The sequence below is a fragment of the Mesorhizobium sp. B2-4-6 genome, assembly GCF_006442775.1.
Taxonomy (GTDB): domain Bacteria; phylum Pseudomonadota; class Alphaproteobacteria; order Rhizobiales; family Rhizobiaceae; genus Mesorhizobium.
Genome location: NZ_VFVI01000011.1, coordinates 57,066 through 168,072 on the forward strand (window position 1 = coordinate 57,066; position 111,007 = coordinate 168,072).

Below are 111,007 nucleotides of genomic sequence, written 5' to 3' on the forward strand. Positions count from 1 at the left end.
ACCGTCAAGGCCGACAAGGGCGACGTCGACGGCGCGGTCAAGGATTTCGACGAGGTCGCCGCCGACAACGCCATTCCGGTCGGCATCCGCGACATCGCGCGGCTGAGGGCGGCGCTGCTGCTCGTCGACCATGGTTCCTACGCCGACGTCTCCAGCCGCATCGAGGCGCTGACCGCCGACACCAATCCGCTGCGCCATTCGGCGCGCGAGGCGCTCGGCCTTGCCGCCTGGAAGGACGGCAAGTCGGCGGACGCACTCAAACTGTTCGACCAGATCTCTTCGGATGAAGCCGCCCCGCGCAATGTGCGCCAGCGGGCGCAGCTGATGTCCGAGCTGATCCGCGGGTCGGGCAACGCGTCGTGATCCTGGATGGGCTTCAAAGTCGCCATCATCGGCCGGCCTAACGTCGGCAAATCGACTCTTTTCAATCGGCTGGTCGGAAAGAAGCTGGCGCTTGTCGACGACACGCCGGGCGTCACGCGCGACCGCCGCGTCCACGCCGCCAAGCTCTACGACCTTCACTTCGACGTCATCGATACCGCCGGCTTCGAGGATGCCGCCGCATCGACGCTGCCCGGCCGCATGCGCCAGCAGACCGAGATCGCCATCCGCGAAGCCGACCTCATCTTCTTCACCATCGATGCCAAGTCCGGCCTGCTGCCCGACGACCGCACCTTCGCCGACGTCGTGCGCAAATCCGGCAAGCCGGTCGTGCTCGTCGCCAACAAGGCCGAGGCGCGCGGCGCTCAAGGGGGCATGCTGGAGGCCTGGGAACTCGGCCTCGGCGAACCGATCCCGGTTTCGGCCGAGCACGGCCAGGGCATGCCCGACCTGCGCGACGCGGTGATTGCGGCGCTTGGCGAGGAGCGCGCCTTCGGCGAGGACGAGGAAGACGGCAGCGACGAGATCGCCGCGAGCGAAGTGCTGATCGGCGAGGATATCGCCGACCCGGACGCTGAGGCATCCTATGACGACACCAAGCCGCTGCGCATCGCCGTCGTCGGCCGCCCGAACGCCGGCAAGTCGACGCTGATCAATGCGCTGATCGGCGAGGAGCGGCTGCTGACCGGCCCGGAGGCCGGCATCACGCGCGATTCGATCTCGGTCGACTGGGACTGGCGCGGCCGCCGCATAAAGCTGTTCGACACCGCCGGCATGCGCCGCAAGTCCAGGATCCATGAAAAGCTGGAAGTGCTCTCGGTGCAGGACGGCCTGCGCGCCATCCGTTTTGCCGAGATCGTCATCATCGTCCTCGACGCCACGATACCCTTCGAGAAGCAGGACCTGCAGATCGCGGACCTGATCATCCGCGAGGGCAGGGCGCCAGTGATCGCCTTCAACAAATGGGACCTGATCGACAATCCGCAGGAATTGCTGGCCGAACTGCGCGAGAAGACCGAGCGGCTCTTGCCGCAGGCGCGCGGCATCCAGGCGGTGACGGTATCGGCCGAAACCGGGCGGGGCCTCGACCGGCTGATGGAAAGCGTCATCAAGACGCATAAGGTGTGGAACAGCCGCGTCTCGACCGGAAAGCTCAACCGCTGGCTGGAAGGCATCCTCGCCCATCATCCGCCGCCCGCCGTCGCCGGCCGCCGCCTGAAGATCAAATATGTCACCCAGGCCAAGACCCGCCCGCCGGGCTTCGTCGTCTCCTGTTCGCGCCCGGACGCGATGCCGCAATCCTACGTCCGCTATCTGACCAACAGCCTGCGCGAGGCCTTCGACATGCCGGGCGTGCCGATCCGCATGGCGCTGCGCACCTCGGACAATCCGTTTGCGGGCAGAGCGAAGAAGCGGTGACTTCTGGGAAAAAGCGCCGACGCTGATCCCTCGTCATCCTCGGGTCTACGCGCGGCGCTTCGCTCCTTGCTCCGCCCTAGAATGACGAAGTCGAAAGGCGTCGGCCAAGACCTTAAGCGACCTCTCGCAACCCATCGCGGGTTCGCGCCCCCTCAGGCAACGTCTCCATCGCCCTGCAGCAATATCTCCGCTAGCCGCGCCGCCAGCGGGTCGGGATCGGCGTCCTTCTGGTGGAGATGCAGCGCCATCATCGGCAGGCCGATTTCGGTGCGGATCGTCAGGTCAAGCCCCCGCCGCCAAGGCTGGGGCTCGAGAAGGCCATGCGCCAGGGCATGCCGGCGCAGTCGAGCGTTTCGGTCGCCACGGTGCGCGAGAGGCACGGCGCCTCGAACACCACCAGCGGCAGCGGCTCGCCCTTGCGCGGACCGGTCCCGATCGGCTTTGCCGGACCGATCCAGCGCGCCTGCACGTCGGCGACATGCCGGCTGTAGGGCAGCCGGGTTGCCGCGGAAACGGCAAGCCGGCTTTCCTCAAACATGAAAAGAACACGATCGATGTCGTTAACCCCGCATCAAGGTTAATGCTTCATTTTGACTCTCCGGGGTCAGTAGCGTTCTGGAGAGTTCCGTGCATCGACGCGTTTCATTGCGGCTTGCCGCCGCCGCCGTTGCGAAAAAACGTTCCTTTCTTCCTCCTTTGGTGCTCGGGCTCGGCATTTGGATCGGCTTTCCGTCGGCCGTCGCCTATCAGGATATGGCAAGCCTGATCTCCGGCCTGGAATCGTCCAACACCCGCTGGAACGCCTATATCGAGAAATCCGCCGCCGGCTCGGTGCATGCCGCCGAAATGCCGTTTGTCGATTCCCTCACCACCGGCTCGCTTTCCGGTTCCGGCGTCGACCTGCCGGGCGTCGGCACGGTGGCCTTTCGCGGCAAGGGCAATGTCGCCGGCGCCTCGCCCGACGAAGACCGCGTCATACGCGCCGACAAGAAGGGCCGTCTGGTCAAGGTGGCACCGGTCGCGCCGCCCAAGAACTTCAGCGCCGGCTCGATCTTCGAGCGCACCTCTTCGCTGCTTCGCCCCAGCATGGACAGCGGGCTGAAGCTCACCTTCGCCAAGCCGGGCATCGCGGGCAAGGAAGTCCAGATCGCCCAGGCCTTCCATCTTCGTGAGGACAAGAAGCCGGATCCGGCGCTGCCGGCGGCACTTGTCGCCCTCGTCAATAACGACAAGCCGGATATCCTCGCCACTGCCTATGCCCAGTCCGCGCCCGACTATGCCAAGGCTTCGCCCTTCGAGGCGCTGTTGCAGGACGATCCGAACGATGGCCGCTTCATCCCGCCGATGGGCAAGGGCGACCATTCGTGGATCCAGAACCCGCTGCCGGCAAGCGTCTTCTCCCAGCCGGAACAGGCGTGCCTCGCCAAGGGCATCTATTTCGAAGCGCGCAGCGAGCCCGTGCGAGGCCAGGCGGCGGTCGCGCAGGTGATCCTCAACCGCGTCCGCAACCCCGCCTACCCCAAGACGATCTGCGGCGTCGTCTATCAGAACGACGACTGGTTCAACCGCTGCCAGTTCTCCTTTGCCTGCGACGGCAGGAAGAAGACCATCACCGACCAGGCTTCCTACAAGACCGCCCAGGAGGTCGCCATGGCGGTGACCGCCGGCAAGATCTTCATTCCCGAGGTCGGCTCATCGACGCATTACTACGCCAATTACGTCCATCCGGGCTGGGCGCGAGCCATGCACAAGATGACCAGGATCGGCCTGCATATCTTCTACCGCACCTATGGCGGCGGCTGGAGCTGAGCCGCTTGAATCACCGCCCCGGCCATCCTTCCTTCGACGCCCGGCAATGCCTCGGCGGACGCGCCTTGTTGCGCGGATTCGCACCGAGTCCTCACGCGGCCGTGAAGGGCACGATGTCGCACCTCGATAAACCGTTGATTTAACTGCCAAAAATACATCGCTTGGAAGTTCGGTCCGTGGCTTGACGGGGGCGGACCCTCTAACTATGTTGCCGGCGACTTTAGAAGCGGACGGACGGCAATCGTCTGCCCGGGCAGGGGGGTTGCGATGGCCGACAAAACCGGGCCAGACGGAACCGGAGAAACCGGCCGCGGCAGGCAGCCAGAAGCCACCATCCGCGACGACGAACTTGAGCGCCGCCGGCGCGATCTTGAAGCATCGCTTGCGACGAGACGCACGGACCGGTTCGAGGGGAAAGACGAAGCGAGAGCTGCGACCGGTTACGGTCAGGCGCTGAAGCTGTCCAGCGAGTTCATCGCCGGAGTGGTGGTCGGTGTCGGCTTGGGCTGGATCATCGACCGTCTGGCGGGAACAGCGCCCTGGGGTCTGATCGTCGGCCTGTTGCTGGGCTTTGGCGCTGGTATACTCAATGTCCTGCGCTCGGCGGGACTGGCATCCGAATTCGGCCAGGGCGGCAAGCCGCGCGAGCCGAAAGAATGAAGTGGGGCGCCGCAGGGCGCTGAAGTGAACTTAAAAAGCCGGTTGTGGCTTTGACGGGGATTAAAAGTGGCTGCTGCTGACAAGGTCGATCCGATCCACCAGTTCCAGATCCATCCGATCATCCCGCTGCATATCGGCGGCTACGACGTCTCTTTCACCAACTCTTCCCTGTTCATGGTCGTGACGATCGTGCTGGCGTCGGCCTTTCTCTACATGAGCACGGCCAGCCGCGCGCTCATTCCGGGCCGGCTGCAGTCGATGTCCGAAATGGCCTACGAATTCGTCGGCAACATGCTGCGCGACGCCGCCGGCAAGCAGGGCATGCAGTTCTTCCCGCTGGTGTTCTCGCTGTTCATGTTCGTGCTGGTCGCCAATCTAATCGGCCTGTTCCCCTATTTCTTTACCGTCACCAGCCACATCATCGTCACCTTCACGCTGGCGATCCTGGTCATCGGCACGGTCGTCGTCTACGGCTTCGCCAAGCACGGTTTCGGTTTCCTCCAGCTGTTCGTTCCGCAGGGCGTGCCGGGCCTTCTTCTGCCACTGGTGGTGGCGATCGAAGTCATTTCCTTCGTCTCTCGCCCTGTCAGCCTCTCGGTTCGTCTTTTCGCCAACATGCTGGCCGGCCACATCACGCTGAAAGTGTTCTCGGGCTTCGTCGTCAGCCTGAGCGCGTTTGGCGCCGTCGGCATCGCCGGTTCGGTCCTGCCTTTAGCCATGGCCGTCGCGCTGACCGCTCTCGAACTGCTTGTCGCTTTCCTGCAGGCCTACGTCTTTGCGGTGCTGACCTGCATGTATCTGAACGACGCCCTGCACCCGAGCCACTGATTTTTACCGGCGCCCCGGCGCCAGCATACCCAACGTATCAACTGCAACGAACAAGCAAACCACAGGAGTTTTGAAATGGACGCAACTGCAGCAGCTGCTATCGGCGCTGGTATCGCCTGCATCGGCATGGGCGGCGCGGGCATCGGCCTCGGCAACATCTTCGGCAGCTATCTCTCGGGCGCGCTCCGCAACCCCTCGGCAGCCGACGGCCAGTTCGGCCGCCTGATCTTCGGCTTCGCCGTGACCGAAGCTCTGGGCATCTTCTCGCTCCTGATCGCTCTGCTCCTGGTCTTCAAGTAAGAGCCAGAGCTGACGAAAGGGGCCGCATGGTGCGGCCCCGTTCCATGGACAGGGGAATGAGATGTTCGTGACATCTGCCTACGCGCAAGAAACAGCGCCGGCCGCGGCCGAGGGCGATACGCATGCGGGCACTGCCGTGCCGGCCGCGGAGCATGAAGCGTTCCCGCCATTCGACGCCAAGACCTTCCCGTCGCAGATTCTGTGGCTGGTCATCACCTTCGGGCTCTTCTACCTGTTCCTGAAGCGGGTGGTGATGCCGCGCCTTGGCGGCATTATCGATGTCCGTAGCGACCGCATCACCCAGGATCTCGACCATGCCGCAAGGCTGAAGGGCGAGGCGGACGCCGCCGTTGCCGCCTATGAGCAGGAACTGGCGGAAGCCAAGGTCAACGCCAACAAGATCGGCCAGCAGGCAAACGATGCCGCTAAGGCGCAAGCCGAGGGCACACGCAAGAAGCTCGAGGCCGAGCTCGAGAAGAAACTTGGCGAGGCCGAGGCGAGCATCGCCTCGATCAAGGCCAAGGCGATGAAGGAAGTCGGCACGATCGCCGAGGACACCACGTCGGCCATCGTCGAGGCGCTTGTCGGCGGCAAGGCCGACAAGTCCGAGATCGCGGCCGCGGTCAAATCCGCGAGTCGGTGAGGAGCGGGATCATGGACGCCACATCACTTGCCACGCTCTGGGCCACCATCGCCCTGATCATCTTCCTCGGCGCCGTCATCTATCTGAAGGTGCCGGGCATGCTGACCAAGTCGCTCGACGCCCGCGCTGCCAAGATCGGCGCTGAGCTCGAGGAAGCGCGCAAGCTTCGTGAAGAGGCCCAGCAACTGCTCGGTCAGTATCAGCAGAAGCGCAAGGAAGCCGAGAAGGAGGCTGCCGACATCGTCGCCGCCGCCAAGCGCGAGGCTGAACTGCTTGCTTCCGAAGCGGCCAAGAAGACCGAGGACTATGTCGCCCGGCGTACCGCGCTTGCCGAGCAGAAGATCAGCCAGGCCGAGCGCGAGGCCGTCAGCGAAGTGCGCGCCAGCGCCGTCGACATCGCCGTCGAGGCCGCCCGCGCGATGCTCGCCGCCAAGGTCGACATCAAGGCAGGCGCGGACCTGTTCAAGTCGGCGCTGGATGACGTCAAGGCCAAGCTGAACTGAGCTTGTATCGAAGTTTCGAAGTCAAAGGCCGCCTGGTCAACCCGGCGGCTTTTTTGTTGTTTGAAAGGGAGCGTGGCGCCGAAGCTGCTAATCTCCCACAAGGGGCTACGCTATGCACACATTTCCGAGCAACTGGTCTTTGGCGATAGCGTGCATGGCAGCTTGGCGCATGCATTGTTTAATGTAGCGCTGGTCGACCCCCACTCCGTCTCGGCTTCGCCGAGCCACCTCTCCCCCGATCGACGGGGTAGAGGAAAGGCGCTAAGCTTTTTGCCGTTAACGCTCGTCCAGCAAGGCACCCTTCCTTTCCTCCGGAGGGGGAAAGGTGGCGCTGCGAAGCAGCGACGGATTGGGGGAACCACCTGGCAATCAAGCCTGGGCCGATCAGTCACGCCAGTGACAGAGGATGTCTGCAAGCCGTAACCACATTGAGGGAGATTGACTAACTACTCCAGCCCGGCCAAGCTCTCTTCCTCAACCACCTCCGCGCCACCCAACCGGAACGGCGCGAACGACGCGCGGTGCAATCTCGCCACCGGTCCATGCGCTTCGATCGCGGTCCGATGCCTGACCGTCGCATAACCCATATGCACTTCGAAGCCGTAGTGCTCGTGATGGCCGCCGCAGCCGCACATCATGCGGTCGCGCATAACCTTGGCGACGATCGAGGCGGCGGCGATCGATTGCGAGCGCTGGTCGCCCTTGATGAGCGCCCGGCCCTCGCAGGCGAGACCTGGCGGAATGTCGCGGCCATCGGCCAAAGCGAGCTTCGGCTGCAACGACAGGCCGGCGGCGGCGCGGCGCATCGCTTCGAGGCTGGCTTTCAGGATGTTGCTGCTGTCGATACCTTCGGCGCTGATCGAGGCCATCGAGACGCTGAGCGCCGAGCCCAGAATCTTGAGGAACAGCGCCTCGCGCTGCAAATGGGTGAGGCGCTTGGAATCGTCGAGGCCTTCCGGGATATTCGCGGGGTTGAGCACCACCGCGGCGGCCACCACCGGTCCGGCGAGAGGACCGCGGCCTGCCTCGTCCATGCCGGCGACAGGCCAAAGCCCGTCGGCCATCGCCTTCGTCTCGATCGAGAAGTCGGGCTTCTCGACCATTTCAAAGAGAAGCGGAGAATCGGAACGCGCGCGAGCCATGGTGCGGCGAGGTTCGCATCGGCTCCGATTCTCCGCAAGTCCTTCCGGGTCGGATGGGGCGTCGGACCGGGAAGGCACCGTCTCGCGGCCGGGGGACAGTGGCCGGACGGGATTCTTGAAAGGACGACAATTCCGGACGGGAAATCGCTTTGCCTGGAATTGCTTAGCGCCGACCGTCACGGCCGGCGCAGGTGTCAAAGCAGCATCAACTGCTCGCTGGCGCCGGAGCCTGCGACGAATTGGTCGGTGCGGAGCTGCCGCCGCTCGACATTGAGGCCGAGCCGCTTGGCGGCGATCTCAAAGCGCCTGCCGATCTGCCAGGCATAGGGACCGGCGCCCTTCATGCGCTTGCCCCATTCGGAATCGTAGTCCTTGCCGTCGCGCATCGAGCGGATAAGCGACATCACATGCCGGTAGCGGTCAGGATAGTGGCGCAGCAGCCAATCCTTGAAGATCGGCGCCACTTCGAGCGGCAGGCGCAGGATGACGTAGCCTGCCTCCCGCGCGCCTGCGGCTCGGGCCGAATCGAGGATACGCTCCATCTCCGGATCGGTGAGGCCGGGGATGATCGGCGCCACCATCACCGATGCCGGAATGCCGGCATCCGAAAGCTGCCTGATCGCCTCCAGCCGTTTCGTCGGCGTCGACGCGCGGGGCTCCATGGTTCTCGCCAGCATGCGGTCCATCGTCGTCACCGACAGCGCCACCTTTGCGAGGCCGCGCTCGGCCATGCGCGACAGGATGTCGATGTCGCGCGTCACCAGCGCCGACTTGGTGACGATGCCGACCGGATGGCCGCGCGCCTCCAGCACTTCCAGGATCTCGCGCATGATGCGGTATTGCTTCTCGATCGGCTGGTAGGGATCGGTGTTGGTGCCGATGGCGATCGTGCGCGGCTGGTAGCCCGGTTTCGACAATTCCCTGTCCAGCATGCGCGCGGCATCCGGCTTGGCGAAAAGCTTCGATTCGAAATCGAGCCCCGGCGACAGGCCCATGAAGGCATGCGTCGGCCTGGCGAAGCAGTAGACGCAGCCATGCTCGCAGCCGCGATAGGGATTGATCGAACGGTCGAAGGAAATGTCCGGCGACTCGTTGCGGGTGATGATCGTGCGCGGCTTCTCGACCTGTACTTCCGTCTTGAACGGCGGCAGTTCCTCCAGCGAGTTCCAGCCGTCGTCGAACACATGACGGCTGACCGGCTCGAACCGGCCGGACGGGTTGATGCCGGCCGAGCGGCCGCGATTGCGGTCGGGCCGCACGCGCATGCCGCTCTGTTCGATCATCGCGTTCGCCATCTCGGCCCTTCCTGCTCCGAAAGCAGCAATGTCGGCGCGCACGATCTGTTCCATTTTCGCCCTCTCCCAAGGACTGTCGGCAGGCTGTCGAATCGCTCTGTTCATGAAACTATTCCTATTTTACCGGACAGAACAAAGCAAGAACTTTTTCGGCGGAAAGCCGCAACTGGCGCAAGTCGCGGCTTTCCGCTATTCGGCTAAGGATGCTCAGCGTTCTCATCGAAACCCGCAACGACGAAGAGGGTCTTGCCCGTACGCTGGCGTCGCTGGTCGGCGGCGCGGTCGAGGGCGTGGTGCGCGACGTGATCGTCTGCGACCAGGGCTCGATCGACCAGACGCATCGGGTGGCCGAACATGCCGGCTGCCATTATGTGACCGGCGGCATCGGCGCCGGCATCGGCCAGGCCAAGGGCGATTGGCTGCTTTTTCTGGAACCCGGCGCGCGGCTTGCCGAGGGATGGATCGACGAGGTGGTGGCGCACGCGGCGAAGCAAACCATGCCGGCGCGGTTTTCACGCGCCCGGGCCGACCGCGCGCCTTTCCTAGCCCGCGTCTTTTCGGGCAACCGCGCGCTGGCCGAGGGTCTTGTCATCAGCAAGCGTCAGGCCTCGGCCCTGGCAAAGAGCGCGCGAGGGGCCGAGGCCCTGGCGCGCGGCCTTGCCGCCAGAAGGCTGAACGCCGAAATCTGGGTGGCTCCGCCGAAGTGATGCAGGCTCCCCCTTCTGCCCTTGTGGGAGAAGGAAGAAGCGCAGTCCCTGCCCAGTCAGGTCCCTCTGATTTCGACGGGCATCCAGGCCCTGCGGCGCCTGGCGACACGCTGCTCGCGCGTTTCGGCATCGAACCGGACGGCGACCGGCTCGCGGGAGAACAGCTCGCGATCGTCAAGCGCGTTGATGATGACGACCGCCGTGGCGTCGTCACCTTCTCCGGCGATTGCCGCGACATAGACACCGCATTCGCGGCAGACGAGATAGTCGGCGGTGCGCAGGCCGAACCGGTAGACCTGCAGCCGTGCTTTGTCTTCGACCGAGATGCTCAGGCGACCGTTCGGATCGGCGGTCGCGCGCGAGCCGTGCCGGGTGCAGAACGAGCACTGGCAGACGCGAATTTCCAGTCCGGCCGGATCGAGCGCGGTGGCGAAGCTCAGGCGGATGTTGCCGCAATGGCATCCGCCGCTGTGAACGGTCATGGCAGATGGTCCCTTGTTCGCGGCACAAGATACTTTGCCGGTCGCGACTTCGAAATGGCTGCTCGTAGGCGAGAGCGCCATTCCGCCTGCGAACCGGACGCCGGTCCGGATGTTTTGCCTTTAGTTATGCACCAGTCTTGCCGCGGCGCCTGAGATGCTCGTCCAGCCGCGGCATGATCTCGACGAAGTTGCAGGGCATGTGCCGGTAGTCGAGCTGCGCCTTGATGATGCCGTCCCAGGCATCCTTGCAGGCGCCGGGCGAGCCCGGCAGCACGAACACGAAGGTGGCGTTGACGACGCCGCCGGTCGCCCGGCTCTGGATCGTCGAGGTGCCGATCTTGTCGTAGGAGATGCGGTGGAAGACTTCCGAAAAGCCGTCCATGCGTTTTTCGAAGATCGGCTCCAGCGCCTCCGGCGTCACGTCGCGACCGGTGAAGCCGGTGCCGCCGGTGGTGATGACGACATCGATGTTTCCGTCCTTCGACCAGCCGAGAACCTTGTCGCGGATCTTCTCGCGGTCGTCGGTCACGATGTCCCGCGCGGCAAGCGTATGGCCGGCCTCCGTGATGCGGTCGGCCAGCGTCTGGCCGGACTTGTCGTCGGCAAGGCTGCGCGTATCGGAAACCGTCAGCACCGCGATGCGCACCGGAATGAAGGGCCGGCTCTCGTCAAGCTTCGCCATCGGTCGCCTCCATGCTGCGCGTCGCGGCGACGAACCACTCGGGATGGCGCGCGCGGATCTCGATCGCCGCGCGCTTGGCGACATTGCCGGTCTCGAACAGGCCGAAACACGTAGCGCCCGAGCCGGACATGCGCATGAAAGCTGCGTCGGCGCGCTTGAGCGTCTTGAGCGCCTCGCCGATCGCCGGCTGGATCGAGCGGGCGGCAGGTTCGAGGTCGTTGCGCGTCGTCTCGAGCCAGTTGCGGACGGCGTGAAAGTCGAGGCGTTTCGGCAGGGGCGGCAGCGCCTCGCTGTCGCGCCGGGACAGCGCCTTGAAAACGTCGGGCGTCGAGACGGCAACGCCCGGATTGACCAGAACGAGGCCAAGCGCCGGAAATGCGCAGAGCGGCGATACGTCATCGCCAATGCCGCGCGCGACCAGTGGCTTGCCTTTGAGGCACATCGGCAGGTCGGCACCGAGCGAAAGCCCGATCCGGGCCAGCGAATTGTCGTCGATATCGAGCTTCCAGAGCCGTGCCAGAGCGTTGAGCACGGCCGCCGCGTCGCTCGAGCCGCCGCCGACGCCGGAAGCGATCGGCAGGTTCTTCTCCAGCCGGATGGCGACGGGCGATCCCTGTTGCATGCCGGCTTCCCGGCGCAAGGCATCGCGCGCTCTGACCACCAGATTGTCGCCGTCGAGCGGCAGGCCGGCGGCATAACGGCCGGATACCGAGAATTCATCCTGTTCCGCCGGCTCGATCTCGAGCCGGTCGCCGAAGCGGGTGAAGACGGCAAGGCTGTCGATAAGATGGTAGCCGTCGGCGCGCCGTCCGGTGACATGCAGCGCCAGGTTGATCTTGGCAGGCGCAAGCCACGTCCGGACCTCTGTGCCGGGCTCCAGAATATCGGCTGCTGGCGAGATGGGATCAGTCCTTGGCGAGGCGGTATTCGCCGGTCTTGGGATCCTTGACCAGCGTGCCCATCGTGCCGTTCGCCGCCTGTTTCTCGGTCCGCCGGATCTTGGCCGTCACGCGTTCGGCCTCGCGCACGAAAGCGCGGTAGCCAAAGTAAGCGGCGGCGCCGACAACGGCGAAGAAAATGATCTGCGGCATCTCTAAAACTCCTCCCGCGTCCTCGCGGCAAGGCCGGCCGAATGGGTCGGTCAAGCGGCCATGGTAGCCGCATTCATGGCTTTTTCAAAGCCCGAAGCGCGCCCATAGCGCGCGCTCTTCCGCCGCATCGAGGACGCCGCTGGCGGCGGCCGCCGCGATATCCGGCCCCGAAACACGCGAGCCGAACAGGCCAAATCGGCCGAAAAGCCCGCGCGGCGCGGTGATCAACTTGAGCTGCGTCTTGTCGCCGAAACGCGTCCGGAGCACACCGCGCATATCGCCCAGCGCATCGACAAGGCCGAGCTCGAGGCCTCGCTTGGCGGTCCAGAACAGGCCGGTGAACAGGTCCGGGTCGTCCTTGAGCTTGCTGCCGCGCCGTTCCTTGACGAGGTCGATGAAGGTCTCGTGCACTTCGAGCTGCAGTGCCTTCAGCCGCTCGACGTCTTCCTTCTTCTCCGGCTTGAACGGATCGAGCACGGCCTTGTTCTGCCCGGCGGTGTGGACACGTCGCTCGACGCCGATCTTCTTCATCAACTCGGGGAAACCGAACGAGGCCGAGACCACGCCGATCGAGCCGACGATCGACGACGGGTCGGCGAAGATCTCATCGCCGGCGATCGCGATCATGTAGCCGCCGGAAGCCGCCACATCCTCGACGAAGACCAGCACCTTCTTGTTCTTTTCCACCGCCAGGTCGCGGATGCGCTTGAAGATCAGCCGCGACTGCACCGGCGAGCCGCCCGGCGAATTGATCGAGATGGCAACCGCCGGCGCATCGAAGCTGAATGCCTTTTCGATGAGGCCGGCCGTCGAGGCGAGCGACAGGCTAGGCCGGAATTGGCCGCCGCCCGCCATGATGGCGCCTTGCAGCCGGATGACCGGAATGGTGATGGCTGTCGAGCGCCAGGATTTCGGCAGCAGGCGATTGAAGAGGCGTTTCACGAAGGAATGTCTCCGGTCGATTTGCAAAGCAGCAAGATGAGATCAGGTCGGTTGGTCTGTTTCACGGGCGGCGTCAGCTTGCTTTGGGCATGTAGGAATTCGCTGGCCAACGGCAATGCCGCATCGCCAGCCAGTGCATGTCGCGCAAAAGTGTGCAGCGGTTTTGCGAAAAAGACATGCATAAAACAAAAACTTGAAGCGCGTCGCTAGAATCCATTTCAACGCGACGCGCTTCAAGGATCAATCGCCGAACAGCGATGCCAGGCCGTTATTGATCATTTCCGTCCGCTCGGCCGGCGCGTTGCCCGATGGTCCATGCAAGGTGAGCGGCGGGCGGATCGACAGTTTTCCACGCGCGCCGAGCACCGCCCTGACGACGATGCGGATCGCCGCCGCGTCCGGCCGCGGATGCACGCACAGCATCTCGGCATCGCCGAAGCGCCCCTCGATCGCGTCGAGGATGGCGACCAATTGCTCGGGCCGTGCGATGACGGCAAGCCCGCCGCGCGGCCTGGCGACGGCGGCGGCGCTCCTGATCCAGCGCTCGAACAGCCCGTCCTCCAAAACATGCGCCTCCCTGCGCAGCGCGTTGGGGGTGGCGCGATCCTCGGCGGCGTTGAACGGCGGGTTCATGATGACGAAATCGAACTGGTTGTCGTCAAGGCCGGCTTCCGCACGCGCCCGGCCGGCCAGCGTCACGTCGGCTGCCAGCACCGAAGCGCGGTCGCCGAGATGCGCATTGCCGGGATGCGAAAGCGTGGCGGCGGCGAACCCGGCCATTTCGGCCGAGCGTTCGACGAGCACTGCCTGCGCCGCCGGGCAGCGCGACAGCACGGCAAAGGCCGCCGCGCCCGCGCCCGCGCCGAAATCGGCGAGCCGGCCGGAAAAGCCGGACGGCACGGCGGCCGCCAGCATCATGGCGTCCATCCCGGCGCGATGACCGCCCCGGCTCGGCTGCACCAGCCAGAAGCGCCCGCGATGGAAGGCATCGACCGTGTGCGCCGGCGTATCCGGGACGGGGGCGGTGCTGGCTGCCATTATTTTTTGCGGATCTCGTTCTCGATGCCGGCATCTTTGAGGATGCGGCGCGCCGCATCGACCTTCTCGGCATCGACCATCACCCGCCGCGGCAGGATGCCGAGCGAGCCGTCGAGCACGCTCATATTCTGGTCGGCGACGAAACAGGCGATGCCGGCGTCGCGCATCAGCGATTCGACAAAGGAGATGACGACGGCGTCGTTGGTGCGGACAAGCTCGATCATGGAACGAAAATCGCAGGTTGCGGCGTTCCTGTAAACGTGCGGGTGGACACACCGTCGGCAGAGCCGCGCCAATTCGCCTCTTGCCGTGCCCGGTTGTGCCGCCCTAGAGTCGGTGCGGGATTAAGGGTGCCGTCGTGCGCGTTAACTCGTGCGCGTTAAAGAGACGGGAGTTGTCGTGGTGGGTGTCGTTCTCAACATCGAAGGCAAGCGGGAACCCGCTTCCATCAAGGATTTGATCGATCTGACGGCGGCCGACATGGGGCGGGTCAACGAGCTGATCCTGTCCAAGGCCGGCTCCGACGTCGAGATGATCCCGGAGATCGCCAACCACCTGATCTCGTCCGGCGGCAAGCGGCTGCGGCCCATGCTCACCCTCGCCGCCGCGCAGATGTTCGGCTATTCCGGCGAAGGCCATGTCAAGCTCGCCACGGCGGTCGAGTTCATGCACACGGCGACGCTTCTGCATGACGATGTGGTCGACGAGAGCGCGCTGCGCCGCGGCAAGAAGACGGCACGCATGATCTGGGGCAACCAGGCGAGCGTGCTCGTCGGCGATTTCCTGCTCGGCCAGGCGTTCCGCATGATGGTCGAGGTCGGTTCGCTGGAGGCGCTGGACATCCTGTCGGCCGCGGCCTCCATCATCGCCGAGGGCGAGGTGATGCAGCTTGCCGCCGCGAAGAACCTCGAGACCACCGAGGATGAGCATTTCGCCGTCATCAAGGCCAAGACCGCGGCGCTGTTTTCGGCCGCCGCGGAAGTCGGGCCGGTCATCGCCCAGGCGTCGCGCACCGATCGCGCCGCGCTTCGCTCGTACGGCATGAATCTGGGCCTGGCCTTCCAGCTCATCGACGACGCGCTGGATTATGGCGGCTCGAGCAAGGATCTCGGCAAGAATGTCGGCGACGATTTCCGCGAGGGCAAGGTGACGCTGCCGGTAATCCTCGCCTACCGGCGCGGTACCAAGGCCGAGCGTACCTTCTGGAAGCGCGCCATCGAGGAAAACGTCGCCGACGATGCGGGGCTTGAAAAGGCGATTGGCCTGATGGCCCGCCACGGCGCCATCGCCGACACGATCGGCCGCGCCCGGCATTTCGGTGAGATCGCCCGCGACGCGCTGGCGCCGCTGGAGGCGACGCCGCAGAAATCGGCGCTGATCGACGTCATCGATTTCTGCACCAGCCGCGTCAACTGAGCCTGTCTGTCTTCTCGGGACCTGCCTGGCATCCGCCGGGCAGGGCGCCTGTGAATCCCGCGCCGACCGTCTCGACAAAGGCCGGCCCGGCAAATTATCTATAAAACATGGCCAGCACAGAAGACACCATCGCCGTCCGCATCAGCAAGGAACTGGCGGACCGCATCATTTCGGGCGCCATCGAGCCCGGCTCGCGGCTGCGCCAGGACCATGTCGCGGAGGAATTCAACACCAGCCACGTGCCGGTGCGCGAGGCCTTTCGCCGCCTCGAGGCTCAAGGCCTGGCAATCAGCGAGCCGCGCCGCGGCGTGCGCGTCGCTTCTTTCGATCTGGGCGAGGTCAGGGAGGTGGCCGAGATGCGCGCTGCGCTCGAAGTGCTGGCGTTGCGCCATGCCGCGCCGCATCTCACGGCGTCGATCCTCGAGAAAGCCGAGGAGGCGACCAAGGCGGGCGACAAATCCGGCGACGTGCGCTCCTGGGAAGAGGCCAACCGCACCTTCCACCGGCTGCTCCTGGCGCCCTGCAACATGCCGCGTCTGCTCTCCACCATCGATGACCTGCACGCCGCGAGCGCGCGTTTCCTGTTCGCGGCCTGGCGCTCCGAGTGGGAAATCCGCACCGACCAGGATCACCGCGCGATCCTGAGCGCGCTGAGACAAGGCAACACCGAATCGGCCGCCGCGACCCTCGGGCGTCACGTGCAATGGATCGGCCAGAAGCCCGTCAAGACCGCCTCCGGCAGGACTCGAGACGCCTTCGCCATCGTGGGGTGACGTTGGCTCGACCTCCACGCGGTCGTCATTCTAGGTCCGTGCGTCGCTCCGCTCTTGCTCCGCCTTAGAATGAAATCCGTTGCCTGTTCCAGGTCGGCGCTTGCCATTCTTTTCAAAATATGGATTCGATAATAGATGAAGTCGAAAAATTATCTATAATTTCACGCAAGCCAAGGAAGACACCGTGACCAACGCAGCCGTTTCGACCTACAAGCCCTCCTTCAGCCCACTGCGGCTGCACAGCCGTTCGCTCGCCTGGCAGATCGGCGCCGTCATCCTCGGCTCGCTGTTCCTGGCGCTGTCCTCCTATATCGAGGTGCCGATGGTGCCGGTTCCGGTGACCATGCAGACCTTCGCCGTCACGCTGGTCGGCGCTCTCTACGGCTGGCGCTTCGGCGCGCTCACCATTGCCGCCTGGCTGGTCGAAGGCGCGGCAGGGTTTCCGGTGCTGGCGGGCGGGGCGGCCGGCATTCAGCATTTCGTCGGTCCGACCGGCGGCTATCTCTTCGCCTTCCCGGTCGTCGGCGCCGTTGTCGGTTGGCTGGCCGAACGAGGCTGGAACGGCAACCGCGTCATGTTGGCCTTCGCCGCTATGCTCATCGGCAACCTGCTTTGCCTGGTTCTCGGTACCGCCTGGCTCGCCGTCATGATCGGCGCCGAGAAGGCCGTCACCTTCGGCTTCCTGCCCTTCATCGTCGGCGGCCTGCTCAAGTCGGCGCTGGGCGCGGCGACGCTGAAGCTCTTTTCCACCTATTGGGCAGAACGGCGCGACCGCTCGTCCGGGATGCGATGACCGTCAGGCTGCGCGCCCATCACATGCTCTGCCTGCTGACCTATGTCGGCAAGGGCTACTCGCCGGCCTTCACCGCCAACTACGACAAGGTGGTGAAGCGGCTGGGCGAAGGCGAGGGGGTGGTGATCGTTTCCGGTCCGGACGACATCTGCGCACCGCTGCTCGGCGAACCGGAGCCGCATTGCCTGCGCCAAAGCGCCGCCGAGCGGGACGGGTTCGCCGCGCGCGACGTGGGGGCTTTCCTCGGCCGGCAGATCCAAGCCGGAGACCGGTTGGTGCTGGACGCCTCCAGTCTAGCAGGGATGCGCAAGGCTTTTTCCGCCGGCCTGACGCGCCAGGCGTGCTCCGGCTGCGAATGGTCCGGCCTTTGCGACGCGGTGGCCGCCGGCGGATTCAGCGACACGCGTCTTTAGAGCATGATCCCGAAAAGTTGGCCGCGGTTTTCGGAAAAGATCATGCTCCAACAAAAGAACTGGATCAGGATGGCGATTCAACGCAACGTCATCCTGATCCAGGCAGACCGATGCCGGCAGATGGGCGTCCCGGGCCTCCGCGCGGGATTTTTCGGTGGCGCGGCATCGTTTTTTAAGCCGGATGATTGCATTGTGATTCGCTTGGCGATTGAAGCCCGACCCCAAAAAGGCCATGCTTTGACCGGAAAAGATCGAGTCTGTGGGCGGTCCGCCAAGGGCGGGATCGCGTCTGGCTGAAAGGGATACGATGCGGCAAGGACGTGCGCGCTGGCTGACGAGGCTGGCATTTTTGACCGGTGTGGCGCTTTGGGTGCTGCCGGTCCAGGCCAAGGAAGATGCCCAACCGCTCCAGATCACGTCTTTCTCGGGCGCGTATCTCGCGGCCCATATCGCTGAAAGCGACAACGACCTCGACGACGCGATCGCCTATTACAAGCAGGCGCTGGCCTTTGCGCCGGACGACAAGGATCTGCAGCAGAGCCTGATGCTGGCTCTGGTCGCGCAAGGCCGCTTCGAGGAATCGCTGGTCTATGCCGACAAGCTGAAGGAAGTGCCGGATGTCGAGCGCTTCTCGCGCCTGGCGCTGGCCATCGATTCCTTCCACAAGAAGGACTACGCCAAGGCGCAGTACTGGTTGAAGCTCTCGCTCGAATCCGATCTCGACCGGCTGCTTTCCGGCGTCATGGACGGCTGGGCCAAGGAAGGCGCCGGCAACGCGTCCGAGGCCATGGATTCCGTCGACAAGCTCAAGGGCCCGGACTGGTTCGGCCTGTTCAAATCGTTCCACCGCGCGCTGATCGCCGACGCTGCCGGCCTGAACGACAAGGCCGACGAGATCTACGCCGCCACCATGGCCGATACAACGGCCGGCGGCTCCGCGCCCGAAACCTGGATGCGCAACGCCCAGGCCTATGCCTCGTTCCTGGTCCGTAAGGGCGACAAGACGAAGGCGCTGGCGGTGTTGAACAAGGCCGAGGCCTTCGCGCCGGGCAAGCTTGAAATCACCACGCTGCGCGACCGCATAGCCAAGGGCGACAAGATCGAGCCGCTGGTGGCCGGCCCGGCCGACGGCGCGTCCGAAATCCTGCTCGACCTTGCCACCGCGCTCAACCGCGGCGGCGGCGAACCTTTCGTGCGGCTTTACCTGCAATACGCGCTGGCGCTGAAGCCCGACAGCGATGCGGCCCTGGTGCAGCTTGCCGCCGTTGCCGAGCAGCTCAAGGACGGCGAAGGCGCGGTCGCCCTGTACCGCCGTATTCCGGCGTCGTCGCCGCTCAAAGAGCTCTCGGACCTGCAGATCGGCCTCAACCTTGCCGATCTCGACAAGCATGACGAAGCGATTTCCCACCTCAAGGCCTATCTCGACAAGCATCCGGAGGACATGCGCGCCTATCTGGCGCTTGGCGGCGTCTATGGCGCGAAGGAAGATTTCCGCTCGGCCGCCAATCTCTACGACAAGGCGGTCGAGCAGCTGAAGACGCCGACCGCCGCCAACTGGAACATCTTCTACCAGCGCGGCATCGCTTATGAGCGGCTGAAGGAATGGCCGAAGGCGGAACCGAACTTCCGCAAGGCGCTGGAGCTGCAGCCCGACCAGCCGCAGGTCATGAACTATCTCGGCTATTCCTGGGTCGACATGAACATGAACCTCAAGGAAGGCCTGGCGATGATCCAGAAGGCCGTGGATCTGCGGCCGAATGACGGCTACATCGTCGATTCGCTTGGTTGGGCCTATTTCCGCATGGGTCGCTTCGACGACGCCGTGCGCGAGATGGAGCGCGCCGTCTCGCTGAAGCCGGAGGATCCGGTCCTCAACGACCATCTCGGCGACGCCTACTGGCGCGTCGGCCGCAAGCTCGAGGCCACCTATCAGTGGACCCAGGCGCGCGACCTGAAGCCGGACCCGGATGTCCTTGCCACCTTGCAGCAGAAGCTGCTCAAAGGCCTGCCGCCGATCGAATCCAACACCGCGCAGGAAACCCCGAAGGTGAAGCCGGAGCCGACGCCCGCGCCGAAAGGCTAGCCCGCTCGCCAGTGTTCAAGAAAACGGGGCTCGTCGAGCCCCGTTTTCGTTTGGGCTTGGCGTCTGCCGAGTTTAAGGCGTTGGCAGGTGGCATGCTTTGGAGATTGGCCGAAACGGCCACTCTGTCGTCATCCACGGGCGGAGCAAGGAGCGAAGCGACGCGCGCAGACCCGAGGATCCATTCCGTGACTTCCGAGCGCTGCTGCGGTGCAGAATCCTGCTCCGCTGCATGGCGAAACCTTTGTCGTTGAACCAACGGAGCAAACAGTGGCCGCTGCTCGACAGCAATGGGCCAGCCCGCCGCAATGCTTTCCACTTGCGGGACGCGAGCCGCCGCCTTGACGCTTGCCGGCCCGGCAACTAGGGAAGCGTCATCCTGCGCTTTCCGAGGCCGCCGTGACCATCGAGATCCCCGCCCATATGCATCCCAGCCGCTCCTTCCAGGGGCTGATCCTGACCTTGCACAATTACTGGGCGGACTATGGTTGCCTCATCCTGCAGCCCTACGACATGGAAGTCGGCGCCGGCACCTTCCATCCGGCCACCACCTTGCGCGCGCTGGGCCCCTTGCGCTGGAACGCCGCTTACGTGCAACCCTCGCGCCGGCCGAAGGACGGCCGCTATGGCGAAAACCCGAACCGCCTGCAGCATTATTACCAGTACCAGGTGATCCTGAAACCCAATCCGCCGAACCTGCAGGAACTCTATCTCGGCTCGCTCGAGGCGATCGGCGTCGATCCGCTGCTGCATGACATCCGCTTCGTCGAGGACGACTGGGAAAGCCCGACGCTGGGCGCCTGGGGGCTCGGCTGGGAATGCTGGTGCGACGGCATGGAAGTCTCGCAGTTCACCTATTTCCAGCAGGTCTGCGGCATCGAATGCGCGCCGGTGGCGGGCGAGCTGACTTACGGCCTGGAGCGGCTCGCCATGTATGTCCAAGGCGTCGACAATGTCTACGACCTGAACTTCAACGGCCGCGAAGGCGCCGAGAAGGTCACTTACGGCGACGTCTTCCTGCAGGCCGAGCAGGAATATTCGCGCCACAATTTCGAATTCGCCAATACCGCGATGCTGCTGAGACACTTCGAGGACGCCGAGGCCGAGTGCAAGGCGCTGCTCGATGCCGGCACGCCCAAGCCGAGCGACAATCTGGCGATGCACCGCATGGTCTTTCCGGCCTACGACCAATGCATCAAGGCGAGCCACGTCTTCAACCTGCTCGACGCGCGCGGCGTGATCTCGGTCACAGAGCGGCAAAGCTACATCCTGCGCGTGCGCAATCTGGCCAAGGCGTGCGGCGAGGCGTTCCTGAAGACGCGGGCTGGCGGGCTGGCGGCGGCTTAAGCCGCCGCGGCTTTCACGGTCTCGACGGCGGCGGCACTCGGCAACGCGATCTGCGCCGTTGCGCCGTCGATCATACGCATGGCCTGCCTGACCCCCGGCATCGTGATCGCGCCATGCGCCTGGGTGGCGAAGCAGGCGCTGAGCGCCAGGATCTGCAGGGTTCTCGATGCCGTCTTCATCGTCGTTCAGCCAATAGGTCTCTGCCTGAGCGTTTGTCGCTTCAGCGCAGCGTTCGGTTCATGGGAAGTTCTGCTCCAAGGACGGGTGGGCCGGCGCCAACCCGACAGCGGGTGGCAAAATTCCGCGAAATCGATTGAAGAGGCGGTCTGCTTGCGGGGTGACAGCGGCCGGCCGAGTTGCTATTTCCCGCGCATCCGTGAACCCGGCGCTACGCGCCGACCCTCCCCATCGAGGGGAGGGTGGGGAGCTTAACTATGCCCGACCTGCTCTTGGAACTTCGCTCCGAGGAAATCCCCGCCCGCATGCAGCGCAAGGCGGCCGGCGACCTCAGGAAGATGCTGACCGACGGTCTGGTCGAGGCGGGCCTGACCTATGAGGCGGCGCGCGAATACTGGACGCCGCGGCGCCTTGCGCTCGACATAAGGGGCCTGACCGCGCGTTCGAAGGACATCCGCGAGGAGGTCAAGGGGCCGTCGACGTCGGCGCCCGAGCAGGCGGTGCAGGGCTTCCTGCGCAAGGCCGGCCTGTCATCGATCGCCGAGGCGCATGTCCATTCCGACCCGAAGAAGGGCGACTTCTACGTCGCCCACATCGCGAAGCCGGGCAGGGCAGCCGAAGAAATCATCGCCGAGCTGGTGCCGGGCATCATCCGGAACTTCCCTTGGCCGAAATCGATGCGCTGGGGGCCGGCCTCGGCAAAACCGGGCTCGCTGCGCTGGGTGCGGCCGCTGCAGTCGATCGTCTGCACCTTCGGCCCGGAGACTGAGGAGCCGGTCGTCGTCGATTTCGAGATCGACGGCATCCGCTCAGGCAATGTCACCTACGGCCATCGCTTCCATGCGCCGGGCCCGATCACCGTGCGCCGCTTCGACGACTATGTGGCGAAGCTCGAGACGGCCAAGGTGGTGCTCGATGCCGACCGGCGCAAGGAGATCATCCTGGCCGACGCCCGCAACATCGCCTTCGCCAATGGGCTCGATCTGGTCGAGGACGAGGGCCTGCTGGAAGAAGTCTCCGGCCTGGTCGAATGGCCGGTCGTGCTGATGGGCGAGTTCGAGCAGGATTTCCTTGCCATTCCGGGCGAAGTCATCCGTCTCACCATCCGCGCCAACCAGAAGTGTTTTGTCACCCGGCCGCAGGGCGCGGCCGACGATCTGTCCAACCGCTTCATTCTTGTCGCCAACATCGAGGCGAAGGATGGCGGCAAGGAGATCGCCTACGGCAACGGCAAGGTGGTGCGCGCGCGTCTGTCCGACGCGCTCTATTTCTGGAAGACCGATCAGGGCGACCTGCCGGACCTCGACCAACTCGGAGAATCGGCGGCGAAGTTCGACCTGGATTTGAAGAAGCCGCTGGACCAGCGCATGGCGCGCCTCGACCACCTCAACGTGACCTTCCACGCCAAGCTCGGCACGCAGGGGCAGCGCGTGGAGCGAATCAAGCGGCTGGCCGTGGAACTGGCGCCGATCGTTGGTGCCGATGTAGCACTGGTCGCCCGCGCAGCCGTGCTCGCCAAGGCCGATCTGCAGACCGAAGTGGTCGGCGAGTTCCCGGAATTGCAAGGCGCCATGGGCCGCAAATACGCGCTGCTGCAGGGCGAGCATCCGTCCGTGGCCGCAGCCGCCGAGGAGCACTACAAGCCACAGGGCCCGTCCGACCGCGTGCCGACCGATCCGGTCTCGGTTGCGGTGGCGCTCGCCGACAAGCTCGACACGCTGACCGGCTTCTGGGCGATCGATGAAAAGCCCACGGGCTCGAAGGATCCGTTCGCGCTCCGCCGGGCTGCGCTTGGCGTGGTCAGGATCCTCATCGAGAACCGAATTCGCCTGGCGCTGGCGTCTGTTTTCGCCAAGGCCTTTGCAAACTTCAAAGGCGGCGCGGATCAGTCGTCCGACCTCCTCGCCTTTTTCCATGACCGCCTGAAAGTCTACCTCCGAGACCAGGGCGCCAGGCACGACCTCATCGATGCCGTCATCACGCCTGCGTCCGACGATCTGCTCCAGATCGTCCGACGCGTCGAGGCGCTGGGTTCCTTGCTCGACACCGACGAAGGCAAGAACCTGCTTGCGGGCACCAAGCGCGCGGCCAACATTCTCGCCGCCGAGGAGAAGAAGAAAACGCTGGTCGCCGAGACTGTTGAGCCGGCATTGTTCCGCGAGGAAGCGGAAAAGAAGCTTTTTGCCGCGGTGAATCAGGCTGAGAAGGAAGCCGGCCAAGCGATTCAAAACGAAGATTTTTCCGCCGCCATGCTGGCGCTTAGCGTGTTGCGCGAACCGGTTGATTCATTCTTTGAGGGCGTTCTCGTGAATGATGAGGACCAGGCCGTGCGCGCCAACCGCCTGGCGCTGCTCGCCCGCATCCGCGCCGCCACCGACCAGGTCGCGGATTTTTCAAAGATCGTTGGCTGACGGCGCAAAAATCGCGCCTTCCAACTTGTCCGCATTCGCTAGGATACGGACATTCCTCGACAATTCGGCGCCCGAAATTTAATGCGCCGGAGCCGGCTTACAGTCACACGGCGATGATCTCCGCATGGGACAACCGATGTATGTCGTCCGGAGGCGCTGAGCGGTTCTGGGGCCCCGACATGCATCAACCAAAGACTTAAGGCGCGTTCCCCGAAATCGTTTCGCAGGGCGCGCTGCAAGACGTTCCCCAAACACGGAGGCATGCCATGAATTCCGTTGACGATATCGACCTGATTGAAGAGACCCCGGCCGCCGCCGAGGCCATCGAATCCGCTTCCGAAAACCTCCTCGACCACGCCGCTGCCGCGGCGGTCGAATCTGCCGATCCGTCCGAGGACGATGAGGAAGATGACGAAGACGGCGAGGAGGCCACTGCCTCGGCCGACGACGAGTCGGAAGACGAGGATGAAGACGACGACGAAGACGATGACGATGACGCCGACGAAGAAGCCAAAGCCTCGGGCGACGATGAGTCCGACGACGAGGATGAAGATGGCGAGGATGATGAAGACGACGCCGACGAGTCCGACGATGACGACAAGGAAGAAGCGGCCTGAGCCGTCTCCTGTCGTGTGAAGCATGAGGGGCGGCGCGTTACGCGTCGCCCTTTTTCGTCAGGCTTGTCGATCTTCCAGGAAGATTGACCCGTCAATCTTCAGAAGCCGACCTGGTCAATCTTCCACGATGCTGACCCGGACGCTGTCCGGATAGACATCGACCTCGATCAGCGGCTCGCCATTGACGATCGCGCGCCGGGTCGAGCTGCTCATGGCGCCACCGCGTTCCAGCATGCGCTGCAGGTCGGCGCGCGAGCCGTCGCTGCGGAACCAGGGATCGCCCTGGTCGTCGCCGTCGCGCCGGTGGAACTTATGCCAGTTGGCGCGGTCCTGCCGCACCATCTGCGCCGCGCTGCCGAGCGGGTAGCCGTCGCTGGCGCGATGGTCGCGGTCGGAAATCCGCGCGACGTAAGAGCCGAGCATATCATCGGCCCTCGCCGTGCCCGCGCCCGGCACGCTTGCCGCCATCAGGCCGGCGACGGCGATTGCTTTCGAAACAGTCATGAAATCCCTCTTTTTGAAACGCCAGAGCCAACGTGCCCGATGCGGATGACGAGGATCGGGCAGGCGAGAGCAATCCAGGAAAAGTGTGAATCGGTCATGCTCGGCGGCTTCGCCGTAGCCTTCCGTCCGGAATTGCGTCCCGACAAACAGCGCCTAGCACGTCGAGACGGTATCCGGTGTGATCTACATCGCCTTGCCGGCGCGTGGCAGTGACGGGGCGTTTTGCGGCTGCGCGCCGCTTGACGCATTGGCCGTCGCGGCCGGCTGGCTGCCGGTTTTGCCGTTCGAAGCGGACGCGGCGCCGTTTGCGGGCGTTGCCGGCGAAGTGCCGTTTGCCGGCGCGGTGGCGGCGGGTGTGGTTGCCGGTGTCGCGGGCTTGGCCGACGCGATCGCCGCGGGGGCTGCGAAAGCGCCGCCGACAATACCGCCCCGGATGATCATCGGGGCCTGCTGGTGCCCGGATTTCTCGGGGATTGCCGCGACCTTTTCGTCGGTGACCGCGGGCATAGGATCGCCAAGCGCTATCATCGACGGCGTCGAGGCCGCGGACAGCTTGGTCGGCTCGATCGCATTCAGCCTGACGACGGAAGGCGTCGAGGTCGGGGGTCCGACCACGACGATCGACGAGGCATGTGCCGCGCCGTTCATCGCCAAAAGGCTGATACCGAACGCTCCGAGCAGACGCATCACAAGAACTCCCAAGCCCGCAACCGCATCGAACCCGCACCTTAGGGCCGGCACATTGAAGCCGGCTTGCTTGGAAACTTAACATTTTAGGGATTGATAAATCGCCAATGCCCGCACTTGCCCGATGCAAGCGGCCGTATTACGGGACCGGCATGTTCAGGACTGGTGGCGAATTTGGCTGAGATACTGGCGATCGGCGAGGCTCTGGAGCGGGCTTTGGGGTTGCTCGAAGGCGGCGACGTCGTCGCCATTCCGACCGAGACGGTTTACGGCCTGGCCGGCGACGCCACCAATGGCGTTGCCGTGGCGCGCATTTTCGAGGCCAAGGGCCGGCCGCGCTTCAACCCGCTGATCGCCCATGTCGCGGATCGCGCCATGGCGGACCGTATCGCCGGCTTCGATCCGCTGTCGGCAAGACTGGCCGAAGCCTTCTGGCCCGGCCCGCTGACGCTGGTGCTGCCGCACAGGGCGGACAGCGGCATCCATCCGCTGGTCACCGCGGGGCTGGACACGATCGCGCTGCGCATGCCGCGCGGGTTCGGCGGCGGGCTGATCGCGCGGCTCGGCCGGCCGCTTGCGGCCCCCAGCGCCAATTCCTCTGGAAAGATCAGCGGCACGACGGCAGGCGCGGTCGCCGCCGATCTCGGTGACAGGATCGGGCTGGTCGTCGATGGTGGCGCGACGCCTGTCGGACTGGAATCGACCATCGTCAAGGTCGAGGACGGCAGGCTGCGGCTGCTGCGGCCCGGCGGCATCGGCGCCGAGGAGATCGAGGCGGTGGCCGGCGCGAAACTATCGCGCGGCGCGAGCGGCATCGAGGCGCCGGGCATGCTTGCCTCGCATTACGCGCCGGGCGCCGCGATGCGGCTCAATGTCGGAAAAATTGCCGAAGGCGAGGCTTTGCTTGCGTTCGGCCGCAATCGCGCCGAGGGCTGGGAACGGGCCGCTGCGTTGCGCAACCTCTCCGAAGCGGGCGACCTGCGCGAGGCAGCCAGCAATCTGTTCGCCTTCATGCAGGCACTCGATCGTGTCGGCGCCGCGACCATCGCCGTCGAGCCGATCCCGTTGGAGGGCTTGGGCGAGGCGATCAACGACCGGCTTGCCCGCGCCGCCGCGCCGCGTGACAAGCTCGCCTGAGCGCCCTAGGGTTTGTTTCATGAACGACCAGCCCTTCGATCTCGATCCCGCCGTCATCGACCGCTTCGCGGCCATCGTCGGCGACAAATATGCCTTGCGCGACCAGGCCGACATCGCGCCTTACATCACCGAGCGGCGTGGCCTTTGGCATGGCCGGACATCGCTGGTGCTGCGCCCCGGCAGCGTCGAGGAAGTGAGCCGCATCATGCGGCTTGCGACCGAGACCGGAACGCCGATCGTGCCGCAGAGCGGCAACACCGGGCTGGTCGGCGCCCAGGTGCCGGACAAATCCGGCCGCGACATCGTGCTGTCGCTGTCCAGGCTGAACCGCATCCGCGAGATCGATGTCTTGTCGAATACGGTGACCGCCGAGGCCGGCGTCATCCTGCAGACGCTGCAGGAAGCGGCTGACGCCGCCGACCGGCTGTTTCCGCTGTCGCTCGCCGCGCAAGGCTCCTGCCAGATCGGCGGCAATCTTTCCTCCAATGCCGGCGGCACCGGCGTGCTGGCCTATGGCAATGCGCGCGAGCTCTGCCTCGGCGTCGAGGTCGTGCTGCCGACCGGCGAGGTGTTCGACGACCTGCGCAAGCTGAAGAAGGACAACACGGGCTACGATCTGAAGAACTTGTTCGTCGGCGCCGAAGGCACGCTCGGCATCATCACCGCCGCGGTGCTGAAGCTTTTTCCGAAACCGAAAGGCAGGGAGGTCGCCTTTGCCGGCCTGCCGTCGTCCCCGCACGACGCGCTTTCGCTGTTCACCCTGGCGATGGATCGCGCCGGCGCCTCGCTCACCGCTTTCGAGCTGATCGCCAGAAGGCCCTACGACTTCACGCTCAAGCACGGGCAGGGCATCACCCGGCCGCTGGCCGATGACTGGCCTTGGTATGTCTTGATGCAGATTTCGTCCGGCCGCTCCGAAGAGGACGGCAGGGCGCTGATCGAGGAGATCCTGGCCGAGGCTCTCGAGCAAGGCATCGTCGGCGACGCGGTGGTGTCGGCAAGCCTTGCCCAGGGCGACGCCTTCTGGAATTTCCGCGAGACGCTCCCCGAATGCCAGAAGCCTGAGGGCGCCTCGATCAAGCACGACATCTCGGTACCCATCGCCTCGATCCCGCCATTCATCGAAAAAGCAGCCGGCGTGGTTGAGGAGGTTTGCCCCGGCGCGCGCGTCGTCTGCTTCGGCCACATGGGCGACGGCAATCTTCACTACAACATCTCGCGTCCGGTGGATTGGCAGGACGAGGCGTTCCTCGAGCTCTACCATCTCATGAACAACGCCGTGCACGATGTCGTGCGATTCTTCCACGGCTCGATCTCGGCCGAGCACGGCATCGGCCAGTTGAAGCGTGACGAGCTGATCGCCACTGCGCCGCCGATGGCGATCGACCTGATGCGGCGGGTGAAGGCTGTCTTCGATCCGGCCGGCATCATGAATCCCGGTAAGGTTATCTGATCCTTCCCCTATCAGGTGGCCGGTCGCATTCCGATAACCATCCCTGAGATCAGCAAAATTTAACCGACTTTCTTAAGCGCGCCGGTAAGAAGCCAGCGCTAATGTTTCTTCCCATAACGAGGCCGGAAAAACCGGCCCTGAGAGAACCGGAAAAACGGCCCTCAGGAATAACAGGGAAGACACCGATGAACACTGGGCTGAAGCCAGTCTGGGCCGGGCGCAACATGCGTCTCGACCCGTTTCGCCTGCCGCAAATGGTGAGCTATGCCACGCGCGACGACTATGGCGATGTTACCTTCACCATCGACCAGCGCGGCGCGGTCATCCGCCGTGTGCTGGAGATGAGCGGCGTGCCGGCGATCATCGCGTTGCCCCCCAACGCGTTCAGCGGCGTCGCCGCGCGCGCCATGGAGGATCCGGACGGCAATGTCACCGTGACGCTGGAACTGCTGCACAATGATCCGATGCTGTCGGTGCCGCTTCTGGTCGCCGACGACCTCGACGACGTCGCCGCCGACTGGCGCGCCTGGGCCGATGCCTATCGCCTGCCGATGCTTCTGATCGAGGCCGACGGCATTGCCCGCACGCTGGAGGAATCGCTCGGCGCCGCCATCAAGGCGCTGCCGCCGCAGGAGCGCCGCAAGGGCCGCGTCTCCAACATCCGCCGCCCGCGCTTCCTCGCCCGCCGCAAGGCCGGCAATCTTGGCCTGAGACTGGTCATCGACGGCCAGGAGATTATTGCCAGGGAGTAGGTTTCTTCTCCCCGTCACTATACGGGGAGAAGTGCCCGGCAGGGCGATGAGGGGCAGCGCCGACCTGGGCGTTCAGCCGCCTCAAAATTTGATCCAACACACGCTATATCGCGCTGTGCCTTTCGCCTTACTTCCAAGGTTGGCGCTGCCCCTCATCCGGCTGCCGCCACCTTCTCCCCGTGGAACGGGGAGAAGGAAGACTACACCAGCGGCTTCAGCCATATCCACACCGAACCCCCGATCAGGCCGAGGAAGATCAGCCAGCCGACCTGGTTGTTCGACTTGAACAGCTTCAAGCATTGGTCCGGATTGTCGATGTCGAGCCGGATGATCTGGCGCGCCATATGCGCGCCGGCGGCAATCAGCCCGGCCAGCGCCACCACCGGCACCTGCGCCGAGGCGAACGCGATGGCGAAGCAGACCAGCGCGCCGCCATAGAGCCCGACCAGCCAGGTCTTGGTGTTGTCGCCGAACAGCCGCGCCGTCGAGCGTACGCCGACGATGGCGTCGTCTTCCTTGTCCTGATGCGCATAGATCGTGTCGTAGCCGATCACCCACAGGATCGAGCCGATATAGAGCATGATGGCCGGATCATCGATGTCGCCGAACTCGACCGCCCAGCCCATCAGCGCGCCCCAGGAGAAGGCGAGCCCAAGCACGAATTGCGGCCAGTTGGTGATGCGCTTCATGAAGGGATAGACGGCCACGATCGCCAGCGAGGCGATGCCGAGCGGAATGGCGAAGCTGTTGAACTGCAAGAGCACGGCGAGCCCGATGAGTGCCTGGATGATGACGAAAGCCCAGGCCTGGCGGCGCGTGACCTTGCCGGCCGGCAACGGCCGCGAGCGGGTCCGCTCGACCTGGTTGTCGATATCCACGTCGGCAAGGTCGTTATAGGTGCAGCCGGCGCCGCGCATGGCGACGGCGCCGATGAAAAACAGCAGCAGATACCAGGGCGCCGGCAGCAGCGTCAGCAGCGGGTCGGTCGGGCGCGGATAGGCGCCCGCCGCAAGTGCCGCCGACCACCAGCACGGCCACAACAAGAGCTGCCAGCCGATCGGCCGGTCCCAGCGCGCGAGCTGCGCGTAGGGCCAGAGCCAGCGCGGCAGCACGCGGTAGACCCAATGGCCGCTCGGCGCGTCGGCGACACGGCCCTGTGCTGCTTTCGACTGGACGGTTTCCATCACGCTGGAGTGGCAGCAGCAAGCAGCGTCGTCAAGCGGCCGCGTTGTCGCTCAAGTGTTGAAAACTTGGGCGTTGAAGCCCTAGGCGGTGAAAACATCGTGACTGGCAAACCATGCCTTGGCGGCGTCGATGAAGGCCACGGCCGCCTTCGACAGGCGCTGGCGCGTGTCATGGGTCAGGATGATGCGCTGCATGGGCAGCGGGTCGGAAAGCGGCTTGCAGACCAGCGGCAGCCCGTCATAGCTAACGTCGCCATGCGGCCTCGTATAGCTGACCGCGACGCCGAAACCGTTGGCCACCATGGAGCGCTGCAATTCGAACGAGCTCGTCGCCGCCCGGGCTATCGGCGACAGGCCGCGGCTAAGGAAAAGGTCCAGCATGTGCTGCCAGCTGTGCGGCTGATCGGTGGTGATCAGCGGATGCTGCGCCAGTTCCGCCAGGCTGACGGCGTGCTTGTCCGCAAGCTCATGGCCCGCCGGCAAAAGCGCGTGCGGCCGCAATTCATGCAGGAGAATGCGCTTGAAATGCCCGGGCAGACCGAGATCGTAGGTGAGGCCGAGATCGACGGCGCTGTCGGCCAGGCGCCGCCCCAGCGTGTCGAAGGTTTCGTCGCCGATGACGACCGTGACGGCTGGGCAGCGCTCGGCGAAGGCGCGCATCAGCGCCGGCGCGAAATAGGGCGCCAGATCCTCGAAGCAGCCGAGCACCAGCTCGCCGCCGACATCGGCATAGCGCGAACCGAGCGCCGCCAGCTCGTCCGCCTCGCCTAGCACCTGCCTTGCCTTGGCCACGGCCCTGCGGCCGAAGGATGTCAGCGCAACGCCGCTTCCCCGCTGGCGCACGAACAGCTTCTGGCCAAGCGCGTCCTCGACATTGTCGATCGCCACCGAAATCGAAGGCTGCGAAACATTGAGCGCCGAGGCGGCCGCGGTCACGCTGCCATAGCGGGCGACGGCAACGACATAGCGCAACTGGGTGAGGGTCGGTCTCATAGGTAAAAACTATAAACTAGATGACAAGTTATTATTTTACGCGATGTCCGGCGCTTGCGATAGTCGGGTCACCGAACCACGAGCATTCCAGGAAAAGTGTAGCGGTTTTCCGTCCGGAATTGCGTCAAACAAAGAGAGCGCCATGGCCAGCCCAAAGATCGATGCTTCGACGATTGCCGACTATCAGCGCGACGGCGCTGTCTGCATCCGCGGTGCCTTCAAGGACTGGGTCGATGTCATCGCCGACGGCATCGAGCGCAACATTGAGAACCGCAGCGCCACGGCTTCCGACATTGCCGGCGGCAAGGGCAGCTTCTTCGACGACTACTGCAATTGGGAGCGCATCCCGGAATTCGTCAGGATCGTCAGGGAATCGCCGGCCGCCGAGCTCGCGGCCGCGGTCATGCAGTCGCGCACCGCCCAGTTCTTCCACGATCACGTCCTGGTCAAGGAGCCCGGCACGCAGAAGCCGACGCCGTGGCACCAGGACATTCCCTATTACTTCGTCGACGGCAGCCAGACGGTGAGCTTCTGGATCCCGATCGATCCGGTGAAGGAAGCGACGCTGAGGCTGATCGCCGGCTCGCACAAATGGGAAAAGATGGTGCTGCCGGTGCGATGGCTGAACGACGACAACTTCTATGCCGGCGAGGGCGACTACCGGCCGGTGCCCGACCCCGACAACGACCCGTCGATGAAGGTTCTGGAATGGGAGATGGAACCTGGCGACGCCATCCTGTTCGACTTCCGCACGGCGCACGGCGCGCGCGGCAACCTGACCTCCGCACGCCGCCGGGCGCTGTCGCTGCGCTGGGTCGGCGACGACGCGCGTTATGTCGAGCGTCCCGGCCGCACCTCGCCGCCCTATCCCGGCCACGACATGAAGCCCGGCCAGAAATTGCGCGAGGACTGGTTCCCGGTCGTTTTCCAGAGCTAGAATCGTCTTCCGGGCTTGAGTCGTTTTTCCGGCCCGGCCGGCGACGGGATTTGCCTCATTCCCCTCGATGCCGGCCATGTTCCCGTGCGCAATTGCCGCCAAAATGCCAAGATGCCTTGACCCATCGCCCGCGGACCAATAGCGGGTTCTCTCGACGAGGACGATCGGCAGCAAGAGGTGGCCATGAATGTTCTTCTTCTCGGCTCGGGTGGCCGCGAACATGCGCTCGCCTGGAAGATGGCCGCCTCGCCGCTGCTGACGAAGCTCTACGCCTCGCCAGGCAATCCGGGCATCGGCCGTGTCGCCGAGCTGGTCAAGCTCGACGTCGCCGACCACTCCGCCGTCGCCTCCTTCTGCCAGGAGAAGAAGATCGACCTGGTCGTGGTCGGTCCGGAAGGTCCGCTGGTGGCCGGCATCGCCGACGACCTGCGCGCCTGGGGCATCCGCGTCTTCGGTCCCTCCAAGGCGGCGGCGCGGCTCGAGGGCTCGAAGGGCTTCACCAAGGATCTTTGCGCGAAGTTCAACATTCCGACCGCCGCCTATGGCCGCTTCAGCGACCTTGCCTCGGCAAAGGCCTATGTCGAGCAGACCGGCGCGCCGATCGTCATCAAGGCCGACGGCCTTGCCGCCGGCAAGGGCGTCACCATCGCCATGACCTTGGACGAGGCGAATGCCGCGCTGGAGGCCTGTTTCGACGGCGCTTTCGGCGCCGCCGGCGCCGAGGTGGTGGTCGAGGAGTATCTGACCGGCGAGGAGGCGAGCTTCTTCTGCCTTTGCGACGGCGCCACGGCGCTGCCCTTCGGCACCGCGCAGGACCACAAGCGCGTCGGCGACGGCGATACCGGGCCGAACACCGGCGGCATGGGCGCCTATTCGCCGGCGCCGGTGATGACGCCTGAAATGACCGAGCGCACCATGCGCGAGATCGTCGAGCCGACCATGCGCGGCATGGCCAATATCGGCGCGCCCTTCGCCGGCATCCTCTTCGCCGGCCTGATGATCACCGACAGCGGGCCGAAGCTGATCGAGTACAACACCCGCTTCGGTGATCCCGAATGCCAGGTGCTGATGATGCGGCTGAAGGACGACCTGCTCGTCCTGCTCAACGCCGCCGTCGACGGCCAGCTCGCGCATATGTCGGTGCGCTGGAGCGACGAGACGGCGTTGACCGTGGTGATGGCGGCGAGGGGCTATCCGGGCACGCCGGAAAAGGGCTCCGTCATCCGCGGTCTCGACAAGATGGAAGGCGTCCAGGTCTTCCATGCCGGCACTGCCATCAACGGCGGCGCGCTGGTCGCCAATGGCGGCCGCGTGCTCAACGTCACCGCTTTGGGCGCCACCGTCGGCGAGGCGCAGGCAAAGGCCTACGCGGCGATCGATCGCATCGACTGGCCGCAGGGCTTTTACCGCCACGACATCGGCTGGCGCGCTGTCGAGCGCGAGAAGGGCGCCGCCTGATCAGGCGGCCTTGCTCCTGCTGCCCTTGCGTGTCCAGGCCGGCAGCCAGTCGCCGTGAGCGGCAAGCAGGTCGTCGACCAGTGACCAGATCTGGTCGAGGTCGAGCTCAGCCGCGGTATGCGGGTCCATCATCGCCGCATGGTAGATGTGCTCGCGGTTCTCGCTCATCAGCGCCCGCACCGTCAGTTCCTGCACGTTGATGTTGGTGCGGATCAGCGCCGTGAGTTGCGGCGGCAGATCGCCAATGTAAGTGGGCTGGATCCCGGAAGCATCGACCAGGCAGGGCACTTCCGCCGCGCAATCGAAAGGCAGCGAGGTGATGCAGCCATTGTTGCGCACATTGCCGTAGATCACCGACGGCTCGCCGGTCCAGACCGAATTCATGATCGAGGAGGCATATTCCCTGGACTGCTCGACTTCGATCCGGTCGGCCGAGCGGTAGGCTTCCGCCTGGCCTTTCCAGCGCTCGATCTGCTCGATACAGCGTTTTGGATATTCGTCGAGCGGAATGCCGTATTTCTCGATCAGGTCGGGGCGGCCGTCCTTGATGAAATAGGGCGTGTACTCCGCGAAATGCTCGGAGCTTTCGGTGACGAAATAGCCGAGCCGGGTCAGCATCTCGTAGCGCACCTTGTTCGGGCAGCGCGGGTTCCAGCCGGGCTTCGGCGCGCGGCCCTCGCGATAGGCACGCACGAGGTCGGGATAGAGGTCGCGGTAGCTGCCGTCGGGCTGGCGATGCTCGAACTTGAGATAAAACGCCATGTGGTTGATGCCGGCCGAGCGATAGCGGATCTCCTCATAGGGAAGGTCGAGGTCGTGGGCCAGTTCCATCGCCGTGCCCTGCACCGAGTGGCAAAGCCCGACCTGCTTGATCTGGGGATATTTCTCGGCGATCGCCCAGGTGTTGATCGCCATCGGGTTGACATATTGCAGCATGATCGCCGCCGGGCAGACGGCGAGCATGTCCTCGCAGATTGTCCATAGATGCGGCACGGTCCTCAGGCCCCGCATGATGCCGCCGACGCCGAGCGTATCGGCGATCGTCTGGCGCAAGCCGTATTTCTTCGGCACCTCGAAATCGGTGACGGTGCAGGGCTCGTAGCCGCCGATCTGGAAGGCGACGACGACGAAGTCGGCGCCGGAGAGCGCCTTGCGCTGGTCCAAATAGGTCTCCACCTTCGCCTTGACGCCGAGCGTCGCGATCAGCTTGTTGACGACGACGGCGCTCTCTTCCAGCCGCTGCGGATTGATGTCCATCAATGCGATGGTGGCGCCGGACAGCGCCGGCCGCTGCAGCACGTCGCCGACGATGTTCTTCATGAACACCGTCGAGCCCGCACCGATGAACGCGATCCTGGGATTTCTTGCCACTTTAAAGCCTCCGGCACTTCTCTAAGCCACGTCGAAAGCAGCCCTGACGAGCCGTTCTGTGTAGGCGGTCTTGGGATTGGAAAGGACCTCGTCGACGGGTCCCTGCTCGACGATCTTGCCATGCTGCATGACGATGACGCGGTGGCACAGCGCCCGCACCACCTTGAGGTCGTGCGAGATAAAGAGGTAGCTCAGGCCGCGCTCGTCCTGCAGCTTGCGCAACAGGTCGATGATCTGCGCTTGCACCGAAAGGTCGAGCGCCGATGTCGGCTCGTCGAGCAGGATGAATTCGGGCTCCAGTGCGATGGCGCGCGCGATCGCGATGCGCTGCCGCTGGCCGCCGGAGAATTCATGCGGGAAGCGCGACAGGATATTGCCGGGCATGCCGGCGCTGGCCAGCGCCTGGCGTACCCGCTCGACCCGCTCGCGCCGCGTCGCGCCCAACCGGTTGACGACCAGCCCTTCCTCGATGATCTGGCCGATCGTCATGCGCGGGTTGAGCGAGGAGAAAGGATCCTGGAACACGATCTGCATGCGCGAGCGCAGCGGCCGCATCCCGGCGCGCGTCAGCTTCTCGATCGGCTGGCCGTCGAAGCGGATCTCGCCGCGTTTGGCGTCCTGCAGTCTGAGCAGCGCCTGGCCGAACGTGGTCTTGCCGGAGCCGGATTCGCCGACCAGTCCCAGCGTCTCGTGACGGCAAAGCTTCAGGTCGAGGTCGTCGACCGCGACCAGCTCACGCCAGTCCGGCTTGAGGAAAGAGCCGTGGCGCAGCATGAAGCAGACGCGCACGCCGTTCGCCTCGAGGATCGTGCCGCTGCCCTCCGGCAGCGGCTTTGGCCGCCCGCGCGGCTCGGAGGCGAGCAGCCGCTGCGTGTAGGGATGCTGGGGATTGGCGAAGAGCCGCTCGGTGACGTTGTGCTCGCGCATCTCGCCATGCTGCATGACATAGACGTAGTCGGAGAACTTGCGCACCACGGTGAGGTCGTGGGTGATCAGGATCACCGCCATCTTCAGCTCTTTCTGAAGATTGCGAATGAGGTTGAGGATCTGCGCCTGCACGGTGACGTCGAGCGCCGTGGTCGGCTCGTCGGCGATCAGCACGTCGGGGTCGTTGGCCAAGGCCATGGCGATCATGACGCGCTGGCGCTGGCCGCCAGAGAGCTGGTGGGGATATTGCTTCAACCGCGCCTCCGGCTCGGGGATCTGGACATGCCGCAGGAGTTCGAGCGCGTGCGCCCAGGCTTGCCTGCGGCTCATCTTGCGGTGCGCCCGGATCGCTTCGACGATCTGGCCGCCGACCGTGTAGATCGGGTTGAGCGAGCTCATCGGCTCCTGGAAGATCATCGAGATGCGGTTGCCGCGCAGCTTGCGCCGTGAGCTCTCCGGGAACTTCAGGATGTTCTGCCCGAGATAGTCGACGCTCGACCGCGGCGACACCGTCGCGCGGCGCGACAGCAGCCCCATGACAGTGCGCGCCGTCACCGACTTGCCGGAGCCGGACTCGCCGACGATCGCGATCGTCTCGCCGCGATAGAGCTGGAACGAGACGTCCTTCACCGCCTCGACGGTGCCGTGCTCGACCTTGAAGGCGACCTCGATGTTGCGGGCGTCGATCACGGGCTGATCATGGCGACCGCTATGATCATGCCGGACGGCCGGCGCGAAATTGTCTGCGAGCGCGATCGTCGTCATCCGGCCACCTCAATAGGGATCGACGGCATCGCGCAGACCGTCGCCCAGCGCGTTGAAGGCAAAGACGGTGATCAGCACGAAGCCGACCGGCGACAGGATCCACGGATAGGTGCCGATGACCGAATAGGTCGCGGTGTCCTGCAGCATCAGGCCCCATGAGATCAGCGGTGGCTTCACCGCGAAGCCGAGGAAGCCGAGGAAGGATTCGAGCAGCACCACCGTCGGGATCGCCAGCGTCACGGCGACGATCACATGGCTCATCACATTGGGGAAGATGTGCTGCATGATGATGCGCCGGTCGGTGGCGCCGACCGCCATGGCGGCGCGCACATAGTCGATGCGCGCCAGCGCCAGCGTCTTGCCGCGCACCTCGCGCGACATCTGCGCCCAGCCCAGCGCCGACATGACGATGATGACGAAGGCGAGGAAGACATTCGTCGGTGCCGTGACCGGGATCAGCGTCGTCAGGGCCAGATAGAGCGGCAGTTGCGGGAAGGCGAGCACAAGCTCGACGAAGCGCTGCATCCAGACGTCGAACCGGCCGCCGAAATAGCCGGAGATCATGCCGACGCTGGTGCCGATGACCGTGATGATGAAGACCACCGTCAGCGCGATCATCAGCGACACGCGCGAGCCGTGGATGGCGCGCGACAGCACGTCGCGGCCGAACTTGTCGGTGCCGAGGAAATGCACCGGCTGGCCGTCCATCGAGGAAAAGAAGTGCCGGTTCATCGGGATGAGCCCGAAGAGCTTGTAGGGCGCGCCCTCAACGAAGAAACCGAGCAGCCGCGGATGGTCGTAGTCGGGGCCGACGATCGGCTGGAAGGTGACCGGATCGAGATCGGCCGAATCGGCCAGCGCATAGACCCGCGGCCGCGCGACGAAATTGCCGTCCTTGTCATGGAAAACAAGGGCCTGCGGCGGAGCGAAGGCGACGTCGGTCGCCTTGGGGTCCATTGGCGCCAGGAATTCGGCGAACACCGCCATGACCAGCAGCAGGACGACCAGCCAAAGCCCGGCCATGCCGGTCCAGGAGCGCTTCAGCCGGCGCCAGACGAGCGCGATGTAGCTCTCATTGCCATGCGCGGCTTCGGCTTTGGTTACGCCTTCGGCCGGCAAGGGCGTAAGGGATGGGTGCGGAGGTGAGGGATCGCGGGCCAGCATCTAGCGCTCCCCGAACTGGCGGATGCGCGGGTCGAGCAGGACGAGCAGCATGTCGGCGATGATATTGCCGACGATCAGCGTCGCCGAGAGCACCATCATGAAAGTCGCCGTGACATAGACGTCGCCGACCGCCATGGAACCGACGATCGCCGGACCGACGGTGGGCAGCGCGAAGATGATCGCCGTCTCGATCTCGCCGGTCAGCATATAGGGCAGCACCACGCCCTGATACATCACCAGCGGATGCAGCGCGTTGGGCACGGCATGGCGCATGACGACCGCGCCGCCGGTCAGGCCCTTGGCCTTGGCCGTCTCGACATATTGCGCGTTGAGCGTGTCGAGCAGGTTGCCGCGCATGACGCGCATGTTGTAGGCGAGGCCGCCGAAGGTCGCGATCGCCACCACCGGCCAGACATGCTTGACCAGGTCGACGAACTTCGCCCACGACCACGGCGCGCCGCCATATTGCGGCGAAAAGAACGAGCCGATCTCGGAGACGTTGAACTGGAAGACCAGCAGATAGACGATGATCAGCGCCATCAGGAAGCGCGGCACCGTCATGCCGAGGAATGAGATCGCCGAAAGCGTCGAGTCGATCCAAGAATACTGCCGCGTCGCCGCCCATATGCCGAAGCTGATGCCGAGCACCGAGGCGAGCAGATGGCAGACCAGCGCCAAGAGCAGCGTGCGCGGCAGCCGCTCGCCCACCACGTCGGCCACCGGCTTGTTGTAATAGAGGCTGTAGCCGAAATCGCCGCGCGTGACGATGCCGCCGATCCAGTTGAGATACTGGACTGGCAGCGGCTTATCGAGGCCATGTTCTTTCCGATAGGCCTGGGCCTGCGCGTCCGCTTCGGCGTAGGAAGCACCGCCCTGGTTGATGAGCTGCGATTTGATGTAATCGGCATAGTCGCCGGGCGGCGCCTGGATGATGGCGAAGGTGACGAGGCTCAGGATTGCGAAGACCGGAAGCGCCGACGCTATGCGCATGAGCAGGAATCGCAGCATGGACGGTCCGCTTCCTTGTTTGGCCGGTCGCTGCCTGGGGCGCGTTCGGAGGTTTCGTTTGTCCGGCCGCGCCGCGACGCGGCCGGACGTCTCTTGTCTGGGAGGTAAACCTTACATCGGACCCTTGTCACCCGGTTTGCCGGGAAGCTCCTGCGGGAACAATTCATACTTGGCCTGTTTGTCGGCCGCGACGAAGACGCGTTCGCGGATGATCGAATCCTCGGCCCAGTTGAACATGAAGATCGGCGTGCCCTGCGGGATGTTTGAGAAGCGCTTGTTGACGATCAGCGCTCCAGGATATTCCGTCAGGCCGACATTGTAGACGTGCTCGGTCGAGATCTTCTGGAAATCCCGCATCAGGCTGGCGCGCTGGTCGTTGTCCTGCGTCGAGACGAACTTGTTGACGATGTCGACGAGGTCCTTCTCGAACGGCATCAGGTCGACCTCGCCGCTTTCCGGCGCGCGATGGTTCCAGCTGGTCTTCGGCCCGACCGGCGCGAGCTGCTCGGTGTTCTGCACCACGGACGTGAGTTCCTGGTCGTTGCGCCGGATCAGCCAGTCGAAGCGGCCCGAGTATTGCGAGGCATCGCGCTGCGTGCCGTTGAGCCCGTTGAGCACGACGCGCAGGCCGAGCTTTTCCATCTGCGCGACCACGCCTTCGGCAAGACTCTTGTCGGTGGTGTAGTCGTTGTTGACCAGCATCACGATCTCGGCATTCTTGCCGCCGGCGGTGCCGGCCGGGAAGTTCACGAAGCCGTCGCCGTCGGTGTCCTTGAGGCCGGCCTTGGCCAGCAAGGCTTTTGCGCCCTCGAGGTCGAACGGATAGTAGACGGTCGACTTGCGGTCATAGAAGCTGGTGCCCGACGAGAAGCCGCCCGGATAGATGGCGGTGAACGGACCCTTGACCAGCGAGTTGCCCAGCGCCTTGCGGTCGAGCGCCATGGTCACCGCCTTGCGGAAATCCTCGTTGCGGTTCAATTCACGCACCGCCTGACTGCGCTCGTCGGGATTGCCCCAGCCATTGGCGGAAAAATTCATGCGCAGATTGTAGCCGATGAGGCGCGGACCGAAGGCCAGCCTGGCCGGCGCGCTCGGGTCGGCCGCGCGCTTCAGCGAGGCGACGAAGTTTTCCGGCTGCTCGAGATTGGAGAAGTCGCCCGAGCCGGCAACAGCCTGCACGTCGCGGTCGGCCCAGGTCGAGAGCTTGTATTGCAGCTCGTTGAGGTAGGGCAGCTGGTTGCCCTTCTCGTCGACCTTCCAATAATAGGGGTTGCGGCGCATGACGATGATGTCGTCAGGCCGGTACTCCACCGGCGCCCAGGCGCCCATCACCGGCATGTTCATATATTCGGGCGGGAAGGCGTTCTTGAACTGGTCGTAGGTGTTCTTCGAATATTTCGGATGCTGCGGCTTGAGGATATGCGAAGGGCCGGGACAGAAGGTGCCATAGGCCATCGCGTAGAGATACTGCCGCGGGAAGGCATCCTTGAACGTCCACTCGACGGTGTAGTCATCGATCTTCTTCAGCGTCGTGCCGACCCCGAAGGTTTCCGGCGTGGCGCCGTTCAGCGGCGAGACGTTCGGATCGACGACCTCGTCGTCCCAGTAGAACATGACGTCGTCGGCGTTGAAGGGCGCGCCGTCGGACCATTTGGCGCCTTCGATCAGATGCATGGTCAGCTTGTGGCCGTCGCTCGACCAGTCCCAGCTCTTGGCGAGGTTGGGCAGCGGCTCGGTGTCCTTGGCTTCGACCTGGAACAGCGGCGCCGTGCGCGTCAGGCATTCGGACAGGCCGATATCGATGCCGCCCCAACCTTGCGTCTGGCCTGCGCCGTAGTTCCAGCCTTCCGGCCGGCCGCCGATGACATGGCGCATCGTGTCGCCATAGACGCCGATGCCGTCCGGCATGTTGCCCGTCTTGAAGACCAGCGGCTCCTTGGGCAACCGGTCCTTGACCGGCGGCAGCTTGCCGGTCTTGACGTATCTCTCAGTCACCCAGTCCGGCTCGTGATATTCGGGCAGCGCCTTGAACTCCAGGATGGAGTCGCGCGCCACATAGTGGATCTTGCCCTCGGCCGGGAACGTCGCCGGCTCGGGCGGGATCGTCGGCTCGGATGCGAAGGCGTATGCCGGAACGGCAACGCTTATCGCCAGTCCGGCGGCAAAGCCAATTCTGCGTAAGGTCCTCATCGTCTCCTCCCAGTTGTTTTGACGCCTGCTGCTGCCCGCCTCTTGTTTTCTGGACGGCCGATCCGCCGGACGCGCCTCCTGCGCGTCCGCCTGCTTGCCGGGGATTTCAGCCGGCCTGTTTGAGCGCCGCCCTTTCGGCGCGCAATTCCTCGATCGAACGCACGCTCCGCCGCGCCGCGCCCGCCCATTCGCGGGTCTTGACCCTGGATTTCGAAAGCCGCTCCTTTGCCGCCGGAACGGCATGCGCATATTGCGGCAGCCATTGAGCCTGGGCGACGACCATCTCGTCCACCATCTGCCAGACTTCTTCCGGCGTCGACACGGCGCCCACCAGCGGATCGTGCAGCACGGCGAGCTTGAGCAGGTCGATGTCGCCGGAAATCGCCGCGTGCACCGACATGCGCTGGACGTTGATCGAAGACATGCAAGTCGCCGCGCAGGCCTCGGGCAGCGTGATGCCGGCGGCCATGTTGATGCCGAAGCGGTCGACGAAGCCGGGCGACTCGATGATGGCGTCCTGCGGCAGGTTGGTGATCACGCCGTCGTTTTTGACGTTGAAATGGCCGCGATAGACGCGATTGGTCTCAAGCGCTTCCAGAATGTGGCTGGCGTGTTCGTTGGAGCGCTTGGCCGGATCGATCGGCTTCGACGCCGCTTCGAGGAATTGCGGATATTCCGTCTCGAACCAGTTGCGGGTTTCCGTCGAGTAGCGCAGATAGCCGCCTGTCTCGCCATGGATCCAGTCGGACATGTCGATCCAGCGCGTGATCTCCTCGGGGCGCTTGCGGTACCAGGGCAGATATTCCGAGAGATGGCCGTTGCTTTCGGTCGAGTAGACGCCGAAGCGCTTCAGCACATCAATGCGCAGCTTTTCCTGCTTCGAATAGACCGGATGCGCCTCGAAGGCGGCGACCAACTCGTCCTTGCCGATCGGCCGGGCGTTCAGCCTGAGCTCGATGAACCAGGTCTGGTGGTTGATGCCGGAACAGACATAGTCGAGCTCCTTGGGCGATTTCGCGCCGAGCACCTCGGCGATCTGCTCGGCGCCGTGCTGGACGCCGTGGCAGAGCCCGACCGTGTCGACCTTGCCGTACTCGATCGCCGCCCATGTGTTCATGGCCATGGGGTTGGCATAGTTGAGGAACTTGGCGTTGGTATCGGCGACCTCGCGAATATCCCGGCAGAAGTCGAGGATCACCGGAATGTTGCGCTGGCCGTAGAGAATGCCGCCGGCGCAGATCGTGTCGCCGACGCATTGGTCGATGCCATATTTGAGCGGGATGCGAATGTCGTCGGCATAGGCTTCGAGCCCGCCGACGCGCACGCAGCTGATGATGTAGCGCGCGCCCTCCAGCGCCTCGCGACGGTTCGTGGTCGCCGTCACCCTGGTCGGCAATCTGTTCGCCTCGACGATCCGGTCGAGGATCGCCTTGATCATAGCCAGATTGTGCTCGCTGACATCGGTCAGCGCGAATTCGATGTCCTTGAATTCCGGCACGCACAGGATGTCGGTGAACAGCTTCTTGGTGAATCCGACGCTGCCGGCGCCGATAATAGCGATTTTGAAACTCATCACCTTCACCTCGATCCAATCGAATGCTAGGCAAGGAGCGGCAAGGGAGAATATGGCCGCACGCAACAGCGCGCCCGCCACTCAAAGCCGGAAATCCGGCTCTTTTCTCCTCCCGTCCGCTCCTCGACCGCGGGTCTTTCGCGTCTTGAGGGCCGGATTATGCGCTTATTCGCCGGCGCGGCCAGAGAAGGATTATGCTTTCGAGGGTAATTTTGTGCTGCAGGACCTGATCGCCAACGGAAAGCTGATGCGCACGATCTCGCTGCCGCGCGGCCGCCAGCGCCTGCATGCCATGCCGACCAGCACGGGCTACGAGCTGCGCGAGGACGAGGCCTACGACTGGGACGGCAGGAAGCGCGGCCAGACCCCGTTCACGGTCCTCCAGCATACGATCAGCGGCACCGGCCAATTGCGCTACGAGAGCCGCAACTATCGTCTGCAGGCGAACGACACGCTGCTGGTTCTGGTGCCGCACAACCATCGCTACTGGCTCGCGAAGGGCGACCGCTGGGAATATTTCTGGATCTCGATGAACGGCGAGGAGGCGCTGCGCATCCACAAGTCGATCCTCAGCGTCTCGGGCCCGGTATTCCGGCTGCAGCCGGCGACCATCGATCACCTTGCCGATTGCAGCCTGCGCCTGATCAAGGGTGCGGCTTCGCCCGGCGCCGCCTCGGCGATCGCCTATGAGGCGGCGATGGCGCTCTACGACGACGTCTTCGGCTCGCACGCCTTCGCCGAAAAGCAGAGCGCCATGCAGCCCGTCATCGACCACATCAACGCCAATCTCGACAAGCCGCTGCCGGTGGCGGAGCTGGTGGAAATCAGCGGCCTCAGCCGCGCCCATTTCTCGCGCTGCTTCGCCGAGAGCGAAGGACTGCCGCCGGCCGAATTCGTCCTGCAGCAGCGACTGCAGCGGGCGGCGAAACTCCTGACCAAGGCGGATTTCCTGCCGGTCAAGGAAGTCGCGGTGCTGTGCGGCTTCGACGACTCGAACTACTTCTCCAAGGTCTTTCGCCGCTGTTACGGCATCAACCCGACGCAGTTCCGCACCACCGGCATGTATGCCAGCCTGGGCAGCCACCGCTGAAGCATTTCAGCGCTTGGCCTCAAGCGTCGTCGAGGCGGTGCTCACCGGGTCGGCCGCCGCGGCAAACGCTGCGTCGATCTGTTCGGGCGTGCGCTGCCCGGACCGTTTCCAGGCGACATATTGCACGATGCCGAAACCCGGCCGCGTCGGCACCGTCTTCACCACCGGCATGCGGAACCCGTCGCGGAATTTCTCCCAGCGCGCGCCGAGCACCGCGACCATCTCCTCGACGGTCGGCGGCGTCGCCACATCGGCATAGGTGATGGTGACTTTCCCGGCGAGCGCCGCCTGGCGCGACAGCGGCACCGGGATCGAGGCCAGGTAATCGGTCGGCACGTCGATCAGCCCGCCGAAGGCCCACTGCCGGCGCAATTCGTCGGCGCTCATCGGCGCGACGTTGACGTCGATGTCGTGGGGCGTGCCGGGCACCCGGTAAGGGCAGGAGAAACGGCCGCAATTGGCCTGCGCCGAGAATTGCCACAGCGCGTAGCCCTGCCAGTTGCCCATCGGGAAATGCACGTCGATGTCCGGCTTGTAGCGAGCGTACCACAGCGGCAGCCGCGACAAGAGCCGATACTGGTAGCGATTTTCGGCGATGTACTGGGCGGTCTTGCCGTTGACATAGAGCACCGGGAAGCGGCCGAGGCGGCGATGCACCTGGCGTACGAACTCCTCCGCGTCCTCCATTGACATCCATTGCGTGGCGTCGATGCCTTCGATGTCGAGGGCCATCAGCTCATCCGGAGCCGGTTCCGCGAAATCGATGAAATTGTTGGCCTGCTCGACCGGGTTGCCGGGGCGGGCGAGGTGATAGGCGCCCCATTTCAGGCCAAGCGCCTTGGCCACCACCTTGCGCGTCTGGAACAACTCACGTGTCACCGCGTAGCGCTTCCATTGCGCCTTGCAGAGTTTGACGTCGGCCTCGGCGCCGAAGCAGAAATAGGGCGGCGGCAGCCCGTCGGACGCCTTGTTGATGAAGCCGGCGACGCGCTTGTCGGTGACGAGCTGCTGCCAGTCGATCGAATTGTATTCGTAGGCGTCGATCACCAGCGGGCGGCCGGCATTCTTCCACGGCTCGGAGAAATCCGAGGCCTGTGCCGCCGTGCCCAGCGCAACCGCCGCCGCGAGAAGCGCCAGGCGGCGAAGAGGGCGCGCCGGCTTTTTCAATCAGGGTGTCCCCACTGACCAGGGGACGATCCTGAGCCGCTATGGTTAAGGAAGTGCTTCAGGGGTCAGACGATCGTTTATGTCATCGGCCGCTTCGGTCTGCACTGGACGTCAAAAAAGTATCGGTCGGGTGGACAAGCCGTGGTGGCAGGCGCTTCAATTGCCGCCTAAGCTTTCAATCACGGCGGCCAGTGGGAATACACGCGTCTGCCTGACGAAGCGCAGCAACCGGTCACAAGACCGGACCCGCGCGGGGAGGAAAATGAAGATGAATCCGGACCTGGAAGTCGTCCAGATCAGACAGGGAGAGTCGTTCAAGGCCTGGGCCCACGGCTATCCTTTCCGCACTGTGCGCTGGCACTTCCATCCTGAATACGAGCTGCATCTGGTCGTCGCCACCACCGGCCGCTATTTCGTCGGCGACTTCATCGGCGAGTTCGAGCCGGGCAATCTGGTGCTCACCGGGCCCAACCTGCCGCACAACTGGGTCAGCGACGTGCCGCCGGGCGAAACCGTGCCGCTGCGCGGCCGCGTCGTCCAGTTCTCGGAAGAATTCATCGCCGAGGCTTCCGCCGCATTGCCCGAACTTGCCGCCTGCGCCGGCATCCTCGAAACCAGCCGCCGCGGCGCGCTGTTCTCGGCGGCGACGGCTGAGCTCGCGGCGCCCTTGCTGGCGGAGCTTACCGAGGCGCAGGGCGTGCGCCGCCTGTCGCTGTTCATGGCCGTGCTCGATATCTTGAACCGCGCCGGCGACGTCCGCACGCTGGCCAGCGCGGGCTATCTGCCCGACCCGTCCGGCTTCATGTCGGCCGGCATCAACCAGGCGCTCGCCTATATCAACTGCCACCTGACCGAGCCCTTCAGCGAAGGCACTTTGGCCGAGATTGCCGGGCGCAGCCCGAGCGCCTTCTCGCGCAGCTTCCGACGGCATACCGGAATGGCGCTGGTGCAGTATGTCAACCGGCTGCGCATCAACCTCGCCTGTCAGCTGCTGATGAGCGAGGCGCAGATGTCGATCACTGAAATCTGCTACGCCGCCGGCTACAACAACATCTCGAATTTCAACCGCCAGTTCCTGGCGCAGAAGGGCATGTCGCCTTCGCGCTTCAGGGCCTTGCTGGCTGAGAACATCAACGCGGAGATTGCCGCCTAACAGGGAGGAAGCGGGAGGAGCTTAGAGCAATTGCGAAGCGGTTGAACGCGGCGATCTTGCCGTAGCCTCCGTCCGGAATTGCGTCAAACAAAGAGACATTCAGGGAAGGAAGGATGCGGGGTGCAGGTCACCCTGTGCTGGGGATCGTTTATCCTGAAATCCAGCACGTTCAGGAGGATGTTCGCGCGGCTTACCGGGATCGGATCGATCCTTGGCCGCCGCCGGTCATACTCCTTCCAACAGTTCGACATGCAGTCAAGGCCTGACGCGCCAGCCATCGCGCAGGTCCTCATGAAACCATTGCTTGAAAACGGAGACATTCGAATGACCAGATATGCATGGAAATCGCCGTTTGCCTTGAAATCGACAATCGCCGCGTTCGCGCTCTCGCTGCTCGGCACCACGGCGGCATTCGCCGACACGGTCACCGACGCCACAATTGCCTTCCTGATGCCCGACCAGGCGTCGACCCGCTACGAGCAGCACGACTATCCCGGCTTCGTCGCCGAGATGAAGAAGCTCTGCCCGGGCTGCAAGGTGATCTACCAGAACGCCGATGCCGATGCGGCGCGCCAGCAGCAGCAGTTCAATTCTGTGATCTCGCAGGGCGCCAAGGCGATCGTCCTCGATCCCGTGGATTCGACAGCCGCCGCCTCGCTGGTCAAGCTTGCGCAGAGCCAGGGCGTCAAGGTCATCGCCTATGACCGGCCGATCCCGACTGCGCCGGCAGATTTCTATGTGTCCTTCAACAATGAAGGTATCGGCAAGGCGATCGCGGATTCACTGGTCGAGCATCTGAAAGCGCTCAAGGTCGACCCGGCCGGCGGCGGCCTGCTGCAGATCAACGGCTCGCCGACCGACGCTGCCGCGGGCCTGATCAAGAAGGGCATCCACGAGGGCCTCGACAACAGCGGCTATCCGATCCTGGCCGAGTTCGACACGCCGGAATGGGCGCCGCCGAAGGCCCAGCAATGGGCCAGCGGCCAGGTCACGCGCTTTGGCGCCAAGATCCTCGGCGTCGTTGCCGCCAATGACGGCACCGGCGGCGGCGCGATTGCCGCCTTCAAGGCGGCCGGCGTCGATCCGGTTCCGCCGGTGACCGGCAACGACGCGACGATCGCGGCGCTGCAGCTGATCATCGCGTGCGACCAGTACAACACCATCTCCAAGCCGAGCGAAATCGTCGCGGCCGCCGCGGCCAACGTGGCCGTCAAGCTGTTGTCGGGCGAGACGCCGAAGGCCGAGATGACGCTTTACGACACGCCCTCGCAGCTCTTCACGCCGGCGGTGGTGACGCAGGAGAACCTCAAGGCCGAGATCATCGACAAGAAGATCAACACGGCCGCCGAGCTGTGCGTCGACCGCTATGCCGAGGGCTGCAAGAAGCTCGGCATCACCAACTGATCATATGGCATCCGGCCGCCCGTCGGCGGCCGGATGCCCGAGGACGACTGTCACGAAAGGCGGCGCATGAGTGAGAATTCCGAAAGATCGGCTTCCGTCGGCGAGCTGGTGCTCAGCCTGCGCGGCATATCGAAGAATTTCGGCGCCGTTTCGGCGCTGACCGATATCGACTTCGACGTCCATGCCGGCGAGGTCGTCGCGCTGGTCGGCGACAACGGCGCCGGAAAGTCGACGCTGGTCAAGATCCTTGCCGGCGTGCATCAGCCGAGCTCGGGAACGATCAATTTCCGCGGCAGGGCGGTGACGCTGCCCGACCCGCGCGCGGCGCTGACGCTTGGCATCGCCACGGTGTTCCAGGACCTCGCACTCTGCGAGAACCTCGACGTCGTCGCAAACATTTTCCTGGGCAACGAACTCAGCCCGCTTCGGCTGGACGAGGTGGCGATGGAGATGCGCGCCTGGACGCTGCTCAACGAATTGTCGGCGCGCATCCCGAGCGTGCGCGAGGCGGTGGTCTCGCTGTCCGGCGGCCAGCGCCAGACCGTCGCCATCGCGCGCTCGTTGCTGCTCGAACCGAAGCTCATCCTGCTCGACGAGCCGACCGCGGCCCTTGGCGTTGCCCAGACCGCGGAGGTGCTCAACCTTATCGACCGCGTCCGCGCGCGCGGCCTCGGCGTCGTGATGATCAGCCACAACATGGAAGATGTCCGCGCCGTCGCCGACCGTATCGTGGTGCTCAGGCTGGGGCGCAACAACGGCGTCTTCGAGCCCGACGCCTCGAACCAGGACCTGGTGAGCGCCATCACCGGCGCGTCCAACAACGCGGTGTCTCGGCGCGCCGAGCGCCTGCGCATGGAACGCGACCAACCCGGTAGCGTACAGGCCGGGGAGCAACGCCCATGACGGACGTCAAGCAAGGCGCTCCCGCGCCGATGGCGCTCGACCGCGCCGATGCGCGCGTGAAGCATGAGGCAGGCCTCAGTGGAGCGGTCCGCGCCTTCCTCGACCGCGTGCGCAGCGGCGATCTCGGCTCGCTGCCGGTCATCGTCGGCCTCGTCGTCATCTGGACCGTGTTCACCAGTCTCAATCCGGTCTTCGTTTCCAGCAGCAATCTGGTCAATCTCCTGTTCGACTGCTCGACGGTCGGTGTCATCGCGCTCGGCATCGTCTGCGTGCTGATGGTCGGCGAGATCGACCTCTCGGTCGGCTCGATCAGCGGCTTTGCTTCGGCGATGGTCGGCACGCTCTGGGTCAATCAGGGCTGGCCGGTCGCGCTGGCGATCCTCGCAGCGCTGGCCTTTGGCGCCCTGATCGGCTCGCTCTATGCCTTGCTGTTCAACCGCCTCGGCATGCCGAGCTTCGTCTCGACGCTCGCCGGCCTGCTCGCGGTGCTGGGCATGCAGCTCTACATCCTCGGCTCGACCGGCTCGATCAACCTGCCCTATGGCTCCGCTTTGGTGGATTTCGGCCAGCTCATGGTGATGCCGAAATGGGTCTCGCACTTGCTGGCGGCGATCCCTGGCCTGGCGCTGCTGGTCAGCGGGCTTCGCACCTTCGCGCGCCGCCGCGCGGCTAACCTGTCGACGCCGTCCGCCGCCGGGCTCATCCTGCGCGTCGCCGCCATAACCATCGGCCTCGAGCTGATCGTCGCCTACCTGAACCAGTCGCGCGGCATCCCATGGATGTTCGGCCTGTTCGTCGGCCTCGTCGTGGCGATGAACTATGCGCTCACCCGGACCAAATGGGGGCGTTCGATGACCGCCGTCGGCGGCAACCGCGAGGCGGCGCGGCGCGCCGGCATCAAGGTGCGCGCCATCTACCTCAGCGCCTTCGCGCTGTGCTCGCTCTTCGCCGCGCTGGGCGGCGTGCTGGCCGCCGCCCGGCTCGCTTCAGCCAGCCAGCAGGCCGGCACCGGTGACGTCAACCTGAACGCCATCGCGGCCGCGGTCATCGGCGGAACCAGCCTGTTCGGCGGCCGCGGCAGCGCCTATTCCGCCCTGCTCGGCATCATCGTCATCCAGTCGATCGCCAGCGGCTTGACGCTGCTCGATCTGTCCTCGTCGCTTCGCTACATGATCACCGGTGCCGTTCTGGCCATCGCCGTGATCGTCGACTCCCTCGCGCGCCGTTCCCGTGCTTCGCACGGCCGCGCCTGAACAGTTCAAACGAGAAGGGTACACATGGCTCAAGATCTTTCGGGAAAAGTCGCCGCGGTCACCGGCGCGGCATCGGGCATCGGCCTCGAATGCGCCAGGGCGATGCTTGCCGCCGGCGCCCGCGTCGTGCTGGTCGATCGCGCGCAGGACAGGCTGAAGGAGGTGGTCGCCGAGCTCGGCGACGGCGCGATCCCGCTGGTGGTCGACCTCACCAGCCCCGCCAGCGTGGCGACCATGCTGCCCGGCATCCTCGAAAAGACCGGCCAGCTCGACATCTTCCATGCCAATGCCGGCTCCTATGTCGGCGGCGAGATCCTCAACGGCGATCCAGACGCCTGGGACCGCATGCTGAACCTCAACATCAACTCGGTGTTCCGCTCGGTACACGCGGTGCTGCCGCACATGGTCGGCCGCAAGACCGGCGACATCGTCGTCACCAGTTCCATTGCCGGCCTCGTTCCGGTCGTCTGGGAGCCGGTCTACACGGCCTCCAAGCACGCCATCCAGGCCTTCGTCCACACGCTGCGCCGGCAGGTCGCCAAGCATGGCCTGCGCGTCGGCGCCGTGGCTCCCGGCCCGGTGGTGACGGCGCTGATCAGCGACTGGCCGAAGCAGAAGCTCGAGGACGAGTTGGCGGCCGGCGGGCTGATGCAGCCCACCGAGGTCGCGGACGCCGTCCTGTTCATGCTCACGCGGCCGAGAAACATCACCATTCGCGATCTGGTGATCCTGCCGCAGAGCAATGATTTGTGAGGGGAATAAGGCAGTAGGGGAGTAGGGGAGTAGGGGGGTAGGGAAAGGACCTCTGCTCTTGCGACCGACCGCTCACGACTGACAATCTTCCTACTGCCCTACTGCCCTACTGCCCTACTGCCCTACTGCCCTACTGCCCTATTGCCCTACCTTTGAGGTTCCCATGCCTTCCCACTTTCTCGGCATCGATGTCGGCACCGGCAGCACGCGCGCCGGCGTCTTCGATGAGCGCGGCGAACTGCTGGCTTCCGCCAAGCGCGACATCGCGCTGTTCGTCGAGCCCGGCGAGATCGCCGAGCAGTCGAGCCGCGACATCTGGCAGGCGGTGTGCGCCAGCGTGCGCGAGGCGGTCGGGAAGTCGGGCATCGATCCCCGGGAAATCGGCGGCATCGGCTTCGACGCGACCTGTTCCCTGGTGGTGGTCGGCGACGATGGCAAGCCCTTGCCGGTCGGCCGTTCGGGAGACAGCGATCGAAACATCATCGTCTGGATGGACCATCGCGCCCTCGACCAGACCAGGCGCATCAACGCCCTGCGGCATCCGGTCCTCGACTATGTCGGCGGCGTCATTTCGCCGGAGATGGAGACGCCGAAGCTTTTGTGGCTGAAGGAGAACCTGCCCGCGACCTTCGCCGGGGCAAGCCATTTCTTCGACCTTGCCGATTACCTGACCTGGCGCGCCACGGGCAGCCTTGCCCGTTCGGTCTGCACGCTTTCCTGCAAATGGACCTATCTCGGCCACGAGCGGCGCTGGGACGACAGCTATTTCCATGCGGTGGGGCTCGGCGAACTTGCCGACGAAGGTTTTGTCCGTATCGGCACCGAAGCGGTCGATCCGGGCACGGCGCTTGGCGCCGGGCTGACGGAGAAGGCTGCGGCCGAACTGGGACTGGTTGCGGGCACGATCGTGGCCGCCGGGCTGATCGATGCCCATGCCGGCGGCGTCGGCACGGTGGGCGCTGCCGGCGATGCCGGTACCATTGCCTCGCGCGTGGCCTATGTGCTCGGCACCTCGGCCTGCACCATGGCAAGCAGCGAAGGTCCGGCCTTTGTGCCGGGCGTATGGGGACCCTATTATTGCGCCATGGTGCCGGGGTTCTGGCTGAGCGAGGGCGGTCAGTCGGCGGCCGGGGCGGCGATCGATCTGCTGGTGCGTTTCCATCCGGCCGCAGCGGAGGCTTCCGCGCGCGCCGCGGCTGAAGGCAAATCGCTGGTCGATTGGCTGGCCGCGGCCGCCACGGCGGCTTCGTCCGACCTGTCGGCTGCCGCCACGCTCGCGGGAAGCATCCATGTCGTACCCGAATTCCTCGGCAATCGTTCGCCCTTGGCGGATCCGGATGCGCGCGGCCTGATCGCCGGACTCGGCACCGACCGTTCCGTCGAAAGTCTCGTCGGCCTTTATGCCGCCGGGCTTTGCGGCCTCGGCTATGGCGTGCGTCAGATCGTGGCGGCGATGGCCTCATCCGGTCTTGCCGTCGACACCATCGTCATCAGCGGCGGCGCCGGCCAGTCGCCGCTGGTGCGCCAGCTGCTCGCCGACGCCGCCGGCCTGCCGGTCGCCGCCTCGCAGTCGCCCGAGCCGGTGCTGCTCGGTGCAGCGATGCTGGGAGCGGTGGCATCCGGCCGGTATGGGGACCTTTCGACCGCCATGCCTGCCATGTCCCGGCTTGGTGATGTTTTCAAGCCGGCGACCGATGCCATGCGGACGTGGCACGATCGTCGCTACGAGGCCTTTCTGGCGCTGCAGGCGGTGGGTCGCAGGATACGCTGAGGGATCGATCAACGCTTAAACAGCGACGGGACTTCGAACGGATTGGGCGCCGGCTCCTGCGGCAGCGTGCCTTCCGCCTTGCGCTTCTTGTGATGCGCGAGCGAGCATTGCGCAGAGCACAATATGCCGCGATCGGTCCAGTAGGCGGGGCCTTCCTCGATCATGCCGTGATAGTACGAGAACCCGGGCGCCCGGTAAGGCAAGCCGCATTCGATGCAGCGATAGGCGTCGGGTCTGGCAAGCATGGGGTGTTCCGGTTCGCTTTGCTCTACAATCGGCGGATCATACCAGCCGGATGCAATTCGTCGTAGAAATTTTCAGCGGCAATTGCAGCCTTGAAAAATTGGCCATGGCTATCGCGATTTCGTCATTCTATGGCGGAGCAAGGAGCGAAGCGACGCGCGCAGACCCGAGGATCCATTCCGTGACGTCGAGGCGTTTCGACGATCCAGAATTCTGCTCCGCTGCACTCCATGGCCAAGGGCACGGAATGGATCCTCGGGTCTGCGCGACGCTTCGCGTCGCTCCGCCCGTGGACGACGAAGCCTACGCTTGCAAAATCCGCGTGACAAAGTTTGACGCTTACGTAAAAAGAAGGCGCGAAATCGACGTCTGGTTTCGCTTCGGCCATGCACTAGGATTGGCCGGAACGCAGGAGAATCAGACATGTATCGCGCGCCGGTAGACGACATCGCCTTCACGCTGAAGCAGGTGGCGGGGCTGAAGCCGGCGCTCGACGCCGGCATTTTCGGCGATCTCGGCGAGGACTTGGTCGACGCGATCCTGGCCGAGGCGGGACGCTTCGCCAGCGAGGAGGTCGCTCCGCTCTATAAGATCGGCGACGAGCATGGCGCGGTACTGAAGGACGCTGCCGTCACCACGCCGCCCGGCTGGAAGGAACTCTACCGGCGCTGGATCGACGGCGGCTGGAACGCGCTGTCCGGGCCGGAAGGATTCGGCGGCCAGGGCCTGCCGACGATGCTCGGCGTCGCCGCGCTCGAAATGTGGAATTCCGCCGCCATGGCCTTCGGCATCGGCCCGACGCTCACCATGGGCGCGGTCGAGGCGCTGGACAAGCACGCCTCGGAGGAACTCAAGGCCAAATACCTCGCGAAACTCGTCTCCGGCGAGTGGATGGGCACGATGAACCTGACCGAGCCGCAGGCGGGCTCGGATCTCGCGGCCTTGCGCAGCCGTGCCGAGCCCGTCGGCGACGGCACCTACCGCATCTTCGGCCAGAAGATATTCATCACCTATGGCGAGCACGATTTCACCGACAACATCGTGCATCTGGTGCTGGCGCGGCTGCCCGACGCGCCGGCGGGCACGCGAGGCATCTCGCTGTTTTTGGTGCCGAAGTTCTTCGTCAACGACGATGGTTCGCTCGGCGGCCGCAACGACGTCTTCTGTTCCGGCCTCGAGCACAAGCTCGGCATCCATGCCTCGCCGACCTGCACCATGATCTATGGCGACGGTTTCCAGGGCGCCAAGCCCGGCGCCATCGGCTGGCTGATCGGCGAGGAGAACAACGGGCTGGCCTGTATGTTCACCATGATGAACAACGCCCGTCTTGCCGTCGGCATGCAGGGCGTGGCGGTGGCCGAGACCGCGACGCAGAAGGCGATCGCCTATGCTAATGAGCGCCGCCAGGGCAAGGCCTCGGACTATTCCGGCTCCGGCATGGCGCCGATCGTCCATCATCCCGATGTGCAGCGCAGTTTGCTCACCATGCGGGCGCTGACCCAGATCGCCCGCTCGATCAGCTATTCCTGCGCGCATGCGCTCGATCGTGCGCGCCTCGGCGAGGGCGAGGCCGCCGCCAATTGGCGCGACCGCGCCAACCTGCTGACGCCGCTCGCCAAAGCCTTCTCGACCGATGTCGGCGTCGAGGTCGCCTCGCTTGGCGTCCAGGTGCATGGTGGCATGGGCTTCATCGAGGAGACGGGTGCCGCCGCGCTCTATCGCGATGCGCGCATCGCGCCGATCTATGAAGGCACAAACGGCATCCAGGCGATCGACCTTGTGGCGCGAAAGCTGTCGCTCGGCGGCGGCGAGCATGTGCATGGCTACATCGGCGAATTGAAAGCGGTGGCCGATGCGGTGCGCACCTCCAACATCGAAGGCTTCGGCCGCACCGCCGACAATCTCGACCGTGCGCTTGCCGATCTCGACGAAGCGACGCGCTTCCTGCAGAAACTGCTTGCCGACGGCAATGCCGACGCCGCGATGGCCGGCGCCACGCCCTATCTGCGCCTGATCTCGCTCGCCGCCGGCGGCGCCTATCTGGCGCAAGGCGGGCTGGCCGACCGCAGCCGCATCGCGCTTTGCCGCTTCTTTGCCGAAAACCTGCTTGGCGAGACGCACGCGCTCAAGGAGCGCGTCATCGACGGCGCCGAGAGCCTCGCCGCCGCCGGCAAGGCTCTGATTTCCGCTTAGGCATCCCGACCTTCAAAGGACCAACCGTGACAGACCATATCCTCGTCGAGCGCCATGGTGTTGTGCAGATCATCCGCATCAACCGCCCGGACAAGAAGAACGCGCTGACGCGCGCCATGTACGCCAAGATGTCGACCGCGCTTGCCGAAGGCGATGCCGATCCGGCGGTCCGCGTGCATGTCTTCCTCGGCGTTCCGGGCGCCTTCTCCGCCGGCAACGACCTCGCCGATTTCCTGGTCATCGCCACCGGCGGCGAGGGCGGCGACGAGGTCTGGGATTTCCTGATGGCGCTGGCCAAGTCCGAGAAGCCGATGGTGTCGGGCGTCGACGGCATTGCGGTGGGCATCGGCACCACGCTCAACCTGCATTGCGACCTGACGTTCGCCACCCCGCGCACGATTTTCCGTACGCCCTTCGTCGATCTCGGCCTGGTGCCGGAGGCCGGCTCGAGCTTGATCGCGCCGCGGCTCCTCGGCCGGCAGGGCGCCTTCGCGCTGCTCGGCCTCGGCGAAGGCTTTTCGGCCGAGCGCGCCAAGGCGGCCGGTATGATCTACGACGTCGTCGCAGAAGACGCACTGGAAGGCGCGGTGCTGGCCGCGGCCAACGGCATCGCCGCCAAGCCGCCGCAGGCGCTGAAGATCGCGCGCGACCTGATGCGCGAGCCGCGCGAGGAACTCGTCGCCCGCATCGAGGTCGAGAGCCAGCATTTCCGCGAGCGGCTGACCTCCGAAGAGGCGCGCGCCGCGCTCACTGCTTTCATGACGCGCAAGAAGGGATAGGCTCGAAGCCCATCCCACGAAAGCGCCCGCCGCGGCGGGTGTCCGCCTGTTCACGTCAGCTTCTTGGCCGCCTGTTCGTCCAGCGCCTTGCCGAAAGCCTCTGCTGTCCATCCGGCTTCGAGCGCGCGGTGGAACAGCGCCTGCTGCGTTTCCGGCGCCAGCCCGCCGATCGGCGGATCGCGATCGAGATTGGTTGGGAAGGAATATCCTTCCGCCGTCGAGGCGATCGCGTTCGCGGCCGCCGCTTGCGAGATCGCGCCGGTTGCCAGCATCTTCTGTATCGCCGGATAGAGCGCGCGGCTCATCCTGGTGCGGTCGACGCTTTCCATCGCGCGGCCATAGCCTGACGACACCTGCAGCAAATTGGCCATGCGGCGGACGTCTGCGGAGCGATTGTTGCCGGCGGCGTGGAACAGCGCCGGGTTGAAGAAAGCGGCGTCGCCCTTTTCCAGGGCAAGCTGCACGTGATGCTCGGCGAAATACGCCTTGAACTCCGGCAAGCCCGCGGCGAGATATCCCGGCAAATAGGCTTGCGAGTAGGGGAGGTACAGCGTCGGCCCGCTCTCCAGCGGCATGTCGCAATGGGCGACGGCCCCTTGCAGCGTCAGCACCGGCGAGATGCTGTGCACATGCACCGGATAGCGCTCGATCACTTCGGGGGTCTGGAAACCCAGATGATAGTCGCGATGCGCCGATTGCGCGGCGCCGCCCGGATTCACGCAGTTGATCTGCGAGGTCATCTGATAGGCCGGGCCGAGCCAGGCTTCCGAAATCAGCGCGATGATGTCGTTGGCGTAATAGGCGGCGAAGGCTTGCGGGTCGCGCAGGCAGAATTTTTCCAGCGCGTTCCAGATGCGGTCATTGGCGCCCGGCTTGGCGAAATGGTCGCCGCCGCCGGTTCCCGCGGCGTGCTGCTCGGCGATCATCTCGTTGAAGAGCTTGGTCGCCGTATCGACCGGCGTCGTGTCGGCGAACGCTCTTTTGAAGGCCACGACACCGGGCCCGCTGGTCATCGCCTCGACCCACTCCGCCAGCAGCGCCTTGCGCGTCTCGGGGTCGGCTGCCGCCTTGCGGACGGCGTCGCCGTCATAGATCAGCACGTTCTTTTCGACACTGGCGGCGAAGGGGTAGTCGGCGGGGTTGGTCGTCTGCTCGACGATCGTCCGGAAGCTTTCGATGTCGCACTGGTCCTTGGTCAGCCAGACCCGTTCGGACCGGATCTTCGCTGGGTTGTCGGCCTTCATGACGCATCCTCCTGTTGCGGTCCCGATTGTCATTGCCGTATACCGCAATCTGGGGCGCCGTTTGCCTCCGAAACACCTCAAAAACACCTCAGAAGATGTCTCGTCCGTTTCTCGTCAAGGATATCGCTCTCCAGGCCGGGCTCAGCCTCGCGACGGTCGACCGCGTTCTCAACGAGAGGCCGGGCGTGCGCGAGCACACCGTACGGCGGGTCAGGCAGGCTATCGGCGAGCTTGAAAAGCAGCGCGACCAGATCGGCCTTTCCGGCCGCAAGCTTGTCCTCGACGTCGTCATGGAAACTCCGTCACGCTTCAGCGAGGCGGTGCGGCAGGGGCTGGAACAGGCGATGCCGTCGCTGCAGCCGGTGATCTTTCGTGCCCGCTACCATTTCGCCGAGACGCGCGGCGTCGGCGACACGGTCGCCATCATCGAGACCTTGCGGCGGCGCGGCAGCAACGGCGTGTTCCTCAAGGCGCCCGATGTCGCGGAGGTCAGGAGCGCGACGGCCGGGCTCATCGCCGCCGGCATCCCCGTCGTCACCCTGGTGACGGATCTTCCCGACACGGGTCGGCAGGCCTATGTCGGCATGGACAACCGGGCGGCCGGCGAGACCGCGGCCTATCTTCTCGGCGAGTGGCTTGGCGGCGGGCCGGCGCGCATCCTCGTCACCATCAGCAGCAACCGGTTTCGCGGCGAGGAGGAGCGCGAGATAGGCTTCCGGCAAGCGCTCCGCGAGCGCTATCCGGCGCTCGGCATCGTCGAGGTCAGCGAGGGCCATGGCCTCGATCGCAACACCGGCATGCTCGCGCTCGCGGCCTTGCGAGCCAATTCCGACATTGCCGGCGTTTATTCGATCGGCGGCGGCAACCGTGCCATCGTCGAAGCCTTCGCCGCGCTCGGCCGCACGTGCCGCGCCTTTGTCGGGCATGACCTCGACGCCGACAATCTCGCGCTCCTGCGTGCCGGGCGCATCAGCGCCGTGCTGCATCACGATCTCGGCCACGACATGCGAAGCGCATGCCTGCATGTCATGCGCGCGCATGGCTTGCTGCCGAAATCGCCGGTCTCGGGCATGGCCAACATCCAGATCATCACGCCCTTCAACGTGCCGCAGGCGGTTGGCAACACATAGGGGCAATGCCACAGTGCTTCAGGGATAAAGCCTGACCTTGTCCCAACCGCCTTGCGCGTTGCGCGAAAAGACGACCCGGTCATGCAGGCGGAACGGGCGGTCGTGCCAGAACTCGATCGTCTGCGGCATGATGCGGAAGCCCGACCAGTGTTTCGGCCGCGGGATCTCGCCGATGGCGTAGCGCGCCGTGTATTCGGCCACCGCCTTTTCCAGCGCGAAGCGGCCCTCCAGCGGCCGAGACTGTTTCGAGGCCCAGGCGCCGATGCGGCTGCCGCGCGGCCTGGTCGCATAATAGGCGTCGGCCTCGGCGTCGCTGACGATCTCCACCGGCCCGCGCACCCGCACCTGGCGGCGCAGCGATTTCCAATGGAAGCACATCGCCGCCTTCATGCTGCCAAGAATCTCGCGGCCCTTGGCGCTCTCGAAATTCGTATAGAAGACAAACCCCTTTTCGTCGAACCCCTTGAGCAGCACCATCCGCACATCCGGCATGCCGTCGGCGTCGACGGTCGCCAGGGCGACGCCGTTGGCGTCGTTGATCTCGCTTTTGGTTGCGTCCTCCAGCCATGCGGCAAAGAGCCGGAACGGCTCCGCAGCCTCTGTGAAGTCACTGCTTGTTAACTCGGTTTCGTTCATAGTTTTCCAAATTTTTAATATTGCGGGAGGAGTTCGCCGATTGTCGCGTATCGCGCAAGCTTTTGACAGCAGGCAATGGAGCGTTATCGCTTCGGCCAGTGCCAAGGCTGCGCTGTTGACGTTGGCGCTTCCTCTTGCCGCCTGCGGCGCCGGCGGCTTCAGCCTGGAAAAGGCAGAGGTCGACCGCTCGATCATCACCTCCAGCGCGCCGTCCTCGCCCGCGGCTCCGGCGGCGGCCGACAAGGACTCCGACCAGACCACCATCGGCAACGCCGTTTCCTCCGCCGACATCAAGGAACTGGGCGGCCAGGCCGTGCCATGGGCCAATGCCGGCACCGGCTCGCGCGGCGCGATCACCGAATTGGTGGAACTGAAGGATGGCGGCCTGACCTGCCGCCGTTTCAGCGCCACGCGCGAGAGCTTCGACGGCGTTGCCCTCTACAAGGGCGAACTGTGCCTGGCCGGTGCCGGCGGCTGGCGCATGCAGGAATTCAAGGCGCTCTGATTTCGGGCGCTTTGATTTTCGGGCGCCAATTCCCCTTGCGGCACTGGAATTTCTTCCTATGCGAGCGCATATAGGGGGCGACCCGTGAATTCAATCTCTCTTGCAGGCAGGAAGCATGCGCGACCCCTATGAGGTGCTGGGCGTTGCCAAGAACGCATCGGCCAAGGACATAAAATCGGCTTACCGCAAGCTCGCCAAGAAGCATCATCCGGACCAGAATCCGAATGATCCCAAGGCGAAGGACCGTTTTGCCGCCGTCAACCAGGCCTACGAAGTCGTCGGCGACGAAAAGGCGCGCGGCGCCTACGATCGCGGCGAGATCGACGCCGAAGGCAAGCCGAAATTCCAGGGCTTCGAGGGCGCGGCCAGCGGCGACCCGTTCGCCGGGTTCCGCCGTCAGCAGGGCCCGGGCGGCGCGCATTTCGAGTTCCGCAGCGGACGTCCCGGCGGCGATCCGTTCGACGGCAACAGCGACATCTTCAGCCAGATCTTCGGCGATGCCTTTTCCGGCGCCCGCGGCGCCGGCCGGGGCGATCGTCGCCAGCCGGTCCAGGCGGCCGATCTCAATGTCACCATGGATATCAGCGTCGAGGAGGCAGCCACCGCCGATAAGGTGACGGCGATGTTTCCCGACGGCCGCAAGGTGGCGGTCAAGCTGCCGGCCTATGTCGAGGACGGCCAGACGATTCGTCTGAAGGGCCAGGGCGAGCAGGGCCCGGGCCAGCCGGGCGACGCGCTGGTCAAGATCCATATCCGCCGCCACGCCCGCTACCGCATCGAAGGGCGCGACCTGCATGTCGATCTGCCCGTCGATCTGGCCGACGCCGTGCTCGGCGCCAAGGTGGCGGTCGAGACGCCGACCGGCAAGCTTGCGGTCAACGTTCCGGCGTGGTCGAGCTCGGACAAGGTGCTGCGCCTCAAGGGCAGGGGCCTGCCGGAAAAGGCCGGTGGCCATGGCGATCTCTATGCCCATGTGCGGCTGATGCTGCCGGAAGGCGGCGATGCCGAGCTTGAGGCCCTTATGCGCCGCCAAAAAGGCTGATCGGCGGAATTTTGTTCCCGTTACAGTGTCTTTTGAGCGCTTGAAGGGGCTTTGTGCCTGTGCGATAGGCTCTCCACAAAGCAGATATTCTTGCGGAGAGCTTGCACATGGCAGGTGGACAGGGCCTGATGGCCGGTAAGCGGGGCCTGATCCTCGGCGTCGCCAACAATCGGTCGATCGCTTTCGGTATCGCCAAGGCGTGCGTCGATCATGGCGCCGAGATTGCGCTGACCTATCAGGGCGAGGCCTTCAAGAAGCGCGTCGAGCCGCTCGCGGCCGAGCTCAACGCGCATGTCGCGGGCCATTGCGACGTAACCGACCCGGAAAGCCTTGACGCCGTCTTTGCCGACATCGCCAAGCATTGGGGCAAGCTCGACTTCCTCGTCCATGCCATCGCCTTCTCCGACAAGGACGAGCTGACCGGCCGCTATGTCGAGACGACGCGCGACAATTTCCTGCGCACCATGGACATCTCGGTGTTTTCCTTCACCACCATCGCCAAGCGCGCCGAGCCGCTGATGACCGATGGCGGCTCGCTTTTGACGCTGACCTATTACGGCGCCGAGAAAGTGATGCCGCATTACAACGTCATGGGCGTCGCCAAGGCGGCGCTCGAAGCGAGCGTGCGCTATCTGGCCGTCGACCTCGGCGCCAAGAAGATCCGCGTCAACGCGATCTCGGCCGGTCCGATCAAGACGCTGGCCGCCTCCGGCATCGGCGACTTCCGCTATATCCTGAAGTGGAACGAGTACAATTCGCCGCTCAAGCAAACGGTCACCCAGGAGGAGGTTGGCGATTCCGGCGTCTACTTCCTGTCGGATCTGTCGCGCGGCGTGACCGGCGAGGTCCATCATGTCGATTCCGGCTACCATGTCGTCGGCATGAAGGCGGTCGACGCGCCGGATATCTCGACCGTCAAGGACTGATCGCCTCCGCCTATCATCCGTCCAGGCCCTGGCCCGACCTACGGAAGACCTGATGTATCCGCTCGTCTACATCGCGCGCCACGGCCAGACCGAGTGGAATGCCGAGCACCGCCTGCAGGGCCAGGCCGACACCGACCTCAACGATTTTGGGCGCAAGCAGGCGAGGCGCAACGGTCAGCGGCTGGCGGAGCTCGTCAGAAATCCTGCGGATTTCGACTTCGTCGCCAGCCCGATGCGGCGCACCCGCGAGACGATGGAACTGGTGCGCGAAGCGATGGGGCTCGATCCTTCGGCCTACCGCACCGACCCGCGTCTGGTCGAGATAAGCTTCGGCGACTGGCAGGGCTTCACCTTCGCCGAGCTCGAGGAGCGCGTCCCTGGTTCAACCGACGGCCGCCGCCACGCCAAATGGGATTTCCAGCCGCCAGGCGAGGGCGCCGAAAGCTACGAGATGCTGCTCGAGCGGATCAAGCCGTGGCTCGACGCGCTGAGCCAGCCGACCGTCTGCGTCACCCATGGCGGCGTCATCCGCTGCTTCTTCCGCTTGGTCGCGGGCTTTTCCAAGCAGGAGGCCGCCAGCCTCGAGGTGCCGCAGGATCGTCTGCTACGGCTGGAGGGCCGCAGTTTGGAGTGGCTTTGAGGCAGACGCGCCTCCGCTTCGTCATTCCAGGGCGGAGCAAGGAGCGGAGCGACGCGCGTAGACCCTGGAATCCATGCCGCGACCTAGGTCAAATGGTAAAAACGGTGCAGAAGAGAACCGGTTCTGCACCGCTGCAAAGGGTCGACGTAACGGTTCTAGGGTCTGCGCGCGTCGCTACGCTCCTTGCTTCGCCCTAGAATGACGAAACACGGGCGCTTCAGCCTCTAACTCGAAAGCTAATTCTGGTCGCTGTCGGGCAGCTGCATATCCGTCACGACATTCTCGCCATTGGTCACGTCATAGGCGATGACGATGTCCATGCCGGGCTTGAGCGAATCGATATCGGTCTCGGCGTTGAGCTTGTAGGCCTTGCCGTCGTCAAGCGTCAGCGTCAGCGTGTCCTTGTCGACCTTCTTGATCAGGCCTTCGGTCTGGCCGGCGAACGCGGCGGCGGTGGAAATCAGCAACATGGCGCAGGCGGCGCCAATCAGGGTACGCATCGTCGTCCTCTTTGGTCATTGCGCCGGCTGGTCAGCGGCGGATCCTCAACGGCGGATGGGAAGAGAGCAGAAACCAACCGAATGTGTCAAAACTAAATCCGCCAGATCACAGTTTGATGCAGCGTTTGACCACTGTGGAAAACGCCAATAGAACGCAAGCCGGCAGCGCCGCGCGTGCTTTTGGATGCGCAGGGGATGCTGCACCACTTCAGGTTGCCGGCTCCGCCGCCGGGCAGGGCGATTTCCATGTCTCACAACACATTCGGCCATCTCTTCCGCGTCACCACCTGGGGTGAAAGCCACGGCGCCGCGCTCGGCTGCGTTGTCGACGGCTGCCCGCCCGGCATTCGCTTCAGGCGCGAGGATATCCAGGCCGAGCTCGACCGCCGCCGCCCTGGACAGTCGCGCTTCGTCACCCAGCGCCGCGAGCCGGACGAGGTCAAGATCCTGTCCGGCTTCATCCTCGACGAAGACGGCGAGACGATGATCACCACCGGCACGCCGGTGTCGATGCTGATCGAGAATGTCGACCAGCGCTCCAAGGATTACGGCGAGATCGCCCGCCAGTACCGGCCGGGCCATGCCGACTATACCTACGACGTCAAATACGGGCTGCGCGACCACCGCGGCGGCGGCCGCTCCTCGGCGCGCGAGACTGCGGCCCGCGTGGCGGCCGGCGCGCTTGCCCGCAGGATAGTGCCTGGCATGGTGGTGCGCGGCGCACTGGTGTCGATGGGCGAAAAACAGATCGACCGCGCCAACTGGAACTGGAATTTCGTCGGCGATGCCGAAAATCCGTTCTTCACCCCCGATCCGGCATCCGTCCCGGTCTTCACCGCCTATCTCGACGGCATCCGCAAGGCCGGCTCCTCGGTCGGCGCGGTGATCGAGATCGTCGCCGACGGCGTGCCGCCGGGCCTCGGAGCGCCGATCTACGCCAAGCTCGACCAGGACATCGCGTCGGGCCTGATGTCGATCAACGCCGTCAAGGGCGTCGAAATCGGCAACGGCTTCGAGGCGGCCCGCATCACCGGCGAACAGAACGCCGACGAGATGCGCATGGGCAATGACGGCAAGCCGGTGTTTTTGTCCAACAATGCCGGCGGCATATTGGGCGGCATTTCGACCGGACAGGCGATCGTCGCCCGCTTCGCCGTCAAGCCGACCTCGTCGATCCTGACCCCGCGCCAGTCGATCGACAAGGACGGCAAGGATGTGGAAGTGATGACCAAGGGACGCCATGACCCGTGCGTCGGCATCCGCGCCGTGCCGATCGGCGAGGCCATGGTTGCCTGCGCGGTCGCCGATCATTATCTGCGGCACAGAGGACAGACAGGGAAGGCAGTAGGCCGTAGGGAATAGGCAGTAGACCGCCCGACACAGCCGTTTTCTTTCTTCTACTGCCTACTGCCTACTGCCTACTGCCTAATTCCTGCGAGCGAAGCGAGCATCAATGCCTTACGACCAGAAAAAGATCGTCGAAGCGATCCGCGCCTTCGAGCGCGGCGAGATCGTCGTCGTCATGGACGATGACGGGCGCGAGAACGAAGGCGATTTGATCGTCGCCGCCGTCCACTGCACGCCGGAGAAGATGGCCTTCATCGTCCGCAACACCTCCGGCATCGTCTGCACGCCGATGCTGCGTGACGATGCCAGGCGGCTGAACCTCGCGCCGATGGTGGCGGACAATGACTCCGCCCACACCACCGCGTTCACGGTCAGCGTCGATTTCAAGCACGGCACCACGACCGGCATTTCCGCCGACGACCGCACGCTCACCGTGCGCAATCTTGCCAACGGCAATGTCGGCCCGTCCGATTTCGTGCGTCCCGGCCACATCTTCCCCCTGATCGCGCGCGAAGGCGGCGTGCTCATGCGCTCCGGCCACACCGAGGCCGCGGTCGATCTCTGCAAGCTCGCCGGTCTGCCGCCGGTCGGCGTCATCTCCGAGCTGGTGAACGACGACGGCACGGTCAAGCGCGGCCCTGAAGTGCAGGCCTTCGCGGAACAGCATGGCCTGAAGCAGGTCTCGGTCGCAGACCTAATCGCCTACCGCCAGCGCAAGGAAACGCTGGTCGAGCGCGTCGCCTGCTCTGACATCGACACGCCCGGCGGCAAGGCGCAGGTCTTCACCTACACGCTGCCCTGGGATTCCATGCACCATGTCGCGGTCGTCTTCGGCGACATACGCGACGGCGAGGACGTGCCGGTGCGCCTGCATTCGGAAGATGTCGTCACCGACGTCTTCGGCACCAGCCATCGCCTCGACGGCATCATGAAGGCGATGGGCGAGCGCCGGCGCGGCGTCATCGTCTATCTGCGCGAGGGTTCGGTCGGCGTCGCCCACCAGGAGCGCAAGCGCCCGGCGAGCGGCGACCGCGAGGATCATGAGGAAGCCCGCCGCCGCGAGAACGAATGGCGCGAGATCGGCCTCGGCGCCCAGATCCTCAAGGACCTCGGCATCTCCTCGATCAACCTGATCGCCTCGCGCGAGCGCCACTATGTCGGCCTCGAAGGGTTCGGCATCCATATCGCCAAGACCGAGATTCTGTAGTCTGTCGAAGGACTGACGCACCGTCCCGCTGGCAGCTCTGCCCGCGTTGCTGATTGACCGAAGCCTCCGGAATTTCGTCATCCTCGGGTCTCCGCTTCGCGTCGCTCCGCCCGTGGATGACGATGTCGCGGAGGCCTCGGCTAACTGCCAACGTCTGCGATGATGATCGGACGGCCGACTAACCGTCACTCCGCAGGCACCACCGCTACGCCCCTGTCCGCGTCGCAATCGCCCGTCGCCAGCCGGCACTGCCCTGCAAGCACGGTGGTCAGCGCGATCGCCCCGGCCACCACCGACACCCAGAACCCGTTCTGCGGACCGAAATTGTCGACCATCCAGCCAGCGGCGAAGGAGCCCAGCGCCATGCCGATGCCGATGCCGGTGGTCACCCAGGTGACGCCTTCGGTGAGCATTGCCGGCGGCACGTGGCGCTCGATCAGGCCGAAGGCTGTGATGAAGGTCGGCGAGATCGCGACGCCGCTGACGAAGACCGCCAGCGCCAGCGTCGGCACCGTGTCGGCGAAAAGCAATGGCAGCGTGGTGAGCGCGATCACCGTGACCGCGACCGCCAGTTGCCGCTGCAGCGGCGCCTTCAGGCTGAGCGCGCCGACGATGATGCCGAGCACGAAGGATCCCAGCGCATAGACGCCGATGACGAGGCTCGCCGCTTGCGGTTGGCCGAGCGCCTTGGTGATGGCGACGGTGGTGACTTCCGTGGTGGCGAAGGTCGCGCCGACAAAGATCAGCGCGAAGGTGATGATCTGCACCGGCCGCAGGCGGATCGCCGAACCGGTCGCGCCATGTTCCGCCGGGCGGATGGGCGGTTCGGACGAACGCTGCAGCAGGAATGCCGCCGAACCGAGCGAGAGCAGCAATGTGCTGACCACCATGCCCGCTTCGGGGAACAGCGCCGCGCTCAAGCCCACCGACAGCGAGGCGCCGGCGACATAGACCAGTTCGTCCGCGGCCGATTCGAACGCGAAGGCGGTGCTCAACTCGGGACGATCGCGGAAGATCTCGGTCCAGCGCGCCCTGACCAGCGCCGGGATGTTGGGCATGGCGGCGGCAAGCAGCGCCGACCCGAACAGGGTCCAGGCCGGCCAGTGCTGGTTGGCCGCCACGATCAATGTCGTGAAGGCAAGCACCGAGACGAGCGTGGTCGGCAGGGCAATCGCGCTTTGGCCAAGCTGATCCACCCATCGCGAGATCTGCGGTGACAAGACAGCATTCACAAGGGCGTAGGTCGCCGAGACCGCCCCGGCCAGCCAATATTCGCCATGCGTCTGCGACAGCATCGCCACGATGCCGATCGGCGCCATGGCGATCGGCAGCCGCGCGATGAAGGCGGCCGCGGCAAAGCCTTTCGTGCCGGGAGCCCGAAAAATGTCCGCATAGGGGTTTCGCATGATCCTGCTCCTCGACAAGGCTGCATACTAAAACTACATGCGCTGCGTATGAATGTGAGATAGTTCATACGCTGCGTATGTCAATTGGCATACGAGGCGTATGTTAGTAGGGCCAGAGCCATGCACAGACCGCGCAAGGAGATGATCGCCGAAACGCGCGCCAAGCTGATCGCGGCCGCCCGCCATGCCTTCGGCACGGTCGGCTACGCCGAGGCCTCGATGGACGATTTCACCGCGTCGGCCGGCCTGACGCGCGGCGCGCTCTACCATCATTTCGGCGACAAGAAGGGGCTGCTGCAGGCGGTGATCGCCGAGATCGACGGCGAAATGGCCGTGCGGGTGAACGAGGTGGCTTCGAAGGCGCCGACCCGTTGGCAGCATTTCGTCGATGAATGCACCACCTATATCGAGATGGCGCTGGAGCCGGAAATCCAGCGCATCATGTTCCGCGACGGCCCGGCGGTGCTCGGCGACCCGGCGCAGTGGCCGAATGCCAGCGCTTGCACCGCCTCGATGACCGATCATCTGACGAAGCTGCAGGACGAGGGGGTGGTCGTTCCAGAACTTGATCCTGAGACGACCTCACGGCTGATCAATGGCGCCAGCAGCCAGGCCGCACAGCGCATCGCCAATTCGAACGATCCCGAAGCGACGTCGAAGAAGGTGATCGCGGCGTTCAAGCAACTGCTTGAAGGCTTGCGCAAGAGGGTTTGACGGCACGCTTGGGTAACCAAGCATAGGGTTGTGCACCGGTTTCGGATCGGTGCAACCCTGCCGCGATTGACAATCAATAGGGCGAGCGCATCCTCCCCGGCCATTCTCTGAAGGTGTGGGGAGTCGGGCATGTGGGACTTCAGCATCGGCAGGTCGGTGTCCATCATGATACGGACGTGGCCGTTCATCGTCTTTCGCATGATCGTCTATTTCGGCATCACGGTAGCCTACATCATGGCGACCGGCACGGGCGCCAGCGTCGGCTACGGCGTCGGTCACATCTCGACCGATCCGGACAGCCCGATGTCCTTCGCGCTCTGGGGCGGCGTGGTCGGCTTCGGCGTCGTCTCGATCGCCGTCTACTGGATCCGCGAATACATCCTCTATGTGCTGAAGGCGGGCCATATCGCCGTCATGGTGCATCTGATCGACGGCCACGATGTCCCTGACGGGCAGAACCAGATCGCCTATGCCAAGGAAGTGGTCACCCAGCGTTTCGCCGAGGCCAACATCCTTTTCGTCGTCGACCAGCTGGTCAAGGGCGCCATCCGCGCCATCACCGGCCTGATCGGCGGCATAGCCGCCTTCCTGCCGATCCCGGGCCTGAGCGGCCTGGTCGGCTTCATCAACACCATCATCCGTATCTCGCTGACCTATGTCGACGAGATCATCCTCGGCTACAACATCCGCATCAAATCGAGCACGCCTTTCGAGACGGCCAGGCAAGGCGTCGTCCTCTACGCCCAGAACGGCAAGCACATGGTCAAGAACGCCGTCTGGCTGGCGGCGATCATGTGGGGCGTGTCCTTCGTCATCTTCCTTTTGATGCTGGCACCCGCGGCCGCGATCCTCTGGGTCATGCCGGGCCAGCTTGCCGGCTGGGCTTTCGTGCTCGCCATCGTCTTTGCCTGGGCCTTCAAGGCGGCCTTCATCGAGCCCTTCGCCATTGCCTCGCTTATGCAGGTCTATTTCGAAGCCATCGAGGGCCAGGTGCCCAATCCCGAATGGGACCACCGGCTGGCCGAGGCCTCGTCCAAGTTCAGGGAACTGCGCGACAAGGCGCTGGGCTCCTTCGGCGGCGGCTCGCGCTGGGATACGCCCCGGGCCGCCTGATCAGGATTTCGAAGGACCGCCTAGCCTTGCGATCGCCGATTTGAGCGGCGCCTCGCCGGCGCCGCGAAAAGTCTCGCTCATCACCAGTTCGGGCAACGGCAGGCGCTTGCCCCAGCCATGCGCCTCGAGATCGGGCTTCGGCGCGAAGGCAGAGACGCGGCCGACGCAGAGATAGGCGATCGGCGTCACATGTTCCGGGATCGACAAGAGCTGCTTCAGCGCTTCCGTCTCGATGATGCTGACCCAGCCGACGCCGACACCCTCGGCCCGCGCCGCCAGCCAGAAATTCTGCACCGCGCAGACGGTGCTGTAGAGGTCCATCTCCGGATTGTGCCAGCGCCCGAGCGGCGAATCCTTCGACCGCTGCCGGTCGCAGGTGATGCACAGATTGAGCGCGCTTTCGCAGATGCCCTCGAGCTTAAGCTTGCGGTATAGCGCCTGCCGTTCCGCCTCGATCGCCGGCAGCTCCTGCTCGCGCGCGGCGAGGAACAGGTCGCGCACCTGCCGACGCCTGCCTGCATCGCGGATGACGATGAAGTTCCACGGCTGCATGTAGCCGACCGACGGCGCATGATGCGCGGCGGTGATCAGCCGCGCCAACACGCTGTCGTCGAGATCGTCGGGGATAAAATGGCTGCGCACGTCACGCCTGGTGAACATCGCCCGATAGACCGCGTCGCGCGCCAATTGGTCAAAGTCGTCGCCGCTCGCGGCGATCGCTGCTGCCGTCATCGCTTTTCCCCTTGCGACAAGCAATTTCCCGCCTGACCAAGCGGAAAACCATGTCTGCCGGGCCGGTCTTCTGGCTCGGGATCCTCCCGCATCCGGCGCCTTCCCGTCATCGACAGTGGCTTTGCCGGCGCGGTCCCCCTCACAGCGTTGGGCACGCCACGGAGTTCAACCGTGTTCCCGATTCTCCCGCGTCGCGGGCACCAGGCAGCGAAGAACCTTACCGCGAAGCTTGCGCCGCGCCAATGGCGCCAGCGACACGGGCTGGCGCAATTTTCCCCAGCCATTCGGCTTTCAAACATGGTCATCCGCGCCGCCGGTGCCTAGATTAGGCGCCATGGCCACCCGTCTCTACACGCACCCGATCTTTCTGGAACACCTCACGCCGCCCGGCCATCCCGAGCGGCCCGACCGCCTGCGCGCCATCGAACGCGTGCTCGACGACGAGGCTTTTTCGGCGCTCGACCGCGTCAAGGCGCCCGAAGGCGACGAGAAAACGATTCTCTATGCGCATCCCGAGGATTTCGTCGAGCGTGTCCGCGCCGCGATCCCTGAGAGCGGGATCGTGTCGATCGACGCCGATACCAGCGCCAGCCCGAAAAGCTGGCAGGCCGTGGTGACGGCGATCGGCGGCGCCAACGCGGCGGTCGACGATGTTTTCGAGGGCCGCGCGGCAAACGTCTTCGTCGCCGCCCGCCCGCCGGGTCACCACGCCGAAAAGACCACCGCGATGGGCTTCTGCCTGTTCAACACGGCCGCGATCGCCGCCCGCTACGCGCAGAAGAAGCATCAGGCCGAGCGCGTCGCCATCGTCGACTGGGACGTCCACCACGGCAATGGTACCCAGGACATTTTCTGGGACGACCCGTCGGTTCTCTATTGCTCGACGCACCAGATGCCGCTTTATCCCGGTACCGGAGCGAAAAGCGAAACCGGCGCCGGCAACATCGTCAACGCGCCGCTCGCGCCGCAGACCGGCAGCGACCTGTTCCGCGACGCCTTCCTGTCGCGTGTGCTGCCCTCGATCGATGCGTTCGCGCCGGACTTGATCATCATTTCAGCCGGCTTCGACGCGCACCATCGCGACCCGCTGGCGGAGATCAACCTGACCGAGGATGATTTCGACTGGGCGACCGGGCAATTGATGGAACGCGCCGGCCGCCACAGCTCCAACAGGCTCGTCAGCTTGCTGGAAGGCGGCTACGATCTGCAGGGACTGGCATTTTCAGTCGCCGCCCATGTCGGGCGGCTGATGAAGGGATAGGGTATGGCATTGGAAGACAATGAGGACGTCAAGGCGATGAGCTTCGAACAGGCGCTCGACGCGCTGGAGAAGATCGTCGATGATCTTGAGCGTGGCGACGTCCCGCTCGACCAGTCGATCAAGATCTATGAGCGCGGCGAAGCGCTGAAGGCGCATTGCGACCGGCTGCTGAAAGCGGCCGAGGACAAGGTCGAGAAGATCAGACTGTCGCGCGACGGCAAGCCGGTAGGAACGGAGCCGTTGGACGCAGAGTAATTTGGACGACGGTGAGGCAGACAAAGCAGGTAAGGAGTTCAAGCTATGTGCCGCAACATCAAGACCCTGGCCAATTTCGAGCCACCGGCGACCAATGACGAAGTGCATGACGCAGCGCTGCAATTCGTGCGCAAGCTGAGCGGCTCGACCAAGCCCTCCAAGCGCAACGAGCATGCCTTCCACCATGCGGTCGAGGCGATCACAGCTATCGCGCGCGAATTGATCGATTCGCTCGAAACCAACCAGGAACCGCGCAATCGCGAGGAAGAAGCTGCCAAGGCGAAGGCCAGGTCGGCGCTGCGTTTCGCCTGAGGATCCGACATGAGCTTCTTTCCGGGAAACGATCCTGAACCGGGCGATGCCTTCGCCTGCGACCAGATCGAGTTGATGGTCGTGCCCAACGCCAAGGACATTGGCGGCTTCGAGGTGCGCCGCGCCCTGCCGACGGCGAAGCGCCGTCTGGTCGGGCCGTTCATCTTCTTCGACCGCATGGGGCCGGCGATCCTGCGCGCCGGCCATGCGCTCGACGTGCGCCCGCATCCACATATCGGCCTCTCCACCGTCACCTACCTGTTCGACGGCAAGATCAGGCATCGGGATTCGCTCGGCACCGAAATGGTGATCGCGCCGGGCGACGTGAATTTGATGACAGCCGGGCGCGGCATCGTTCATTCCGAGCGCACGCCGGAAGAACTGCGCGGCGCGCCGATGTCGGTCTCCGGCCTGCAGACCTGGCTGGCGCTGCCCGACAGCAAGGAGGAGATTGCCCCGGTGTTCGCTAACACGTCGGTGGCCCGCTTGCCGCAGATCGATGCCGAGGGTGTCAGCGGCCGCGTCGTCATTGGCGCGTTCTCAGGCCTGCACTCGCCCGTGGCGACCGCCTCGGACACGCTTTATGCCGATCTGCGCTTAGCGTCGGGTGCAAGCGTGAAGATCCCGGCCGATGCCGAGGAGCGCGCCATCTACACGCTGGAAGGCGACGTCTCGATCGCCGGCGATATTTTCCCGGCCGAGCGGCTCCTGGTGTTCAAGCCGGGCGAGGAGATCATCGTTTCCTCCGAGCGCGGCGCGCATTTCATGCTGTTCGGCGGGGCTTCGCTCGGCTCCAAGCGCTACATCTGGTGGAATTTCGTGTCGTCCTCGAAGGAACGCATCGAGCAGGCCAAGCAGGAATGGAAGACAGGCCGCTTCGATATCGTTCCCGGCGATGAAGAAGAGTTCATCCCGCTGCCGGAGAATTAGGGTCCGCTTGCGCGTCACTGGCGCGCATTTACATTCGTCCGCCGGCGGCCTATTCCGCGCATGATTATGGCGCAATCTGCTGATAGCGCCGTGTCGATCGATTGACGCAGGACGCGCCCGAGTGAAGCCAGACACGCCGCTGCTCGACAAAGTCCGCATTCCGGCGGATTTGCGGACGCTCGATGAGGGCGCGCTGCCGCAATTTGCCGCCGAACTGCGCGCCGAGCTTATCGACGCCGTCTCGCAGACGGGCGGCCACCTCGGCGCCGGCCTCGGCGTCGTCGAGCTGACGGTTGCCCTGCATTATGTCTTCGACACCCCGAACGACCGGCTGATCTGGGACGTCGGCCACCAGGCCTATCCGCACAAGATCCTGACCGGCCGCCGCGAGCGCATCCGCACGCTGCGCCAGGAGGGCGGCCTCTCCGGTTTCACCCGGCGCGCCGAGAGCGAATACGACCCGTTCGGCGCCGCGCATTCGTCGACCTCGATCTCGGCCGGCCTCGGCATGGCCATGGCGCGCGACCTGTCGGGCGGCCGCAACAATGTGATTTCCGTCATCGGCGACGGCTCGATGTCGGCCGGCATGGCCTTCGAGGCCCTGAACAATGCCGGGGCGCTCGACGCCCGGCTGATCGTCATCCTCAACGACAACGACATGTCGATCGCGCCGCCGACCGGCGCCATGAGCGCCTATCTGGCCAGGCTCGCCTCCGGCAAGGCCTATCTCGGCCTGCGCGATTTCGGCAAGAAGCTGACATCCTATCTCGGCAAGCGCGCCGACCGCGCCATCACCAGGGCGGTCGAGCATGCGCGCGGCTACGTCACCGGCGGCACCCTGTTCGAGGAGCTCGGCTTCTATCACATCGGCCCCATCGACGGGCACAATCTCGAACATCTGATCCCAGTGTTGAAGAACGTGCGCGACAACGGCAAAGGCCCGGTGCTGATCCATGTCGTGACCCAGAAGGGCAAAGGCTACGCGCCGGCGGAGGCCGCGGCCGATAAATACCACGGCGTCAACAAGTTCGACGTCATCACCGGCGCGCAGGCCAAGGCGCCGGCCAATGCGCCGGCCTACACCAAGGTGTTCGCGGAAAGCCTGATCCAGGAAGCGCGTGAGGACGACCGTATCGTCGCCATCACCGCCGCCATGCCGAGCGGCACCGGCCTCGATCTGTTCGGCGAGGTGTTCCCGAAGCGGACTTTCGATGTCGGCATCGCCGAGCAGCATGCGGTGACCTTCGCCGCCGGGCTGGCCACCGAAGGCTACAAGCCCTTCGCCGCCATCTATTCCACCTTCCTGCAGCGTGCCTACGACCAGGTCGTCCACGACGTTGCGATCCAGAAATTGCCGGTGCGCTTTCCCATCGACCGCGCTGGTTTCGTCGGCGCCGACGGCGCCACCCATTGCGGCGCTTTCGACACCACCTTCCTCGCTACGTTGCCGGGCTTCGTCGTCATGGCCGCCGCGGACGAGGCGGAACTGCGCCATATGGTGCGCACCGCGGCTGCCTATGATGAGGGCCCGATCGCCTTCCGCTATCCGCGCGGCAACGGCGTCGGCGTCGACATGCCGGAGCGCGGCTCGCTGCTCGAAATCGGCAAGGGTCGTATTCTCAAGGAAGGGACCAAGGTCGCACTGCTTTCCTTCGGCACACGGCTGCAGGATTGCCTTCTGGCGGCCGAGGAACTCGGCGCGGCGGGCCTGTCCACCACCGTCGCCGACGCCCGCTTCGCCAAGCCGCTGGACGAAGATCTTATCCGCCGGCTCGCCCGCTCGCACGAAGTGCTGGTGACCGTGGAGGAGGGCGCGATTGGCGGTTTCGCCAGCCAGGTGCTGCATTTCCTGGCCCATGAAGGCCTGCTGGAAAGCGGCCTTAAGGTACGGCCGCTGGTACTGCCGGACGCGTTCACCGACCACGCGAAACCCGAAAAGATGTATGCCGATGCCGGCCTGGATTCGGCGGGTATCGTGCGCACTGTCTTCGCGACGCTCGGCCGTGGCGTTCAGGCGCAGCGCGCCTGAATCAGGACTTCAAGACCCTGAATCGTTTTGCCGGCTTCCGGATGTAACTATCTGTTAACGCTCCCGTTTGGCGGTTCGCTTACCCTGTCTATTGGCCGATTTTCAACGGCGCCCTGCTAGAAGTTCGAGCCAGGCAGGGAGATAACAAAAATGAAAACGCTTCTGTGCGGCATGGCGCTTTTGGCGGGCATGGCCGCGCCGGCGACAGCCGAAACGCGTTACGACCGCAACCTTGAAAAGGCGGTGCTGGATATCGTCGCCGGCAAGATGGGCAACATCCGCGGCGCCTTCTCCTACAGGCAGGTTCCTCAACTCGTCATGGTGCCGGAAGCGACGACGCCGGCTGTGCCGGCGCCGGTCGAGCCGTCGCGCAGGGAAGCTTCCGGCAATGATGGCCTGACGCCGGCCGTCGAGCGCCGGGTTTCGCGAACCGTATTTTAGAACCACATATCGCGCACGCAGCGGCCGTCGCGCGGCAGGTCGTCATAGGTATCGAGGCCGTCGAAATGGTCGATCGGCAGGTCGGCGACTTCCTCGGGCGGCGCCAGCCTGACATTGACGGCGGTGCGCGTGCGGCCGCTCTTGCCGGAACGCAGGCCGCGCCAGGCGACGACGCAGGCACAGGTCGGGCAGAACAGGATCTCCAGCGAGCATTCGGCCACCCCGGCGCGCGTGTAGGATTTCAGCGGTCCGGCTACGCGAATGCGCTCGTCGACATAGTCATAGGCCCAAAGCGTGCCGTAGCGGCGGCAAAGCGTGCAATTGCAGGCGGTGATCCCACCGGGATCGCCCTCCAGCGTCCAGTGGGCCGCGCCGCAATGACAGGTACCTTTCAGCATCGCCACCTCCATCAACTGACGAACGGCCTGTTCCTGTCCGCATTCTGCAGCCTGTCGCCCGATATTCAAACCCATTGCGTTCGCGCCCGGCTTTCGCCAATGAAGGCCGATGAGTTCCCCTTTGCCAGCCAGCCAGCGCCAGCGGCTCGACGAATTGCTCGTCGGCCGCGGCCTGTTTGCCAGCCGCTCACGCGCCCGCGACGCGATCGAGCGCGGCACGATAACGGTTGACGGCGCCATTGCCCGCAAGCCCGGCCAATCTGTCGCGCCGGACTGCCTGATCGCCATCGACGATCCGGCGCAGGCCTATGTGTCGCGCGCGGCACTGAAGCTGATCGCCGGCCTCGACCATTTCGGCCTCGATCCTTCCGGAAGCGAGGCGCTCGATATCGGCGCCTCGACCGGCGGCTTCACCCAGGTGCTGCTGGAGCGCGGCGCGGCGCATGTCACGGCAATCGATGTCGGCCACGGCCAGATGCGTCCCGAGATTGCCGGTGATCCACGCGTGACCGTCATCGAGGGATTGAACGCGCGTGATTTGACGGCAGTCGATCTCGGCGGCCGCGCTCCCGCTTTCCTTGTCTGCGACGTCAGTTTCATTTCGCTGAAGCTGGCGCTGCCACCGGCGCTGGAATTGGCGGGCGAGGGCGCCAGGGCAATTCTTCTGGTCAAGCCGCAATTCGAGGCCGGCCGCGAGGCGATCGGCAAGGGCGGCCTGCTCAAGGATCCGGACGATGCCGGGCGTATAGCCGAGAACCTGCGTGATTGGCTGGCCGGCAATTCCGGCTGGCGGGTGCTCGGGCTGCACCCGTCGCCGATCGAAGGCGGCGACGGCAACCGCGAGTTCCTGCTCGCCGCCATAAAGGATGCGGGGTCGCGATGAGCACACGCTTCACCATCGCCAGGCTGGGCTCGCAGGGCGACGGCATCGCCAACGCCGAAGGCGGGGAAGTCTTCATCCCGTTCACGCTGCCGGGCGAGACGGTCACGGCCGCGCGCCAGAAGGAACGCGCCACGCTGATGTCGGTGCTGGAAGCCTCGCCGCTCAGGATCGACCCGGCCTGCCGCCATTTCACCGAATGCGGCGGCTGCGCGCTGCAGCATTTCGAAGCCGAAGCCTACCGGCAATGGAAGCGCGAGAAGGTCGTGCAGGCGCTGAAGGCCAAGGGCATGGCTTGCGAGATCGCTGCGCTGGTGCCGTGCGCGCCGCATACCCGCCGCCGCGTCACTTTCAGCGCCAGGCGCACGGATGCCGGCATGCTGCTCGGCTTCGTGCGCGCGCTGTCGTCCGAGATCATCCCGATCGAGGAATGCCCGATCTCGCTGCCGGCGATCGTCTCGGCGCTCGACAAATTGCGCGCCTTGGCCGGATTGGTCTGCGCCACGCCGAAGGCGTTCCATATGACGGTGACCGTCACGGCTTCGGGCCTCGACATTGCCGTCCATGATGCCGGCAAGCTTGGCGACCACCAGCGCCGTATCGCGTCGAATTTCGTCATGGCCGAGGGCCTGGCGCGGCTTTCCGTCGACGGCGAGATCGTCGTCGAGCCGAAGAAGCCGGTGGTGCAGTTCGGACCGGTCGCCGTTGCCGTGCCGCCCGGCGCCTTCCTGCAAGCGACGGAAGCCGCCGAGCAGGCAATGGCGGACCTTGTCGGCCAGCATCTGTCGCGCGCCAGGAAGGTCGCGGACTTGTTTGCCGGTAGCGGCAGCTTCGCGCTACGACTTGGCGCGAGGTCGGAAGTCCATGCCGTCGAAGGCGATGCGTCGGCGCTCGCCGCGCTAGACCGCGCCTTCCGCTTCGCCGGCGGCTTGAAGCGCGTGACCAGCGAACGCCGCGACCTGTTCCGCCGGCCGCTGACCTTCAAGGAGCTGAACGCTTTCGACGGAGTGGTCTTCGATCCGCCGCGCGCCGGCGCCGAGGACCAGTCGAAGCAGATCGCCCGTTCCGACGTGCCGCTAGTCGCCGCCGTCTCCTGCAATCCGGTGACGCTGGCGCGCGATCTGCGCATCCTCATCGATGGCGGATATACGCTGAAGAGCGTCACGCCGATCGACCAGTTCCTGTGGTCGCCGCATGTCGAGGCCGTGGCGCTTTTGGAGAAGCCGAAGCGGCGGCGATAGCCTTGCCGGTTGCAGCTGACTTCACTCAAATGGCGACTTGTCCTACGAGCTCGGAAAACGTTTCGCCGTGCCGCCGCGCTGGTTGATCGAAACCCAGCTGTTCGGGTTCTGCTGCGACTGGCGCTTCAGGAAATAATAGCCGGTGGCGTTCCATGGGCGGATTTCGTCGACCAGATTGTCCAGGACGAAATCGCCCTTGTCGGTCTTCACCGTCAGGATGGTGTGGCCCTCATCGTGAAGGTCGCGCACCACCGTCATCAGCAGCGCCTGCCGGGGAAATCCCGCTTCCTGGAGAAGCTTGCGCTTGTAGAGCGCGTAGATCTTGCAATCGCCCTTGCCGTCCACCGGATAGTCCCAGTGGTCCATCATCGTGCCCCAGTGATCGTAATTGCTGACGGGCTTGATGGAGCGGTTCGCCTTCTGGTTTATCCGCTTGAGGATGCTCATGTTCTGCGCGGTCAGCTTGACGCTTGTGGCGGGCAAAGCGGGCACCTTGCACTCTTTCGGCCGGCGATGACAGAAATCGAGCCAGCCATAGGGAACGCTGGTGCTGCCGCCGACGGTGGCGGAGCTCGCAACAAGTCGTGTCGTCGTCAGCTTGAACAGCGACGACTGCGCCGCTGCAGGGCCGACTTGCAGCGATGAAGCGCCAACCAAAGAAACGAGGCCAAGGAGGAAAGAAGAGGTCAGGACGCCAGGGGAACGCTGCATTGCCAACACCACCGCAACGAGAAGACTGGCGACAAGCTAATGCGCAAACGCCCGCCCCGCCAATTAAACAATTAATAATGTCCTAACACGATTGTGTCTGGCGTAAGGCAGAGGCTGCCCCTCCTCACGAGTTGGCATCAGTCCGAGCGTGGCACTGCCGCGCTTCGGCGAGTACGCTCGCGTCCATATCTTCAAGTGTTTTTGGCCCGCCAGCACGCTGTAGGATTCCAAACACGTCCTGCGGCCGCATCGGTGCAAAGGCCGGCGCCGGTTTCACATCAACGCCGTCTGGCGCGTTCTCGGATTTGGACATGATGCCTGCACGCTCGAGTGAAATGTCTTTGGCAGACGATTCTACCGGAACGGCGCCAACCCCTCAAACCCTCGTCCCGCCCACCGTCATCTGGTTCATCCGCAGATGCGGCTGGCCGACGCCGACAGGCACGCCCTGACCGGCCTTGCCGCACATGCCGATGCCGCTGTCGAGTTTCATGTCGTTGCCGATCATGCTGACGCGGTGCATGGCATCCGGCCCGTTGCCGATCAGCATCGCGCCCTTGATCGGCTGCGTCACCTTGCCGTTCTCGATCATGTAGGCCTCGGTGCAGCCGAACACGAACTTGCCCGACGTGATGTCGACCTGGCCGCCGCCGAAGGAAACGGCGTAGATGCCGTTCTTGACCGAGGCGATGATCTCTTCCGGCTCCATGTCGCCCGCGGTCATGTAGGTGTTGGTCATGCGCGGCATCGGCTGGTGCGCATAGCCCTCGCGGCGGCCGTTGCCGGTCGCCTTCATGCCCATCAGCCGCGCGTTCTGGCGGTCCTGCATATAGCCGACCAGTTTGCCGTCCTCGATCAAGACGTTGCGCGCCGAAGGCGTTCCTTCGTCGTCGACTGTGAGCGAGCCGCGCCGCTCGGGGATGGTGCCGTCATCGACCACGGTGACGCCCTTCGCCGCCACTTGGCTACCCATCAGGCCGGCGAAGGCCGAGGTCTTCTTGCGGTTGAAGTCGCCTTCGAGCCCGTGGCCGACCGCCTCGTGCAGCATCACACCCGGCCAGCCGCTGGACAGAACGATGTCGAAGGTGCCGGCCGGCGCCGGAATCGCTTCCAGATTGACCAGGGCCTGCCGCAGCGCCTCGTTTGCCGCATGCTTCCAGCTCTCCTCGCCGACGAACTCGCCAAAACTCTTGCGGCCGCCCATGCCGTAGGAGCCGCTCTCCTGCCGGTCGCCATCGCCGACCACGACGGAAACGTTGATCCGGACCAGCGGGCGGATGTCGCGCACGATCTGTCCGTCGCCGCGCACGATCTCGACATGCTGCCACGAGGCGGCGAGCGACGCCGTCACCTGGCGCACGCGCGGATCCTTCGCACGCAGCCAGCCATCGATTTCCTGCAAGAGCTTGGCTTTGGCCTCGAAGGAAGGCGAGGGGATCGGGTTCTCGTCGCCATAGAGGTGGCGGTTGGTGCGGGCGGGCGCTCCGGCCAATGTGCCGGAATAGCCGCCCTTGACCGTCGAGACGGCGTCGGCCGCGCGCAGCAGCGAGGCTTCGGAGATGTCGCTGGAATGCGCATAGCCGCTGGCCTCGCCGGCCACGGCGCGCAGGCCGAATCCCTGGTCGGTGTTGAAATTGGCCGTCTTCAGCCGGCCATTGTCGAACATCAGCGCTTCGCTCTCGCTGTATTCGAGGAACAACTCGCCGTCGTCGGCGCCCTTGATGGTCTCGGCGACGATCTCCTTGACGCGATCGTCGGAAATGTCGAATTGGCCGATCAGGCTGTTCATGGCAAATCCATTCTTGGAAACAAATCGTTCCGACGGATGTAGGCGCGAAGCCGCCGTCGCACAATCGTCAACAGGGCCAAGTCAGCGATTGCGGCCGTCACTCGCCGCTCAGGAAGCCCTTGATGTTGCCGGCCATCGTGTTCCAGTTGGAAAACTGCTCCTCCAGATTGGCCCTGGTGATGCCGCCGGCGAAGCTGACATCCATCTTGAAGTTCGAGCCGTCGCCGGCATAGGCCTTTACCCAGCGGTATTTCGCGTTCCAGGCGTTGGCCTGGTCGGCGGTCAAGGGGTCGGTGTAGCCGGTCGAGAATTGCAGCGACTTGCAGTTCTCGTGATCCTCGCAGCCATAGAAATAGATCACGTATTTGACGCCCTCGATCCGGCCGGAAAGCATCGGATCGCCATTGTCGTCCTTGTCCATCCTGGCCGAGCCGAAGCCCTTGGCGATGTCGAGGATCGCCGGCGGGTCGGGCGTCTGGAGGATTTCGGCATCCTCGGCCCGTACGGCCGAAACCGTGCCGGCCAGCGCCAGACCGGTAATGAAAGCGGATAAATTCGCGCGCATTGAGCCTCCTGGCAGCCAAATGCGCATTCGCCACCGGACCTCAGCGTCAGGAGCGGCGCATGGGCGAGAAGATCAAGGTAGGGCGGCGAAGCCTTCCGCAAAGCCCTTGAGGTCGACGGGAATGCCGATACCTTCCTCGGGGGTCTGGAAGACGATGAAGGTGGCCGACGTGCCGCTCTTCAGCGTGTCGAGCAGCGGCTTTTCGAGGATCACCTCGGCATAGCAGCCGTCCTGGAAGCAGCGCACGAAATAGGCGCGGCCGATATCCTTGCCATCGACATTGAGACCGAGGCCGTTGGGGAGCAGCACGCCGAGCGGCGCCAGCACGCGCAGAATCTCGGCCTTGTTGTCGGCGGTGCGCAGCACCACAACCGAAAGCCCCATTTCAGGGCGGTCCTCGGCGACGACGTTCTGCATCATCACGCATTGCTCGGAGGTAGCGCCTGCAGGCGTATCGCAGATGATCGACCACGCGCCATGCGTCGACTTCACCGTGCCGCTCGGCGGCGTGGCGTTGTTCGGCGAGGCAGCGGCGCCAACGGCTATGCCGACACCGAGCAAGGCGACGGCAAGGACGACCTTCGCCAGGGTTCTCGAAAGCCAGGAAGTCATAACGGCTCCATTGCGAATCACGGCACTTTAAGCCGCGCCGGGGCCAAGTAAAGGACGAGACCGCCGCCGGTCCGCCCCGATACCGGCAATTCCATGCTTTTCCAAAGCAAATTCGCCCGAATTGCGACCGCGGCGCATATAGCGCGGCGAGCGCCGAACACGGCCTTCGGCTTGCGCGCAAAAATGCCGCACGGTTTCCTCCGCTCCTTCCTTGCGGAGGGAAATAGAGTATGGTTTGAACCACCCTAGGGACAGACCGGGATTCCCAATCCCGGCATCGTCGATTATTGGTGCGATCGGATCGCGGGAAGTGGGAGACGAGAGGGCGATGAGGAAATTCCTGGCAAGCGCTGAATTCTTGGCAGGTGCGGCAGCTTCGGCCGTGCTCTTCTCCAGCGCGGCGGCCCATGCCGACCAGCCGCGGCCATGGGAGATGACCTTCCAGGCTCCGGCCACCGACATGATGCGGCAGATCGAGCGGTTCGGGAACTACACCATGTGGTTTATCGTCCCGATCACCATCCTCGTTCTGCTGCTGCTTCTGGTTTGCATCGTCAAGTTCCGCGCCAGCGTCAATCCGGTGCCGTCCAAGACCAGCCACAACACGCTGATCGAAGTGATCTGGACGGTCGGGCCGGTGATCGTGCTTCTGCTCATCGCTATTCCCTCCTTCCAGCTGCTCACCGCGCAATACACCCCGCCGGAAGAAGCCAAGCTCACCGTCAAGGCGACCGGCAACCAGTGGAACTGGGATTATGAATACCAGGTCGACAAGACCTTCTCCTTCAACTCGGCGGTTCTCCAGGATGCCGACCGCGCCAAGGCCGGCAAGGAAGATCGCGGCCTCTATCCGCGCCTGCTCGCGGTCGACAACGAGCTGGTCGTGCCGGTCAACACCTTGACCCGCGTCCTGATCACCGCGACCGACGTCATCCATTCCTTCGCCGTGCCGTCCTTCGGCATCAAGATGGACGCCGTGCCCGGCCGCACCAACGAAACCTGGTTCAAGGCGGAGAAGGAAGGCCTCTACTATGGCCAGTGCTCGCAGCTCTGCGGCAAGGACCATGCCTTCATGCCGATCGCCGTCCGCGTCGTGTCCGATGCGCAGTTCAAGACCTGGCTGGATACGGCCAAGACCGATGTGCCCGCCGCCAACAAGGCGCTGATGGCCGAGATCGATGGTACCAACAAGGTAGCGGCCGCCGGCAACTGATGCCGCGGGTTAGCAAGATTTAGGGAACGGAGCGGAACATGGCAGAGGCTGCAGCTCACGATCACGACGACCACAGGCCGCAGGGCTGGGTCCGCTGGGTCTACTCGACCAACCACAAGGACATCGGCACGCTCTACCTGATCTTCGCGATCATTGCCGGCGTCATCGGCGGCGCGCTCTCGGTCGCCATCCGCATGGAGCTGCAGGAGCCGGGCATCCAGATCTTCAGCGGCCTGGCGCAGATGGTCTATGGCATGCAGGGCGACGCCGCCATCGACGGCGGCAAGAGCATGTACAACGCCTTCGGCGCCGCGCACGGCCTGATCATGATCTTCTTCATGGTCATGCCCGCGCTGATCGGCGGCTTCGCCAACTGGATGGTGCCGATCATGATCGGCGCGCCGGACATGGCCTTCCCGCGCATGAACAACATTTCCTTCTGGCTGCTGCCGCCGGCCTTCATCCTGTTGCTCTCCTCGATGTTCGTGCCGAGCGCGCCGGGCGCCTTCGGTGTCGGCGGCGGCTGGACGATCTATCCGCCGCTCTCGACCTCCGGCCAGCCCGGCCCTGCGATGGATCTGGCGATCCTGTCGATCCACATCGCCGGCGCGTCGTCGATCCTCGGCGCCATCAACTTCATCACCACCATCTTCAACATGCGCGCTCCCGGCATGACGCTGCACAAGATGCCGCTGTTCGCCTGGGCGGTGCTGATCACCGCCTTCCTGCTGCTGCTCTCGCTGCCGGTCCTTGCGGGCGCCATCACCATGCTGCTCACCGACCGCAATTTCGGCACTTCCTTCTTCGTGCCGGACAATGGCGGTGATCCGATCCTCTTCCAGCACCTGTTCTGGTTCTTCGGCCACCCCGAGGTGTACATCCTGATCCTGCCGGGCTTCGGCATCGTCAGCCATATCGTGTCGACCTTCTCGAAGAAGCCGGTGTTCGGTTATCTCGGCATGGCCTACGCCATGGTCGCGATCGGCGCCGTCGGCTTCATCGTCTGGGCGCACCACATGTACACGACCGGCCTGTCGCTCGACACGCAGCGTTACTTCGTGTTCGCCACCATGGTCATCGCGGTGCCGACCGGCGTGAAGATCTTCTCCTGGATCGCCACCATGTGGGGCGGCTCGATCTCCTTCAAGCCGCCGATGCTGTGGGCGTTGGGCTTCATCTTCCTGTTCACCATCGGTGGCGTCACCGGCGTTCAGCTGGCCAATGCCGGCCTCGACCGCTCGCTGCACGACACCTATTTCGTGATCGCCCACTTCCACTACGTGCTGTCGCTGGGCGCCGTGTTCGCCATCTTCGCCGGCTGGTATTACTGGTTCCCGAAGATGACCGGCTACATGTACTCGCCGGTGATCGCCAACACCCACTTCTGGGTCACCTTCGTCGGCGTCAACCTGATCTTCTTCCCGCAGCATTTCCTCGGCCTCGCCGGAATGCCGCGCCGTACCGTCGACTATCCGGATGCCTTCGCCGGCTGGAACATGGTCTCATCCTACGGCTCCTACATTTCGGCCGTCGGTGTTGCGATCTTCCTCTATGGCGTGTTCGAGGCCTTCCAGAAGAAGCGCGTCGCCGGCGCCAATCCGTGGGGCGAGGGTGCCACCACGCTCGAATGGCAGCTGCCTTCGCCGCCGCCGTTCCACCAGTGGGAACAGCTGCCGAAGATCAAGTAAGCAGCGTCCCGACGCATACGAGGCCGCCGGCTTGTCCGGCGGTCTTGGCCAACGGAATGATGGACTTTAAGTACGCATGGCCCTTGCCGAAGACAGATTGATGGAGGAAGCGGGCTTTCGCATGTCGGAGGCGACCGCGGGCGATTTCTTTGCCCTGTTGAAGCCGCGCGTCATGTCGCTGGTCGTCTTCACGGCCTTTGTCGGCCTGGTCGCGGCGCCCGTCGCCATCAACCCGCTGCTGGCGATGATCGCCATCCTGGCCATTGCCATCGGCGCCGGCGCCTCCGGCGCGCTCAATATGTGGTACGACGCCGACATCGACGCGGTGATGACGAGAACCGCCGGCCGCCCGGTGCCGGCCGGCCGCGTCACGCCGGGAGAGGCATTGAGCTTCGGTCTGGTGCTGTCGGTGCTATCGGTGATGACGCTGGGCGTGCTGGTCAACTGGCTGTCGGCCGCGCTTCTGGCCTTCACCATCTTCTTCTATGCCGTCATCTACACGATGTGGCTGAAGCGCTGGACGCCGCAGAACATCGTCATCGGCGGCGCCGCCGGCGCCATTCCGCCGGTGATCGGCTGGGCCGCCGTGACCGGCTCGGTCAGCCTCGAAAGCGTGATCCTGTTTCTGATCATCTTCCTGTGGACGCCGCCGCATTTCTGGGCGCTGGCGCTGTTCAAGTCCGACGACTATGCCCGCGCCGGCATCCCGATGATGCCGAATGTCGCTGGCCAGGCGTCGACCCGTCGGCAGATCTTTGCCTATGCGCTGATCCTGGCGCCGGTGGGCGTGCTGCCCTGGGCGCTCGGTTACACCACGGCCGGCTACGGCGTCGTCTCGGCGGTCCTCGGCGCGGGCTTCGTCTGGTATGCCTGGAAAGTGCTTGCCATGGCCGACGACGATCGCGCGATGAAGCCGGCCAAGGCCCTGTTCGGCTATTCGCTGCTCTATCTCTTCGCTATCTTTGCCGCCTATCTCGTCGACTGCGTGCTCGGGCGCGCCCTCATGATGGGGGGAGTATGATCGTGGCCGACAAGAAACTCGAACTGGTCACGCTGACCGAGCGCCAGCAGAAGGCGCGCCGCAACCGCTCCATAGCCATCGGTGTCGCGCTGGCGGCATTGGTCGTCATCTTCTATGCCGCCACCATCGTGCGCTTCGGCCACACCGGGGCCAGCATCACCGGCTCCGGCCTATTGGGAGGCGGCTGATGGGCGGCGAGACCAGCAGCAAGCCCCGCAAGGTGAACAACGGCATCGTCGCCGCGGTCTGCCTCGCCTTCTTCACCGGCATGGTCGGCATGGCCTATGCGGCGGTGCCGCTCTACAAGATGTTCTGCCAGGTCACCGGCTATGGCGGCACCACGCAGCGCGCCGAAAAGCAATATGCCGGCCGCGTGCTCGACCGCGACATAACAATCCGCTTCGACGCCAACACCAACGGCATTCCGTGGCAGTTCGAACCTGTCGCCCGCTCGGTGACGATCAAGATCGGCGCGACGGCGCAGGCGCATTACAGCGCCACCAACAAATTCGACCGCACCATCACCGGCCGCGCCTCGTTCAACGTGCAGCCGGAAATGGCCGGTGCCTATTTCAACAAGGTGGAGTGCTTCTGCTTCACCGACACGACGCTGAAGCCCGGCGAGACGCTGGACATGCCTGTCGTGTTCTATGTCGATCCGGACATCGTCAACGTGCCGGAACTCAAGGACTTGAAGACCATCACCCTGTCCTACACGATGTTCCCGGTCGAAAAGAAACAGCCGGTCGCCTCGTCGGCGCCGGCCGCTGGCAGCAGCAGCAACAAAGTTCCAGATTCCGAAGCAAGCCTCGGGGGTTGATATGGCAGACGCGCACGCAAAACCACAACACGACTACCATCTCGTCAACCCGAGCCCGTGGCCTTTCCTGGGTTCGGTCGGCGCGCTGGTCACCGCCGTCGGCGGCGTCTGCCTGATGCAGTATCTGAAGGCCGGCAACTTCCCGGTCTTCGGCCACAACATCGCCAATCCGTGGCTGTTCTTCATCGGCCTGATCATCGTGCTCTACACGATGTTCGCCTGGTGGTCGGACACCATCAAGGAAGCGCATGAGGGTCATCACACGCGCGTCGTGTCGCTGCACCTGCGCTACGGCATGATCATGTTCATCGCCTCGGAGGTGATGTTCTTCGTCGCCTGGTTCTGGGCCTTCTTCGACGCAAGTCTCTTCCCCGGCGAGGCAAACCAGTATGCCCGCGCCGCCTTCACCGGCGGCGTCTGGCCGCCGAAGGGGTTGGAGGTTCTCGATCCCTTCCACCTGCCGCTCTACAACACCATCATCCTGCTTTTGTCGGGCACGACGGTGACCTGGGCGCACCACGCGCTGCTGCATGGCGACCGCAAGGGTCTGATCAACGGCCTGGTGCTGACCGTCGGCCTCGGCATGCTGTTCACCATGGTGCAGGCCTACGAGTACATGCACGCCCCGTTCGCGTTCAAGGATTCGATTTACGGCGCCACCTTCTTCATGGCGACCGGCTTCCACGGTTTCCATGTCATCATCGGCACCATCTTCCTGCTCGTCTGCCTGGTGCGTGCGATGCGTGGCGACTTCACGCCGAAGCAGCATTTCGGCTTCGAGGCGGCCGCCTGGTACTGGCACTTCGTCGACGTGGTCTGGCTGTTCCTGTTCAGCGCGATCTATGTCTGGGCCTCGAACGGCGCGCTGATCGAAGGCCACTGATAAAAAGCAATCCGGGAAAAGCGCGTAGCGATTTTTCCGGAATTTGCTTCCAGGAGTTTTGAAGGCGGTAGCGGCGACGCGGCCGCCTTCTTCTTTTCGGCGCAATGGCCGGCCATCGGTAGCCCATGTGGGCGAAAATTCCCTTGGCCATCTGCGCGTATCTGATCACCACAAGCTCACTGCTCGACAGGGGTATGTGGCCCGGACAAACGGTCGATCTGGTGCGTGTCGAGAAATCGCAACGGCAGTTGCAACTGATCGGCGGCGGCAAAATTCTGCGCAGTTACGGCATCGTGCTTGGCGGCGCCCCTGTCGGCCAAAAGTATCAGGAAGGCGACGAGCGAACGCCGGAAGGGCGCTATGTGCTCGACTGGCGCAATCCCAACAGCGTCGCGCACAGGTCGATCCATATCTCCTATCCAAATGCCGACGATAAGGCGGCGGCGAAAGCGCTGGGCGTCGAGCCAGGCGGCTTCATCATGATCCACGGCCAGCCGAACGGTTTCGGCTGGCTGGGCGGGCTGCTTCAAATGGTCGACTGGACCGATGGCTGTATTGCGGTTACGAACTCCGATATGGATGAAATCTGGACAAGGGTGGCCGACGGCACACCGATCGAGATCATGAGATGAGCGAAGCTCTCTAAATGAGTGAAGACAAGGCGATCTGGCCACCCATAGATCCGGTCTCGGCGGGCCTGCATGGCCGCTGCCCGCGCTGCGGCGAAGGCAAGCTGTTTTCCAGTTTCCTCACCGTCGGCAAGCGCTGCTACAATTGCGGGCTCGACTATTCCTTCGCCGATGCGGGCGACGGACCGGCGGTGTTCGTCATCCTGATCATCGGCTTCGTCGTCGTCGGCCTCGCATTGTGGATGGAGGTGACGTTCAGTCCGCCGCTCTGGCTGCACTTCATGTTGTGGATACCGCTGGCGCTGGTGCTGTGCCTGACGGCGCTGCGCCTGATCAAGGGCGTGCTGATCACCTTGCAGTATTCGAAGAAGGCCTCCGAGGGCAGGCTGGATTCCAGCGCATGACCGAGACGACCGGTTTGGTTGCCGGCCGTTCACGGCCGCGCACGGCGTTGCTCATCGGCCTCGGCCTTGTCCTGTTCTCCGTCCTGATCGGGCTCGGCACCTGGCAGGTCCAGCGCCTGCATTGGAAGGAAGGCCTGCTCGCAACCATCGATAAGCGCACGCATTCCGCACCGCTGGCTCTAGCGGACGTCGAGAAGGAATTCGCCGCTTCCCACGATGTCGATTACACGCCGGTGACGGTGACCGGCACTTTCCTGCACCAGGGCGAGCGGCACTTCTTTTCCACCTGGCAAGGCGACAGCGGCTTCAACGTCTACACGCCCTTGCAACTCGAGGATGGCCGCTTCGTGCTCGTCAACCGCGGCTTCGTTCCCTACGACCTCAAGGGTCCGGCCAAGCGCCAACAAGGTGAGGTTGCCGGCAAGGTGACCCTGACCGGGCTTGCCCGCAATCCGCTGCCGGCAAAACCATCGATGATGCTTCCCGACAATGACGTCGCCAAGAACATCTTCTACTGGAAGGACCGCGACGTCATGGCGGCGACCGCCGGCCTGCCGGCGGGGTTCGTGCTGGTGCCGTTCTTCATCGATGCCGACAAGACGCCGAACCCCGGCGGCCTGCCGGTCGGCGGTGTCACCATCATCGATCTGCCGAACAACCACCTGCAATATGCCGTCACCTGGTACGGGCTGGCCGCAGCCCTTGCGGCGGTGCTGATTCTAAGACTGCGCCGCCCGGCGAAGGAGCAGTGAGCGCCGCCGCTCTTGACAGGGCAGGGGTGCACGTCTCATTTCGCCTCCGACAAGGAGATAGAGCACGATGTGGTCCGAAAACCGCTACACACTTTTCGGCATCATCCTCTTGATCCCGACTGAACCGGCTTCGCATTCATGACCGAGAAAAAGCCACCGCTGACCATCAGGCTCTGCCAGCCACGCGGCTTCTGCGCCGGCGTCGATCGTGCCATCCAGATCGTCGTGCTGGCGCTGAAGAAATACGGCGCGCCGGTCTATGTCCGCCACGAGATCGTGCACAACCGCTACGTCGTCGAAGGGCTGCAGAGCCTGGGCGCTGTCTTCATCGAGGAACTGTCCGAGATTCCGCCGGAGCATCGCCAGTCGCCCGTGGTCTTTTCCGCGCATGGAGTGCCGAAATCGGTGCCGGCGGATGCCGAGGCGCGCAACCTTTTCTATCTCGATGCCACGTGCCCGCTCGTCTCCAAGGTGCACAAGCAGGCGATGCGCCACCAGCGGCTCGGTCGCCATGTGCTTTTGATCGGCCACGCCGGCCACCCCGAAGTGATCGGCACGATGGGCCAGTTGCCGGAAGGCGCCGTGACGCTGATCGAGACCGAGGCCGATGCGGCGCGCTTCGTGCCGGTCGACGCTTCGGCGCTTGGCTTCGTCACCCAGACGACCTTGTCGGTCGAGGACACCGCCGGCATCATCCGGGCGCTACAGGAGCGGTTTCCCGAATTGCACGCGGCCGCGGCCGAATCGATCTGCTACGCCACCACCAACCGCCAGGAAGCGGTGAAGGAGACGGCGGCGGGCGCCGATCTTTTCCTTATCGTCGGCGCGCCCAATTCGTCCAACTCGCGTCGCCTTGTCGAAGTGGCGGAGCGCGCGGGTGCCGCCATGTCGCTTCTCGTGCAGCGCGCCGCCGAAATTCCGTGGGATGAGATCGCCGGGATCAGGACGCTCGGCCTGTCGGCTGGTGCCTCGGCGCCGGAGATCATCGTCGATGAGATCATCGATGCGTTCCGCCAGCGTTTCGACGTCACCATCGATCTGGCCGTCACGGCCACGGAAACGGAGGATTTTCCGGTGATGAGGGTTTTGCGCGATGTCGAACTGACGGCGGCCGACATGGCCTTCGTCAATGGAGCGGCGTGAAACCGGATGGCCGTCTACACCGACGTCAACGAGAACGAACTCAGCGCGTTCCTGAAAGCCTATCCGGTCGGCGAGTTGCTTTCCTACAAAGGCATCGCCGAAGGCACCGAGAATTCCAATTTCCTGGTCCACGCCTCGACCGGCTCCTATATTCTGACGCTTTACGAGAAGCGCGTCGACAAGGCCGACCTGCCGTTCTTTCTCGGCCTGATGGGCCATCTCGCCAGGAAGGGCATTTCCTGCCCGCTGCCGGTCACCGCGGATGACGGCACCGTCATCGGCACGCTCGCCGGCCGGCCCGCCGTCATCATCACCTTCCTCGAAGGCCTGTCGTTACGGCGGCCGACGGCCGCGCATTGCGGCGAGGTTGGCAAGGCGCTCGCCAGCCTCCATATCGCCGGCCAGGATTTTCAGATGAAAAGGCCGAACGCGCTGGCCATCGACGGCTGGCGCAAGCTCTGGACGGCCTCGCGCGACCGGGCCGACGAGGTCGAGCCGGGCCTGGCGGCCGAGGTCGATGCCGACTTTAGCGATTTCGAGTGCAACTGGCCGACCGGCCTGCCGCGGGGCATCATCCACGCCGATCTGTTCCCGGACAATGTCTTCTTCCTCGGCGAGAAACTGTCCGGGTTGATCGACTTCTATTTCGCCTGCGACGACCTCTACGCCTATGATGTCGCCACCTGCCTCAACGCCTGGTGCTTCGAGAAGGATTTTTCCTTCAACCTGACCAAGGGGACGGCGCTGCTGGCCGGTTACCAGTCGGTGCGGCAGCTTCAGGCTGACGAGAAGGCGGCGCTGCCGATGCTGGCGCGCGGCTCGGCGCTGCGCTTCATGCTGACCCGCCTCTATGACTGGCTGACCATTCCGGATGGCGGGCTGGTGATGAAGCGCGATCCGACCGAATATATCCGCCGCATGCGCTTCCACCGCGCGATCCGATCTCCTTCCGAATACGGACTGATATGAGCAAGCACGTTGAGATATTCACCGACGGTGCCTGCTCCGGCAACCCGGGACCGGGCGGCTGGGGCGCCATCCTGCGCTTCAACGGCAAGACCAAGGAATTGTCGGGCGGCGAGGCCGAGACGACCAACAACCGCATGGAATTGCTCGCCGCCATCTCGGCCCTCGACGCGCTGAAGGAACCTTGCGCGGTCGATCTCTACACCGACAGCAAATACGTCATGGACGGTATTTCCAAATGGATCCATGGCTGGAAGAAGAACGGCTGGAAGACCGCCGACAAGAAGCCGGTGAAGAACGGCGAGCTATGGCAAGCGCTCGACGCAGCCAATCGCCGCCACAAGGTGACCTGGAACTGGGTCAGGGGCCATGCCGGTCATCCCGAGAACGAACGCGCCGACGAACTCGCGCGCGAAGGCATGGCGCCGTTCAAGAAGGGCTCGGCAGTGTCTGCAACGCCGAAGCCGGCAGCGGCGCCGAAGCCGGCCACACCGGCAAGGCAGCCGGCAGCCCCAAGGGCACGTCGCTCCACCCAGAGCTATTGATTTCGGCGGGCTGGCTTGCACTCTGACCGGAGAAGCATGTCGTGCCGATAGCCTATTACATCACACACCCGCAGGTGCGCATCGACGCCGACGTTCCCGTGCCTGAATGGGGATTGTCCGATGTCGGCCGGGCGAGGGCCGTCGCCATGCTCGACCAGCCCTGGGTCGGCTCAATCGGCCGCATCGTGTCGTCCGCCGAACGCAAGGCGATCGAAACCGCGGAAATCCTGGCGGAACGTCTTCATCTCGCGGTCGAGTTGCGCGAGCGGATGCACGAGAACGACCGGTCGGCAACCGGCTTCCTGCCGCCGCCGGAATTCGAAGCGGTCGCCGACCGGTTCTTCGCCAGGCCGCACGAGAGCATTCGAGGCTGGGAACGGGCTATCGATGCGCAGAGCCGCATCGTGGGTGAGGTCGAAGCCGTGCATGCGGCCAGTGAAGCCGACATCGCCTTCGTCGGCCATGGCGGCGTCGGAACGCTGTTGCTCCTCCATCTCAGTGGACAAGGAATCAGCCGCAAGGCGGATCAGCCGGCGGGCGGGGGCAACTACTTCGCCTGGGATATCGGCTCGCGCCGCTTGATCCATGGTTGGCTGCCGATCGACTGGCCAGCAGCGCGGAGCCTCTGATTGTCGGCTGAACCCAGAGAAGCAGCAGCACCATTGATTGCAGCTCCGAAAAGGGAGTATTATTTACTACCATAGAGCAAGGATAGCACCCCATGCCAAACGTGGAAAAGTTAAGCGTAGCCGTGACGACGCAACAGGCGGCCGTCATCCGCGAAGCTGTGGAAGCTGGCGAATACGCGACAGCCAGCGAAATCGTGCGCGAAGCGATGCGGGACTGGTTGGCCAAGCGCGAACTTCGGAAAGAGGATGTGCGGCGGCTTCAGCGCTTGTGGGACGAAGGGAAGGCAAGCGGAAAACCGGAGACTTTGGACTTCGATACCTTGCGAAGGGAAGCGCGGCAGAAGCTGAAGGACGCTTCACCAAATGGTCGTTAGAGTAGTCTGGTCGCCAACGGCAAAAGCCGACCTGATCGATATCTATACCACCATAGGCGCCGAGAACTTAAAGGCAGCGGACCACTACTACGAATGGATAGAGGATCGAGCTGCACAACTCGTGGATCAGCCACGCATGGGCGTCAGACGCCCCGACATTCGCCCTTCGGCGCGAATGCTTGTCGCGGCTCCGTTTTTGCTCCTTTACGAAACGGTCCCAGATACGGACAGCGGTCCGGTCGATTTGGTGGAGATCGTACGCGTTGTCGACGGTCGCAGGGATTTGAACCGTCTCTTCTGACCAATCACCGTATCAGCAGCGCCGTCGAGAACATGCCGAGCGCGAACACCGTGTGCGCCACGAGGTTGAGCGCACGCACCTTCGTCGGATTGGGGAGCTTGGATGCTGCCCAGCCGGCGCCCATGCCGGGCGCCAGCAGGAACCAGCCGGCCCCGACGGTGACGATGCCGAGGATGAAGGCCGGCAGGAAGGTCGGCACCGCCAGCCAGCCCGCGCCCACCAACGCCACAAGGATTACGCCGTAAAGGATGCCGACCAGGTAGTGAAAAACCCAGCCCAGCGCCTTTTCATGCGCATAGGGCGCGGCCTTGCCGATATCGTCGTGGAAAACCTTCTCGGGCAGATGCCTAACCCAGCGTCCGACCATGCCCCAATTGGGCAAAGGCTGGCCGATCGCCTTGTTGAGGACGATCGCCCAGATATCCATGAACACCGTGGCGCCGATGCCGATCGCCACCGCGCGCCAGATTGTGTCGAGCATCAGAGCATGATCCCGAACCGGAGGTCAGCGCACGCAAAAAGTAAGAACCGGTTTTCGGACAAGATCATGCTCCAACAAAGAGTGAGATCAGGATGGCGGGTCAACGAAACGTCATCCTGATCTAGAGCTGCTCGAGGATTTTTGCCGCGCCGCTCTCGTCGACGCCCGGCTTGGCTTCGACGTTGATCGCGACGACTTTGCCGTCGTCGACGATCATCGAAAAGCGCTTCGAACGGAGTCCCATGCCGGCTGCGGAAAGATCGTTGTCGAGCCCGACCGACTTGGCGAAATCGCCGCTGCCGTCGGCGAGGTAGAGGATCTTGCCTTCGCCGCCGGTGAAACGCGCCCAGGCGCCCATGACATGCACGTCATTGACCGAAACGACGGCGATAGTGTCGACGCCGCGCGCAAGAATAGCGTCATGATTTTCCAGATAGCCCGGCAGGTGGTTGTTGCTGCAGGTCGGCGTGAAGGCGCCGGGGACGCCGAACAGCACGACCTTCTTGCCGGCAAAGATCTCGTCGCCGGTGATCGGCTTCGCGCCGTCCGCGGTCATCATCTTGAAGGTGGTTTCGGGCAGTTTTTCGCCAACCGCAATGGTCATGGGAGCCTCGCTTGGGGGATGGGAAGGATCGATGCCTTCGATATCGGACCGGACGATTTCCCGCAACCGCTGACCAAATGCTGGATCAAGGGAAAGGCAGCAGCCCGTCCACCGAACCCTCGGCGCTGGTCAGCGTGTAATAGAGCCCACCATCGGTCGGCGTCGCCGACGGCCGGTCGAGGATCGGCACGGTGAAGACGAGCTTGCCGTCCTTCTCGCTGCGCACCGGCGCGCCGAACATGTAGTCCCGCTCGCCGGCGATGAAGAAGTCGGCGGATTCCGGATCGCCTGGCGACTGCGCCTGGACGACAAGCGTTTCGTGGTCGCCGGGCAGCACGCTGACGCCGAAATCGGACCGTGCCGGAGAGGGCAACGTCGCGAGCGCGGTTTTCACCAATGCGGCGTCGGTGGCGTTGTCGGGATCGGCCCCCGGATCGACGCTGAGGCGGGTCTGCACCGGAATGCAGATCGTCTCGCAGATGCCAAGGAAGACATGGGCGTCGATGGTCGCCGGCTGGTCTGGCGAAGACAGCGTGAAGGTCACCGGCAGCGATACCGGACGGTCGTAGCCGGCCCATTTGCCGTAGCCGTCGTCATGCCGCTGCGGCGGCGGGAACGCCAATTGGGCGTCGGCGATGTTGGTGCTGCCGGATATGTCGAGCTGCGGCGGCACGCCGGCGTCGCCCGGATCGCGCCAATAGGTCTTCCAGCCTGGCTTCAACGCGATATCGAGCACGCCGTGGATCTTGCCGGCCTCGTCGGGCTTGCCGGTGGTCACCAGCCGAACCTTGCCGCCTTCACTGTTGTACCAGATCGAGGAGGAGGCCTCGGCCGGGAGGCTCGCGGTCCACCCGAAAACGACGCCGAGAACCAATATTTTCATGTATCGCATGGCGGTGATTTGACCGTCCGTTCTTGGCCGCGCAATGACTTCATCGCTCTCCCGGTATCATATTTGCGTTACATCGGGGACTGGCACCATCTTTTCGGCGCTGCCGAAACGCGTTACGCTCAAGCCATGGACTTGCTGCGCCACAAGAAGTCGGCCGCCGGACGCGGTTTCCTCGACGACCAGTTCCTGATTGCCATGCCTGGCATGAAGGACGACCGTTTCGCGCGCTCCGTCATCTACATCTGCGCCCACAGCGACGAGGGCGCAATGGGCCTGATCATCAACCAGACGCAGCAGATGCTGTTTCCGGACCTGCTTGTGCAGCTCGGCATCATGAACGAGCAGGAAGCGATCCGCCTGCCGGCGCATACGCGCGATTTCGTCGTGCGCAACGGCGGGCCCGTCGACCGTAGCCGCGGCTTCGTGCTGCATTCGGGCGACTATCGCGTGGAATCCTCGCTCAACGTCTCCGACGACGTCTGCCTGACGGCAACCGTCGACATCCTGCGCGCCATCTCGGCCGGCCGTGGCCCGCGCCGTGCGCTGATGGCGCTCGGCTATTCCGGCTGGGGCGCCGGCCAGCTCGAAACCGAGATCGCCGAGAACGGCTGGCTCACCTGTCCGGCGACGCCCGAGCTTCTCTTCGACACCGACATCGAGCGCAAATACGACCGTATCCTCGCCTCGATCGGTATCGATCTTGCTCATCTCAGCGCCGCCGCGGGGCATGCCTGAAGCCCAACGCTCGCGGTAGGGCGAAGCAGGAGCGTAGCTCCGTCGCGGAGACCTGGGCCGTTACATCGACCATAGAGTGCCACGGTGCGGAATTCTGCGCCGTTTTCAACGCCTTAACGTCATGGCATGGATCCTCGGGTCAAGCCCGAGGATGACGAAGCGAAACGGCCTCTACGCTTGGGTCAGCGGATACTGCTCCTTCAGCGTCTTCAGCACCTGGTCGCCGGGCATCGGCGCGCCGAACATGAAGCTCTGGACATATTCGCAGCCCATCTGGCGCAGCTCCAGCGCGTCGCTTTCGTCCGAAATGCCTTCCGCCACGACCGAAAGCCCGAGCTCATGCGCCATGTTGACCATGGATTTGAGCAATACCGCGCGCTTCGGCGTGGCGTCGTCGACGAAGCTCTTGTCGATCTTGATCGTGTCGAAGGGGAAGCGCGTCAGATAGGAAAGCGAGGAATAGCCGGTGCCGAAATCGTCGAGCGACAGCCCGATGCCGAGCTGCTTCAGCTTGCTCAGCACATGCGCGGTCTGCTCGGGATTGTCCATAACCAGCGATTCGGTGAGTTCCAGCCGGAAGCAGCGCGGCTTCAGATTGGCACGCGCGATGACGGAGCGGACGTCGCTGACGAGGTCACGGCGGATGAGCTGGCGGCTCGACAAATTGACCGAGACCGAGAGCGGCGCGTCGCCGATCTGCTTCTGCCAGCCCGCGAGATCCTCGGCCGCCTGCTGCATGGCGAACAGGCCGAGCTGCACGATCAGTCCGCAATTTTCGGCCACCGGGATGAAGTCCCCCGGCGGGATCATGCCGCGGCGCGGGTGGTCCCACCGAAGCAGCGCCTCGAAGCCGGCGACGCTGCCGTCCTCCAGCCGCACGATCGGCTGGTAGGCAAGCGTGAACTCGCGCCGCTCGATGGCGCGGCGAAGGTCGGATTCGAATTGCAGCCGGTCGGTGCCGACGGTGCGGAAGGCGGGCCGGAACGGTTCGATCCTGTCGCCGCCGAAGCGCTTGGCCTGGTGCATTGCAAGCTCGGCGTCCTTGACCATGTCCTCGGCCGAGGTCTGCGCCGTCGTCCAGGTGATCAGGCCGATCGAGGCGGTCAGCACGATCTCGCGCTTGGCGAAGGTGATCGGATTGTTGATTGCGTGCTTGATGGCGTCGGCGATTGCCGCGATGCGGGCAGGGTCCTGCTCCGAAAGCAGCATCAGCGCGAACTGGTCGCCGGCAAAGCGCGACAGCGAATCCTTCGGCTTCAAGATCCGGTGCAGCCGGCGCGCGACGGTGAGCAGAATGGTGTCGCCGGCCGAAATTCCAAGACCGTCATTGACCTGCTTGAAGCGGTCGATGTCGATGATGAAGACCGTGGGGCGCACCTTCTCCTCGGTGCGGGCGATCGAGATGATCGCCTCCAGCCGGTTCATGAACAATTCGCGGTTCGGCAGGCCGGTCAGGTTGTCGTGCACGGCATCGTGCAGCAGCCTTTCCTCGGATTTCTTCTGTTCGGTGACGTCGACCATGGTGCCGACGCAGCGGATCACCTCGCCGTCGGAGCCGATAACCGGGCGGGCGCGCAGCGAGAACCAGTGGTAGTGGCCGTCGGCGCCGCGCAGGCGGAAGTTCTGCGCCACCTTGCCGCGGCGATGCTCCAGCACCACGTCGAGCGTGGTGCGGAACGTGTCGCGGTCGTCGGCATGCAGCACCGGCAGCCAGTTGCGCGCCGCACCCCCAAGGCTGTTGGGCGCAAGGCCGAGCTGCAGGCTGATGTCCGGCTTGGTCACCACCCGGTCGCGCAGCACATCCCAGTCCCAGACGATGTCGCCCGAACCGGCGACGGCGAGCGCCTGCCGCTCGAGGTCGGAGAACAGGCCCTGGTGCAGCGCGCCGCCGGCAAAGGCGTGCTGCATGACGGTGAAGCCGATCAAGAGGATGATCAGGATCAGCCCGCCGCCCAGCGCCGGCTGGGCGATGTCGTTGTCCAGCATGCCGGTGATCGCCATCCACGACCCGCATAGCCATAGGAGCACCATCACCCAGCTCGGCACCAGCATGATGGCGCGGTCATAGCCGCGAATGCCGAGGAAGATGATGAGGCCGAGACCGGTGAGCGCGGTGGCGGCGAACGAGATGCGGGCAATGCCGGCGGCGACCGCCGGATCGACGATGGCCACGCCCGCGATCAACAGCAGTCCGAAGATCCAGACCAGCGCGCCATAGCTGAAATGGCCGTGCCAGCGGTTGAGGTTGAGATAGGCGAACAGGAACACCACGAAGGTAGCGGCCAGCGCGACCTCCGTGCCGGCCCGCCATATCTGCTCGTTGCCGGGCGATATCTCGATGATCTTGTTGAGGAAGCCGAAGTCGACGCAGATATAGGCCAGCACCGCCCAGGCGAGCGCCGCGGTCGCCGGAAACATCGAGGTTCCCTTGACCACGAACAGGATCGTCAGGAATAGCGCAAGAAGCCCCGAAATGCCGATGACGATGCCGCGGAACAGCGTGTAGGAATTGACCGAGTCCTTGTAGGAATCCGGCTCCCAGAGATAGACCTGCGGCAGTTTCGGCGAGGCGAGCTCGGCGATGAAGGTCACCACCGTTCCGGGGTTCAGCGTCACCCGGAACACGTCGGCGTCCGGGCTGGTCTGGCGGTCGAGCGCGAAACCCTCGCTGGGCGTGATCGCGGCGATGCGGGTCGAGCCGAGGTCGGGCCAGAAGATGCCGGAATTCACCAGGCGGAAATGCGGCGCGACGATCAACCGGTCGAGCTGCTGGTCGGTGGTGTTGGCGAGCGCGAACACGGCCCAGTCCCCGCTCGAGCGCGCGTCATTGGCCTCCACCTCGATGCGCCGCACGATGCCGTCGGGGCCGGGCGCGGTCGAGACCTGGAAATTCTCACCCTGGTTCCGGTAGATCTCGACGGCGCCGGACAGGTCCAGCGCCTTGTCGTCGCGCGCGATCTTGATCGGCTCGACGGCGAAAGCCGGCATGGCCGAAAAAAGCGTGACGACGACCGTCATGATGAGGGCGAACAGCGACGCTAATCGCGGAAAATTCGTCACAGTCAGCCCTTCGTTCCATCGCCCGGCGGATCGTCCGCGATCCGGGCGTAGAGATAGTGATCCTGCCAGATGCCGTTGATCCTGAGATAGGATCGCAGAAGTCCTTCGCGCCGGAATCCGGCTTTTTCAAGCACGCGGATCGACCGGGCGTTTTCGGGAATACAGGCAGCTTCGATCCGGTGCAACCGCAGCGTATCGAAGGCGAAGCGCGAGACGAGCTTGGCCGCCTCGGTCATCAGGCCTCGTCCGCCGAATCGTTCGCCGATCCAGTAGCCGATATGGCCGCTCTGGGCGACGCCATGGCGGATGTTGCCGAGCGTGATGCCGCCGGCAAGCTTGCCGCTCGATTTCTCGAAGATGAAGAAGGCGATCGCCGTGCCTTGCGCGTAGTCCTCGCGGTAACGGCTGATGCGCAGGCGCCACGCGGTGCGGTCGAGCTCGTCCGGCTGCCAGCGCGGCTCCCAGGGCTCGAGGAAGGCGCGGCTTTCGCCGCGCACCGCCGCCCATTCCCGGTAGTCGTTGGTCAAGGGCACGCGCAACGTGACCTTGTCGCCCCTCAGTGCCGGCAGGTCGCGGCGAAAGAAAGGGAGCGCGAACACGGCGCTGGTTCTAAGCGAATATTCGTGGGATGCCCCACGAATATCTACTTAGATTCCCTGGTTTTTCGCAGGCTCTGATCGCAAAACCGTGGGACACTTTTGCGGAACCTGCTTAGGGGTCAGACGGCGAGCCGGCGGGCCGTCGTCTGCGGGCCCGCAAGCGATTCGAGGATCGCCTCGTAGGGCGCAAGCGTGCCCACGGGGCCGACCGCGGTAAGCGTCGGCTTGGTCGAGAACAGCCGCGAGGAGAGGTCGGTCAGCCGCTCGACGGTCAGCGCCGAAAGCCGCTCCATCAATTCCTCCTTGGCGATCGGCCGTCCGAACAACAGCAGTTGCCTTGCGATCTGCGAGGCCCGGCTGGCCGGGCTTTCGGCCGACATGATGAGGCCGGCGCGGTATTGCGCCCGGGCCCGGTCGAGTTCTTCCTGCAGGATGTTTTCGCCGGCCTTCTGCAACTCGCCGATGATCACCGGCACCAGCTTGGCGATGTCGCTCTGGCCGGTCGCGGCATGCACGCCGAAGATGCCGGTGTCGGAAAAACCCCAGTGGAAGGCATAGACCGAGTAGCAGAGGCCGCGCTTTTCGCGCACCTCCTGGAACAGCCTCGACGACATGCCGCCGCCCAGGATCATCGACAGCACCTGCGAGGCGTAAAAATCGCGCACGTGGTAGGCGCGGCCCTCGAAGCCGAGCACGATCTGCGCGTCCATCAGGTCGCGGTCCTCGCGGAAATCGCCACCGACATATTGCGCGTATTGCGGGATGTTGCCGGCTGCCTTGGAGCGGAAGCCGCCGAGCCGCTTCTCGACCTCGCGCACGAAATTGTCGTGCTTGACGTCGCCGGCGGCCACGATGACCATCCGCTCGGCGTCATATTGCCGCTCGATGAAGTCGTGCAGTTGCCTGGAAGTGAAGGATTTGACCGTCTCAGGCGTGCCCAGGATCGAGCGGCCGATGGTCTGGTGGCGGAAGGCCGTTTCGGTGAAACGGTCGAAGACGATGTCGTCGGGCGTGTCGTGCGCGGCGCCGATCTCCTGCAGGATCACATGTTGCTCGCGCTCCAGCTCCTCCGGATCGAATTCGGACTCCTGCAGGATGTCGGCCAGGATATCGACCGCCAGCGGCACGTCGCCGGACAACACTCTTGCATAGTAGGACGTCGTCTCGACGCTGGTGGCGGCGTTGATCTCGCCGCCGACATTCTCGATTTCCGAGGCGATCTCGAAGGCGCTGCGGCGCTTGGTGCCCTTGAACGCCATGTGCTCGAGCAGATGGGCCATGCCATGCTCTTCGTCGCGCTCGTTGCGGGCGCCTGACTTGACCCAGGCCCCGAGGGCAACCGATTCGATGCTTGGAAGGGTTTCGGTGGCGACTGTCAGGCCGTTCGACAGACGGCTTACCTCAACACCCATATGGCAAGTACTCCCTAACGCGCCGCCCGCGAGTGGCGGTTCACATAATCTTCCACCATTTTCAAGTCGGATGGAAGTATCGTGTATTTTTCGTCGGCTGTCATCAAGCCGCCTAGCCATGCGGGCAGGGCAGGGGTGACGCCGCTCGCTGCCTCGACCGCTGCCGGGAATTTCGCCGGGTGCGCGGTGCCGAGCACCACCATGGGCACCGCGCCGGAGTTCTGGGCGGCGGCGACATGAACGGCGGCGGCCGTGTGCGGGTCGAGCAGGTAGTTGCTCGCCTCCAGCGTCGCGCGGATGGTGGCGGCGACCTCGTCGACGCTGGCGCGGCCGGCGTCGAATTCGGCGCGGATGCGCTTGAGCTGGCCTTCCTCGATGGTGAAGGCGCCCGACTGCTTCAGGCCGTTCATATAGCGCCTGACCGTCTCGGCGTCGCGACCGGCCGCCTCGAACAGCAGCCGCTCGAAATTCGAAGACACCTGGATGTCCATCGACGGCGAGGTCGTGGCGAACACGCCCTTGGTGCGGTATTCGCCGCTCGCCAATGTGCGCGCCAGAATGTCGTTATCGTTGGTGGCGATGATCAGCCGCTCGATCGGCAAGCCCATGCGCTTGGCGGCGTAACCGGCGAAAATATCGCCGAAATTGCCGGTCGGCACGGTGAAGGAAACCGGCCGGTCCGGCGCGCCAAGCGACAGGGCCGACGAGAAATAATAGACGATCTGGGCCATGATGCGGGCCCAGTTGATCGAATTGACGCCCGACAGCGACACCTGGTCGCGAAAGGCGTGGTCGTTGAACATGTCCTTCACCAGGCCCTGGCAATCGTCGAAATTGCCTTCGACCGACAGCGCATGGACGTTTGCCGCGCTCGACGTCGTCATCTGCCGCTGCTGCACGGGCGAGACCTTGCCGTGCGGGAAAAGGATGAAGATGTCGGTGCGGTCTCGGCCGGCGAAGGCGTCGATCGCGGCACCGCCGGTGTCGCCAGAGGTCGCGCCGACGATGGTGGCGCGCTGGCCGCGTTCGGCAAGCGCATGGTCCATCAGTCGCGCCAGCAACTGCATCGCCACGTCCTTGAACGCCAGCGTCGGGCCGTGGAACAGCTCGAGGATGAAGGTGTTTTTCCCGGTCTGCACCAGCGGGCAGACGGCCTCATGCCGGAAGGTCGCATAAGCCTCCCGCACCAGCCGCTCGAAGACGGACGTCGCGATCTCGCCGCCGAGGAACGGCGTCAGCACGCGGATGGCAAGGTCGGGATAGGCAAGCCCGCGCATGGCGCGGATGTCGTCGGCCGAAAATTGCGGCCACTCACGCGGCACGTAAAGCCCGCCGTCGCGCGCCAGGCCGGCCAGCACCGCGTCGGAAAATCCTAGCGCGGGCGCATCCCCGCGGGTACTCACATATTGCATCGTCAAAGGCCCATTGCTGCCGGTCGCGTCATCCACGGGAATTGGTTAATTTTCCGAGCCGGCTCAGTCGCATTTTTGCCGCGCGGTTGCTATACGTCACCGGCTTTGTGAGAGGGAAGTGCAGTTTCATGGCGTTTTATTCGGTCAACCGTCGTTTTGTCGCGGGTCTGGCGCTCACCGGCTTTATGCTTGCCGCCGCCGGCTGCCAATCGAGCGACAATGGCATTCTTAACTTCGGCCTCACTAAGAAGGATCCGGCCGCACCGCCGCCGCCGCAGGATCCCAAGATCCTCGCCAGCCAGCTGCGCGCCTATTGCCCGAAAGTGACGCTGCGCGATGGCACCGCCTATTTCAACACCTATGCCAAGGGGGCAACGGCTAAGCCCAAGAAAAAGAAGCTTGACCCCGCGGCGCAAGCCGAGGCCGAGGCGGCAGCTGCTGCCGCCCAGACCGGCCCCAACGGCCAGCCCATCGATCCCGCTCACGATCCGTCGAAGATCATCTACCAGGCCTCGATCACCGATGTGACGCGCGATTGCACCCACGCCAATGGCCAGATGTCGATGAAGATCGCCATCGCCGGCAAGGTCGTGCCGGGGCCTGTCTTCACACCCGGCACCGTCACCATGCCGATCCGCATCGCGGTTCAGCGAGGCGACGAGGTGCTTTATTCGCAGTTGCATCAGTACCAGGTGCAGGTCGCCGACCCTTCGGCCGCTACCCAGTTTGTCTTTGTCGACAGCAATGTCGTGGTGCCGGAGCCTTCCGCGCGCGACTATCAGGCCTATGCCGGCTATGACGAGAGCACACCGGCTTCGGCCGCCGAAAAGTCCAAGGGCAAGGGGAAGAAGCGCACTCCGGCCACGAACTAGCCTAGGCGTCCTCGGACCACTCCGACAGCGCGGCGATGGTGCCGTTCAGTTCCGCCCAGCGCCGGATGACCGTCTCGGCGCCGGCCTCGGTCAGCGCATCGGCATGGCCCGGATAGCTGTGTCCCGCGCCGGTGAAGCCGATGACGCGCATGCCGGCCGCCCTGGCGCCGGCGATGCCATGCACGGAATCCTCGATGACGAAGGTGTTCTTCGGGTTGGCGCCGAGGTGTTCGGCGGCGTAGAGGAACACGTCCGGCGCCGGCTTGGTCTTCTTGCTGGGAATGTCCAGCCCCGAAAAGATGCGGCCGGCGAAGAACGGCAGCAGCCGCACCTTCTCCAGCATGAATTCGACCCGTTCGGTGCGCGAATTGGAGCAGACGGCGCGCGGCGCGCTGACCGCGGCTACCGCCTCGCGGGCGCCCTCGATGATGCGCACGTCTGCGCGCAGCTTGCGGTCGACCAGTTCCTCGGCGCGGTCGATCAGCGAGGCCTGGAACGGGATCTCGGACTTCTCCTCGAGCCGCAGCATGATGTCCTTGAAGGTCAGCCCGGCGTAGGTCTCGAAAATCTCTTCCGCCGAAATCTCGAATCCGGCCGATGTCAGAAGCTCGGCCTCGACGCGCGCGGCGAGAATTTCAGAATCGACGAGTACGCCGTCGCAATCGAAGATGACAAGATCTGGCTGGGGCATCGCAATCCGCGTCGTTGGGGAGGGCCTGACGGCTCAAGCGGCGCGGCATACACCAATGGGCCGGTCCGCGCAAACCTCCGCAGTCGGTCCGCGAGCCTTCACCGAATGTTTACGCTGATCGGTAACCATAACGGAGAGTAAAACCGTAACGCGTTCTTTTGGGTGTTTTGATGTCTGCCGTGCGTCTTATCGACGAGCTTTCCCAATCTCCCCAGCAGTCCGAATGGCTGGACACGATCCTGAAGGGCGACTGCGTCGCCGCGCTGGACAAGCTGCCGGAAAAATCGGTCGACATCATCTTCGCCGACCCGCCCTACAATCTGCAGCTCGACGGCGACCTGCGCCGGCCCGACCAGTCCAAGGTGGACGCCGTCGACGACGACTGGGACCAGTTCGAGAGTTTCGAGGCCTATGACGCCTTCACCCGAGCGTGGCTGCTCGCGGCGCGGCGTGTGCTGAAGCCCAGCGGCACCATCTGGGTCATCGGCTCCTATCACAACATTTTCCGCGTCGGCGCCCGCCTGCAGGATCTCGGCTTCTGGATCCTCAACGACATCGTCTGGCGCAAGACCAACCCGATGCCGAATTTTCGCGGCCGCCGCTTCCAGAACGCGCATGAGACGATGATCTGGGCCTCGCGCGACCAGAAGGCCAAGGGCTACACCTTCAATTACGAAGCGCTGAAGGCCTCGAACGACGATCTGCAGATGCGCTCCGACTGGCTGTTCCCGATCTGCACCGGCGGCGAGCGGCTGAAGGACGAGAACGGCAACAAGCTGCATCCGACGCAGAAGCCGGAAGCGCTGCTTGCCCGTATCATGATGGCCTCGACCAAGCCGGGCGACGTCGTGCTCGACCCCTTCTTCGGTTCCGGCACCACCGGCGCCGTCGCCAAGCGGCTTGGCCGCCACTTCGTCGGCATCGAGCGCGAGCAGGCCTATATCGACGCCGCCAACGACCGCATCGCCGCTGTACGCCCGCTGGAAGGCGCAGATCTCACCGTGCTTTCGGGCAAGCGTGCCGAGCCGCGCGTCGCCTTCATCAGCCTGATCGACAACGGCTTGGTGACGCCGGGCGCCACGCTCTACGACGCCAAGAAGCGCTGGGCGGCCAAGGTGCGCGCCGACGGCACGCTGGCGATCGGCGACAGCGCCGGCTCGATCCACAAGATCGGCGCCGAAGTGCAGGGGCTGGATGCCTGCAACGGCTGGACCTTCTGGCACTATGAGCGCAGCGGCGGCCTGACCCCGATCGACGAATTGCGCCGCATCGCCCGCCTCGGCATGGAGCGGGCAGGGGCCTGAATCACAGCAATTCCAGGAAAGTGCCGAGCGGCTTTCCGTCCGGAAATGCGTTGAACCGCCCTTGAATCGAGACTTCAACGGATCGCTGCAAGCGATTCAGTTCAAGCCGCAATCCCGAACCGCTGAAGGTCTGATTTAAGCATCCTGGCGTCGGTGAACAGCACCGACTGCCAGCCGGCGGCCCTGGCGCCGTCGACATTCTTCTGGCTGTCGTCGATGAACAGCGTGGCCGATGGCTCGAGACCGAACGCGGTCACGTGATGATCATAGATGGCGCGGTCGGGCTTGATCTGACGGATGTCGGCCGACACGGTCACGCCGCGCGGCCGGTTGAGAAAGTCGAAACGCTGCCGCGCTTCGGCAAGCGTATCGGCGGCGAAGTTGGTCAGCATGGTCACATCGTGGCCGCGCTCGATCAGGCCGAGCATGATGGCGACGCTGTCGTCATAGGCATGCGGCACCATCTCGTGCCAATGGCGGCGGAAGTTACGGATGTTCTCGGCGTGATCGGGATGCTCGGCAATCAGCAGCGCCTCGGCATCTTCCCATGTGCGGCCGCGATCCTGCTCGATGTTCCACTCGCTGGTGCAGACATTGTCGAAGAACCACTTCCGCTTGTCGGCATCCGGAATGAGGCGGCTGAACGGGATATTCGGATCGTAGTGGATCAGCACCTTGCCGATGTCGAACACGATATGGCGGATTTCGGTCATTGCGGGCCTTTCGGTCTCTTGGTCGCGCCCGGTATCGCCGCCTCGATCACCTTCTTCATGACGGTGGGCAGCGCTTCCCCGGAAATTTCGTGGGCCAGCGACCAGAAATGGCCTGCCGGCGCATCGCCCTTGATGTGGGCATGGAAGACATCGAGTTCGAGCGCGAAATGGGTGAAGACGTGCCCGATCTGCCCGGCGCGGCGCCAATCGGCGGGAAAAGGCGCGGCTTCGGTGCTCGTGGCGCCGTCGACCCGCGCTGTCCAGCCCGTGGTCGGCACCTCGGTCATACCGCCGAGCAAGCCCTTCTCGGGCCGCTTGCGCAAGAGGATGGCGCCGTCGTCGCGCTGGACGACGAAGGCGGCACCCTTGCGCAGCGGCTTGTCGTCCTTGGGCAGGCGAACCGGAAAGCGCTCCGGATCGCCCGTGAGAATGGCGCTGCAATCCTCGCGGATCGGGCAGAGCATGCAGCGCGGCCGCTTCGGCGTGCAGATCGTCGCGCCGAGATCCATCATCGCCTGGGCGAAGTCCCCGGGCCGCGTCTGCGGCACCAGTTTTTCGACCAGCGCACGGATTTGCGGCTTGGCTTCGCTGAGCGGCGCTCCGATCGAATAGAGCCGGGTCACGACCCGCTCGACATTGCCGTCGACGACCGCCGCCGGCCGGTCGAAGGCGATCGCCGCGATCGCCGCCGCGGTATAGGCGCCAATTCCCGGCAATTCGCGCAGGCCCGCCTCGGTGTCGGGAAAGCGGCCGCCCCGCAGCGCCACGAGGTCGGCGCAGGCTTTGAGGTTGCGCGCCCTGGAATAATAGCCGAGCCCGGCCCAGGCCTTCATCACATCCTCTGCGGGCGCCGCCGCCAGCGCCTCGACCGTCGGCCATTTCTCGACGAAATTGCGGAAATAGGCTTTCACCGCCTCGACCGTGGTCTGCTGCAGCATCACCTCGGACATCCACACGCGATAGGGATCGGCCCTTACGCCGCGCGCAAACGCAGCGGGCGTGACGCGCCAGGGCAGGTCGCGGTGATGCGCGTCATACCAGGCAAGCAGGCGGCAGGCGATATCCGGGGATCCAGCCTTGCTGGTATCTCCGGATCCGATATCGCCGGATGCGGCCTTCTGTGATGCCTTGCGGGTCTGATCGAGCGGTGCCATTGATCGGATGAGCTGGGGAACTGGAGAACGCACATGGCAGGGAAAAGGCGCTTCGGCAATCCCGTTCCGGTAAGCGATCTCGCCACCGAGATACTCGATCCGGTGCTGAAGAAGCGCGCCGGCATCTCGATCGGGCTGGTGCAGTCCTGGGAAGAGATCGCCGGGCCGCGCCTGGCCGCCCACTCGCGGCCGGAGAAGATTCAGTGGCCGCGCCGCTTGCACGAGGACGATCCGTTCGAGCCGGCGACCTTGATCATCGCCTGCGAAGGCATGGCGGCGTTGCATCTCCAGCACGAGGCCGGCGAGGTGATCAACCGCGTCAATGCCTTCCTGGGTTTCAACGCGGTCGGCCGCATCAAGATTCTGCAAAAACCGGTGCTTTCGCAAAAGGCGCGGCCGAAGCCGGCGCCGCGCCCTCTGAGCGAGGCGGAGAAGTCGAAGCTTTCGCATCTGGTCGGCAAGATCGAGGATGACGGCCTGCGCGCTTCGCTGGAGCGTCTCGGCGCCACGATTATGGGTGAAAGGAAGCCCAAAGGGTCGTAAGAAATGTCATGAATGCGTCACCAATCTCGCGCATTCGTGATGCTTATGATCAAGTTTCGCGATTGGATTGGGGATCGCGATGCCTTAATTCGCGCCAACTCTCGCCTTTTCTAGCCCTTGCATTGCAAAATCCAACCGATATCAGGTGATTCGCATGAACCGTGCCCCGTCTGGCAAAAGCTTGTCTCGCAGAAACCTTCTGACCGCGCTGGCTGCTGTTCCTGCGGTGGCGCTGCTTGCCGCATGCAGCGACTCCGGCGAGGAGGCGAAGGCAGCCGATGTGAAGCCGGCCAACCCGTCGACGCCTGCCAAGCCGGCCGCCACGCCGGCGGCGGTCCAGGTGCCCGAGGCGCAGGGCACCGTGGACATGACGGAACTGCTCAAGCCCGGCGCGCTGCCCGACAAGCAGCTCGGCAAGGACGACGCCAAGGTCACCATCGTCGAATACGCGTCGATGACCTGCCCGCATTGCGCGCATTTCAACGACACCACCTTCCCACAGTTGAAGTCGAAATACATCGACACCGGCAAGGTCCGTTACATTCTGCGCGAATTCCCGTTCGACCCGAGCGCCGAGGCCGGCTTCATGCTGGCGCGCTGCTCGAAGGACAATTACTTCGCCATGGTCGACGTGCTGTTCAAGCAGCAGCCGAGCTGGGTCGGCGTCAACAACACCAAGGAAGCGCTGCTGCAGATCTCCAAGCTGGCCGGTTTTACACAGGAGTCCTTTGAGTCCTGCTTGACGGACCAGAAACTTCTGGACGATGTGAGAGCAGTCCAGAAACGCGGAGCGGACGAGTTCAAGGTCGACTCGACGCCGACCTTCTTCATCAACGGAAAGACCTACAAAGGGGCGATGTCGATTGAGGAAATGTCGGCCATCATCGACCCTCTGCTCTGACATCCAGGCCGCGCCGAAGCGGTCCGGCTTCGGCGCGCACGCCTGTAGTGTTGGGCGGCGCGAATGAAATTTTCGCGCCTTCGCCTCCTCGGTTTCAAATCCTTCGTCGAGCCCGGCGAGTTCGTCATCGAACGCGGGCTGACCGGCATTGTCGGGCCGAACGGCTGCGGCAAGTCGAACCTCGTCGAAGCTTTGCGCTGGGTGATGGGCGAAAGCTCCTACAAGAACATGCGCGCATCCGGCATGGACGACGTGATCTTCTCAGGCTCCGGTGCGCGCCCCGCGCGCAACACCGCCGAAGTCACGCTTTTCCTCGACAATACCGACCGCACTGCGCCTTCCGCCTTCAACGACGCCGATGAACTGCAGGTGTCGCGCCGCATCGAGCGCGAAGCGGGCTCGCTCTACCGCATCAACGGCAAGGAAGCGCGCGCCAAGGACGTGCAGCTTCTGTTCGCCGACCAGTCGACCGGCGCCCGGTCGCCCTCCATGGTCGGCCAAGGCCGCATCGGCGAGCTGATCCAGGCCAAGCCGCAGGCCCGCCGCGCCCTGCTCGAAGAAGCCGCCGGCATCTCCGGCCTGCACACGCGCCGGCATGAGGCCGAGCTTCGGCTCAAGGCGGCCGAGCAGAACCTCGAGCGGCTGGACGACGTCGTCGGCGAGCTGGAAGGCCAGATCGAGAGTCTGAAGCGCCAGGCGCGCCAGGCCTCGCGCTTCAAGAACCTCTCGGCCGATATCCGCAAGGCCGAAGCGACGCTGCTGCATTTGCGCTGGACGCTGGCAAAAACCCAGGAAGGCGAGGCGCGTTCCGCGCTTGCCGTTGCCACCACGCTGGTCGGCGACCGCGCCGCGGCCCAGATGGCGGCGGCCAGGGAGCAGGGCATCGCCGCGCACCGGCTGCCGGACCTGCGCGACGCCGAAGCCGCCGCTGCCGCGGCCTTTCAGCGCCTGTCGATCGCCAAGACCCAGATCGAGGAAGAGGCCGGCCGCATCCGCGCCCGCCAGACCGAGCTCGAACGCCGCCTGCAGCAGCTCGACGCCGACATCGCCCGCGAGGAGCGGATGGTGCGCGACAATGCCGACATCCTGGAGCGCCTGCGCACCGAGGAAGCCGAGCTCAATTCGGAAAACGCCGGTGCCGCCGAGCGTGAGGCCACCACGCGCGCCGCCTTCGAGCAGGCCGGCGCGACGCTGTTGCAGAGCGAAGCAAAACTTGCCGCACTGACCGCCGAACGCGCCGAGGCGGCCGCATCGCGCCACCAGATCGAACGCTCGCTGCGCGAGACCGCCGAGCGCCGTGATCGCTTCGCCCGCCAGCTCGCCGAGGTCGACCGCGAGCTTTCCGACATCGTCGCGCGCATTTCCGGCCTGCCTGATCCGGCCGAGAAGCGGCTTCTGGTCGAGGATGCGCTTGCCCGGCTGGAAGAGGGCGAGGCCGGCGCCATCGCCGCCGAGCAGGCCGTCGCCGAGGCCCGCACTGCTGAAAGCGCCGCAAGGCCGCCGCTGCAGGATGCAAGGGCGGAACTGGCGCGCATCGAGACGGAAGCGCGCACGCTGGCGAAGATCCTCAACGCCACCAGCGGGGGCGATCTTTTCCCTTCGGTGCTGGAGCAGCTCAGTGTCGAGCGCGGCTACGAAACCGCGCTTGGCGCGGCCCTTGGCGAGGACCTCGACGTTCCGCTCGACCGCAGCGCTCCGGTGCATTGGGGCGAAAGCGCGGTCCAGCCCGGCGATGCGTCGCTGCCCGAAGGCGTCAAGAGCCTGGCCAGCGTCGTGCACGCGCCGGCGCAACTTGCCCGCCGCCTCGCGCAGATCGGCATCGTCGACGCCACCGACGGTCGCCGGTTGCAGGCGCTTCTGGCCCCCGGCCAGCGGCTGGTCAGCCGCGATGGCGCGCTCTGGCGCTGGGACGGCTTGACCGCGAGCGCCGACGCTCCGACCGCCGCTGCGTTGCGGCTGGCGCAGAAGAACCGCCTGGCAGAGCTCGACGCCGAAGCCGTGCAGGCGACGCGCGTGGTGCGCGGGGCCGAGGAGGCGTTGGCGCATGCCGAGCAGGCGATGCGCCAGGCAAGCGATGCCGAGCGCAATGCGCGCCAGGCCGGCCGAGACGCCCAGCATGCGCTGGACGCCGCCCGCAACGCGCTGGCTGAGGCCGAGAAGGCCGGCGGCGAGCTGTTGAGCCGGCGCGCGGCCTTGGACGAAGCCCGTGCCCGCATCGTCGACAGCCATGAGGAGACGCAGGCCGCTTTCCTCGAAGCCGAGGCGATGTTGCAGGACGCGCCCGATCTTGGCGACCTGCAATTGCAGCTCGAACAGGCCTCCGCCAACGTCTCGCGCGACCGCGCCACGCTTGCCGACGCGCGCGCCGTGCATGAAGGGCTGCGGCGCGAAGCCGAGGCACGCATGCGCCGGCTGGACGCCATCGGCGCCGAGCGCAAGACCTGGCTGGAGCGCGCCGAAAACGCATCGACGCAGATCGCGGCCCTTGGCGAGCGCAAGGCCGAAGCCGAGGCCGAACGCGAAAGGCTGGCCGACGCGCCGGACGAGATCGACGCCAAGCGCCGCGCCCTGCTGACGCAGCTGTCCGAGGCCGAGGCGCTGCGCCAGGCGGCGAGCGACCGCCTGCAGGAGGCGGAGAACAAGCAGGCCGAGCTCGACAAGGCGGCGACCGCCGCCATCCAGTCGCTCGCCGAATCGCGCGAAACCCGCGTCCGCGCCGAGGAGCGGCTCACCGCGGCCGATGAGCGCCGCGCCGAGGTCGAGGCGCGCATCCAGGAAGCGCTCAACACGCCGCCGCATCTGGTCATCAATCATACCGGTCTCGAAGCCGACGACCCGATGCCCGACATGGCCGAGATCGAACGCCAGCTCGACCGGCTAAAGATCGAGCGCGAGCGGCTCGGCGCCGTCAATCTGCGCGCCGAGGAAGAGCAGAAGGAATTGTCGGAGCGGCTGGAGACCATTGTTTCCGAGCGCGAGGACATCATCGAGGCGATCAGAAAACTGCGCCAGGCGATCCAGAGCCTCAACCGCGAGGGCCGCGAGCGGCTGCTGTCGGCCTTCGAGGTGGTCAACGGCCATTTCCAGCGGCTGTTCTCGCATCTGTTCGGCGGCGGCACGGCCGAGCTGCAGTTGATCGAGTCCGAGGATCCGCTGGAGGCGGGGCTGGAAATCCTCGCCCGTCCGCCCGGCAAGAAGCCGCAGACCATGACGCTGCTTTCCGGCGGCGAGCAGGCGCTGACGGCGATGTCGCTGATCTTCGCCGTGTTCCTCACCAACCCCGCGCCGATCTGCGTGCTCGACGAGGTCGATGCGCCGCTCGACGACCACAATGTCGAGCGCTTCTGCAATTTGATGGACGAGATGTCGAAGACCACCGAAACCCGCTTCGTCATCATCACCCACAACCCCATCACCATGGCGCGCATGGACCGGCTGTTCGGTGTCACCATGGCCGAGCAAGGTGTCAGCCAGCTGGTCTCGGTCGACCTGCAGGCCGCCGAGGCGATGCGCGAGGCGAGCTGAGCTCGCCTTTTTCACGTTCAACGAACCAATCTAGTTCTCCGGCGCCGTCGCCGGCGCCGTATAGCGGCGGCGCACGGCGTCGATCACCAGCTTGCGGCTCTCGTCGGCCGACAACGCCTTGTTCTTCTCCACGTCTGCCGTTTCGTTGGCGAGCTCCTTGTCCCTGATCTGCTGGCGGAACCATTTGGAATAGTCGCCGGCGCGCAGGTGGTATTCCCAAGTCTTGTCGTCGATGCCTTCCGCCATCTGGGCGAAGATGATGAGATTATGGGCTCTGAGCTTCATCGCCTTCTTCGGCCCGGTGAAATAGAAGCTGCCCGCCTCGTCGAGCTCGCCTTCGGCATATTTGCGGCTGTGGCGCTTCAGCGACTGCTCTGGCTCGACCGCCTTGACCGTGAACGGCTTCTTGCCGTCATGCGGCCGCCAGAACAGCACGCGGTCGCCCTTGGGCAGAGGAATGTCCTTCGGCGCCTTGAGCCCCGTTTCCTTGCAGAAGGTCCTGATCACGTCCTTTGCGTTGGGCCCGAGCGCAATCACCGCCGTCACAAGGCCGAGCGCATCGGTCGAGATTGCTTCCGGATGGACGGTGATCAGCACCGTGCCGGGCAGCTCGATCGAAAGCACGGATCGCGTATCTCCGCGTCGCTTGGGCATCAAATGATGCGCCTCGTCAATGATCAGCCAGTGCGGCCTTGCCGTGCGATAGCGGACATTGCCGAGGCCGGGCAGCAATTCGGCGAAGAAATCGGGACGCTCATCGACCTTCAGCGCCAGGCCGTTGACCACGACATTGGTCTGCGGTTTCTCAATCAATTCCAGCAATTGTTCCTTGTTCGGCGCGATCGAGCCGTTGCCGAGTGGCACCGCGCCTTTCAGTCCGTCATAGTCGCCCTCGGGGTCGAAAATGCAGAATTGCAGACCTTTTTCGACCAGCCGCTCGGTGAGCGCCGTGGCCAAGGTCGATTTGCCGATGCCCGAGCTGCCGGCGATCAGCACTGTTTCCATCGGCGACAAGTAGATGTCCTTGCCGCGTGAGGTTCCGAGCAGCACGCCGCGCGAGCGCTTTTTGGTCAGCGGATAATCGCGCTTGGTCAGCTTGCGGATCAGTTCCTCGACGCCTTTGCCGCGCGGCGCCTTGGTGACGAGGTCGGCGGTTTCCTTGACCGCGGGCAGCGCGTTGGCGACCGCGACGCTGCAGCCCGAGGCCCTGAGGAAAGCGTGGTCGTTCTCCGCGTCGCCGACGGCCACGACATTATGCGGCGACAGCTTCAGGTCCTCGAGCGCGGCCGCCAGTCCGGTTGCCTTGTTGATGCCCGAGGGCAGGATCATCACTGCGCCCTTGTTGAAGATGATCTCCAACTCCAGCCCGAGCTTCTTGATGACGTCGAGCACCGTCGCCTGATGCGGCTCCCAG

Annotated in this window: 114 protein-coding genes and 1 riboswitch (2 of these 115 only partly in view); of the genes, 70 read left to right on the forward strand and 44 right to left on the reverse strand. The window is 64.6% G+C overall.

The genetic code is table 11. From position 1 onward, the window contains the following. Together FJ957_RS23915 and der are read left to right on the forward strand one after the other, a co-directional pair. Window positions 1-363 carry the 3' portion of a tetratricopeptide repeat protein gene (locus tag FJ957_RS23915; protein WP_140835285.1) on the forward strand. The gene continues 303 nt to the left of window position 1, outside the view, so 363 of the gene's 666 nt are visible here — the last part of the coding sequence; its start codon lies beyond the left edge, outside the window; its stop codon occupies window positions 361-363. A 6-nt stretch (window positions 364-369) separates the two neighbouring features. Further along, a complete protein-coding gene (der, locus tag FJ957_RS23920; RefSeq protein ID WP_140835286.1) occupies window positions 370-1,800 on the forward strand; it encodes a ribosome biogenesis GTPase Der in 1,431 nt (476 codons plus the stop codon). Window positions 1,801-2,077: 277 nt separating this feature from the next. Here the strand turns inward: der and FJ957_RS32535 are convergent, their stop codons facing one another. Next, on the reverse strand, window positions 2,078-2,338 hold the full coding sequence (locus tag FJ957_RS32535; RefSeq protein WP_348642569.1) for a hypothetical protein: 261 nt from the start codon (window positions 2,336-2,338) through the stop codon (window positions 2,078-2,080). Between the two features lie 89 nt (window positions 2,339-2,427). On the opposite strand from FJ957_RS32535, the gene FJ957_RS23930 reads away from it, so the two are divergent. The 6 genes from FJ957_RS23930 (at window position 2,428) to FJ957_RS23955 (ending at window position 6,543) form a co-directional block, all read left to right on the forward strand. After that, on the forward strand, window positions 2,428-3,609 hold the full coding sequence (locus FJ957_RS23930; RefSeq protein WP_140835287.1) for a cell wall hydrolase: 1,182 nt from the start codon (window positions 2,428-2,430) through the stop codon (window positions 3,607-3,609). Window positions 3,610-3,876: 267 nt separating this feature from the next. Then, complete coding sequence (locus FJ957_RS23935) at window positions 3,877-4,269, forward strand: AtpZ/AtpI family protein (protein ID WP_140835288.1); 393 nt, start codon at window positions 3,877-3,879, stop codon at window positions 4,267-4,269. A 66-nt stretch (window positions 4,270-4,335) separates the two neighbouring features. Further along, on the forward strand, window positions 4,336-5,097 hold the full coding sequence (locus tag FJ957_RS23940; protein WP_140835289.1) for a F0F1 ATP synthase subunit A: 762 nt from the start codon (window positions 4,336-4,338) through the stop codon (window positions 5,095-5,097). 75 nt (window positions 5,098-5,172) lie between these two features. Further along, entirely contained in the window at window positions 5,173-5,397 is a 225-nt protein-coding gene (locus tag FJ957_RS23945) for a F0F1 ATP synthase subunit C (RefSeq protein WP_027164582.1), read from the forward strand. A gap of 61 nt (window positions 5,398-5,458) precedes the next feature. Next, the gene (locus tag FJ957_RS23950) at window positions 5,459-6,040 is read left to right on the forward strand and encodes a F0F1 ATP synthase subunit B (protein ID WP_140835290.1); all 582 of its coding nucleotides are present in this window, start codon (window positions 5,459-5,461) and stop codon (window positions 6,038-6,040) included. Window positions 6,041-6,051: 11 nt separating this feature from the next. Beyond that, the gene (locus tag FJ957_RS23955; RefSeq protein WP_140835291.1) at window positions 6,052-6,543 is read left to right on the forward strand and encodes a F0F1 ATP synthase subunit B; all 492 of its coding nucleotides are present in this window, start codon (window positions 6,052-6,054) and stop codon (window positions 6,541-6,543) included. Between the two features lie 446 nt (window positions 6,544-6,989). Here the strand turns inward: FJ957_RS23955 and FJ957_RS23960 are convergent, their stop codons facing one another. Then, window positions 6,990-7,685 (reverse strand): ribonuclease HII, encoded by a 696-nt coding sequence (locus FJ957_RS23960; RefSeq protein ID WP_140835292.1) that lies wholly within the window; start codon window positions 7,683-7,685, stop codon window positions 6,990-6,992. 194 nt (window positions 7,686-7,879) lie between these two features. Next, entirely contained in the window at window positions 7,880-9,034 is a 1,155-nt protein-coding gene (locus tag FJ957_RS23965) for a PA0069 family radical SAM protein (protein ID WP_140835293.1), read from the reverse strand. A 149-nt stretch (window positions 9,035-9,183) separates the two neighbouring features. On the opposite strand from FJ957_RS23965, the gene FJ957_RS23970 reads away from it, so the two are divergent. Further along, window positions 9,184-9,687 (forward strand): glycosyltransferase, encoded by a 504-nt coding sequence (locus FJ957_RS23970; protein WP_140835294.1) that lies wholly within the window; start codon window positions 9,184-9,186, stop codon window positions 9,685-9,687. Window positions 9,688-9,743: 56 nt separating this feature from the next. Here the strand turns inward: FJ957_RS23970 and FJ957_RS23975 are convergent, their stop codons facing one another. From FJ957_RS23975 to FJ957_RS24005, 7 genes are all read right to left on the reverse strand, one after another. Continuing rightward, window positions 9,744-10,169: an aldehyde-activating protein gene (locus FJ957_RS23975; protein ID WP_140835295.1), complete on the reverse strand. Its 426-nt coding sequence runs from the start codon at window positions 10,167-10,169 to the stop codon at window positions 9,744-9,746. A gap of 124 nt (window positions 10,170-10,293) precedes the next feature. Further along, the gene (moaB, locus tag FJ957_RS23980; protein WP_140835296.1) at window positions 10,294-10,851 is read right to left on the reverse strand and encodes a molybdenum cofactor biosynthesis protein B; all 558 of its coding nucleotides are present in this window, start codon (window positions 10,849-10,851) and stop codon (window positions 10,294-10,296) included. Further along, entirely contained in the window at window positions 10,838-11,731 is an 894-nt protein-coding gene (locus tag FJ957_RS23985) for a 4-(cytidine 5'-diphospho)-2-C-methyl-D-erythritol kinase (protein WP_140835297.1), read from the reverse strand. Before FJ957_RS23985 ends, moaB begins: the two co-directional genes overlap by 14 nt. Before the next feature lie 25 nt (window positions 11,732-11,756). Next, window positions 11,757-11,942 carry a membrane protein gene (locus FJ957_RS23990; protein WP_027164591.1) on the reverse strand — a complete coding sequence of 62 codons (186 nt, stop codon included), beginning with the start codon at window positions 11,940-11,942 and terminating at the stop codon, window positions 11,757-11,759. 84 nt (window positions 11,943-12,026) lie between these two features. Next, window positions 12,027-12,884: a S49 family peptidase gene (locus tag FJ957_RS23995; protein WP_140835298.1), complete on the reverse strand. Its 858-nt coding sequence runs from the start codon at window positions 12,882-12,884 to the stop codon at window positions 12,027-12,029. A gap of 240 nt (window positions 12,885-13,124) precedes the next feature. Next, entirely contained in the window at window positions 13,125-13,922 is a 798-nt protein-coding gene (locus FJ957_RS24000; protein ID WP_181180689.1) for a methyltransferase, read from the reverse strand. Continuing rightward, complete coding sequence (locus FJ957_RS24005; RefSeq protein WP_027164594.1) at window positions 13,922-14,146, reverse strand: DUF2007 domain-containing protein; 225 nt, start codon at window positions 14,144-14,146, stop codon at window positions 13,922-13,924. The genes FJ957_RS24000 and FJ957_RS24005 overlap by 1 nt, the downstream gene beginning before the upstream one ends. Before the next feature lie 178 nt (window positions 14,147-14,324). Here FJ957_RS24005 and FJ957_RS24010 point away from each other — a divergent pair, with 178 nt between their 5' ends. The 7 genes from FJ957_RS24010 (at window position 14,325) to FJ957_RS24040 (ending at window position 20,744) form a co-directional block, all read left to right on the forward strand. After that, window positions 14,325-15,338 (forward strand): polyprenyl synthetase family protein, encoded by a 1,014-nt coding sequence (locus FJ957_RS24010; protein WP_140835299.1) that lies wholly within the window; start codon window positions 14,325-14,327, stop codon window positions 15,336-15,338. A 107-nt stretch (window positions 15,339-15,445) separates the two neighbouring features. After that, window positions 15,446-16,111, forward strand: a complete 666-nt coding sequence (locus FJ957_RS24015; RefSeq protein WP_140835300.1) for a GntR family transcriptional regulator — start codon at window positions 15,446-15,448, stop codon at window positions 16,109-16,111. A 184-nt stretch (window positions 16,112-16,295) separates the two neighbouring features. Beyond that, the gene (locus FJ957_RS24020) at window positions 16,296-16,904 is read left to right on the forward strand and encodes a biotin transporter BioY (protein ID WP_140835301.1); all 609 of its coding nucleotides are present in this window, start codon (window positions 16,296-16,298) and stop codon (window positions 16,902-16,904) included. Next, window positions 16,901-17,317, forward strand: a complete 417-nt coding sequence (locus FJ957_RS24025; protein WP_140835302.1) for a DUF1284 domain-containing protein — start codon at window positions 16,901-16,903, stop codon at window positions 17,315-17,317. Before FJ957_RS24020 ends, FJ957_RS24025 begins: the two co-directional genes overlap by 4 nt. A 42-nt stretch (window positions 17,318-17,359) precedes the next feature. Continuing rightward, the gene (locus tag FJ957_RS24030) at window positions 17,360-17,614 is read left to right on the forward strand and encodes a hypothetical protein (RefSeq protein ID WP_140835303.1); all 255 of its coding nucleotides are present in this window, start codon (window positions 17,360-17,362) and stop codon (window positions 17,612-17,614) included. Window positions 17,615-17,624: 10 nt separating this feature from the next. Further along, a complete protein-coding gene (locus FJ957_RS24035; protein WP_140835304.1) occupies window positions 17,625-19,400 on the forward strand; it encodes a tetratricopeptide repeat protein in 1,776 nt (591 codons plus the stop codon). A gap of 420 nt (window positions 19,401-19,820) precedes the next feature. Continuing rightward, the gene (locus FJ957_RS24040; RefSeq protein ID WP_176480037.1) at window positions 19,821-20,744 is read left to right on the forward strand and encodes a glycine--tRNA ligase subunit alpha; all 924 of its coding nucleotides are present in this window, start codon (window positions 19,821-19,823) and stop codon (window positions 20,742-20,744) included. Here FJ957_RS24040 and FJ957_RS24045 read toward each other — a convergent pair. Continuing rightward, the gene (locus FJ957_RS24045; RefSeq protein WP_140835305.1) at window positions 20,741-20,923 is read right to left on the reverse strand and encodes a hypothetical protein; all 183 of its coding nucleotides are present in this window, start codon (window positions 20,921-20,923) and stop codon (window positions 20,741-20,743) included. The genes FJ957_RS24040 and FJ957_RS24045 overlap by 4 nt on opposite strands. A 255-nt stretch (window positions 20,924-21,178) precedes the next feature. Between FJ957_RS24045 and glyS the strand changes: the two genes are divergently transcribed. Then, on the forward strand, window positions 21,179-23,332 hold the full coding sequence (gene glyS / locus FJ957_RS24050; protein ID WP_140835306.1) for a glycine--tRNA ligase subunit beta: 2,154 nt from the start codon (window positions 21,179-21,181) through the stop codon (window positions 23,330-23,332). A 266-nt stretch (window positions 23,333-23,598) separates the two neighbouring features. Then, complete coding sequence (locus FJ957_RS24055; protein ID WP_140835307.1) at window positions 23,599-23,949, forward strand: ATPase; 351 nt, start codon at window positions 23,599-23,601, stop codon at window positions 23,947-23,949. Window positions 23,950-24,063: 114 nt separating this feature from the next. Here FJ957_RS24055 and FJ957_RS24060 read toward each other — a convergent pair whose 3' ends face one another. Together FJ957_RS24060 and FJ957_RS24065 are read right to left on the reverse strand one after the other, a co-directional pair. Beyond that, a complete protein-coding gene (locus FJ957_RS24060) occupies window positions 24,064-24,453 on the reverse strand; it encodes a hypothetical protein (protein WP_140835308.1) in 390 nt (129 codons plus the stop codon). Between the two features lie 183 nt (window positions 24,454-24,636). Continuing rightward, entirely contained in the window at window positions 24,637-25,140 is a 504-nt protein-coding gene (locus FJ957_RS24065) for a hypothetical protein (RefSeq protein ID WP_181180690.1), read from the reverse strand. 174 nt (window positions 25,141-25,314) lie between these two features. On the opposite strand from FJ957_RS24065, the gene FJ957_RS24070 reads away from it, so the two are divergent. The 3 genes from FJ957_RS24070 to FJ957_RS24080 all read left to right on the forward strand — a co-directional run bounded on the left by FJ957_RS24070 (window position 25,315) and on the right by FJ957_RS24080 (window position 28,482). Continuing rightward, window positions 25,315-26,277: an L-threonylcarbamoyladenylate synthase gene (locus FJ957_RS24070; RefSeq protein WP_181180691.1), complete on the forward strand. Its 963-nt coding sequence runs from the start codon at window positions 25,315-25,317 to the stop codon at window positions 26,275-26,277. 19 nt (window positions 26,278-26,296) lie between these two features. Then, window positions 26,297-27,730: an FAD-binding oxidoreductase gene (locus tag FJ957_RS24075; protein WP_140835310.1), complete on the forward strand. Its 1,434-nt coding sequence runs from the start codon at window positions 26,297-26,299 to the stop codon at window positions 27,728-27,730. 185 nt (window positions 27,731-27,915) lie between these two features. Beyond that, on the forward strand, window positions 27,916-28,482 hold the full coding sequence (locus FJ957_RS24080; RefSeq protein WP_140835311.1) for a DUF6101 family protein: 567 nt from the start codon (window positions 27,916-27,918) through the stop codon (window positions 28,480-28,482). Window positions 28,483-28,682: 200 nt separating this feature from the next. Here FJ957_RS24080 and ubiA read toward each other — a convergent pair whose 3' ends face one another. Together ubiA and FJ957_RS24095 are read right to left on the reverse strand one after the other, a co-directional pair. After that, complete coding sequence (gene ubiA / locus FJ957_RS24090) at window positions 28,683-29,666, reverse strand: 4-hydroxybenzoate octaprenyltransferase (protein WP_140835425.1); 984 nt, start codon at window positions 29,664-29,666, stop codon at window positions 28,683-28,685. An 81-nt stretch (window positions 29,667-29,747) separates the two neighbouring features. After that, entirely contained in the window at window positions 29,748-30,659 is a 912-nt protein-coding gene (locus FJ957_RS24095) for a LysR family transcriptional regulator (RefSeq protein WP_140835313.1), read from the reverse strand. Between the two features lie 142 nt (window positions 30,660-30,801). On the opposite strand from FJ957_RS24095, the gene FJ957_RS24100 reads away from it, so the two are divergent. Continuing rightward, entirely contained in the window at window positions 30,802-31,596 is a 795-nt protein-coding gene (locus FJ957_RS24100; protein WP_140835314.1) for a phytanoyl-CoA dioxygenase family protein, read from the forward strand. A 183-nt stretch (window positions 31,597-31,779) separates the two neighbouring features. After that, the gene (gene purD / locus FJ957_RS24105; RefSeq protein WP_140835315.1) at window positions 31,780-33,054 is read left to right on the forward strand and encodes a phosphoribosylamine--glycine ligase; all 1,275 of its coding nucleotides are present in this window, start codon (window positions 31,780-31,782) and stop codon (window positions 33,052-33,054) included. Here the strand turns inward: purD and FJ957_RS24110 are convergent, their stop codons facing one another. From FJ957_RS24110 to FJ957_RS24135, 6 genes are all read right to left on the reverse strand, one after another. Continuing rightward, on the reverse strand, window positions 33,055-34,425 hold the full coding sequence (locus tag FJ957_RS24110; protein ID WP_140835316.1) for an alpha-glucosidase/alpha-galactosidase: 1,371 nt from the start codon (window positions 34,423-34,425) through the stop codon (window positions 33,055-33,057). A gap of 21 nt (window positions 34,426-34,446) precedes the next feature. Then, window positions 34,447-36,117 carry an ABC transporter ATP-binding protein gene (locus FJ957_RS24115; RefSeq protein WP_140835317.1) on the reverse strand — a complete coding sequence of 557 codons (1,671 nt, stop codon included), beginning with the start codon at window positions 36,115-36,117 and terminating at the stop codon, window positions 34,447-34,449. A 9-nt stretch (window positions 36,118-36,126) separates the two neighbouring features. Further along, entirely contained in the window at window positions 36,127-37,281 is a 1,155-nt protein-coding gene (locus tag FJ957_RS24120; RefSeq protein ID WP_140835318.1) for an ABC transporter permease, read from the reverse strand. Next, complete coding sequence (locus tag FJ957_RS24125; protein WP_140835319.1) at window positions 37,282-38,289, reverse strand: ABC transporter permease; 1,008 nt, start codon at window positions 38,287-38,289, stop codon at window positions 37,282-37,284. A 111-nt stretch (window positions 38,290-38,400) separates the two neighbouring features. Next, window positions 38,401-40,479 (reverse strand): ABC transporter substrate-binding protein, encoded by a 2,079-nt coding sequence (locus FJ957_RS24130; RefSeq protein ID WP_140835320.1) that lies wholly within the window; start codon window positions 40,477-40,479, stop codon window positions 38,401-38,403. A gap of 106 nt (window positions 40,480-40,585) precedes the next feature. Next, on the reverse strand, window positions 40,586-42,052 hold the full coding sequence (locus FJ957_RS24135; RefSeq protein ID WP_140835321.1) for an alpha-glucosidase/alpha-galactosidase: 1,467 nt from the start codon (window positions 42,050-42,052) through the stop codon (window positions 40,586-40,588). Window positions 42,053-42,299: 247 nt separating this feature from the next. Here FJ957_RS24135 and FJ957_RS24140 point away from each other — a divergent pair, with 247 nt between their 5' ends. Continuing rightward, entirely contained in the window at window positions 42,300-43,142 is an 843-nt protein-coding gene (locus FJ957_RS24140) for an AraC family transcriptional regulator (protein WP_140835426.1), read from the forward strand. Between the two features lie 6 nt (window positions 43,143-43,148). Here the strand turns inward: FJ957_RS24140 and FJ957_RS24145 are convergent, their stop codons facing one another. Then, a complete protein-coding gene (locus FJ957_RS24145) occupies window positions 43,149-44,309 on the reverse strand; it encodes a glycoside hydrolase family 25 protein (protein ID WP_140835322.1) in 1,161 nt (386 codons plus the stop codon). A 268-nt stretch (window positions 44,310-44,577) separates the two neighbouring features. Here FJ957_RS24145 and FJ957_RS24150 point away from each other — a divergent pair, with 268 nt between their 5' ends. The 6 genes from FJ957_RS24150 to FJ957_RS24175 all read left to right on the forward strand — a co-directional run bounded on the left by FJ957_RS24150 (window position 44,578) and on the right by FJ957_RS24175 (window position 51,546). After that, window positions 44,578-45,462: an AraC family transcriptional regulator gene (locus FJ957_RS24150; protein ID WP_140705267.1), complete on the forward strand. Its 885-nt coding sequence runs from the start codon at window positions 44,578-44,580 to the stop codon at window positions 45,460-45,462. Between the two features lie 324 nt (window positions 45,463-45,786). Continuing rightward, on the forward strand, window positions 45,787-46,866 hold the full coding sequence (locus FJ957_RS24155; RefSeq protein WP_140835323.1) for a sugar ABC transporter substrate-binding protein: 1,080 nt from the start codon (window positions 45,787-45,789) through the stop codon (window positions 46,864-46,866). A gap of 66 nt (window positions 46,867-46,932) precedes the next feature. Next, entirely contained in the window at window positions 46,933-47,769 is an 837-nt protein-coding gene (locus tag FJ957_RS24160; RefSeq protein WP_140835324.1) for an ATP-binding cassette domain-containing protein, read from the forward strand. Further along, on the forward strand, window positions 47,766-49,022 hold the full coding sequence (locus FJ957_RS24165) for a sugar ABC transporter permease (protein ID WP_140835325.1): 1,257 nt from the start codon (window positions 47,766-47,768) through the stop codon (window positions 49,020-49,022). The genes FJ957_RS24160 and FJ957_RS24165 overlap by 4 nt, the downstream gene beginning before the upstream one ends. 24 nt (window positions 49,023-49,046) lie before the next feature. Continuing rightward, window positions 49,047-49,775, forward strand: a complete 729-nt coding sequence (locus FJ957_RS24170) for an SDR family oxidoreductase (protein WP_140835326.1) — start codon at window positions 49,047-49,049, stop codon at window positions 49,773-49,775. Between the two features lie 163 nt (window positions 49,776-49,938). Next, window positions 49,939-51,546 (forward strand): FGGY-family carbohydrate kinase, encoded by a 1,608-nt coding sequence (locus FJ957_RS24175; RefSeq protein ID WP_140835327.1) that lies wholly within the window; start codon window positions 49,939-49,941, stop codon window positions 51,544-51,546. Between the two features lie 8 nt (window positions 51,547-51,554). Here FJ957_RS24175 and FJ957_RS24180 read toward each other — a convergent pair whose 3' ends face one another. Then, the gene (locus FJ957_RS24180) at window positions 51,555-51,791 is read right to left on the reverse strand and encodes a hypothetical protein (protein ID WP_140835328.1); all 237 of its coding nucleotides are present in this window, start codon (window positions 51,789-51,791) and stop codon (window positions 51,555-51,557) included. A 421-nt stretch (window positions 51,792-52,212) separates the two neighbouring features. Between FJ957_RS24180 and FJ957_RS24185 the strand changes: the two genes are divergently transcribed. Both FJ957_RS24185 and FJ957_RS24190 read left to right on the forward strand, forming a co-directional pair. After that, a complete protein-coding gene (locus FJ957_RS24185) occupies window positions 52,213-53,982 on the forward strand; it encodes an acyl-CoA dehydrogenase family protein (protein ID WP_140835329.1) in 1,770 nt (589 codons plus the stop codon). Window positions 53,983-54,008: 26 nt separating this feature from the next. Then, window positions 54,009-54,761: a crotonase/enoyl-CoA hydratase family protein gene (locus FJ957_RS24190; protein WP_140835330.1), complete on the forward strand. Its 753-nt coding sequence runs from the start codon at window positions 54,009-54,011 to the stop codon at window positions 54,759-54,761. A gap of 50 nt (window positions 54,762-54,811) precedes the next feature. On the opposite strand, the gene FJ957_RS24195 is transcribed toward FJ957_RS24190, so the two are convergent. Continuing rightward, window positions 54,812-56,005, reverse strand: coding sequence for a phytanoyl-CoA dioxygenase family protein (locus FJ957_RS24195; protein WP_140835331.1), 1,194 nt, complete (start codon window positions 56,003-56,005; stop codon window positions 54,812-54,814). Between the two features lie 95 nt (window positions 56,006-56,100). On the opposite strand from FJ957_RS24195, the gene FJ957_RS24200 reads away from it, so the two are divergent. Continuing rightward, entirely contained in the window at window positions 56,101-57,135 is a 1,035-nt protein-coding gene (locus FJ957_RS24200; RefSeq protein ID WP_140835332.1) for a LacI family DNA-binding transcriptional regulator, read from the forward strand. 18 nt (window positions 57,136-57,153) lie between these two features. On the opposite strand, the gene pdxH is transcribed toward FJ957_RS24200, so the two are convergent. After that, on the reverse strand, window positions 57,154-57,771 hold the full coding sequence (gene pdxH / locus FJ957_RS24205) for a pyridoxamine 5'-phosphate oxidase (protein WP_140783440.1): 618 nt from the start codon (window positions 57,769-57,771) through the stop codon (window positions 57,154-57,156). A gap of 40 nt (window positions 57,772-57,811) precedes the next feature. Between pdxH and FJ957_RS24210 the strand changes: the two genes are divergently transcribed. The 4 genes from FJ957_RS24210 (at window position 57,812) to FJ957_RS24225 (ending at window position 60,884) form a co-directional block, all read left to right on the forward strand. Further along, on the forward strand, window positions 57,812-58,276 hold the full coding sequence (locus FJ957_RS24210; protein WP_140835333.1) for an RT0821/Lpp0805 family surface protein: 465 nt from the start codon (window positions 57,812-57,814) through the stop codon (window positions 58,274-58,276). A 115-nt stretch (window positions 58,277-58,391) separates the two neighbouring features. Next, window positions 58,392-59,318, forward strand: a complete 927-nt coding sequence (locus FJ957_RS24215) for a J domain-containing protein (protein WP_140835334.1) — start codon at window positions 58,392-58,394, stop codon at window positions 59,316-59,318. Window positions 59,319-59,425: 107 nt separating this feature from the next. Further along, window positions 59,426-60,244, forward strand: coding sequence for an enoyl-ACP reductase FabI (gene fabI, locus FJ957_RS24220; RefSeq protein WP_042641715.1), 819 nt, complete (start codon window positions 59,426-59,428; stop codon window positions 60,242-60,244). 52 nt (window positions 60,245-60,296) lie between these two features. Further along, on the forward strand, window positions 60,297-60,884 hold the full coding sequence (locus FJ957_RS24225) for a histidine phosphatase family protein (RefSeq protein WP_140835335.1): 588 nt from the start codon (window positions 60,297-60,299) through the stop codon (window positions 60,882-60,884). A 236-nt stretch (window positions 60,885-61,120) separates the two neighbouring features. On the opposite strand, the gene FJ957_RS24230 is transcribed toward FJ957_RS24225, so the two are convergent. Next, entirely contained in the window at window positions 61,121-61,384 is a 264-nt protein-coding gene (locus tag FJ957_RS24230; RefSeq protein WP_041002438.1) for a DUF1344 domain-containing protein, read from the reverse strand. Between the two features lie 246 nt (window positions 61,385-61,630). On the opposite strand from FJ957_RS24230, the gene aroC reads away from it, so the two are divergent. Further along, window positions 61,631-62,746, forward strand: coding sequence for a chorismate synthase (gene aroC, locus FJ957_RS24235; RefSeq protein ID WP_140835336.1), 1,116 nt, complete (start codon window positions 61,631-61,633; stop codon window positions 62,744-62,746). Between the two features lie 91 nt (window positions 62,747-62,837). Next, window positions 62,838-63,938, forward strand: coding sequence for a 3,4-dihydroxy-2-butanone-4-phosphate synthase (gene ribB, locus FJ957_RS24240; RefSeq protein WP_140835337.1), 1,101 nt, complete (start codon window positions 62,838-62,840; stop codon window positions 63,936-63,938). Window positions 63,939-64,123: 185 nt separating this feature from the next. Here ribB and FJ957_RS24245 read toward each other — a convergent pair whose 3' ends face one another. Continuing rightward, a complete protein-coding gene (locus FJ957_RS24245) occupies window positions 64,124-65,344 on the reverse strand; it encodes an MFS transporter (protein ID WP_140835338.1) in 1,221 nt (406 codons plus the stop codon). Window positions 65,345-65,464: 120 nt separating this feature from the next. Here FJ957_RS24245 and FJ957_RS24250 point away from each other — a divergent pair, with 120 nt between their 5' ends. Both FJ957_RS24250 and FJ957_RS24255 read left to right on the forward strand, forming a co-directional pair. Beyond that, on the forward strand, window positions 65,465-66,058 hold the full coding sequence (locus FJ957_RS24250) for a TetR/AcrR family transcriptional regulator (protein WP_140835339.1): 594 nt from the start codon (window positions 65,465-65,467) through the stop codon (window positions 66,056-66,058). Window positions 66,059-66,187: 129 nt separating this feature from the next. After that, window positions 66,188-67,171: a hypothetical protein gene (locus FJ957_RS24255; RefSeq protein ID WP_181180693.1), complete on the forward strand. Its 984-nt coding sequence runs from the start codon at window positions 66,188-66,190 to the stop codon at window positions 67,169-67,171. On the opposite strand, the gene bluB is transcribed toward FJ957_RS24255, so the two are convergent. Next, window positions 67,172-67,903, reverse strand: a complete 732-nt coding sequence (bluB, locus tag FJ957_RS24260; RefSeq protein ID WP_181180694.1) for a 5,6-dimethylbenzimidazole synthase — start codon at window positions 67,901-67,903, stop codon at window positions 67,172-67,174. A 42-nt stretch (window positions 67,904-67,945) separates the two neighbouring features. Next, a riboswitch (cobalamin riboswitch) is annotated at window positions 67,946-68,123 on the reverse strand. 114 nt (window positions 68,124-68,237) lie between these two features. On the opposite strand from bluB, the gene FJ957_RS24265 reads away from it, so the two are divergent. The 6 genes from FJ957_RS24265 to FJ957_RS24290 all read left to right on the forward strand — a co-directional run bounded on the left by FJ957_RS24265 (window position 68,238) and on the right by FJ957_RS24290 (window position 73,131). Beyond that, complete coding sequence (locus tag FJ957_RS24265) at window positions 68,238-69,164, forward strand: histone deacetylase family protein (protein WP_140835340.1); 927 nt, start codon at window positions 68,238-68,240, stop codon at window positions 69,162-69,164. Between the two features lie 3 nt (window positions 69,165-69,167). Continuing rightward, window positions 69,168-69,419: an exodeoxyribonuclease VII small subunit gene (locus tag FJ957_RS24270; RefSeq protein ID WP_140705314.1), complete on the forward strand. Its 252-nt coding sequence runs from the start codon at window positions 69,168-69,170 to the stop codon at window positions 69,417-69,419. Between the two features lie 45 nt (window positions 69,420-69,464). Next, a complete protein-coding gene (locus tag FJ957_RS24275) occupies window positions 69,465-69,731 on the forward strand; it encodes a DUF2277 domain-containing protein (protein WP_140835341.1) in 267 nt (88 codons plus the stop codon). Between the two features lie 9 nt (window positions 69,732-69,740). Next, the gene (locus tag FJ957_RS24280) at window positions 69,741-70,661 is read left to right on the forward strand and encodes a pirin family protein (RefSeq protein WP_140835342.1); all 921 of its coding nucleotides are present in this window, start codon (window positions 69,741-69,743) and stop codon (window positions 70,659-70,661) included. 121 nt (window positions 70,662-70,782) lie between these two features. Then, complete coding sequence (gene dxs / locus FJ957_RS24285; protein WP_140835343.1) at window positions 70,783-72,690, forward strand: 1-deoxy-D-xylulose-5-phosphate synthase; 1,908 nt, start codon at window positions 70,783-70,785, stop codon at window positions 72,688-72,690. A gap of 150 nt (window positions 72,691-72,840) precedes the next feature. Beyond that, a complete protein-coding gene (locus FJ957_RS24290) occupies window positions 72,841-73,131 on the forward strand; it encodes a hypothetical protein (protein WP_140659144.1) in 291 nt (96 codons plus the stop codon). On the opposite strand, the gene FJ957_RS24295 is transcribed toward FJ957_RS24290, so the two are convergent. Further along, entirely contained in the window at window positions 73,128-73,529 is a 402-nt protein-coding gene (locus tag FJ957_RS24295) for a GFA family protein (RefSeq protein ID WP_140835344.1), read from the reverse strand. The two genes, FJ957_RS24290 and FJ957_RS24295, sit on opposite strands and share 4 nt — an antisense overlap. A 109-nt stretch (window positions 73,530-73,638) precedes the next feature. Between FJ957_RS24295 and FJ957_RS24300 the strand changes: the two genes are divergently transcribed. Both FJ957_RS24300 and FJ957_RS24305 read left to right on the forward strand, forming a co-directional pair. Beyond that, complete coding sequence (locus tag FJ957_RS24300) at window positions 73,639-74,412, forward strand: TlyA family RNA methyltransferase (protein WP_140835345.1); 774 nt, start codon at window positions 73,639-73,641, stop codon at window positions 74,410-74,412. Then, window positions 74,409-75,650, forward strand: coding sequence for a class I SAM-dependent RNA methyltransferase (locus FJ957_RS24305; protein ID WP_140835346.1), 1,242 nt, complete (start codon window positions 74,409-74,411; stop codon window positions 75,648-75,650). The genes FJ957_RS24300 and FJ957_RS24305 overlap by 4 nt, the downstream gene beginning before the upstream one ends. 42 nt (window positions 75,651-75,692) lie before the next feature. Here FJ957_RS24305 and FJ957_RS24310 read toward each other — a convergent pair whose 3' ends face one another. The 4 genes from FJ957_RS24310 to FJ957_RS24325 all read right to left on the reverse strand — a co-directional run bounded on the left by FJ957_RS24310 (window position 75,693) and on the right by FJ957_RS24325 (window position 79,327). Next, complete coding sequence (locus FJ957_RS24310; protein ID WP_181180695.1) at window positions 75,693-76,361, reverse strand: transglutaminase-like cysteine peptidase; 669 nt, start codon at window positions 76,359-76,361, stop codon at window positions 75,693-75,695. Between the two features lie 376 nt (window positions 76,362-76,737). Then, window positions 76,738-78,150, reverse strand: a complete 1,413-nt coding sequence (gene tldD / locus FJ957_RS24315; protein WP_140835347.1) for a metalloprotease TldD — start codon at window positions 78,148-78,150, stop codon at window positions 76,738-76,740. A 97-nt stretch (window positions 78,151-78,247) separates the two neighbouring features. Further along, window positions 78,248-78,715, reverse strand: coding sequence for a YbjN domain-containing protein (locus tag FJ957_RS24320; RefSeq protein ID WP_181177418.1), 468 nt, complete (start codon window positions 78,713-78,715; stop codon window positions 78,248-78,250). Window positions 78,716-78,787: 72 nt separating this feature from the next. Further along, the gene (locus tag FJ957_RS24325) at window positions 78,788-79,327 is read right to left on the reverse strand and encodes an invasion associated locus B family protein (RefSeq protein ID WP_126078560.1); all 540 of its coding nucleotides are present in this window, start codon (window positions 79,325-79,327) and stop codon (window positions 78,788-78,790) included. A gap of 328 nt (window positions 79,328-79,655) precedes the next feature. Here FJ957_RS24325 and coxB point away from each other — a divergent pair, with 328 nt between their 5' ends. From coxB to FJ957_RS24400, 15 genes are all read left to right on the forward strand, one after another. Then, window positions 79,656-80,540: a cytochrome c oxidase subunit II gene (gene coxB / locus FJ957_RS24330; protein ID WP_140835349.1), complete on the forward strand. Its 885-nt coding sequence runs from the start codon at window positions 79,656-79,658 to the stop codon at window positions 80,538-80,540. Between the two features lie 38 nt (window positions 80,541-80,578). Then, window positions 80,579-82,228 (forward strand): cytochrome c oxidase subunit I, encoded by a 1,650-nt coding sequence (gene ctaD / locus FJ957_RS24335; RefSeq protein WP_140835350.1) that lies wholly within the window; start codon window positions 80,579-80,581, stop codon window positions 82,226-82,228. Window positions 82,229-82,304: 76 nt separating this feature from the next. Then, window positions 82,305-83,249 carry a heme o synthase gene (locus FJ957_RS24340; protein WP_140835351.1) on the forward strand — a complete coding sequence of 315 codons (945 nt, stop codon included), beginning with the start codon at window positions 82,305-82,307 and terminating at the stop codon, window positions 83,247-83,249. Beyond that, window positions 83,246-83,437, forward strand: a complete 192-nt coding sequence (locus FJ957_RS24345; protein WP_140647282.1) for a hypothetical protein — start codon at window positions 83,246-83,248, stop codon at window positions 83,435-83,437. Before FJ957_RS24340 ends, FJ957_RS24345 begins: the two co-directional genes overlap by 4 nt. Next, window positions 83,437-84,069 (forward strand): cytochrome c oxidase assembly protein, encoded by a 633-nt coding sequence (locus tag FJ957_RS24350; RefSeq protein WP_140835352.1) that lies wholly within the window; start codon window positions 83,437-83,439, stop codon window positions 84,067-84,069. Before FJ957_RS24345 ends, FJ957_RS24350 begins: the two co-directional genes overlap by 1 nt. A 1-nt stretch (window position 84,070) precedes the next feature. After that, complete coding sequence (locus FJ957_RS24355; RefSeq protein ID WP_140835353.1) at window positions 84,071-84,952, forward strand: cytochrome c oxidase subunit 3; 882 nt, start codon at window positions 84,071-84,073, stop codon at window positions 84,950-84,952. A gap of 194 nt (window positions 84,953-85,146) precedes the next feature. Next, entirely contained in the window at window positions 85,147-85,584 is a 438-nt protein-coding gene (locus FJ957_RS24360; protein ID WP_140835428.1) for a L,D-transpeptidase family protein, read from the forward strand. A 14-nt stretch (window positions 85,585-85,598) separates the two neighbouring features. Then, window positions 85,599-85,985 (forward strand): DUF983 domain-containing protein, encoded by a 387-nt coding sequence (locus tag FJ957_RS24365; RefSeq protein WP_140835354.1) that lies wholly within the window; start codon window positions 85,599-85,601, stop codon window positions 85,983-85,985. Continuing rightward, a complete protein-coding gene (locus FJ957_RS24370; protein WP_181180697.1) occupies window positions 85,982-86,737 on the forward strand; it encodes an SURF1 family protein in 756 nt (251 codons plus the stop codon). Before FJ957_RS24365 ends, FJ957_RS24370 begins: the two co-directional genes overlap by 4 nt. 138 nt (window positions 86,738-86,875) lie before the next feature. Beyond that, a complete protein-coding gene (ispH, locus tag FJ957_RS24375) occupies window positions 86,876-87,880 on the forward strand; it encodes a 4-hydroxy-3-methylbut-2-enyl diphosphate reductase (RefSeq protein ID WP_140835355.1) in 1,005 nt (334 codons plus the stop codon). Between the two features lie 6 nt (window positions 87,881-87,886). After that, window positions 87,887-88,849: a homoserine kinase gene (locus FJ957_RS24380; RefSeq protein WP_140835356.1), complete on the forward strand. Its 963-nt coding sequence runs from the start codon at window positions 87,887-87,889 to the stop codon at window positions 88,847-88,849. Further along, entirely contained in the window at window positions 88,846-89,391 is a 546-nt protein-coding gene (gene rnhA, locus FJ957_RS24385; protein ID WP_140835357.1) for a ribonuclease HI, read from the forward strand. The genes FJ957_RS24380 and rnhA overlap by 4 nt, the downstream gene beginning before the upstream one ends. A 41-nt stretch (window positions 89,392-89,432) precedes the next feature. Next, window positions 89,433-90,020 carry a histidine phosphatase family protein gene (locus FJ957_RS24390; RefSeq protein WP_140835358.1) on the forward strand — a complete coding sequence of 196 codons (588 nt, stop codon included), beginning with the start codon at window positions 89,433-89,435 and terminating at the stop codon, window positions 90,018-90,020. A gap of 92 nt (window positions 90,021-90,112) precedes the next feature. Next, window positions 90,113-90,394, forward strand: coding sequence for a type II toxin-antitoxin system ParD family antitoxin (locus tag FJ957_RS24395; protein WP_140835359.1), 282 nt, complete (start codon window positions 90,113-90,115; stop codon window positions 90,392-90,394). Further along, a complete protein-coding gene (locus FJ957_RS24400) occupies window positions 90,384-90,695 on the forward strand; it encodes a type II toxin-antitoxin system RelE/ParE family toxin (RefSeq protein WP_140835360.1) in 312 nt (103 codons plus the stop codon). Before FJ957_RS24395 ends, FJ957_RS24400 begins: the two co-directional genes overlap by 11 nt. Before the next feature lie 4 nt (window positions 90,696-90,699). Here the strand turns inward: FJ957_RS24400 and FJ957_RS24405 are convergent, their stop codons facing one another. The 3 genes from FJ957_RS24405 to FJ957_RS24415 form a co-directional block, all read right to left on the reverse strand. After that, the gene (locus FJ957_RS24405; protein ID WP_140835361.1) at window positions 90,700-91,176 is read right to left on the reverse strand and encodes a DUF2938 domain-containing protein; all 477 of its coding nucleotides are present in this window, start codon (window positions 91,174-91,176) and stop codon (window positions 90,700-90,702) included. Window positions 91,177-91,297: 121 nt separating this feature from the next. Then, window positions 91,298-91,780 carry a peroxiredoxin gene (locus FJ957_RS24410; RefSeq protein WP_140835362.1) on the reverse strand — a complete coding sequence of 161 codons (483 nt, stop codon included), beginning with the start codon at window positions 91,778-91,780 and terminating at the stop codon, window positions 91,298-91,300. An 85-nt stretch (window positions 91,781-91,865) separates the two neighbouring features. Beyond that, window positions 91,866-92,672 (reverse strand): protein-disulfide reductase DsbD domain-containing protein, encoded by an 807-nt coding sequence (locus FJ957_RS24415; protein WP_140835363.1) that lies wholly within the window; start codon window positions 92,670-92,672, stop codon window positions 91,866-91,868. A gap of 126 nt (window positions 92,673-92,798) precedes the next feature. Between FJ957_RS24415 and FJ957_RS24420 the strand changes: the two genes are divergently transcribed. Next, window positions 92,799-93,407 carry a YqgE/AlgH family protein gene (locus tag FJ957_RS24420; RefSeq protein WP_140835364.1) on the forward strand — a complete coding sequence of 203 codons (609 nt, stop codon included), beginning with the start codon at window positions 92,799-92,801 and terminating at the stop codon, window positions 93,405-93,407. Between the two features lie 171 nt (window positions 93,408-93,578). Here FJ957_RS24420 and FJ957_RS24425 read toward each other — a convergent pair whose 3' ends face one another. From FJ957_RS24425 to thrC, 4 genes are all read right to left on the reverse strand, one after another. Further along, window positions 93,579-96,425, reverse strand: coding sequence for an EAL domain-containing protein (locus FJ957_RS24425; protein ID WP_140835365.1), 2,847 nt, complete (start codon window positions 96,423-96,425; stop codon window positions 93,579-93,581). 44 nt (window positions 96,426-96,469) lie between these two features. Further along, a complete protein-coding gene (locus FJ957_RS24430; RefSeq protein WP_140835366.1) occupies window positions 96,470-97,066 on the reverse strand; it encodes a GNAT family protein in 597 nt (198 codons plus the stop codon). A gap of 119 nt (window positions 97,067-97,185) precedes the next feature. Beyond that, a complete protein-coding gene (locus FJ957_RS24435) occupies window positions 97,186-98,478 on the reverse strand; it encodes a pitrilysin family protein (RefSeq protein ID WP_140835367.1) in 1,293 nt (430 codons plus the stop codon). Between the two features lie 14 nt (window positions 98,479-98,492). Next, window positions 98,493-99,890 carry a threonine synthase gene (gene thrC / locus FJ957_RS24440; protein ID WP_140835368.1) on the reverse strand — a complete coding sequence of 466 codons (1,398 nt, stop codon included), beginning with the start codon at window positions 99,888-99,890 and terminating at the stop codon, window positions 98,493-98,495. Between the two features lie 128 nt (window positions 99,891-100,018). Here thrC and FJ957_RS24445 point away from each other — a divergent pair, with 128 nt between their 5' ends. Continuing rightward, the gene (locus FJ957_RS24445) at window positions 100,019-100,762 is read left to right on the forward strand and encodes a hypothetical protein (RefSeq protein ID WP_140835369.1); all 744 of its coding nucleotides are present in this window, start codon (window positions 100,019-100,021) and stop codon (window positions 100,760-100,762) included. Window position 100,763: 1 nt separating this feature from the next. Here FJ957_RS24445 and FJ957_RS24450 read toward each other — a convergent pair whose 3' ends face one another. After that, complete coding sequence (locus FJ957_RS24450; protein ID WP_140835370.1) at window positions 100,764-101,453, reverse strand: HAD family phosphatase; 690 nt, start codon at window positions 101,451-101,453, stop codon at window positions 100,764-100,766. A 170-nt stretch (window positions 101,454-101,623) separates the two neighbouring features. Between FJ957_RS24450 and FJ957_RS24455 the strand changes: the two genes are divergently transcribed. Continuing rightward, the gene (locus FJ957_RS24455) at window positions 101,624-102,757 is read left to right on the forward strand and encodes a site-specific DNA-methyltransferase (protein WP_140835371.1); all 1,134 of its coding nucleotides are present in this window, start codon (window positions 101,624-101,626) and stop codon (window positions 102,755-102,757) included. 101 nt (window positions 102,758-102,858) lie between these two features. On the opposite strand, the gene FJ957_RS24460 is transcribed toward FJ957_RS24455, so the two are convergent. Both FJ957_RS24460 and mutY read right to left on the reverse strand, forming a co-directional pair. Further along, the gene (locus FJ957_RS24460) at window positions 102,859-103,470 is read right to left on the reverse strand and encodes an HAD family phosphatase (RefSeq protein WP_140835372.1); all 612 of its coding nucleotides are present in this window, start codon (window positions 103,468-103,470) and stop codon (window positions 102,859-102,861) included. Further along, window positions 103,467-104,624: an A/G-specific adenine glycosylase gene (gene mutY, locus FJ957_RS24465; RefSeq protein WP_140835373.1), complete on the reverse strand. Its 1,158-nt coding sequence runs from the start codon at window positions 104,622-104,624 to the stop codon at window positions 103,467-103,469. The genes FJ957_RS24460 and mutY overlap by 4 nt, the downstream gene beginning before the upstream one ends. Window positions 104,625-104,657: 33 nt before the next feature. Here mutY and FJ957_RS24470 point away from each other — a divergent pair, with 33 nt between their 5' ends. The 3 genes from FJ957_RS24470 (at window position 104,658) to smc (ending at window position 109,593) form a co-directional block, all read left to right on the forward strand. Next, window positions 104,658-105,167, forward strand: a complete 510-nt coding sequence (locus FJ957_RS24470; protein WP_140835374.1) for a DUF721 domain-containing protein — start codon at window positions 104,658-104,660, stop codon at window positions 105,165-105,167. A 154-nt stretch (window positions 105,168-105,321) separates the two neighbouring features. Continuing rightward, window positions 105,322-106,068, forward strand: a complete 747-nt coding sequence (locus tag FJ957_RS24475) for a DsbA family protein (protein ID WP_140647305.1) — start codon at window positions 105,322-105,324, stop codon at window positions 106,066-106,068. Window positions 106,069-106,131: 63 nt separating this feature from the next. After that, window positions 106,132-109,593, forward strand: coding sequence for a chromosome segregation protein SMC (gene smc / locus FJ957_RS24480; protein WP_140835375.1), 3,462 nt, complete (start codon window positions 106,132-106,134; stop codon window positions 109,591-109,593). Between the two features lie 30 nt (window positions 109,594-109,623). Here the strand turns inward: smc and FJ957_RS24485 are convergent, their stop codons facing one another. After that, window positions 109,624-111,007, reverse strand: the 3' portion of a protein-coding gene (locus FJ957_RS24485; protein WP_140835376.1) for an HAD family hydrolase. The gene runs 329 nt beyond the window's last position; the window shows 1,384 of its 1,713 coding nt (coding positions 330-1,713); its start codon lies beyond the right edge, outside the window; its stop codon occupies window positions 109,624-109,626.

Coding starts and splice junctions, on each gene's coding strand:
- FJ957_RS24460 (WP_140835372.1), bottom strand. CDS start 103,470: ATGACCGAAATCCGCCATATCGTGTTCGACATCGGCAAGGTGCTGATC.
- FJ957_RS24030 (WP_140835303.1), top strand. CDS start 17,360: ATGCTCCAACAAAAGAACTGGATCAGGATGGCGATTCAACGCAACGTC.
- FJ957_RS24360 (WP_140835428.1), top strand. CDS start 85,147: ATGTGGCCCGGACAAACGGTCGATCTGGTGCGTGTCGAGAAATCGCAA.
- mutY (WP_140835373.1), bottom strand. CDS start 104,624: ATGGCACCGCTCGATCAGACCCGCAAGGCATCACAGAAGGCCGCATCC.
- ubiA (WP_140835425.1), bottom strand. CDS start 29,666: ATGGAAACCGTCCAGTCGAAAGCAGCACAGGGCCGTGTCGCCGACGCG.
- FJ957_RS24470 (WP_140835374.1), top strand. CDS start 104,658: ATGGCAGGGAAAAGGCGCTTCGGCAATCCCGTTCCGGTAAGCGATCTC.
- FJ957_RS24245 (WP_140835338.1), bottom strand. CDS start 65,344: ATGCGAAACCCCTATGCGGACATTTTTCGGGCTCCCGGCACGAAAGGC.
- FJ957_RS24115 (WP_140835317.1), bottom strand. CDS start 36,117: ATGACGACGATCGCGCTCGCAGACAATTTCGCGCCGGCCGTCCGGCAT.
- FJ957_RS24230 (WP_041002438.1), bottom strand. CDS start 61,384: ATGCGTACCCTGATTGGCGCCGCCTGCGCCATGTTGCTGATTTCCACC.
- FJ957_RS24095 (WP_140835313.1), bottom strand. CDS start 30,659: ATGAGACCGACCCTCACCCAGTTGCGCTATGTCGTTGCCGTCGCCCGC.
- FJ957_RS24160 (WP_140835324.1), top strand. CDS start 46,933: ATGAGTGAGAATTCCGAAAGATCGGCTTCCGTCGGCGAGCTGGTGCTC.
- fabI (WP_042641715.1), top strand. CDS start 59,426: ATGGCAGGTGGACAGGGCCTGATGGCCGGTAAGCGGGGCCTGATCCTC.
- glyS (WP_140835306.1), top strand. CDS start 21,179: ATGCCCGACCTGCTCTTGGAACTTCGCTCCGAGGAAATCCCCGCCCGC.
- FJ957_RS24025 (WP_140835302.1), top strand. CDS start 16,901: ATGACCGTCAGGCTGCGCGCCCATCACATGCTCTGCCTGCTGACCTAT.
- FJ957_RS24195 (WP_140835331.1), bottom strand. CDS start 56,005: ATGAAGGCCGACAACCCAGCGAAGATCCGGTCCGAACGGGTCTGGCTG.
- FJ957_RS24100 (WP_140835314.1), top strand. CDS start 30,802: ATGGCCAGCCCAAAGATCGATGCTTCGACGATTGCCGACTATCAGCGC.
- FJ957_RS23935 (WP_140835288.1), top strand. CDS start 3,877: ATGGCCGACAAAACCGGGCCAGACGGAACCGGAGAAACCGGCCGCGGC.
- FJ957_RS24320 (WP_181177418.1), bottom strand. CDS start 78,715: ATGCGCGCGAATTTATCCGCTTTCATTACCGGTCTGGCGCTGGCCGGC.
- FJ957_RS23955 (WP_140835291.1), top strand. CDS start 6,052: ATGGACGCCACATCACTTGCCACGCTCTGGGCCACCATCGCCCTGATC.
- ribB (WP_140835337.1), top strand. CDS start 62,838: ATGCCTTACGACCAGAAAAAGATCGTCGAAGCGATCCGCGCCTTCGAG.
- FJ957_RS24215 (WP_140835334.1), top strand. CDS start 58,392: ATGCGCGACCCCTATGAGGTGCTGGGCGTTGCCAAGAACGCATCGGCC.
- FJ957_RS23960 (WP_140835292.1), bottom strand. CDS start 7,685: ATGGCTCGCGCGCGTTCCGATTCTCCGCTTCTCTTTGAAATGGTCGAG.
- FJ957_RS24350 (WP_140835352.1), top strand. CDS start 83,437: ATGGGCGGCGAGACCAGCAGCAAGCCCCGCAAGGTGAACAACGGCATC.
- aroC (WP_140835336.1), top strand. CDS start 61,631: ATGTCTCACAACACATTCGGCCATCTCTTCCGCGTCACCACCTGGGGT.
- FJ957_RS24045 (WP_140835305.1), bottom strand. CDS start 20,923: ATGAAGACGGCATCGAGAACCCTGCAGATCCTGGCGCTCAGCGCCTGC.
- FJ957_RS24000 (WP_181180689.1), bottom strand. CDS start 13,922: ATGGCAGCCAGCACCGCCCCCGTCCCGGATACGCCGGCGCACACGGTC.
- FJ957_RS23945 (WP_027164582.1), top strand. CDS start 5,173: ATGGACGCAACTGCAGCAGCTGCTATCGGCGCTGGTATCGCCTGCATC.
- pdxH (WP_140783440.1), bottom strand. CDS start 57,771: ATGAACGAAACCGAGTTAACAAGCAGTGACTTCACAGAGGCTGCGGAG.
- FJ957_RS24250 (WP_140835339.1), top strand. CDS start 65,465: ATGCACAGACCGCGCAAGGAGATGATCGCCGAAACGCGCGCCAAGCTG.
- FJ957_RS23975 (WP_140835295.1), bottom strand. CDS start 10,169: ATGACCGTTCACAGCGGCGGATGCCATTGCGGCAACATCCGCCTGAGC.
- FJ957_RS24405 (WP_140835361.1), bottom strand. CDS start 91,176: ATGCTCGACACAATCTGGCGCGCGGTGGCGATCGGCATCGGCGCCACG.
- FJ957_RS23950 (WP_140835290.1), top strand. CDS start 5,459: ATGTTCGTGACATCTGCCTACGCGCAAGAAACAGCGCCGGCCGCGGCC.
- FJ957_RS24130 (WP_140835320.1), bottom strand. CDS start 40,479: ATGAGGACCTTACGCAGAATTGGCTTTGCCGCCGGACTGGCGATAAGC.
- bluB (WP_181180694.1), bottom strand. CDS start 67,903: ATGACGGCAGCAGCGATCGCCGCGAGCGGCGACGACTTTGACCAATTG.
- FJ957_RS24175 (WP_140835327.1), top strand. CDS start 49,939: ATGCCTTCCCACTTTCTCGGCATCGATGTCGGCACCGGCAGCACGCGC.
- FJ957_RS24270 (WP_140705314.1), top strand. CDS start 69,168: ATGGCATTGGAAGACAATGAGGACGTCAAGGCGATGAGCTTCGAACAG.
- FJ957_RS24015 (WP_140835300.1), top strand. CDS start 15,446: ATGGCCAGCACAGAAGACACCATCGCCGTCCGCATCAGCAAGGAACTG.
- FJ957_RS24170 (WP_140835326.1), top strand. CDS start 49,047: ATGGCTCAAGATCTTTCGGGAAAAGTCGCCGCGGTCACCGGCGCGGCA.
- FJ957_RS24435 (WP_140835367.1), bottom strand. CDS start 98,478: ATGGGTGTTGAGGTAAGCCGTCTGTCGAACGGCCTGACAGTCGCCACC.
- FJ957_RS24060 (WP_140835308.1), bottom strand. CDS start 24,453: ATGACTGTTTCGAAAGCAATCGCCGTCGCCGGCCTGATGGCGGCAAGC.
- FJ957_RS24305 (WP_140835346.1), top strand. CDS start 74,409: ATGAGCACACGCTTCACCATCGCCAGGCTGGGCTCGCAGGGCGACGGC.
- FJ957_RS24005 (WP_027164594.1), bottom strand. CDS start 14,146: ATGATCGAGCTTGTCCGCACCAACGACGCCGTCGTCATCTCCTTTGTC.
- purD (WP_140835315.1), top strand. CDS start 31,780: ATGAATGTTCTTCTTCTCGGCTCGGGTGGCCGCGAACATGCGCTCGCC.
- FJ957_RS23990 (WP_027164591.1), bottom strand. CDS start 11,942: ATGCCGCAGATCATTTTCTTCGCCGTTGTCGGCGCCGCCGCTTACTTT.
- FJ957_RS24475 (WP_140647305.1), top strand. CDS start 105,322: ATGAACCGTGCCCCGTCTGGCAAAAGCTTGTCTCGCAGAAACCTTCTG.
- FJ957_RS24155 (WP_140835323.1), top strand. CDS start 45,787: ATGACCAGATATGCATGGAAATCGCCGTTTGCCTTGAAATCGACAATC.
- FJ957_RS24395 (WP_140835359.1), top strand. CDS start 90,113: ATGCCAAACGTGGAAAAGTTAAGCGTAGCCGTGACGACGCAACAGGCG.
- FJ957_RS24275 (WP_140835341.1), top strand. CDS start 69,465: ATGTGCCGCAACATCAAGACCCTGGCCAATTTCGAGCCACCGGCGACC.
- thrC (WP_140835368.1), bottom strand. CDS start 99,890: ATGCAATATGTGAGTACCCGCGGGGATGCGCCCGCGCTAGGATTTTCC.
- FJ957_RS24075 (WP_140835310.1), top strand. CDS start 26,297: ATGAACGACCAGCCCTTCGATCTCGATCCCGCCGTCATCGACCGCTTC.
- FJ957_RS24035 (WP_140835304.1), top strand. CDS start 17,625: ATGCGGCAAGGACGTGCGCGCTGGCTGACGAGGCTGGCATTTTTGACC.
- FJ957_RS24365 (WP_140835354.1), top strand. CDS start 85,599: ATGAGTGAAGACAAGGCGATCTGGCCACCCATAGATCCGGTCTCGGCG.
- FJ957_RS24295 (WP_140835344.1), bottom strand. CDS start 73,529: ATGCTGAAAGGTACCTGTCATTGCGGCGCGGCCCACTGGACGCTGGAG.
- FJ957_RS24290 (WP_140659144.1), top strand. CDS start 72,841: ATGAAAACGCTTCTGTGCGGCATGGCGCTTTTGGCGGGCATGGCCGCG.
- FJ957_RS24400 (WP_140835360.1), top strand. CDS start 90,384: ATGGTCGTTAGAGTAGTCTGGTCGCCAACGGCAAAAGCCGACCTGATC.
- FJ957_RS24200 (WP_140835332.1), top strand. CDS start 56,101: ATGTCTCGTCCGTTTCTCGTCAAGGATATCGCTCTCCAGGCCGGGCTC.
- FJ957_RS24455 (WP_140835371.1), top strand. CDS start 101,624: ATGTCTGCCGTGCGTCTTATCGACGAGCTTTCCCAATCTCCCCAGCAG.
- FJ957_RS24185 (WP_140835329.1), top strand. CDS start 52,213: ATGTATCGCGCGCCGGTAGACGACATCGCCTTCACGCTGAAGCAGGTG.
- der (WP_140835286.1), top strand. CDS start 370: ATGGGCTTCAAAGTCGCCATCATCGGCCGGCCTAACGTCGGCAAATCG.
- FJ957_RS23970 (WP_140835294.1), top strand. CDS start 9,184: ATGCTCAGCGTTCTCATCGAAACCCGCAACGACGAAGAGGGTCTTGCC.
- FJ957_RS24445 (WP_140835369.1), top strand. CDS start 100,019: ATGGCGTTTTATTCGGTCAACCGTCGTTTTGTCGCGGGTCTGGCGCTC.
- FJ957_RS23965 (WP_140835293.1), bottom strand. CDS start 9,034: ATGGAACAGATCGTGCGCGCCGACATTGCTGCTTTCGGAGCAGGAAGG.
- coxB (WP_140835349.1), top strand. CDS start 79,656: ATGAGGAAATTCCTGGCAAGCGCTGAATTCTTGGCAGGTGCGGCAGCT.
- FJ957_RS24425 (WP_140835365.1), bottom strand. CDS start 96,425: ATGACGGTCGTCGTCACGCTTTTTTCGGCCATGCCGGCTTTCGCCGTC.
- FJ957_RS24310 (WP_181180695.1), bottom strand. CDS start 76,361: ATGCAGCGTTCCCCTGGCGTCCTGACCTCTTCTTTCCTCCTTGGCCTC.
- FJ957_RS24420 (WP_140835364.1), top strand. CDS start 92,799: ATGGACTTGCTGCGCCACAAGAAGTCGGCCGCCGGACGCGGTTTCCTC.
- FJ957_RS24300 (WP_140835345.1), top strand. CDS start 73,639: ATGAGTTCCCCTTTGCCAGCCAGCCAGCGCCAGCGGCTCGACGAATTG.
- FJ957_RS32535 (WP_348642569.1), bottom strand. CDS start 2,338: ATGTTTGAGGAAAGCCGGCTTGCCGTTTCCGCGGCAACCCGGCTGCCC.
- FJ957_RS24150 (WP_140705267.1), top strand. CDS start 44,578: ATGAATCCGGACCTGGAAGTCGTCCAGATCAGACAGGGAGAGTCGTTC.
- FJ957_RS24180 (WP_140835328.1), bottom strand. CDS start 51,791: ATGCTTGCCAGACCCGACGCCTATCGCTGCATCGAATGCGGCTTGCCT.
- rnhA (WP_140835357.1), top strand. CDS start 88,846: ATGAGCAAGCACGTTGAGATATTCACCGACGGTGCCTGCTCCGGCAAC.
- FJ957_RS24380 (WP_140835356.1), top strand. CDS start 87,887: ATGGCCGTCTACACCGACGTCAACGAGAACGAACTCAGCGCGTTCCTG.
- FJ957_RS24265 (WP_140835340.1), top strand. CDS start 68,238: ATGGCCACCCGTCTCTACACGCACCCGATCTTTCTGGAACACCTCACG.
- FJ957_RS24370 (WP_181180697.1), top strand. CDS start 85,982: ATGACCGAGACGACCGGTTTGGTTGCCGGCCGTTCACGGCCGCGCACG.
- FJ957_RS24040 (WP_176480037.1), top strand. CDS start 19,821: ATGCATCCCAGCCGCTCCTTCCAGGGGCTGATCCTGACCTTGCACAAT.
- FJ957_RS24080 (WP_140835311.1), top strand. CDS start 27,916: ATGAACACTGGGCTGAAGCCAGTCTGGGCCGGGCGCAACATGCGTCTC.
- ispH (WP_140835355.1), top strand. CDS start 86,876: ATGACCGAGAAAAAGCCACCGCTGACCATCAGGCTCTGCCAGCCACGC.
- tldD (WP_140835347.1), bottom strand. CDS start 78,150: ATGAACAGCCTGATCGGCCAATTCGACATTTCCGACGATCGCGTCAAG.
- FJ957_RS24225 (WP_140835335.1), top strand. CDS start 60,297: ATGTATCCGCTCGTCTACATCGCGCGCCACGGCCAGACCGAGTGGAAT.
- FJ957_RS24355 (WP_140835353.1), top strand. CDS start 84,071: ATGGCAGACGCGCACGCAAAACCACAACACGACTACCATCTCGTCAAC.
- FJ957_RS24410 (WP_140835362.1), bottom strand. CDS start 91,780: ATGACCATTGCGGTTGGCGAAAAACTGCCCGAAACCACCTTCAAGATG.
- FJ957_RS24065 (WP_181180690.1), bottom strand. CDS start 25,140: ATGCGTCTGCTCGGAGCGTTCGGTATCAGCCTTTTGGCGATGAACGGC.
- FJ957_RS24255 (WP_181180693.1), top strand. CDS start 66,188: ATGTGGGACTTCAGCATCGGCAGGTCGGTGTCCATCATGATACGGACG.
- FJ957_RS24345 (WP_140647282.1), top strand. CDS start 83,246: ATGATCGTGGCCGACAAGAAACTCGAACTGGTCACGCTGACCGAGCGC.
- FJ957_RS24165 (WP_140835325.1), top strand. CDS start 47,766: ATGACGGACGTCAAGCAAGGCGCTCCCGCGCCGATGGCGCTCGACCGC.
- smc (WP_140835375.1), top strand. CDS start 106,132: ATGAAATTTTCGCGCCTTCGCCTCCTCGGTTTCAAATCCTTCGTCGAG.
- FJ957_RS24135 (WP_140835321.1), bottom strand. CDS start 42,052: ATGAGTTTCAAAATCGCTATTATCGGCGCCGGCAGCGTCGGATTCACC.
- FJ957_RS24140 (WP_140835426.1), top strand. CDS start 42,300: ATGCGCACGATCTCGCTGCCGCGCGGCCGCCAGCGCCTGCATGCCATG.
- FJ957_RS24450 (WP_140835370.1), bottom strand. CDS start 101,453: ATGCCCCAGCCAGATCTTGTCATCTTCGATTGCGACGGCGTACTCGTC.
- FJ957_RS24120 (WP_140835318.1), bottom strand. CDS start 37,281: ATGCTGGCCCGCGATCCCTCACCTCCGCACCCATCCCTTACGCCCTTG.
- moaB (WP_140835296.1), bottom strand. CDS start 10,851: ATGGCGAAGCTTGACGAGAGCCGGCCCTTCATTCCGGTGCGCATCGCG.
- ctaD (WP_140835350.1), top strand. CDS start 80,579: ATGGCAGAGGCTGCAGCTCACGATCACGACGACCACAGGCCGCAGGGC.
- FJ957_RS24055 (WP_140835307.1), top strand. CDS start 23,599: ATGAATTCCGTTGACGATATCGACCTGATTGAAGAGACCCCGGCCGCC.
- FJ957_RS24325 (WP_126078560.1), bottom strand. CDS start 79,327: ATGACTTCCTGGCTTTCGAGAACCCTGGCGAAGGTCGTCCTTGCCGTC.
- FJ957_RS24340 (WP_140835351.1), top strand. CDS start 82,305: ATGGCCCTTGCCGAAGACAGATTGATGGAGGAAGCGGGCTTTCGCATG.
- FJ957_RS24125 (WP_140835319.1), bottom strand. CDS start 38,289: ATGCTGCGATTCCTGCTCATGCGCATAGCGTCGGCGCTTCCGGTCTTC.
- FJ957_RS24415 (WP_140835363.1), bottom strand. CDS start 92,672: ATGCGATACATGAAAATATTGGTTCTCGGCGTCGTTTTCGGGTGGACC.
- FJ957_RS24280 (WP_140835342.1), top strand. CDS start 69,741: ATGAGCTTCTTTCCGGGAAACGATCCTGAACCGGGCGATGCCTTCGCC.